This window comes from Nocardioides sp. YR527 (assembly GCF_900101045.1).
GTDB lineage: Bacteria > Actinomycetota > Actinomycetes > Propionibacteriales > Nocardioidaceae > Nocardioides.
The window spans coordinates 55,646-165,312 of record NZ_FNFN01000011.1; the positions used below are offsets into that span (position 1 = coordinate 55,646).

Here is a 109,667-nt window from a genome sequence, read left to right on the forward strand (position 1 = left end):
GGCGATCGACGGTCACTACGTGACCAACCGCCAGATCGAGGCAGCGCGTATCGCGATGACTCGTCACATCAAGCGAGGCGGCAAGGTGTGGATCAACATCTACCCCGACGTCCCGCTGACCAAGAAGCCGGCCGAGACCCGCATGGGTTCCGGTAAGGGTTCCCCCGAGTGGTGGGTCGCCAACGTCAAGCCGGGCCGAGTGATGTTCGAGCTCTCCGGTGTCGACGAGGAGACCGCTCGCGAGGCCATGCGCCGCGCGATCCACAAGCTGCCCATGAAGTGCCGTTTCATCACGCGAGAGGCTGGTGAGTTCTGATGGCTAACTCCCTGCAGGCGTTCGAGCTGGACGAGCTCACCGACGTCGACCTCGAGGCGAAGCTGCGCGAGGCGAAGGAGGAGCTGTTCAACCTCCGGTTCCAGGCGGCCACCGGCCAGCTGGAGAGCCACGGTCGGCTCCGCACCGTCAAGAAGGACATCGCCCGGATCTACACCGTGGTGCGTGAGCGCGAGCTCGGCATCCGCGTGGCCCCGGGCACCGAGACCACCGAGGAGGCCTGATCATGGCTGAGTCCACCACGGACACCACCGAGCGCAACACGCGCAAGGTGCGCGAGGGCCTCGTCGTCAGCGACAAGATGGACAAGACCATCGTCGTCGAGGTCGAGGACCGCGTGAAGCACCCGCTCTACGGCAAGGTCATGCGCCGTAGCAGCAAGCTCAAGGCTCACGACGAGCAGAACACCGCCGGCATCGGCGACCGCGTCCTGGTCATGGAGACCCGGCCGCTGTCCGCGACCAAGCGGTGGCGCCTCGTCGAGGTCGTCGAGCGCGCCAAGTGATCCTCGTCGCATAAGCGACGGATCCGGCTGGCGGCAAACGTCGCCAAATTGACCAAAGGGTGCAGGTCCAGCGACCATTGTTCGCTGGGCCTGTGCCCATCAAATCCCATTACGTTCGGCAAGGCTCACCCGCCCTGGAGCGGGGAGAGAACCAGCTCGACAAGGAGAAGTAATGATCCAGCAGGAGTCGCGACTCAAGGTCGCCGACAACACTGGTGCGAAGGAAATCCTTTGCATTCGTGTGCTCGGTGGTTCCGGTCGTCGCTACGCCGGCATCGGCGACACCATCGTCGCCACCGTCAAGGACGCTATCCCCGGTGGCAACGTGAAGAAGGGTGACGTCGTCAAGGCCGTCATCGTGCGCACCGTCAAGGAGCGCCGCCGCGCTGACGGCTCGTACATCCGCTTCGACGAGAACGCCGCCGTCATTCTCAAGAACGACGGCGAGCCGCGAGGCACCCGCATCTTCGGCCCGGTCGGCCGTGAGCTGCGCGACAAGAAGTTCATGAAGATCATCTCGCTCGCGCCGGAGGTGCTGTGATGGGTCGCTCGCACATCAAGAAGGGCGACACCGTCAAGGTGATCGCTGGTAAGGACAAGGGCGGCTCCGGCAAGGTGATCGCTGTCCTCACCCAGGAGGACCGTGTGATCGTCGAGGGCATCAACCTCGTCAAGAAGCACACCAAGGTCCAGGACCAGGGCGGTCGCGCCGGCACCACCGGCGGCATCGTGAACACCGAGGCCCCGATCCACGTTTCCAACGTCCAGCTGCTCGAGGGTGGCGAGCCGGTTCGCGTCGGCTACCGCCGTGAGACGGTCCAGAAGCGTCGCCCCGACGGGTCGACGTACGCCGCCGAGCGCAGCGTTCGCATCTCGCGCAAGACCGGTAAGGACATCTGATCATGACCGACACCGCTGTGGCCCCGCGCCTCAAGACGAAGTACCGCGAGGAGATCGCCCCGGCCCTGCAGGCCGAGTTCGAGATCCCGAATGTCATGCAGATCCCCGGTCTGACCAAGATCGTCGTCAACATGGGTGTGGGCGAGGCCGCTCGCGACTCCAAGCTGATCGAGGGCGCTGTCAACGACCTGACCGCGATCACCGGCCAGAAGCCGCTGATCAACAAGGCGAAGAAGTCCATCGCGCAGTTCAAGCTGCGTGAGGGCATGCCGATCGGTGCGCACGTCACGCTGCGCGGCGACCGCATGTGGGAGTTCCTCGACCGGCTGCTCTCGCTCGCTCTGCCCCGGATCAGGGACTTCCGTGGTCTCAACGGCAAGCAGTTCGACGGCAACGGCAACTACACCTTCGGTCTCACCGAGCAGGTCATGTTCCACGAGATCAACCAGGACAAGATCGACCGCTCGCGGGGCATGGACATCACCCTCGTGACGACTGCCACCAACGACGACCAGGGTCGCGCGCTGCTCAAGGCGCTCGGCTTCCCGTTCAAGGAGAACTGAGATGGCGAAGACCGCTCTCAAGGTGAAGGCCGCCCGCAAGCCGAAGTTTGCGGTTCGCGGTTACACCCGCTGCCAGCGCTGCGGCCGCCCGAAGGCTGTGTTCCGCAAGTTCGGCCTGTGCCGTATCTGCCTGCGCGAGATGGCCCACCGCGGCGAGCTGCCCGGCGTCACCAAGTCCTCCTGGTGAGCGATCACCGTTCCAACCACTGACGTTGAAGGTCCTCATGACTGTGTGTCGTGAGGAAACCACTACGAGAAAGGGCCGTTCGGCCAATGACGATGACTGACCCGATCGCAGACATGCTCACTCGTCTGCGTAACGCCAACCAGGCGTACCACGATGCGGTTTCGATGCCGTACAGCAAGCTGAAGCAGGGCGTCGCTGAGATCCTCCAGCAGGAGGGCTACATCACCAAGTACGAGGTGCTGGAGCCCACCGAGGGCCAGGTCGGCAAGACCCTGTCGATCACCCTCAAGTACGGCCGCAACCGTGAGCGCTCGATCGCCGGCGTACGCCGCATCAGCAAGCCCGGTCTGCGTGTCTACGCGAAGCACACCGGTCTCCCGAAGGTGCTCGGCGGCCTCGGCGTCGCGATCATCTCGACGAGCCAGGGTCTGCTGACCGACCGCCAGGCGAACAAGAAGGGCGTAGGTGGGGAAGTCCTCGCCTACGTCTGGTAATCAGGGAAGGGAGAGAGAAGAAATGTCGCGTATTGGCAAGCTCCCCGTCCCGGTTCCGGCCGGCGTGGACGTCACCATCGACGGCCAGGTCGTGAGCGTCAAGGGCCCCAAGGGCACCCTGTCGCACACCGTGGTCGACCCGATCACCGTCGAGAAGGGTGACGGCGTCCTCGACGTCAAGCGCCCCGACGACAGCCGGGACAACAAGGCCCTCCACGGCCTGTCCCGCACGCTGATCAACAACATGGTCCTGGGTGTCACCGAGGGCTACGAGAAGAAGCTCGAGATCGTCGGCGTGGGTTACCGCGTGCTGTCGAAGGGCCCGACCAAGCTGGAGTTCCAGCTGGGTTACTCCCACTCGATCGTCTTCGACGCGCCCGAGGGCATCACCTTCACCACCGACGGTCCGACCAAGCTCGGTGTCGTCGGCATCGACAAGCAGCTCGTCGGTGAGGTTGCGGCCAACATTCGCAAGCTGCGCAAGCCGGAGCCCTACAAGGGCAAGGGCGTTCGTTACGCCGGCGAGAACATCCGCCGCAAGGTCGGAAAGGCTGGTAAGTGATGGCCATCTCGCTGTCGAACAACAAGCACACCGCTTCCCGTGTCCGCTCGCGCCTGCGTCGTCAGGCCCGCGGTCGCAAGAAGATCGAGGGTACGCCGGAGCGCCCGCGCCTCGTCGTGACCCGGTCGGCCAAGCACATCACCGCCCAGGTCGTCGACGACCTGGCCGGCAAGACGCTTGCCTCGGCTTCGACCATCGAGGGCGACCTGCGGTCGGCCTCCGGTGACAAGACCGCCAAGGCCAAGCAGGTCGGCGAGCTGGTTGCGTCGCGTGCCAAGGCCGCTGGGGTGGAGACCGTCGTCTTCGACCGTGCCGGCAACAAGTACCACGGCCGTGTCGCCGCGCTCGCCGATGGCGCGCGCGAGGCCGGTCTGACCTTCTGATCGCAACGATCGAACGAGAGAAGAGGAAAGTCTGATGAGCGGAGCCCAGCGCGGACAGCGTGGTGGCGAGCGCCGAGGTCGCGACGACCGTCGCAACCAGAGCGCCGACAAGACCGCCTACATCGAGAAGGTCGTCGCGATCAACCGAGTTGCCAAGGTCGTGAAGGGTGGTCGTCGCTTCAGCTTCACCGCCCTTGTGATCGTCGGTGACGGTGAAGGTCTGGTCGGCGTCGGCTACGGTAAGGCGAAGGAAGTTCCCGCGGCGATCGCCAAGGGTGTCGAGGAAGCGAAGAAGCACTTCTTCCGCGTTCCCCGCATCCAGGGCACGATCCCGCACCCGGTGCAGGGTGAGAAGGCCGCTGGTGTGGTCCTTCTTCGTCCGGCCGCCCCTGGTACCGGTGTCATCGCCGGTGGTCCGGTGCGCGCCGTCCTGGAGTGCGCCGGCATCCACGACGTGCTGAGCAAGTCGCTCGGTTCGTCCAACCAGATCAACATCGTCCACGCGACGGTGGAGGCGCTTCGGATGCTCGAGACGCCTGAGGCTGTTGCCGCCCGCCGTGGTCTCCCTGTCGAGGACGTCGCCCCCGACGCGCTGCTCAAGGCGCAGGCCGAGGTTGCGGCTCCCGCCGCGGAGGTGTCGGCCTGATGGCGCAGCTGAAGGTCCAGCAGAAGAAGGGCCTCGTTGGTCTGAAGCAGAACCAGCGAGACACCCTGCGTACGCTCGGTCTCAAGCGGATCGGCGACGTGGTCGTCAAGGAGGACCGCCCGGAGATCCGCGGCATGGTCCAGACCGTCCGTCACCTGGTGACGGTCGAGGAGGTCGACTGATATGGCACTCAAGGTGCACAACCTGGCGCCGGCTCCCGGTGCCAAGAAGGCCAAGACCCGTGTGGGTCGTGGTGAGGCGTCCAAGGGTAAGACGGCCGGCCGTGGTACCAAGGGCACGAAGGCCCGTTACCAGGTCCCCGCTTACTTCGAGGGTGGCCAGACCCCGATGCACATGCGACTCCCCAAGCTGAAGGGTTTCAAGAACCCCTTCAAGGTGGAGTTCCAGGTCGTCAACCTCGACAAGCTCAACGAGCTTTTCCCCGAGGGTGGCGTCGTCACCCCCGAGACCCTGATCGAGAAGGGTGCCGTCCGCAAGGGCCACCCGGTCAAGGTCCTGGGCCAGGGTGACCTGACCGTCAAGGTCGAGATCAGCGCCAACGCCTTCTCCGGCACTGCCAAGGAGAAGATCGAGGCCGCTGGCGGAACTGTCACGGTTCTCTGACAGTTCTACTAACGTAGAGCCTGTCACGTGGGAGCGCGGCCGGGTCGCCCCTTCGGGGTCCCGCCCGCGCTCCCGCTGTTTCAGCCCTACGTGCAAGAACTGCCGTGGGGGCTGTTAGGCTGCCACGGGTTTTCGCATCGGCGCAGGCCCTGCGACCCCTGATTGTCGAAAGAGGAACCATTCGTGCTTGGCGCGTTCGCATCAGCGTTCCGTACCCCGGACCTGCGCAAGAAGCTGCTCTTCGTTCTCTTCATCGTCGTGATCTTCAGGGCTGGGTCCCAGATCCCGGCTCCTGGCGTTCATGTCGCGAACGTCCAGCAGTGTCTTGACGCGGCTCAGACCGGTGACAGCGCCGGCCTCTACAACCTGGTCAATCTCTTCTCCGGTGGCGCGCTGCTGCAGCTGACGATCTTCGCGCTCGGCATCATGCCGTACATCACCGCGAGCATCATCCTGCAGCTTCTCGTCGTGGTGATCCCTCGCCTCGAGGCCCTCAAGAAGGAGGGCCAGGCCGGGCAGACGAAGATCACCCAGTACACCCGCTACCTGACCCTCGGCCTCGCGGTCCTGCAGGCCACCGGCATCGTCGCGCTGGCCCGCTCCGGCGATCTGCTCCAGGGCTGCACCCAGCCGCTGCTGCACGACGACGGCACCGCCACCTTCCTGGTCATGGTCATCACCATGACCGCCGGCACCGCGGTCATCATGTGGCTCGGTGAGCTCATCACCGAGCGCGGCATCGGCAACGGTATGTCGATCCTCATCTTCACCCAGGTCGTCGCCACGTTCCCGGCCACCATGTGGGCGGTCAAGAACGACAAGGGCTGGTGGACCTTCGCGATCGTGATCGTCATCGGTCTGGCGATCATGGCGGCGGTCATCTTCATCGAGCAGGCCCAGCGCCGGATCCCGGTCCAGTACGCGCGCCGCATGGTCGGTCGCAAGATGTTCGGCGGATCCTCGACCTACATCCCGCTCAAGGTGAACCAGGCCGGCGTCATCCCGGTCATCTTCGCCTCGTCGCTGCTCTACCTGCCGGCGATGGCGGCTCAGTTCAACCAGAACGCGCAGAACCCGCCGGCGTGGGTCGACTGGATCAACAACTACTTCGTCCGTGGTGACCACCCGGTCTACATGGCGACGTACTTCGCGTTGATCATCTTCTTCACCTACTTCTACGTGTCGATCACCTTCAACCCCCCGGAGGTCGCCGACAACATGAAGAAGTACGGCGGCTTCATCCCGGGAATCCGGGCCGGGAAGCCGACCGAGGACTACCTGTCCTACGTTCTGTCCCGTATCACACTGCCGGGCTCGCTCTACCTCGGTCTGGTTGCGCTCATCCCGCTGATCGCGCTGGCCCTCATCGGCGCCAACCAGAACTTCCCGTTCGGCGGCACCTCGATCCTCATCATGGTCGGCGTCGCCCTCGACACGGTGAAGCAGATCGAGAGCCAGCTCCAGCAGCGCAACTATGAAGGGTTCCTCCGATGAGACTGATCATCATGGGCCCGCCGGGGGCCGGTAAGGGCACCCAGGCGAAGTTCATCGCCGAGCACTTCGAGATCCCGGCGATCTCGACCGGTGACATCTTCCGCGCCAACGTCTCCCAGGGCACGCCCCTGGGTGTCGAGGCAGCGTCCTACATGGACAAGGGAGAGTACGTCCCGGACTCGGTCACGAACCTGATGGTCCGCAACCGCATCGATGAGCCCGACGCATCCCAGGGATTCCTGCTCGACGGCTACCCGCGCACGCTCGCGCAGGTCGAGGAGCTCGACGGGATGATCAAGTTCACCGGCCACGCGCTGGACGCGGTGGTCGTGCTGACGGTCGACAAGGACGAGATCGTGCAGCGGCTGCTGCAGCGCGCCGAGCTCGAGGGTCGCGCCGACGACACCGAGGACGTCATCCGTCGCCGCCAGGAGGTCTACCTCGAGGAGACCGCGCCGCTGATCGAGGTCTACAAGGGCCGCGGCCTGGTCCACGAGATCGACGGCATGGGTGACGTCGACGACGTCACCAAGCGGATCTTCGACGAGCTCGACATCGTCCCTGAGTCCTGAGACGACCATCTTGTACGCAACGGGGGAGCAGTGGGCTTCTTGAACAAGGTCCAGATCAAGACCCCTGAGCAGATCGAGAAGATGCGAAGGGCCGGCCTCGTGGTCGGCGAGACGCTCGAGGTGCTCCGGGCCGCCGCGCGGCCCGGAGTCACCCTTCTCGAGCTCGACGCCATCGCCGAGGACTCGATCCGGTCCCGGGGTGGCGTCCCGTCGTTCAAGGGCTACCACGGCTTCCCGGGCTCGATCTGCGCCTCGGTCGACGAGGTCGTGGTCCACGGCATCCCGGGTTCCCGGGTGCTCCAGGACGGCGACATCATCTCCATCGACTGCGGTGCCATCGTCGAGGGCTGGCACGGCGATGCCGCGATCACGGTGGCCATGGGCTCGGTGTCCGAGGAGGTCTCCGAGCTGATGCGCGTCACCGAGGCGTCCATGTGGCACGGCATCGCCGCTGCCCGCCTGGGTGGACGGGTCACCGACATCTCGCACGCCATCGAGACCTACGTCGACTCCCAGGGTGACTACGGCATCCTCGAGGACTTCAGCGGCCACGGCATCGGCACCGAGATGCACATGGAGCCGTCGGTGTTCAACTACGGCAAGCCCGGCAAGGGCCCCAAGCTGCAGCGCGGCATCGCGCTCGCCGTCGAGCCGATGCTCACCCTCGGTGGCCCCGAGGTCACCACCCTGGACGACGACTGGACCGTCGTGACCGACGACGGCTCCTGGGCGGCCCACTTCGAGCACACCTTCGCGCTCACCTCCGACGGCGCCTGGGTGCTCACCGCGCTCGACGGTGGCGAGGAGATGCTCGGCAAGCTCGGGGTGCCCTGGGGCGGTCACTGAGCCACGGCATGACCGAGATCGTGCGCTTCGCGGCAGTGGCCGAGGTCGACGCCGATCTCGGGCTGCTCACCGCCGCGGAACTGGCGCGTCACGAGCGGCTGGTCGCTGATGTCGACAAGCAGGCGTACGCCGCCGCGCACGTCCTCGTCCGTGAGTGCGCCGCGGAGCTGCTGGTCACCGCGCGCGAGGAGATCGTGATCGATCAGCGCTGCGCTCGTTGCGGCAGTGCGGAGCACGGCGCACCGTCGGTGGCCGGTGCGCCAGCGATCCGAGTGAGCCTCAGCCACACCCGCGGCCAGGTCGCCGCGGTCGCAGCCGGCCGACGCTGCGGCATCGACGTGGAGAAGGTTTCGCGCGGACCCGACCGGGCACTCTCGCCGCGCGAGGTGGCCTGGGTCGAGGGGCAGGAGGACGCTGCGTACGCGTTCACGCGGTTGTGGGTGCGCAAGGAGGCGTTGGTCAAGGCCGGCCACGGGAGCATGGCGGCTGCGCAGCGCCTCGACGTCCTCGGCGGCGACGTCCCGGCGGACCAGGTCGGGGAGATCCGGCTCACCCAGTGGGAGGGCTCCGGACTCCTCGGCGCGGTCGCGATCTGTGCCGACATGTGGACCGGGAAATGCTAGGAACCTGATAGGAAACTGAACGATCCACGCTTATCCGAGGCTTTGACTAGCGGATATGCGACATCACCTGTCAGTTGACAGAGAAAGGGACCTCGGCATCTCGCGTGCGGCCCCGACTGTGAGTAACTTGGTCAGCCCGCGGGGACAGAGAGAGCCCCGTGCTCGGGAGGAAGAACCGGATGAGTACGCAGTTGCGACCACCAACGGCCGTGCGACCCAATCCATCAGCACGGACGCGAAGCGCGATCATCGACCGCCTCAGTCCTGAGGACATCGACATGTTCTGGGACCAGATCGCCACCTCGCTCCCGCTTGTCGAGGAGACAGGCGCCGGCGCTGCGGACGACGAGGTGATCGTCACCTTCTGCTGGCGCGATGACGAAGCCGAAGAGGTGCTCCTCTTCGCCAACCGGCTGACCGACGAGCGTCATCTCGCCGAGACGATGCTCGAGCGGAAGGCAGGAACCGACCTGTGGCACGCCTCGTTCCTGATGAAGGGCGACTGGCGGGCGTCGTACTCCTTCCTGTGCAAGCACTCCGGCGAGCCGGCCCCGTGGGAGAGCGAGGGCCAGGTCGAGCTGCGTGCCGTGCTGCACCGCGGCTACCTCGACCCGCTCAACCCCGACTGGTGCCACAACCGGCAGGGCACCAAGCAGTCCGTGGTCTCGCTGCCGGATGCTCCGCTGCAGCCGTGGCTGTTCCGGCGCGACGACGTCGTCGCCGGCACGGTGACGCTGGAAGTCGGTCCCGACGGTCGCGACGTCTGGCTCTACGACCCCGCCGGCGCCGGTCTCAACGTCGACCTGCCGCTCGTGGTCGCCCTCGACGGTGAGATCTGGACCGACCACCACTCGCTGCCGACCACGCTCGACAACCTGATCGCCGACGGCCACCTCCGCCACGTACGCTGCGTCCTGCCCGCCTCCGGCGGCCGCGACAAGCGGTGGGAGGAGCTGGCCGGAGGCGAGGGCGCCGACTACATCGTCAACCAGCTGCTGCCGTGGGTGCGGGAGCGTCGCGCGGTCTCCGAGGAGACGTACGTCGTGGGCCAGAGCCTCGGCGGCGTCACTGCGCTGCGTGCCGGACTGACCTATCCCGAGCACATCCACGGTGTCGCCAGCCAGTCCGCCTCGCTGTGGCTCGACGACCTCGCGGACGCGGTCACGGCGGAGGCGAAGACCCGTGTGCACCTGGCACACGGCACCCAGGAGTGGGTCCTCGACGAGCTCCACCACGACCTCGTCGACCGTCTCCGTGCCGCCGGGATCGACGTCACCTCCGCCGAGCACAACGGTGGCCACGACTACGCCTGGTGGCGCTCGGCCGTCGCCGACGGCCTGCGCGCGCTGCTGCCACCGGAATAAGCGACGCCCCGGACGGGGTTGAGACCTCACGTGAAGCTGAGCGTTCTCGACCTCGTCCCGGTCCGCAAGGACCAGTCCTCCGCAGATGCCCTGGCCGCGACGCTGTCGTTGGCGAAGGTGGCCGACGAGCTCGGGTTCGAGCGCTACTGGCTCGCCGAGCACCACAACATGCCGGCGGTCGGGTCGACCAACCCGCCGGTGCTGATCTCACTGGTGGCCGGTGCGACCGAGCGGATCCGGGTCGGGTCCGGGGGAGTGATGCTGCCCAACCACGCACCGCTGGTGGTGGCTGAGCAGTTCTCGCTGCTCGAGGCGGCCTTCCCGGGACGAATCGACCTCGGCATCGGCCGTGCGCCGGGGACCGACCCGGTGACCTCCTGGGCGCTGCGTCACGGCGCCGGTGGGGTGAGCGACGACGCGGTCAACCGCTTCCCGGAGTACCTCGACAACATCGTCGCGATGATGGCCCCGGAAGGCGTCGGGCTGATGGCCGGCGGCCGCCAGCACGTCCTGCACGCGACCCCGTCGGCAGCGTCCGTCGCCGAGCTCTGGCTGCTCGGCTCCTCCGACTACTCCGCCCGCCTGGCTGCCGAGAAGGGCCTGCCCTATGTCTTCGCCCACCACTTCGCGGGCAACGGCACCGACACCAAGGCGATGATCGAGCTCTACCGCTCGACCTTCCAGCCCTCCGAGCTCCTCAGCGAGCCGAAGACGTTCCTGACCGTGAACGCGAGCGTCGCCGAGACCTCCGAGGAGGCCGATCGCCGGGCGCTGCCCCAGCTGTTGACCATGCTGAAGCTGCGCACCGGCCAGCCGCTGACCGCGCAGCCCAGCATCGACGAGGCCGAGAAGACCGAGATCCCCGAAGCCCACCAGGGGCTGGTCGAGACGATGCGCGGCCGTTGGATCATCGGCTCCGCCGCGTACGCGAAGGATCGCCTGGCCGAGATGGCCGAGGAGTACGGCGTGGACGAGGTCATGGTGAACCCGGTCGGATCGGCGTACGAGGGGACGGACCCGCGCACCGCGCCGGCCCGCGAGGAGACCCTGCGCCTGCTGGCCAGGTGAGTTGGGCGGCCGCGTAGGATCGGGCCATCTCGTCGCGAGGCGACGGCGCGCCTGAGCCACTTGGGACGAGGGACCTAGGACACTGTCTGCTTCTGGGCGCGTAACTCTGCGCTCGCGCGCCGGTTGTGCCAGTCTGATCAACGCTCTGTTTCCTTCTCCACATTTGAAAGTGCCGCCTCATGACACGCTGGAGCCTGCGCTGGTTGAAGCGCCGGGGGCCCCAGACTGCGACGCTCGCTGAGCAGTCAGATCCGGGTCTTGCTCGCTCGTTCCCTCCGACCGGGGGTCTGGCCGTGCCTTTCCCTCCGGTGCCATCGAACCCCGCCATGCCACCGATCTCGTCCACACCACCTCCCCTCCAGGAGGACGAGGACGAGGCCTGGCCCGAGATCATGGAGCAGTTCGGGCTCCACCTGATCAGCCTGGCCGAGCAGATGCGGATCTCCCTCGACGGGCTCGAGGCAGACGAGGACGACCCCGATCGGTTGAAGAAGCTCTATGAGGTCGACCACGCGGTCACCCGTATGCGGCGCGCGAGCCGCGACCTGAGGACGCTCGCCGGCCGTGCCGAGGACGAGATGGGCGGCATCGACACCTCGCTGCTGGACATCATCCGGATGGCGCTGTCGGGCATCGAGCGCTACAACCAGGTCACGATCGGCCGGGTGAGCGAGCTGGCCGTCATCGGCTACGCCGCCGACGACGTCTCCTGCCTGATCGCCGCGCTGCTGGACAACGCGACCAAGTACTCGCCGGGTGCGGTGACGGTCAACGTCCACCTGGCCGACGCCGGGGATGTGCTGTTCCGCATCGAGGACACCGGCATCGGCATCCCGGAGCGGTCGGTGGGACGCCTCAACGCGCTGCTCGCGGGCCCGATCGTGGAGCTGGTCAGCAAGTCCGGGAGCCACACCGGCTTCCCGGTGGTGCACCGGATCGCCCGCAGGTACGACATCGACGTACGCCTCGCCACCCGCCCTGCCCCCGGCAACGGGATGATCGCGATGGTGACGGTGCCGGCCCAGCTCCTGTGCGAGGTGCCGGTCACCCCGCTCGAACCGGCCGAGCTGCCGCGGACCTCGAGCGCGAGCAGCGTCGCGGTCCTGCCTCCCGCCCCGCGGCGGCGCCGTGGACCCGAGTCGAGGCCGCAGCCGGCCACCCAGCCCGTGCGGCGAGAGATGCGACCGTCCTCGCTCGAGCCGGTGCGCCGGCCGATGCTGCCGACCGAGCAGGTCGCGCCGCAGACCGGGCAACAGCCCGCGCTGCGAGAGCCTGTGCAGCGGCCGGCGGCCCAGTTCGCGCCGGCGCCCAGCGAGCAGCCGTCGCCGGATCTCGCCACCGACACCATGAAGACGTCGATCCCGCTCCCTGGCGAGACGGATGGGACGGATGAGACGAATGAGGCCTCCGTGCCCGCTGAACAGAGCAGCCCAGTAGAGTCAGGCGCGCTCCCGCGCCGGGAGCCGGTCAGCCTGCGCAGCAAGCAGACCGTGCCCGAAGCAGCCGCTGGACCGCAGCCGGATGAGTCCTCGCCCGAGGACCAGTCGGCGGCCCGGCACTCCTTCGCCGACGATCTCGACGCGTTCTCCCTTGGTAGCTAAGCCCCAGCAGTGAAAGGAACCCTTTCGTAATGGAAAGCCCGGTCGTCCCCCGCGACCCCAAGGAATTCAGCTGGTTGATCGACAACTTCGCCAGCTCCACCCCCGGTGTGACCCATGCGCTCATCGTCTCCTCCGACGGGCTCCCGCTGATCGGTGCCGGCGGCATGTCGGCCAACGTCGCCGACCCGCTCGCCGCGATGACGGCGGGAGTGATCAGTCTCGGCAACAACATCGCGCGCGAGGTCGGTGAACCCGGCTGTGACCAGGTGATGCTGAAGTTCCACACCGGACACTTCCTCTTCATGGGCATCGGTGACCTCGCGGGCTTCGCCGTCCTCGTCGGCGCCGGAGCCAACCTGGGCGTCGTCGCCCACAAGATGGCCCAGATGGTCGACGCCGTGGGCCACGTACTCACTCCCCAGATGCGCGACGAGCTGCGCCAGATGACGGTCAGCTCGATGGCAGGAGAGCGCGCGTGAGTTCCAATCCGTGGGTGCGTCCTTACGTACTGACGGGAGGCCGCACCAGGACCAACCACCAGCTGTACGTGCACACGCTGGTCTCCGCGGCACACTTCGACGCGCGCGCGGCCGCCAAGCTGACGCCCGAGTCGCGCCGCCTCTACGACCGCGTACGGCTCGGGCCACAGTCGGTCGCGGAGCTGTCCGCGCATTGCGGGATCTCGCTCGGGGTGACGCGCGTGCTGCTCGAGGACCTGGCCTCGACCGAGCACCTGCAGATCAATGAGGGGGCTTACGACTCCCCGTTCGACCACCGCCTGTTGAAGAGAGTTATCGATGGCCTTTCCGAGCTCGGCTGACCGCCCGGCACTGACCGTCACCTCGGCCAAGATCGTGGTCGCAGGAGGTTTCGGCGTCGGGAAGTCGACCCTGGTCGCCTCGGTCTCGGAGATCCCGCCGGTCAACACCGAGGCGTGGATGACGCAGGCCGGTGAGTCGGTGGACCCGCTCTCGGACTCGAGCGCCAAGACGACCACCACGGTCGCGATGGACTTCGGGCGGGTCACCCTCGCTCCCGATCTGCTGCTCTACCTGTTCGGCACCCCGGGCCAGCCCCGGTTCTGGCCGATGTGGGACGACCTGTGCCGTGGTGCCAGCGGCGCCGTCGTCCTCGTCGACACCCGCCAGCTCGACGGGTCCTTCCCGGCGGTCAACTACTTCGAGAACGACACCGACGTCCCGTTCATCGTGGCGGTCAACCTGTTCGACGGGAAGCTGACCCACTCCCTGGAGAAGGTGCGCGACGCGCTCTGCCTCGACGAGCGGACGCCACTGGTGACCGTGGACGCCCGCGACCGCAGGTCGACGGCCAAGACGTTGGTCGCCTGCCTGTCGCACACGATGAAGAACACCCCCACACGCGCCTGAGCCCGGAGGCGTCCCCACTCCGAAGGAGTTTCATTGCGCAAGATCCTGATCGTCGGCGCCGGACAGGCGGGCATGCAGCTCGCTCTCAGCCTCCAGGCCGAGGGCTATGAGGTGACGGTCATGTCCGCGCGTACGCCCGACGAGCTGCGCGACGGCTGGCCGATGTCGACGCAGGTCATGTTCGACCCTGCGCTCGCCTACGAGCGCGTCTACGACCTCAACCTCTGGGAGGACGAGGCGCCCCGCATCCCCGCGGTCGGCATCTCGGTCAGCCCGGAGCCCGGGGTCCGCGCGCTCAAGTTCGACGGGCCCTGGGAGCCGTACGCCATGTCCGTCGACCAGCGCCTGAAGATGTCCGCCTGGCTCGAGCTGTTCGAGGACCGGGGCGGCCGGATCATCTACCACCCGGTGATGACCTCCGACCTGGCCGGCCTGGCCTCGATGTACGAGCTGACCCTGATCGCGGCCGGCAAGGGCGAGATCGTCGACCTGTTCGACCGTGACCCGGTCCGATCCAAGTACGACACCCCCGGCCGTGCGCTCTCGGCCATCTACCTCCACGGCATGGTCGAGCCCGACGACTTCCCGGCCGGGAGCATGCGGATCAACGTCGCGCCCGGCGTGGGGGAGCTGTTCGTGATCAGCGCCCTGACCCAGTTCGGGCCGAGCCGGGTCGCGTTCGTCGAGGCGATCCCCGACGGCCCCTTCGACTGCTTCTGGGACCGTCCGCGTCCCGACGAGCACCTGCGCCGACTGCAGCACGTGATGCTCGAGCACATGCCGTGGGAGGGCGAGCTGATGCTCGACTGCGAACCCACCGACGCCCGTGCTTCGCTCTCGGGCGCGTTCACCGGCATGATCCGCAAGCCGTACGCAGAGGTCGGGGACGGAGCGTACGTCTTCGGCATGGGCGACGTCGTCGTGGTCAACGACCCGATCGCGGGCCAGGGGTCCAACAACGCCGCCCACTGCGCCGGCATCTACACCCAGGCGATCCTCGAGCGCGGCGACCTGCCGTTCGACCCCGCCTGGATGCGGGCGACCTTCGAGACCTTCTGGGAGACCCGTGCCCAGCACTCGACCGGCCTGACCGACGCGCTGCTCAACCCGCTGCCCGACCACGTGCAGCAGGTGCTCGGCGCGGCCACCCAGCACCAGGCGGTGGCGGACCGGTTCACCCGGCTGTTCCCGCACCCCGAGGATCTCGGACCGTTCCTCGGCGACCCGGAGGCGGCGCTCGCGTACGTCGCGGAGGTCGCTCAGGCCGACGCGGCGGCCAGGGCTTGACGATTAGGGCATTGCTGTTCTAGGGGTCTAGGCTTGGTAGTCGGTCCAACGTGGGTCTGTCTCGTCGTGCCTCGCGGCTGCCCGGTCAGCGCGCTTCTGTGCGCTCGCGGGTGAGACATGCAGATGGCTTCACGAGGTCCACTCCGAGTTCTCGGAGAGGTTCCCGGACCGCCCGCGGGTCATCCGATCCGTGGTTTGAACGGTAGATGACCGACCAACAGATTGCAGAGGGCATGCCGAAGAAAGAAGGCGTGATCGAGATCGAGGGCACCGTAGTGGAGGCCCTCCCCAACGCCATGTTCCGTGTGGAGCTGAGCAACGGACACAAGGTTCTCGCCCACATCAGCGGCAAGATGCGACAGCACTACATCCGGATCCTCCCCGAGGACCGCGTGGTGGTGGAGCTGTCTCCCTACGACCTGACGCGCGGTCGGATCGTCTACCGGTACAAGTAACCAGCCGACGATCAAGAAAGGGCTGACATGAAGGTCAACCCGAGCGTGAAGAAGATCTGTGACAAGTGCAAGGTGATCCGTCGCCACGGCCGCGTCATGGTGATCTGCGAGAACCCGCGCCACAAGCAGCGCCAGGGCTGAGTCCCTTTCTCGCCGACAACTGAATATTCGCATCGAGTCGCTAGGAGGCGTACGTCTCCGAAGCACCTCCGGTTCAGAGGCCGGAGCCCGAGGGTGCCACCCCGGGGCGCGACCCGAACGACACCTCTGACGAACAAAGAAGGAACGACATGGCACGCCTCCAAGGTGTTGACCTTCCGCGCGACAAGCGCGTGGAGATCGCTCTCACCTACATCTACGGCATCGGCCGTACCACCTCGCAGAAGCTCCTCGAGGCCACCGGCGTCAACCCGAACACCCGGGTGCACGCTCTGGCTGAGGACGAGCTGGTCAAGCTCCGTGACGAGATCGAAGCCCAGGGCATCCAGACCGAGGGTGACCTCCGTCGTGAGGTCCAGGCTGACATCCGTCGCAAGATCGAGATCGGCAGCTACCAGGGTCGCCGCCACCGCCAGGGCCTTCCGGTCCGCGGCCAGCGCACCAAGACCAACGCGCGCACCCGCAAGGGCCCGAAGCGCACCGTCGCCGGCAAGAAGAAGGCCAAGTGACCCTGACGCGCTCTGCGCGTCGGTGATCACGAGCGCTTTCGCCTCGATCACACAGACCAGCCAACACAGGAGTTAATGCATGCCTCCGAAGACCCGACAGGGTGCGACGAAGGTTCGTCGCAAGGAGAAGAAGAACGTTGCTCAGGGCGAGGCCCACATCAAGAGCACGTTCAACAACACGATCGTCACGATCACCGACCCGACCGGTGCGGTGATCTCGTGGGCCTCGGCCGGCACCGTCGGTTTCAAGGGCTCGCGTAAGTCGACCCCGTTCGCCGCTCAGATGGCCGCCGAGGCCGCTGGCCGCCGCGCGATGGACCACGGCATGAAGAAGATCGACGTCTTCGTGAAGGGCCCGGGCTCGGGCCGCGAGACCGCGATCCGCTCCCTGGGTGCGATCGGCCTCGAGGTCGGCACCATCCAGGACGTCACGCCGGCTCCGCACAACGGCTGCCGTCCGCCCAAGCGCCGCCGCGTTTGATCCCCACCGAGACATAGAAGGAGACTGAAGAGTAATGGCCCGTTACACCGGACCCATGACCCGCAAGTCGCGCCGTCTCGGTGTCGACCTTGTCGGCAACGACGCGGCGTTCGAGAAGCGCCCCTACCCTCCCGGCCAGCACGGCCGCGGCCGCATCAAGGAGAGCGAGTACCTCCTCCAGCTTCGTGAGAAGCAGAAGGCTCGCTTCACCTACGGCGTGATGGAGAAGCAGTTCGCCTCCTACTACGCCGAGGCCCACCGTCGCGGTGGCAAGACCGGTGACAACCTGCTCCAGCTGCTCGAGGGCCGCCTGGACAACGTCGTCTACCGTGCCGGCTTCGCCCGCACCCGCCGCCAGGCCCGCCAGCTGGTCGTTCACGGCCACTTCCTGGTCAACGGCAAGAAGGTCAACGTGCCTTCGTTCCAGGTCTCGGCTCACGACGTCATCGACGTTCGCGAGAAGTCGCTGGAGATGACCCCGTTCATCGTGGCTCGCGAGACCCACGGCGAGCGCGTCGTCCCCGCGTGGATCGAGGCCGTGCCCTCGCGCATGCGCATCCTGATCCACCAGCTTCCGGTCCGGGCCCAGATCGACGTCCCGGTCCAGGAGCAGCTGATCGTCGAGTACTACTCGAAGCTCTGATCAACGCATCACGCAGTAACCACGGTGAGTCCCCGGCGTTCAACTTCATGCGAAGTCGTACGCCGGGGCCTTGCCAGCCCCACAGCCTTCCGTCATCACCCCTTGAAGTTCGGGTCCGTCAAATAGCGGTCGGCCCGGAAAGGACAAATCAGTGCTTATCGCACAGCGCCCCACCCTGTCGGAAGAGTCCGTCGAGGAGTTCCGCTCCCGCTTCGTGATCGAGCCCCTCGAGCCGGGCTTCGGTTACACGCTGGGCAACTCTCTTCGCCGCACCCTGCTCTCCTCGATCCCCGGTGCTTCGGTCACCTCGATCAAGATCGACGGCGTTCTCCACGAGTTCTCGACCATCGAGGGCGTCAAGGAGGATGTCACCGAGATCATCCTCAACCTCAAGGGTCTGGTCGTCTCCTCCGAGCACGACGAGCCCGTCACCATGTACCTGCGCAAGTCCGGTGCCGGTGACGTCACCGCTGCCGACATCGCCCCGCCGGCCGGTGTCGAGGTGCACAACCCCGACCTGAAGATCGCGACCCTGTCCGACAAGGGCAAGATCGAGCTCGAGCTCGTCGTCGAGCGTGGCCGTGGCTACGTCTCCGCCGTCCAGAACAAGGGCGCCGAGAACGAGATCGGCCGGATCCCGGTCGACTCGATCTACTCGCCGGTCCTCAAGGTCAGCTACAAGGTCGAGGCCACCCGTGTCGAGCAGCGCACCGACTTCGACAAGCTCGTCATCGACGTCGAGACCAAGCCGTCGATCGCTCCCCGCGACGCGATCGCCTCGGCCGGTAAGACCCTGGTCGAGCTCTTCGGTCTGGCCCGTGAGCTGAACGTCGACGCCGAGGGCATCGACATCGGCCCCTCGCCCGTCGACGAGCAGCTCGCCGCCGACCTCGCCCTCCCGGTCGAGGACCTGCAGCTGACCGTTCGTTCCTACAACTGCCTCAAGCGTGAGGGCATCCACACCGTGGGTGAGCTCATCTCGCGCTCGGAGCAGGACCTGCTCGACATCCGCAACTTCGGCGCCAAGTCGATCGACGAGGTCAAGCTGAAGCTGCACGAGATGGGTCTGTCCCTCAAGGACAGCGCTCCGGGCTTCGACCCGTCCGCCGCCCTCGCCGCCTACGGCGACGATGACGACGACGCGTTCGTCGAGGACGAGCAGTACTGAGTTGAAAGCGCCGGGCCAGGCGGCTTCGCCGCGGCCCGGCGAGCAAGTTCCGAACAATGGAAATCGCAGCGAAAGCTGCGTCTACCCCGGTACCTGATACGGCCGGAGAGAAGGAGCAGGCACGATGCCTACCCCGAAGAAGGGTGCCCGTTTCGGCGGTTCGCCCGCGCACCAGAAGCTGATCCTCTCGAACCTCGCCACCGCGCTGTTCGAGAACGGCCGCATCACCACCACCGAGGCCAAGGCTCGGCACCTCCGCCCCGTCGCGGAGAAGCTGATCACCAAGGCCAAGAAGGGTGACCTGCACAACCGTCGCGAGGTCCTCAAGACCATCCGCGACAAGTCCGTCGTGCACACCCTCTTCACCGAGATCGCCGAGCAGTTCGCGGAGCGTCCGGGTGGCTACACCCGGATCACCAAGATCGGTCCCCGCAAGGGCGACAACGCTCCGATGGCTGTGATCGAGCTCGTCAACGAGGCCTACGAGCCGAAGACCAAGGCTGCTCCGGCTGCCGCGGCTCCGGTTGAGGCTCCCGTCGAGGAGGCCCCGGTCGAGGAGGCTCCGGTCGAGGAGACCGCCGCCGACGAGACCGAGGTTGCTGCCGAGGAGGCTCCCGCTGAGGAGACCACCGAGGCCAAGGCCTGATCTGTTCTGAACTGTGGCCCGTCACCCGCGAGGGTGACGGGCCACTGTCATTTCCCGGAGCTCTGCTCGGAGCGGGCGAGCAGCCAGCAGATGACCCCGCCGGCGACCATGACGACGGTCGTCGCAACGGTTGAGATGGCCGACAGCAGCTGTGCCGCGGCGATGTTGTCGAGGGACATGGCGGGCGCGAGCGCGAGGGAGAGCGGCGTCTGCGCCACGATGAGCAGGACGTAGGTGATCGGCAGCCCGATCAGCCATCGGCGGCCGGACCAGGCGGCACATCCCCAGCCGGCCAGCACCAGCAGCAGGAGCATCGGAGCGAGAAAGCCGATGACGGCCGGGTTGTAGAAGTCCAGCAGTCGGATGAGGCCGTACCAGAACACCGTGCTCATCAGCCAGGAGAGCATCGGCAACACGATGCCGAGGAGCCGGCCCGTCGGGGTGCGGGCGATGACCGCGGCACCACCTGCGACCACGGCGTACAGCAGCGCGTTGAGCACCACGGTCACGACGTTGGAGATGGACATGCTGGCGACCGTGCCGCCGAGGGCGTACGTCAGGACGAAGCCGATCAGCGCGATCGCGATCTGCAGGACCACCACCGCCACGACCACGACAGTGGTGACGGCCATCGTCGATCGAGGGGCGGATCCGGTGGTGTGGGTCGGTGGCAGCGGCGTGGGGGACGGCGGGGGAGGCGGCGCGGGGTGGCTCATGGCCGGCAGCCTGCCGGACTCGCTGCGTACCTGACCACCCCATTCGGGCCAGTTGTCAGAGGCCGGCGAGGAAGGTGGCGCCGTCGATGCTGCCGGGCCCGGCGCCGGTGCGGGCGATGTCGTGGACCGCGTGCTGGATGGCCTCGTTGGCGGGTGTCGGGACGCCGTGGAGGCGACCGAGCAGGACGATCTCGCCGGAGAGGTAGTCGATCTCGACGCCGGTGCCGCGGGTGAGGCTCTGCCAGGTCGAGCTGTTGTTGGCGCCGCCGCGTCCGGTGATGTGGCCGGCTCGCCGGGTCCGGTCCTGGTCGGCGGTCACGACGCTGATCCCGGCGGCGGCGAGGGCGGACTCCGCCTCGGCCAGGCAGCGGGCGTAGATCTCCTCGCTGCTGGGGCCGGGGGCGATCGCGGCGTTGATGCCGTTGCCGAGGTTGTTGAGGAGCTTGCGGTGCTTCCAGGCCAAGATGTCGGCGCGCGGCTCGCTCAGGAACCCCGCCTTGACCAGGTCGTTCGCGATCGCCGTGGTGATCTCGTCGACGCCGGTGGGGTAGCGGCCGATGTCCAGGATGCCGGGCTTGTTGCCGGAGTCCTGGACGACGGCGCCCGGGGTCAGGAAGGTGGCGGGAAGGATGACATGGATGGCGTACGTCCGGGCGAAGCGTCGCAGGATCCGCGGCTCGTTCGCGACGCCGTTCTGCAGGGAGACGACCGGGGTGCTCGGCGGGGCGTAGGCCGCCAGGTCCTCGAGCGCGGCCTCGGTCTGCTGGCCCTTGACGCTGAGGAGCACGACGGTGTCCTCGGTCCAGGCGACCTGGCTCGCGCCCTCGACCGCGGGGACGTCGAGGGTCAGCACGCCGTCGGGGGTGTCGAGGCTGAGGCCGAGGTCCTGGATCGCGCGGAGGTGCTGGCCGCGGGCCACCAGGGTGACGTCGATCCCTGCCCTGTGCAGCAGGCCGCCCGCGACGCCGCCGACCGCTCCTGCTCCGAAGATCACGTAGCGCATGCGCCGAGTCTGGCAAACGACGTGGTCGCTGCGAGAATGGGGCCGTGCGCATCAGGATCGACCTCGCCTACGACGGCACCACGTTCCATGGCTGGGCGACCCAGCCGGGGCTGCGTACGGTCCAGGGGGAGCTCCAGGGCGCGCTGGCGACCGCGCTGCGGGTGCCGGGGACGGGGGAGCGGTCCCAGGTGTGGGTGACGGTCGCCGGGCGGACGGACTCGGGCGTGCACGCCCGCGGCCAGGTCGCCCACTTCGACATCGACGCCGACGTGCTCGAGTCGTCGCGCGGACGCTCCGAGCAGTCGCCGCTCGAGGCGCTGGTGCGCCGCCTGAACGGGATCCTCCCCGCCGACGTGCGGGTGCGGGCCGCCGTCGAGGCGCCGGTGGGTTTCAACGCCCGGTTCTCGGCGTTGTGGCGACGCTACGTCTACCGGATCGTGGACGACCCGGCGTACGTCGACCCGCTGCTGCGCGGGCACGTGCTCTACCGGACGCGGCCGCTCGACCTGTCGCTGATGAACGTCGCCTCCGCGGATCTCATCGGGCTCAACGACTTCGCCTCCTTCTGCAAGCCGCGCGAGGGCGCGACCACGATCCGCGACCTGCGCCAGCTCAGCTGGGAACGGCGCCCCGACGGCATCATCGAGGCGACCGTCCTCGCCGACGCCTTCTGCCACTCGATGGTGCGCTCGCTGGTCGGCTGCCTGATGGTGATCGGGGAGGGCCGCAAGGACGTCACCTGGGCCAAGGAGTCGCTGGCCTCGCGCTCGCGGTCCTCGTCGATCCCGATCGCGCCGGCCAACGGACTGACCCTCGAAGAGGTCGCCTACCCGCCCGACGAGCAGCTGGCGGCCCAGCACGAACGCACCATGAACCGCAGAGAGGCGAGCGAGCTTGACCGGGACTGACGACGAGCACTACTTCTCCGCCGACCCGTCGGTGCCCTTCGAGCGGATCCCCGTCTCGACGACCGTGTGGGACCTCGACCTCTCGCTGGTCTCGGGGTCCGGCGTCTTCGCCAAGGGGCGCCTGGACATCGGCACCTCGGTGCTGTTCAAGGAGACCGAGCCGCCCGCGCTGAAGCCGGGCGCGCGCGTCCTCGATCTCGGCTGCGGCTACGGCGTGATCGGGCTCGCGCTGGGTCTCGCGGTGCCGGAGGCGTACGTCACCGGGGTCGACGTCAACGAGCGCGCCGTTCTGCTGGCCAACGAGAACGCTGCGAAGCTCGGACTGGGTGACCGCTATCGGGCCGCGGTCCCGGCCGAGATCGACCCGGCGGTGACGTACGACGAGATCTGGAGCAACCCGCCGATCCGGATCGGCAAGCAGGCCCTCCACGAGCTCCTCCTGACCTGGCTTCCGCGCCTCGCCCCCGGCGGCCGCGCGGTCATGGTCGTCGGCAAGAACCTGGGCGGCGACTCACTCCAGCGCTGGCTCGGCGAGCAGGGCTACCCGACCGAGCGCATCGGCAGCGCCAAGGGGTTCCGCGTCCTCGAGACGCGCCGCGCTTGAACGGCACAGGTGCCGGTTTCCGCCGTCTCGCGCGTCTCACGGCCGGTCGCGCGGGGTGCGCTGCCAGACTCCGTCCATGACCAGTCCCACGATGACGCCCCCCGCGCTGACGAACGGTCAGCGCCTGGCTCGCTCCTATAAGGCCTGGGGTGTCTCCGCGCTGTTGAGCCTGGTGACGGTGCTGCCCGTCTACCTTGCCGTGACGAGCTCCGGGATCGAGCTGTCGCGGCTGGTGAGCGTGCCGGTGATGCTCGTCGTGGGGCTGATCGGGCCGGTCGTCGGAGCGTTCTTGAGCATGCGCGCCGGGCTGGGCCGGTTCTGCACCGGGGCCGCGTTCGTGATCATCGCGACCCCGATGACGAGCCTGCCGCTGCTGGCGATCCCGGCGTACGTCCTGGCGCCCTGGATCGCCGTGGCGATCAGCGAGGAGTCGGCGCCTCAGCGCCGGAACGGCTGACCGCTACCGCGCCGACGTGAGGGCCTCGCTGCTGACCTGGCCGACAGGTTCAACACCTTGCCGAAGTACCTCGCGTCCACGACGCTCACGGAGACCACCTGGAACGCCGAGGTGCGCCCCGGGGACGCCGTCGAGGCCGGCCTGCTCGACGAGCTCCACGTGAGCCTGTCCCCGTTCGTCGCCGGCTCCGGTGAGTCGCTGCTGACCGGCCTCGGCGCGACCGCGATGGACCTGCAGAACGTGACCGACCTCGGCAACGGTGCGGTCGTCCTCACGTACGCACTGATCCGGTAGCGCGCCAGGGACGACCTCGACTCACGGCTGCTCCTGTCGGCGCCTATGGCAGTGGGCGTGAGTTTGTGAATCGTTCACAAGCTCACGTCCACCGCCATAGGCAGGCGGGATGGTTCCTGGCGACCCGGCTACGCGCAGTCTGAGTATCCGTGCGGATGTGGCGACCTGCGGAGGTGGCCAGGCTCGATGGGTGAGCAGAGAACACCCCACTTGGTATGGCGACGTCATCCCTGCGTCTGGTGTGGTGGCTGCTCGCTGTTGCGCCGGGCATCGGCGCAGCAGTCGCCGCGATCCCGGGGGCTTCAGGGGCAGTGATCAGGCGGGGACGGGGTCCTTGGCGAGCCGGACGGGGAGGCGGTCGAGGCTGTAGACGACCGAGAGGTCGCGCCAGCCGAGGTCGCCGGGGTCGTCGGTGGCCATGGCCAGGTCGGGGAAGCGGCGGGCGAGGCCGGTGAGGGCGGCGCGGAGCTCCATTCGGGCGAGCTCGGCGCCGACGCAGCGGTGCATGCCGTGGCCGAAGGCGAAGTGCATCGTGTCGGCGTTGCGGAGGTCGAACTGCTCCGGCTTCGGGACCACCGCGGGGTCGCGGTTGGCGCCGGTCAGGCTGACCAGGACGACGGCGCCCTTCTTGATCGGTACGCCGAAGAGGTCGTGGTCCTCGCGGGCGAAGCGCGGGAACGCGAGCTGGACCGGGCACAGGTAGCGGAGCAGCTCCTCGACGACCTTGTCGACCTCGGCACGGTCGCCCGAGCGCAGGATCTCGTACGCCTCCGGGTTCTGCATCAGGACGTAGGCGCCCATGGAGAGCATCGAGGCGGAGGTCTCGTAGCCGCCGAGGAAGACGCCGTCGGCGAGGCCGCCGAGCTCGACGTCGTCGTACTCCGCGCCCTTGTTGCGGATGATCTCGCCGATCATGCCGTCGCCGGGGTTGGCGCGCTGCTGACGGACCTGCTCGATGAGGAACGTCCGGGTCTCGGTGGCGGCACCGAAGGCGCCCGCACCACCCTCGGAGAGATCGAAACGGGCCATGCCGAGCTTGTGGAACTCGTCGCGTACGTCCTCGGGCATGCCGAGCAGCTCACAGATCACCCGGAACGGGATCTCGAAGCCGAAGTGCTGGACCAGGTCGACCTCGGGGCCGTGGGCCTCCATGCCGTCGAGTGCGTCGGTGACGATCCGGTCGATCATCTCGTTGAGACGGCCGAGGCGGCGCATGGTGAACTCCGGGGTCAGCAGCCCGCGGAGCTTGGTGTGGTCGGGCGGGTCGGTCATGCCGAGGCCACCGATGCCCTCGGCGTCGGTGCGCTTGCGGGTGCCGAGCAGGTGGCGCATGTCGTTGGAGTAGGCGTTCTTGTCCGCCAGGACGTGCTTGGACTCGGCATGACCGGTGACCAGCACGATGTCGAGGCCGAGCACCGAGCCCAGCTTGGTGACCGGCGCCTGCTCGCGGCTCTCCGCGAGCATCGGGACCGGGTCGAGGCCGTCACGGCGCAGCGGGAAGGTCAGGTGCTCGGGGATCTTGCGCAGCGTGGTGATGTCGGGGATCGGCGACTCCTTGCCCCGCATCGCGAACTGCAGGGCAAGCTTGCGGACACGCTCCGTCACGGGTCGCGTCATCGATTTCACCTGGGCGGCAATCTGCATGCGGCCAGTCTGGACCATCGTCAAACCACGGTCATCAGGAATACCCCTGGTTTGACGATGTGTCTTGGATCACCCCTCAGGGTCGTCCCGGGATCACCCGTGGAGCACGGTCCTGAACAGCGCACACGTCTCCTCGATCGCCAGCTGCGCCGCCTGCGAGTGGTGGCCCATGGCGAAGAAGCCGTGGATGAGGCCGTCGCAGTGGTGGTAGGTCATCGGGACGCCCGAGCTCTCCAGCGCCTTGGCGTACGCGATGCCCTCGTCGCGCAGCGGATCGAACTCCGCGGTCACCACGACCGCCGGCGCCAGACCCTCCAGGGAGCCCTTGATCGGGCTCAGTCGCGGGTCGGCACGGTCGGCGTCGCCCACGTAGTGGTCGGAGAACCACTTCATCGTCGGCAGCTCGAGGAAGTAGCCGTGGCCGTTCTCGGCGTAGGAGGGGTAGCCGCTGGTCATGTCGGTCGCCGGGTAGATCAGCAGCTGGCCGGCGAGCTCGCGGCCCTCGTCGCGGAAGACCTGGGCGACCATGGCCGACAGGTTGCCGCCGGCACTGTCACCGGCGACCGCGACCCGGCCGTCGCCGCCGAGCGTCGCCGCGTTGTCGCTGACCCAGCGAGCGGCGGCCAGAGCGTCGTCGCAGGCAGCGGGGAACGGGTGCTCGGGGGCGAGCCGGTAGTCGACCGCGACGACCACGGCGTCACAGATGGTGGAGAGGTTGCGGGCCTGGTCCTCGTGGGTGTCGAGGTCGCCGACCACCCAACCGCCGCCGTGGAACATCACGATCGCGGGTAGTGGCCCCTCCGTGGCGGGCCGGTAGATGCGTACGTCCAGGTCGCCGGCCGGTCCCGGGATCACCGAGCTCTCCACCGATCCGACGGGTGGAAGCGGGATGCCCTCGCCCAGCGCGCGATAGAGCGCTCGCGCCGTCGGTGGGTCGAAGGACTCCAGGGGCTGGCCCTTCGCGAAGAGGGTGAGCAGGTCAGCGATCTGGCTGTCGAGCGGAGGCATGGCGACAGTAATATCGTTAATAGCCGAAATGTGTCGAGCGTCACGTTCTACTGATGGGACCGCTTTACGAATCCCAATGTGGAATAACCATTCGACACAGGTGCCAGACTGGACGGCTGTGGGACATGTGGACGTTGCTGGAGTGAGTTTCCAGCTGCCTGACGGACGGGTGCTGCTCGACGACGTCTCCTTCCGGGTGGGCGATGGCGCGAAGGTCGCACTGGTCGGCGCCAACGGCGCGGGGAAGACGACGCTGCTGCGGATCGTCATCGGCGAGCTGACCCCGACGACCGGATCCGTGGTGCGCTCGGGCGGCCTCGGGGTGATGCGGCAGATGGTCGGCAAGGGCTCCTCGACCGTAGGCGAGCTGCTGCTCTCGGTGGCGCCCGCGCGGGTGCGCGAGGCGGCGGCAGCCGTGGAGGCCTGCGAGCTGGAGCTGATGTCGTCGGAGGACGAGCGGCTGCAGATGCGCTATGCGACCGCGCTGTCCGAGTACGCCGACGCCGGCGGCTACGACATCGAGGTCGTCTGGGACGTGTGCACCATGGCCGGGCTCGGGGTGCCCTACGACCGGGCCCGCTACCGCTCCCTGGACACGCTCTCCGGCGGCGAGCAGAAGCGCCTGGTGCTCGAGTATCTGCTGCGCGGCCCCGACGAGGTGCTGTTGCTCGACGAGCCGGACAACTTCCTCGACGTGCCCGGCAAGATCTGGCTCGAGGAGCGCATCCGGGAGTCCCCGAAGACCATTCTCTACGTCAGCCACGACCGTGAGCTGCTGGACAACACCGCGACCAGGGTGGTCACGGTCGAGCTCGGTGCGTCCGGCGCCGGCAACAGCACGTGGACGCATCCTGGTGGGTTCGCCTCCTATCACGAGGCCCGCAAGGACCGGTTCCTGCGGTTCGAGGAGCAGCGCCGGCGCTGGGACGAGGAGCACGCCAAGATCAAGGCGCTGGTTCTGCGGCTGAAGGTCAAGTCGGAGTACAACGACGGGATGTCCAGCCAGTACAAGGCGGCCCAGACACGGCTCCGGAAGTTCGAGGAGGCCGGGCCGCCCGTCGAGCAGCCACGAGAGCAGGCGGTGCAGATGCGGCTGCGCGGCGGGCGCACCGGCAAGCGAGCGGTGGTCTGCGAGGCGCTCGAGCTCACCGGACTGATGCGCCCGTTCGACCTGGAGGTCTGGTACGGCGAGCGGGTCGCTGTGCTCGGCTCCAACGGCTCGGGTAAGTCCCATTTCCTGCGGCTGCTCGCCCGCGGCGGCACCGACCCGGACGTGGAGCACCGCCCGGTCGAGGACACTCCCATCGAGCCGGTCCGCCACCGTGGGAAGGCCAAGCTCGGCGCCCGCGTGCGGCCGGGCTGGTTCGTGCAGACCCATGCCCATCCGGAGCTGATGGGGCGTACGTTGCTCGACATCCTGCATCGCGGTGAGGCCACCCCTGACGGGCGTGGACGCTCGGGGATGGGCCGCGAGGCCGCCTCGCGGGTGCTCGACCGCTACGAGCTCGCGCACGCGGCGGAGCAGACCTTCGACTCGCTCTCCGGCGGGCAGCAGGCGCGCTTCCAGATCCTTCTGCTCGAGCTGAGCGGCGCCACCCTGCTGCTGCTCGACGAGCCGACCGACAACCTCGACGTCCAGTCCGCCGAGGCCCTCGAAGCCGGGCTGGAGTCGTTCGAGGGCACCGTCGTCGCGGTCACCCACGACCGCTGGTTCGCCCGTGGCTTCGACCGCTTCCTGGTCTACGGCGCCAACGGCGACGTCTACGAGTCACCGGAGCCGGTCTGGGACGAGACGAGAGTGGAGAGGTCCCGATGAGTGAGCTGGTGATCGAGCGCGTCGACCCGTTCGACGACGACGCCTTCGACGCGTGGTTCGACGTGATGACCGCGTCGTGGCTGGACGTACGCGGCCCCGACGCGGATCTGTGGGCGCGTGAGGAGCAGCGCGTCGAGCTGCGGCAGCAGTCCGAGAAGACCGACCGCCGCGCCTACGTCGGCCGGGTCGGTGACACGGCGGTCGCTGCCGCCTGGGTGGCCATGCCGCTGCTCGACAACCTGCACCGGGCGACGCTCGTGGTGGCCGTTCTGCCGACTCACCGGCGCCAGGGCCACGGCACCGGCCTGCTCGACCATGTCGAGGCGGAGGCTCGGTCCCAGGGGCGTACGTCGTTCACGGGTGAGGTCTGGTGGCCCTGGTCGCTCGGGTCCGGCGGCGAGGGATCACCGGGGCGGGACTTCGGGATCGCGCGGGGCTACGCGCCCGCCCTGGTGGAGGTACGCCGCCTGCTGCGGCTCCCGGTGCCGGACCACGTCCTCGACCGGCTGGCGGCGGAGGCCGCCGAGAAGCACGGCGACTACACGCTGCGGTCCTGGGTCGGCCGGGTGCCCGACGACATCGTCGAGAGCTGGGCGGTGCTCGACGCCAGCCTGGAGACCGAGGCGCCGACCGGCGACCTGGACGTCGAGGCGCTCGAACCCGACGTGGCGAGGGTGCGCGAGACCGAGGAGCTGGTCGCGGCCCAGAAGCGGACCCTCTACCACTCGGTGGCGGTGGACGCCGACGGCCGGGTGGTGGCCTACACGGTGATCGGCTACTCGAGCCTGGACGGCAACAGCTATCAGTGGGGCACCCTGGTCGAGGGTGCTCACCGGGGCCACCGGCTCGGGCTGGCGGTGAAGGTCGCCAATCTCCGACTGCTTCAGTCCGAGCGGCCGGAGGTGCCGACCCTGTCGACCTACAACGCCGAGGTCAACGCCCACATGATCCAGGTCAACGAGGCGATGGGCTTCGAGCCGGTCGAGTGGCTGTGCAGCATCCAGAAGCAGGTCACCTGAGGCGGGACGCGCACGAGCGCCTCATACCCGCGGGGACGGGCATGAGGCGCTCGGTCGTTGGCACCCCGCGGCGCTGAGGTTTCCGTCGGAAGCACCAGCGTCTTGCGGGGAGATCAGGTGGCGTCGGAGTCCAGGGTGATCTTGGCGCTCTGCTCCTTGCCGTCGCGGGACCAGGTCACCTCGACCTCGTCGCCGGGGCGGTAGGAGCGGACCGTGGCGACCAGGGAGTCGGAGCCATTGATCTGGTGCTCGTCGACCTTGGTGATCGTGTCGCCCTTCTTCAGGCCGGCCTTCTCGGCAGCGCTGTCCGCGGTGACGTCCTGAACGACGGCACCGGTGACGGCGGTCTGGCCGGACTGGGCGCCGGCGCTGTCGCCGACCGAGATCCCCATTCGGGCGTGGGTGGCCTCGTCGCCCGCCTTGAGCTGGTCGATGATCGGGAGCACCTCGTCGATCGGGATCGCGAAACCGAGACCGATGGAGCCGGCCTCCTCGCTCGAGGAGGAGTTGGACCTGATCGAGGCATTGATGCCGACCACGTTGCCGTTCATGTCGACCAGTGCCCCGCCGGAGTTGCCGGGGTTGATCGCGGCGTCGGTCTGGATGGCCGGGTAGACGGTCGCGTTGCCGGAGGAGTCGGACCCGACGTTGACCGGGCGGTCCAGGGCGCTGACGATGCCGGTGGTGACGGTCGAGTCCAGGCCGTACGGCGACCCGATCGCGACCACGTCCTGCCCGACCACGAGGTTGCTGGACTCGCCGATCGTGGCCGGGGTGAGGCCGGAGACGTTCTCGGCCTGGATCACGGCGGTGTCGGTGAGCGGGTCGGTGCCGACCACCTTGGCCGAGGCCGAGGTGCCGTCGCTGAAGTCGACGGTGATCGAGGAGCCCTGCTGATCCTGTCCCTGCTGCTCCTGCTGGTCCTGGTCGGGCGAGCCGGGGAAGCCGGGGTTGGTCTCCTGGGTGCTCTCGGAGGAGAGGTCGACGACGTGGTTGTTGGTCAGGATCAGGCCGTCGGAGGAGAGGATGATGCCCGAGCCCGAGCCGCTGCCCGCCTGGGTGGAGACCTCGATCTTGACGACCGAGGGCAGCACCTTGGCCGCCACCTTCTCGGCGGTGCCCTCAGGTGCGTCGCTGTCGACGACCTGGGAGCCGGTCGCCGAGCTGCCGCCGTTGCGGGCGCCGTCGTCCTGGGTCGAGTAGAACAGTGCCGCGCCACCGAAGCCGGCTCCGCCGCCGAGCACGAGGGCGCCGACGAGTGCCGTGGCAGCGAGCGTGGCCCGGCGCGCCTTGGGCTTGGGGGTCGTCGCGAGGGCCGCCGGAGGCGTCGACAGGACTGCGGTCGGAGCCACCCCGGGAGGCGGCGTGGTCGGAGCGGCGGGGGGCGGAGTCGTCGCGCTTGCGTCGGCGCCCGGGGGCGTCCACTGCGGCGGGGTCCCACCGGGCTGCTGCTGAGGAGTGGGTTCGGTCATGTCATTCAGTGTGCGCAACGTCGCTGTGAACCTGCTGAGACTGGGCTATGCGGTCTCGAAGAGATGCTTCAGGACCCGGCGAGGACGCCGACGACCGGGGCGAACGCCTCCATCAGTTCGTCGCCGACCAGGACGTAGGAGACGCCCAGCCGTTCCCGGCGCTCGCGGAGCTGGTCGGCCATCTCCTCGGCGGATCCGGTGACGACGCCGACGGCGCCCTTGGCAGCGAGCGCCGCGGGGTCGAGCCGGCCGGCCAGGTAGCGCGGAACGGTCTCGCCCACCGCCATCAGGTTCATGTTGAGCTCGGGAGCGGGGCGGTCGGCGGAGCGTACGTGGTCGATGGCCGCCAGCGCTTCCGGTTCCTCGGCGGAGAAGGGGATCCCGAGGGCGGCGACGTCGGCGTGCTCGCCCGCGATCCGCAGCATCCGTGGTCCGCCGCCGGCGATCAGGATCGGCACCTGCTGGGGTTCGGTCCCATAGGGCAGCACCGAGGCCTCGACAGCCCGGTGGTGGGGTCCGTCGACGGTGACGGTCTCACCGGCCAGGAGCCGCTTGATGATCCCGATGGACTCCACGAGCCGGTCCACGCGTACGCCGGGCGGGTCGAAGCCCAGCCCCAGCATCGCGTTCTCCCGGGCCGAGTCGGGCCGCCCGGCGCCGAGGCCCAGCTCGAAGCGGCCGCCCGCGAGCACGGAGAGCGTGGCCGACTCCTTGGCGACCTGGACGGGGTGGCGGAAGTCGTTGGCCAGGACGTACGTCCCGACGTGGAGCCTCGTGGTCACCGCCGCGGCGGCCGCCAGAGCCGGGAAGACGGCATGGCCGAAGGACACGTTGTCCGGCATGACGAGGGTGTCGTAGCCCGCGCTCTCGACACGGTGGGCGAGGTCGCTCCAGGCGGCGCCCGTGGGCGCCTGAGCCGCGACGACGCCGAAGCGGAAGGGTCTGGTCTCAGGTGTGGTGGTCATGCCTCCAGGCTGGTCCTGGCGGCGCGTGAGCGGATCCGCTCACCGGCGACCACGGCGTACGCAGATCCGCGCAGCCGCTATTCGCCCTCGATCCGCAGGGTCACCTGCTTGAGCAGGGCCGCCAGGTCCGTACGCCGCTCCGGACTCAGCGTCTCGAGCAGCCTGGTCTCGGCCTCGCCGCGCAGGTCCATCGCCCGTCGCCAGATCTCGATGCCCGCCTTGGTCGCCTCGACGCTGATCTTGCGACGGTCCTCCACCGATGTCGTACGCCGCACCCACCCGGCCTTCTCCATGCTGTCGAGCCGTCCCGTCATCCCGGCCGGACTGATGTCGAGGTCCTTGGCGAGGGTCGTGGGCGAGGCGTGGCCGGGGGTGTCGCGGATCATCAGCATGTGGAGCGTCTTGTACTCGAAGTCGGCCAGACCGACCTCGTTGGCCGCCGCCGCACGAGCATCGTCGAAGAACTTCGAGATGGAGCCGATCCGCACCGTGATCGCCTCGATCTCGTCGTCGAAGTCGACGTCGATCCAGTGGTCGCGCCACCGCGCGACGTGACGGTCGGCCCGGTCCTCCGGCAGCGCCTCGGGCGTGAGGACGATGCTCTCCGGCGTGGCACCGAGTCCGATTCCAGGCGTGGCCGGGAGGCTCCCGGGAAGGTCGGCGGAGTGGCGCATCTCGGGCATGTACAGATCCTAACTTCGGCACCGGTAATTCGCTGGCGAATAGTTCGCCAGCGAAGTAGATTCCGGGCATGACCACAACGCCAACGCCGACCAAGCGTCGTTCGCCGCTGCGGCACCGCAACTTCCGGCGGCTCGTGACCGGGACGGCGGCATCGTCGCTGGGCAACGCGATCACGCCGATCGCGCTGGCGTTCGCGGTGCTCGACCTCGGCGGGACCGTCACCCAGCTGGGCATCGTGGAGGCTGTCTTCGCGACCTGCCAGGTGGTGACCACGCTGGCCGGGGGAGTGCTCGGCGACCGGGTCTCGCGCAAGGTGATGATGGAGGGCACGGCCGCGATCAGTGCCGTGGTGGCCGGTGCGCTGGCCGCGACGGTGATCCTCGGGATCGCGACGATCCCCTCGATCGCGGTGATGGGTGGCCTCGCGGGCATCGTCGCCGCGCTCAACCAGCCCTCCGCGATGGCGATGACCAAGGTCGTCGTGCCGGCAGAGGATCTCGGTGCCGCCGTCTCGCTCCGTTCGCTGCTCCAGACCACCGCGTCGACCATCGGCTACGCCCTCGGCGGGGTGCTCGTCGCTGCCGTCGGCCCCGGCTGGGCGATCACCGTCGACGCGCTCACCTTCGCCGTCGCCGCCGTCGCCTACGCCGGCATGCGGGTGCCTCATGAACGACCGCCCCACAAGGCCTCGATGCTCGGCGACCTCGTCGAGGGATTCCGCGAGGTGATGCGGCACTCGTGGCTGTGGTTCCTCATCCTGCAGGCGCTGCTCTACCACCTGTTCTGGTCGGGGGCTCACAGCGTGCTCGGTCCGATCGTGGTCGGCGAGGGGATCGGCCGGGCGTCGTGGGGCTTCGCGCTGGCCGCGCTGATGGCGGGCTTCATCGTCGGCGGCCTGTTCTGCCTGAGGTTCCGCCCACGCCGGCTGCTCTCGGTCGGGGTGTTCTTCCTCGCGATGACCGGCCTCTTCCCGATCTCGATGGCGGTCTCGGACACGCTCTGGCCGATCCTGGTGGGCGCGTTCCTGCACGGGTTCGGGCTGCAGGTCTTCGACATCTTCTGGCAGATCGCGATCCAGCAGGAGATCCCCGAGGAGAAGCTCTCCCGGGTCTACTCCTTCGACATCGTCGGCTCGTTCGTCGCCCGCCCGCTCGGGCTCGCGCTGGTCGGCCCGGTCGCCGTCGCGGTGGGCTTCGACACCTGGCTGCTCGTGGTCGCCGCGGTGATCTCCGGCAGCGCCCTGATGTCGATCTCGTTCGCGGGCGTACGCCGTCTCGAGCGAGCGCCCGAGCAGGTCTAGAGCGGCAGGCCGAGCGCGACCAGGTCGCCGCGGAGCTGCTCGGCGTCGGTGAACTGGATCGCGTGCATGCCCAGCGCCGCGGCGGCGGCCACGTTGGCGGCGCTGTCGTCGATGAACACCAGCCGGTCCAACGGCATCCCGGCGCGCTCGGCGACGAGCTCGTAGATCGCCGGATCCGGCTTGGCCAGACGCACCTCACCGGAGACGACGACGTCGCCGAGCAGCTCGATCACGTCGTACGTCGCCGGAGCGTGCGGATAGAGCTCGGCCGACCAGTTGGTCAGTCCGAGCTGGGGGAACCCGACAGTGGCGAGCTCGCGGACCAGCTCATGGGTGCCGGGGACCGGCCCCAGCATGGAGAGCGGGAAGTTGTCGACGTACGCCGCTCCGGCGCTGAGCCACTCGGGCGCGTCGCCCTCGAGCGCGGCGAGTGCCTGCGCCCAGGTCCGTCCGGCGTCCTGGACGTGGTTCCACGACCGGAAGTCGTAGGACTCCAGGAACGCGCGGGCATCGGCGTCCCCGACTCCCGCCGCGATCGCAGGGAGCGGGTCCCAGCGGATCAGCACGTTCCCGAAATCCCAGACGACCCCATCCACCACAGCGGTGGACGGGGTCGGCATGTCGGGAACCGTCACGCCCAACGCACGTCGCGCGGGACGAAGGTGAGTCCGCGCTCGCCGGTGTAGATCTGCTTCGGACGGGCGATCTTCTGCTCCTTGTCCTGGACGAGCTCCAGCCACTGGGAGAGCCAGCCCGGCGTACGCCCGATGGCGAACAGCACGGTGAACATCTCCGGCGGGAACTCCAGGGCCTCGTAGATCAGGCCGGAGTAGAAGTCGACGTTGGGGTAGAGCTTGCGGGAGACGAAGTACTCGTCCTCCAGCGCGATCTTCTCCAGCTCCTGGGCGATGTCGAGGAGCGGGTTGGTGCCGGTCACCTCGAACACGTTGTAGGCCTGCTGCTTGATCAGCTTCGCGCGCGGGTCGTAGTTCTTGTAGACCCGGTGACCGAAGCCCATCAGCCGCTCGTTGCCGGCCTTGACGCCCTCGATGAAGGCGGGGATGTTCTCGACCTTGCCGATGCGGCGCAGCATCCGGAGCACGGCCTCGTTGGCGCCGCCGTGGAGCGGGCCGAAGAGGGCGCCGACGCCGGCGGCCACCGAGGAGTAGGGGTCGACCTGGGTCGAGCCGACCGAGCGCACCGCGTTGGCGGAGGCGTTCTGCTCGTGGTCGGCGTGCAGGATGAAGAGCGTGTCCAGCGCCTTGGCGATGCGCTCGTCCGGTGCGTACTTCGACTCGCTCATCTTGAAGAGCATCGAGAGGAAGTTGCCGGTGTAGGACAGGTCGTTGTCCGGGTAGACGTACGGCTTGCCCTGCGCGTGCCGGAACGCCCAGGCACCGAGCGTCGGCATCTTGGCGATCAGCCGGATGATCTGCAGGCGACGGTTGTCGGGGTCGGAGATGTTCGCGGCGTCCGGGTAGAACGTCGACATCGCACCGACCGACGCCATGAGCATGCCCATCGGGTGGGCGTCATAGCGGAAGCCCTGCATGAACTCCTTGATGTTCTCGTGCACGAACGTGTGGTAGGTGATCTCGTGCACCCACGCGTCGTACTCCTCCTTGGTCGGCAGGTCGCCGTGGACCAGGAGGTAGGAGACCTCGAGGAAGTTGGACTTCTCCGCGAGCTGCTCGATGGGATAGCCGCGATACTCGAGCACACCCTTGTCGCCGTCGATATAGGTGACGGAGGAGCGGCACGAGGCCGTGTTGACGAAGCCGGGGTCGTAGACTGCCAGGCCGGGGTTGTCCTCGTTGGCCTTGATCTTCCCCAGGTCGGCGGCGCGGATGGTGCCGTCGGTGATCGGGATGTCGTACTCCACCCCGGTGCGGTTGTCACGCACTGTTAGAGATTCGGTCACGATCAGCAACGGTAACCCTCTTGAAATCCCGTACGTAACTCGGCGTCCCACCCATTGGCCGATTTCGACTCAGAGTCGGAACCTGTCCCGTGCCGGTTTGGTGTCGCCGGACGGCTCGTCGTCGCCGAACCGGGTCAGCGCATCGCGCAGCCGATGAAGGTCGAGAGCGGTCTGCACCGACCGCTCGTTGAGGGTGTCGTCCTCTCCTCGGAGCGCACGCAACGCATCCTGGACCTCGGTCTCGCTCGGCTCCCCGGTCATGGGGACATAATCTAGGTGGCTTGTTCAAGGAGTGCGACCGTGGGTTGCGATGTGCCATGGATTCCGGGGTGGCAGTTTTCTGACAGCCCGGCCGAGCAGCATGGACGTGATGCTGCGGATTCACTTCACCTACGAGGATCTCGCTCGGGTCAGGATCGCCGATCGACCCGATGCGCTCTGGGAGGTGCTGCTCAGCCTGCATGTCCTCCAGACGCGCGGGCGTGCCGTGGAGCTGATGCCCTGGCGTAGGCAGACGCTGCGCTCTCTGCCACGAGACGTGGTGTGCCGGCTCGCCGAGATCGCGCCACCGCGCGGCATCTCTCCGGATTTCATGACGCCGTCGGGCGGCGCGCACGGGTTCGGCGACGGGATGGAGATCGCGTTGCGTACGCCGAAGTCCACGATCTCCACGCAGATCGCCGCCATGGCGAGCCAGCGCCGGCTGACCCCGTGGGTCGAAGCCGTGCGTCGCGCGGACGGATCGGCGCTGCGTACGTTGGGGCGGGCGGTGGCGATCTATCACGAGGGCGCGATCGCGCCGGTGTGGAGCTCGTTGACGGCCGTGGTCGAGGCGGACCGGCAGGTGCGCGCCCTGCAGATGTCCGGTGGCGGCCTCGAGGCCGTGCTGGCGGGCATTCCCGGCTGTCGCTGGCGGGCGCCGGTGCTGGAGATCGCCAACTACACCGACGCCGAGGTGCACCTCGAGGGTCGCGGGCTCCTGCTCCAGCCGTCCTACTTCTGCGAGCCGGAGGCCCCCATCAAGCTGTGCGACCCCGGTCCGGATCCGATGCTGGTCTATCCCACCGCCAAGCCGGCCACCGGGCTCACGGCCGAGTCGGCCTCGGGGGAGTCGTGCGAGGCGCCTGACCGGCCGCTGATCGCCCTGCTGGGGCGCACCCGGGCCGCGGCGCTCGCAGCGGTCCGCACGGGGTGCTCGACCGGTGAGCTGGCCCGCCGCTGCCAGATCTCGGTCGGCTCCGCCAGCCAGCAGGCGACCATCCTGCGCGAAGGCGGACTCATCACCACCCGGCGCGAGGGCAACTCGGTCCGTCACGAGATCACCAGGCTCGGGGTTCAGGTGCTGAGCGGGGCATCGTCGTCCTGATACACCTTTCGGCCCTCGCCAAAAAAGTTTCGGAGAAGGGCTGCCTGATCGGACCCTCGGAGGGTCATTCCTCCACATCCGATCTCATCGGAAAACCTCATCTGAAAGGCAGTCTCATGATCAAGCGATTCTTGGCCGCGGCGGCACTCGCGATGGCGGTCACCAGCATCTCCTCCGGCGCCATCGCGGCGGAGGGCGGAAGCGTGGACAAGGCGGCGAAGGGCGCCGGTACGACCGAGGGCGTGGTCGCGGCGGCGGTGTCGCCGTCGGTCTCGCCGGCGGCGGAGAAGGTCATCTACAAGTCACGCGGGCTGGTCGACTACAGCTGTCCGTCTGAGCGACTGTGTGTCGACGTGTGGGACCCGACTCGCGGCACGTACAAGATCTTCCAGTTCTGGCAGTGCCAGACGCATGCGCTGACCGCTTTCCTCGAGAGCCCCGGGTACCCGGAGATCGTGAACAACCAGACCCAGGGAACCGTGACACGCTTCCTGAACAGCTCGCGTGCGGAGCTGAAGGACGAGCGGTCGGTCGCGAAGCACGGCCGGCGCCCCATCGGCTGGGACCCGATCTACTACATCGACGTCTGCTGACCCGATAGGGCCGGCAGGCCGAGCATGACGGGCGATCTCAACCTCGAGGTCGCCCGTTCTGCGTCGCCGCCTCCTGGCCGGTGCCGTGAGCCACCCGCCACAGCAGCACCGCGACGGCCGCGCGCTGCCGTCCCCGACCCTTCATGGGGGCATAGCCGAGCTGACCGCTCAGCCAGGTCAGCCGCTCCTGCAGCGTCGAGTGGTGCACGTGGAGCAGCGCGGCCGACTGCCTCAGGCTCGGCTGGTCGAGCACCGCGTGGAGCGTGTCCACGACCCACGGATGGCCGGCGAGCAGCTCCTCCAGACGGCGTACGTCACCCACCGCCGCCGCTTCGTCCGCACTGATCCGCTCGGCGATGACGGCGAGTGCCCCGAGGTCGTCGTAGCAGACCACGGCGGGCGCGAGACCGCCGACGTCGGCGGCCAGCCTGAGGGCCGTGCGCGCCTGCTCCAGCGCGGTCGGCAGCCGGAGCGGGTCGGGAGCGACGGCCGCGCCTGCGCGGATGCCGTCCGGGATGGTGGGCGTGCCGGGGAGCAGCGCGACGACCAGGTCACCGACGCTGCTGACCAGCGTCGCGCGCAGGTTGGCCGAGGTGCTCAGGACGAGGGTGACGGGCCCGGTCAGGCCGAGCCGGGCGACCGCGTCACGCCGGTCCGCGTCGGTCGCATCGGGGTCGCACGCGATCCGGACCAGCCCGCTGGTCGAGGGATCGGACGAGCCGGTGCTGAGCGCCTGCAGCGCGCGGGCGGCCCGCTCGAGGATGAGCGCGTCGAGCGGGCCGTCGTCGCCGGCACGCTCCAGCCAGAGCCAGGAGCCGGGCTGGCCGGGGACGGGCTCGTGGCGCCACTCGCCCGCGTCCTTGCCGGTCAGGGTCCGGCCGTCGGGTGTGAACCGTTTGACCACTGCCCTCGCGGCGTCGTGGAGGCCGGCGGTGGAACCGGCCAGGGCCGCGGCGGCGCGTACGACCGCCGCGGTCGAGGCCCGCTCGTCCACGAGGCGGTCGAAGTGGTCGATGACGCGCAGCGCACTGGCCGTGTCGTCATCGACGACCTCGAGCTTGCCGATCAGATCTCGCACCTGAACCTCCCCTGCCTACTCTCGCCCACCGGAGGCGAGCGGGCCAGTGGATCAGCCCTCGAGCGCCCTGCGGACGAACTCGTCGCGGGTCGCGATCGAGGCGCGCGAGACGGCGGCGTGGCCGGCCATCATGTCGAACCCGTGGAAGCCGCCGCCCCACATGTGGAGGTCGACGCTGACACCGGCCTCCGAGAGCCGCCGCGCGTAGGACAGCGTCTCGTCGCGGAACGTCTCCGCCGAGCCGGTGTCGATGTAGGTGCGGGGGAGACCGGTGAGGTCCTCGGCGCGTGCGGGAGCTGCGTACGGGGAGACGTCGGGGCCGCCTCGACGATCGCCGAGCAGCGCGGTCCAGCCGAACAGGTTGGCACCGCGGTCCCACACGCCCTCGTCGTCGAGCATGCGGCTGCTGTGGGTCTCGAAGCGGTCGTCGAGCATCGGGCAGATGAGGATCTGGTGGGTCAGCTTCGGGAAGGCGCGGTCGCGGGCGAGCAGCGCGGTGCCGGCCGCGAGGCCGCCACCCGCGCTGGCGCCCGCGATCAGGATCCGCTCGGGGTCGACGCCGATCTCGGCCGCGTTCTTGGCGGTCCAGACCAGGCCGGCGTAGCAGTCCTCCACGGGCGCGGGGTCGGGATGCTCCGGGGCGAGGCGGTATTCCACCGAGACGACCACGGCGTTGCCGTCGGCGACCTGCGAGAGGAAGGGCTCCACGCCGAGGCGGCGGTTGCCGATGATCATGCCGCCGCCGTGGGTGTGGTAGATCGCCGGTCGCGCAGGACCCTCGACGGCGGGGCTCAGGATCAGCAGGGTGATGTCGGGTGCGCCCTCGGGGCCGGGCACCTGACGTTCCTCGACCCGGACGGCGCCGCCGACGGTCAGGTCCACCGGCTCCATGCCGGGGAAGCCCTCGTCGGTCTGCTGCCGCATCTCCGCCAGGTTCTCCTCGGTGAAGGCCGGGAGGTGCTGGCGGACCATCTCGAGCACCGGGGTCAGCTCGGCGTCGAACGGTGGTCGGGTAGGGGTGTCGGGGAAGATCTGGTCGCTGGTCATCGGGGGTCACTCCTTCATGAGCTGGGGGTGGACCCAGCCTCCCCCCGGTGCCGGTGGACACGGTACCCGGCCTGTGGCGGGAATCACACCGGCACCTCCCGCCATCCGGCGGGCCGGGCGGTGGGAGAAACCGATGTGCGGTCGAGGGGTACGCCGGGGGAGAATGGGTGACCTCATGTCCTCCGACCAGCCTGCCGCCGTCTCCGTGGCGATCACCTATCCCGCCGAGCTTCCGGTCACCCAGCGCCGTGAGGACATCGCGGCGGCCATCCGTGACCACCAGGTCGTGATCGTCGCCGGTGAGACCGGGTCGGGGAAGACGACCCAGCTGCCCAAGATCTGCCTGGAGCTCGGGCGCGGGTCGGCCGGGTTGATCGGCCACACCCAGCCCCGCCGGATCGCGGCGCGGTCGGTGGCGGAGCGGATCGCCTCCGAGCTCGGCACCGAGCTCGGGGACCTGGTCGGCTACCAGGTGCGGTTCATGGACAAGTCATCCAAGGCCTCCCGGATCAAGCTGATGACCGACGGCATCCTGCTCGCCGAGCTGCAGCGCGACCGCGACCTGCGGAAGTACGACACGATCATCATCGACGAGGCCCACGAGCGGTCGCTCAACATCGACTTCCTGCTGGGCTATCTGCGCCGGCTGCTGCCGCGACGCCCGGACCTGAAGCTGATCATCACCTCGGCGACGATCGATCCGGAGCGGTTCGCGGCCCACTTCTCGGATGTGCGGACGGGCGCGCCCGCGCCGATCATCGAGGTCTCCGGGCGCACCTACCCGGTCGAGGTCCGCTACCGGCCGCTGATGGAGCTCTCCGAGGAAGACGAAGAGGGCGAGGTCGTCGTCCGCGACCAGACCGAGGCCATCGTCGACGCGGTCAAGGAGCTCTCGGCCGAGGGGCCGGGCGACGTCCTCGTCTTCCTGCCGGGTGAGCGGGAGATCCGCGACGCCGCCGATGCCCTGGGCGATGCGCTGGGGCTGAACCGCGGCCGCCCCTCGACCGGTCTCGTGGAGATCGTCCCGCTCTTCTCCCGGCTCTCGGCCGCCGACCAGCACCGGGTCTTCTCGCCCCACACCGGCCGTCGGATCGTGCTCGCGACCAACGTCGCCGAGACCTCGCTGACGGTCCCCGGGATCAAGTACGTCGTCGACACCGGTGTCGCGCGCATCTCCCGCTACTCCGCCCGCACCAAGGTGCAGCGGCTGCCCATCGAGCCGATCTCACAGGCCTCGGCCAACCAGCGGTCGGGACGTACGGGGCGGGTCGAGGCGGGCATCGCGATCCGGCTCTACTCCGAGGAGGACTTCGAGGGACGCCCGGAGTTCACCGACCCCGAGATCCTCCGCACCAACCTCGCTTCGGTCATTCTCCAGATGGCCTCCCTCGGGCTGGGCGACATCGCCCGGTTCCCGTTCGTGGAGGCGCCGGACCGGCGCAACATCACCGCCGGCGTACAGCTCCTCGAGGAGCTCGGCGCGATGCGCGGGCAGCGGCTGACCAAGCTGGGCCGTCGGCTCGCCAGGCTGCCGATCGACCCGCGGCTGGCGCGGATGGTGCTCGAGGCCGAGCGGCTCGGCTGCGTACGCGACGTCATCGTCGTCGCCGCCGCGCTCTCGCTCCAGGACCCGCGCGAGCGGCCGGGGCAGGACCACCCCAAGGAGCAGGCGCAGGCCGACCAGCTGCACGCCCGGTTCAAGGACGAGACCTCCGACTTCCTGACCTGGCTCAACCTGTGGCGCTATCTGAAGCAGCAGCAGCACGAGCTCTCCTCCAGCGCGTTCCGGCGGCTGTGCAAGCGGGAGTTCCTGCACTACGTACGCGTCCGGGAGTGGCAGGACCTGGAGTCGCAGCTGCGCCAGGTGTGCCGGGAGATGAAGATCGACCTCGGCAAGGGACACCGCGACGTCATCGAGGCCTGCGCCGAGGACAGCGCCGAGGACAGTGGCGACAAGGCGGTCTACGACGCCGACGGCATCCACCAGGCGCTGCTCTCGGGGCTGCTCTCGCACATCGGGGCGCTGGAGGAGCGGGACAAGAAGGCCGACGCCGCTGCGGGGCGCGACCGGCGGCGGCCGGGGCCGCGGGAGTACGAGGGCGCCCGCGGGGCGAAGTTCGCGATCTTCCCGGGCTCGGTCCTGCACCGGAAGAACCCGCAGTTCGTGATGTCCGCGGAGCTGGTGGAGACCTCCCGGCTCTGGGCCCGGCAGAACGCCTCGATCAAGCCCGAGTGGGCCGAGCGACTCGGCCGTGACCTGGTCAAACGCACCTACTCCGAGCCTGTGTGGTCGCAGAAGCGGGCCTCGGTGATGGCGCGGGAGAAGGTGACCCTCTACGGCGTGCCGCTGGTCGCCGACCGTCCCGTCGCCTTCGGCAAGATCGATCCCGAGCTCTCCCGTGAGCTCTTCATCCGGCACGCGCTGGTCTACGGGGAGTGGCGTACGAATCACCGCTTCCTCCGCGACAACGCGAAGCTGATGGAGGAGGCCGAGGAGCTCGAGCACCGCGCCCGGCGCCGCGACATCGTGGTCGACGAGCACGCCCTCTTCGACTTCTACGACCGCCGGCTTCCGGCCGACATCGTCTCGGGTGCCCACTTCGACCAGTGGTGGAAGTCAGCGCGCCGGGAGAGTCCGGATCTGCTCGCCTTCGATCTCTCGATGCTCACCAACGACGCCGCCGGTGAGGTGACCGAGAGCGACTTCCCGGCCGAGTGGGACGCAGGGCCGCTCACCTTCTCGCTGAGCTACCAGTTCGAACCGGGTGCGGCTGACGACGGCCTGACGATCGATGTGCCGGTGGCGACGCTGAACCGCGTCGGCGCCGACGACTTCTCCTGGCTGGTGCCGGGGTTGCGGGAGGAGCTGGTGACCGCGCTGATCCGGTCGCTGCCCAAGCCGCTGCGGGTCAGCTTCGTGCCGGCGCCCGACAAGGCGCGCGCGTTCCTGAAGGAGACGCCGCCGGGGGAGGAGCCGCTGCTGATCGCCCTGGAGCGCTGGGCGCGCTCGACCGCTGGCGTGCACATCCCCCGCGAGGCCTGGGACTGGGAGAAGGTGCCCGAGCACCTGCGGCCGACCTACCGGGTCGTCGGCGAGGACGGTCGCGAGACGGCCCGCGGCAAGGACCTGGACGCGCTCAAGGCCCCGCTCGAGGGCGAGTTCGAGGCCGCGATCGCCGAGGTCGCCGCCTCGGCCGGCCACACCCGCACCGGCGAGACCTCGTGGGTCTTCGGGGCGATCGAGGCCACGGTGACGGAGAAGCGCGCCGGGCACGAGGTCACCGTCTTCCCGTGCCTCTCCGACGAGGGCGCGACGGTCGGTCTCGTCGTCGCCGGATCCGCCGAGGAGGCCGAGGCTCGTCACCGTCTCGGTGTCGTACGTCTGCTGCTCCTGGCGCTGCCCGACGTCACCAAGCAGGTCGTCGACGGGCTCTCCACCATGGAGAAGCTCGCCCTGGCCGGGTCGCCCTACCCCAGCGCCGCCGAGCTCATGGAGGACTGCCGCGCCGCCGTCGTCCGCCAGGTGGTCGACGCCCGTCCGCTGCCGCGGACCCAGGAGACGTACGCCGCAGTCCTGGCCGCCGCCGGCACGCCGGCCGACCTGGTCGCGGCCGTCCGGGCGGTCCTGGCCGACGTGATGCGGGCGCTCGAGGCCTATCGCGAGACCGACAAGGCGCTCTCCGGCCGGGCCGACATGTTCCAGCTTCCCGCGCTGACCGACATGAAGGACCAGCTCGCCCGGCTGGTGCACCGTGGGTTCGTCGCGGAGGCGGGCACCCAGCAGATCCGGCGGTATCCGACCTATCTGAAGGCCATCGTCGAACGCCGCCGCAAGCTCGACGCCGACCTGCGCGCCGACCGGACGACCCACGACCGGATCGCGTCGCTCCAGGACGCGTATCTGCACCAGGTCGAGGCGCTGGCCGAGGGCCGGCCGCCCGGGCCGCGGCTGCGGCAGGTGCGGTGGATGCTCGAGGAGTACCGCGTCCAGCTCTGGGCCCAGCATCTCGGCACCGCCGAGAAGGTCTCCGACGCCCGGATCCGCAAGCTGCTCGGCTGACCGACCCGTCCGGTCAGGATGCGTCCGACGGCGACGATGGCTACGCTCGTAGGGATGCCCAGAGAGTTTCATTCGCCGATGCGTCCCGGGGACGGCTTCTTCGACTCCCTCCTCGGGGGCGACGACCCTGCCCTGGTGCAGGAGGCGGCCGACGCGGCGGCGACGGCGCTCGTCCGTGGGGCCCGGGACAGCGACGACCCCGCGGTCGCCGAGCGGATCCTCCATCTGGCCGAGTCCGAGGGCATCGAGACGATCGCGGAGGTCTGGTCGAACTCGCCGGCCGAGTCGCTGGCCGGCTGCCTGTGGCGGCTCTTCCTGCTCCGCAGCTGGGTCTACGCCGACCCGGTCGGCGCCGCGCGCGAGTTCGACGCCGGCCGGGCGAAGGCGCAGGTCGCGCAGGTCGTGGCCGGTGTCGCGGAGCCCCCAGGCCCGGAGGAGCTCAAGGCGATGGTCGACGAGGTGCTGCGCGGCATCGCCGGCAGCGACTTCGCCGTGGTTCTCCTCCGCGCCGCGGCGTTCTCCCGCGTCATCGCCGCCGGCCGGGCGGCCCTGGACCCGGACGCGGCCGCCAAGGACGTACGCAACATGCTGCAGCTCTCCGAACAGCTCGAGGCCGCGGGACATGCCGAGCTGGAGCAGCGGCTGACCTGAGGTCGCCCCGCCGGTGCGGTAGCCTCCTGCTCGCTTTGATGTGGCTGAGGTTGGCCGCACCGTTACACTGGTGCCCGAACACGTCGGGCTGCGGCAGCCCCGGGTCCCAACTTCAGCCGCTTCGAGCGGCCTTGCGCCGTGAGGCGCTCCCGGTCCGGCGTGTTCTTTACTTTTCTCTGGAGCTGAGATGACTGACGACCAGCGCGCGAGCGCCATCTCCTACGACCCCGAGATCGGCGACGGCAACGCCGATCCCGGCGAGGTCGTCTGGGGGTGGGTGCCCTACGAGGACGACGAGACCCAGGGCAAGGACCGACCGGTTCTCGTGATCGGGCAGAAGGCCGACGTACTTCTCTGCCTGATGCTGACCAGCAAGGACCACGATCGTGACGAGGCCCAGGAGGCCCGGTACGGTCGGCACTGGATGGATGTCGGCACCGGCGGCTGGGATCGCGAGGGCCGGCCCTCGGAGGTTCGTCTGGACCGGCTGATCCGGATGGACCCCGCCGACGTACGCCGTGAGGGCGATGCGCTGGCCAAGGAGATCTTCGATGATGTGATCAAGGCCGCACGCGAGCACCTCGCCTGAGGCGGTTCTGGAGCCTCCTTCTCAGGAAGTGTCCAGGTACGTATCGTAAAGTGAATCGCTGGTAAACCGGGTCTGTGGTTCCATCACAGACCCGGTCCTGGTGTTGAGATGGAGGAAATGGTGCGGCGCACGCGGCTGGCAACGGCGCTTCTGGTGGCGGTTCTCTCGGCGTCCCTCGTCGCCTGCGGTGGTGAGCCGGCCTCGAAGCCCTCGCCGAGCGCCGCGACGAAGGCGCCGGCCAAGGTGAAGCTCGTCTTCGGGGTCTCTGGCCACAAGACGCTGGTCGACACCTACAAGCAGCTGGCCGCCGAATACACCCAAGGCGTCCCGAACGTCACCGTCGAGGTGAAGTCCTGGCCGACCGCCGACCAGCTCACCGCGGCGGTCAACAGCGGCGAGAAGGTCGACGTGGTGCTCACCCCGCGTGCCGACGTCGCGATGTTCGCCGAGGACAAGCGGATCCAGCCCGTCGACACCCTGCTCGAGGCCCGCAACGTCGACTTCGGGGACAAGTACTCCCGCGAGGCGATGGAGGACTTCTCCGTCGAGCGCCGCCTCGAGTGCATGCCCTACTCGGTCTCGCCGCAGGTCGTCTACGTCAACACCGGTCTGATCGACTTCGACGCCATGAAGGAGGAGGGCCTCCCGACCCCCAGCGTCCGGGCCGACGGCTCCCTGCGTGGCTGGACCCTCGAGCAGTTCAGCTCGGCGATGACCTACGCCACCGAGCACCACAAGGGTGTCCGCGGCACCTACGTGGAGCAGAACCTCTCCGCGCTGATGCCCTGGCTCGCCGGTGCCGGCGCGACCCTCTTCGACGACCCGCTGGTGCCGACGTCCACCGCGCTGGAGGACTCGGCCGGGGCGTACGAGGATCTGGTCGAGGCGTTGACCCAGCCCAACGTGCTGGCCACCGCGAAGGAGCTCAACGGGCGCACCCCGTTCCAGGCCTTCAAGCAGGGTCGCCTGGTGGCGCTGGCCGGTGACCGTTCGCTGGTCTCGGACCTTCGGGCGACCGACGCGACGGAGTGGGACGTGATGCCGATGCCGGGTGGCAACGGCACCACCGGCGACTACGCCGGACTGTGCATGGGCTCGGAGACCGCCGACCCCGACGCCACCGCCGACTTCCTCACCTACCTCATCTCGACCGAGTCGGTCGTGAAGATGGTCCGCACCGGCCACTTCGTGCCGGTCAACTCCGAGGTCGGCTACGCCCCGGTCTTCACCCAGCCCGAGCGCAACCCCAAGAACGCCCGGATCTTCACCGACACCGTGCGCGACATGCAGGTCCTCCCCGAGGCCACCCAGCTCGCCCAGCTCCAGAAGGTCGCCGCCGTCGCCGTCCGAGGCTCGTTCGCGGTCGCCGAGCCCGAGCAGGTCGAGGGCTACGCGGTCCAGATCGACGAGCTCTCCAAGACCGTCTTCCCCCAGCCCACGCCGCCGGCCTCCCCGTCCCCCTCCATCTCGCCCAGCTCTTAGCTGCCGAGGCGTCACGTACGTCGGTCGAGAAGTCGGCCCGGTCGGTCGAGCCGTCACGGCGATGCCGCTTCGGCCGTCCTTGGTGACGCTTCGGCCGACGTACGTGACGCCTCGGCCTGCGGGGGTGACGCCTCGCTCAGTTCGCCTCGGCGTGGAGGACTGCGTCGGTGAGGAGCGGGGCGGTGAGGGCGATCTGCCAGCCGCGGGCGCCGAAGCCGGAGAGGATCTCGATGATGCCGTCGAGCAGGGCGCCGGGGTCGCGGGTCTTCGGGGGCGTCCACATGGCGCGGCGCAGGAAGTCGGGAGTGAGCAGGTTCTCGGCGGGCAGGTTGCGCGCCTCGGCGAGGGCGTTGACGGACTCACGCGCCAGCGTGAGCCGACGGGCGGCCACGGGGTCCTTGTCGGCCCAGGCGCGGGGCGGGGGAGGGCCGTCCGAGCGCGGCGACCGCACCGGGAGCTCGTCCTCCTCCATCGTGACCGCGCGGTTGAGCGCCTTCACCCAGGAGGTCGCGTAGCGCTCGGCGCCTCGGCCGTGGAAGCCCTTCAGCCCGAGCAGCGCGGCCTTGTCCTGCGGGAGGTCCTGCGCGGCGGCGACGATCGCGGCGTCGGGAATGATCCGGCTCGGGGTGACGTCGCGCTGCTGCGCGATCCGGTCACGCTCGGTCCACAGCTCACGCACCGCGGCCAGGCCGCGGCGGCCGCGGACGCGGTGCATGCCGGAGGTGCGTCGCCAGGCATCGGTACGCACCGGCGCCTCGAACCCGCGCAGCCAGTCGAACTCCTGGCGGGCCCAGGTGTCCTTGCCCTGCGCGACGAGCTCGTCAGCCAGCGCGTCGCGCAGCTCGACGAGCACCTCGACGTCGAGCGCGGCGTACTCCAGCCAGGCGTCCGGCAGCGGCCGGGTCGACCAGTCGGCCGCGGAGTGTTCCTTGAGCATGGTGAAGCCCAGCACCGTCTCGACCAGGGTGCCGAGCCCGACGCGTGGATAGCCCAGCAGCCGGCCGGCGAGCTCGGTGTCGAACAGGACGGAGGGGTGCAGGCCGAGGTCGCTGAGACAGGGAAGGTCCTGGGTGGCGGCGTGCAGGATCCAGTCGGTGCCCTCGAGGGCGTCGATCAGCGGCTGCATCGTGGTCAGCTCGATCGGGTCGATCAGCCAGATCCCGGAGCCTTCGCGGCGCAGCTGGATCAGGTAGGCGCGGTTGGAGTAGCGGTAGCCCGAGGCGCGCTCGGCATCGATCCCGACCGGGCCCGAGCCGGCGGCGATGGCCGCGGCGGCCTTGACCAGGCCCTCGTCGGTGTCGGTCACCGGAGGCAGCCCGTCGCGCAGGGTCAACAGTGGGGCCGGAGCAGCATCTTCTGGTGTGTCCGGCCCCGTCTCGGCCTCGGTGTTCTCTTCGATCACGCGCCTCGCTGCCCTCGCCGGCTCGGCATGACGGTGACGCCCTCCGGCACCGGAGGGAGCCCCGCGGCCGTGCAGAGCAGCTCGCCCCAGGCTTCGGTGTGTGGTCGCAGGTCAAGGTCGCCCGAGGCCGTCCCCACCGGCGTCCAGGAGGCACGGATCTCGATCTGGGCGGTGCCGTCCTCGTCGGCCATCCCGCCGTAGGACTCGGTGGCGACGCGGGTCACGGTGCCGGCGGCGGCGACGTGCGAGGCGCCGTGACCGGACAGTGCGTCGAGGAGCCAGGACCAGCCGACCTCACCCAGCAGCGGGTCGCTGATGTGCTCGACGTCGATATCGGCCCGCGCGTAGGCCACCAGGCGGAACGTGCCAGGCAGTCCGTGCACCGTGCCCCAGGCGTCGTTGCCGTCGGGGTCGTGCAGCAGGATCAGCCGTCCGGTCGCCACGTCGACGTCGCCGACGGTCACATCTGCCGACAGCGCCGCGGCGTACGGAGCGATCCGCTGCGGCGCCGGCATCTCCTCGGCCAGCACCTCGGGCCGGAAGGTCGCGGCGCGCATTCCTTCCGCGGCGGACCGGAACACGGCTGGACCGCTCTCCGGTCCCGCGGCGGGACGCGACTCTCCACGGACGACCATGTGAACAGGGTATGTCTTCTGCGCGATTCGCGATGTGCGTACACGCCGCACCGGATGGGACCATTGCCAGGTGGCCCTCGCATCCTCCCCGTTCCTGCAGGCACTCGCCGGAGAAAAGCCGAGCCGTACGCCGGTGTGGTTCATGCGCCAGGCCGGACGGTCGCTGCCCGAATACCTGAAGGTCCGCGAGGGCATCGGCATGCTCGAGTCCTGCCAGAACGCCGAGCTGATCACCGAGATCACCCTCCAGCCCGTACGCCGCTACGGTGTCGACGCGGCCATCTTCTTCTCCGACATCGTGCTGCCCCTGAAGGCGGTCGGTGTCGACCTCGACATCAAGCCCGGTGTCGGCCCGGTGATCGCGAAACCGGTCCGCACCCTGGCCGACGTGGAGGCGATCCCGGACCTGACGCCGGAGCACGTCACCTACATCACCGAGGCCGTCCAGAACCTCACCGGCGAGCTGGCCTCGATCAACGGTGGGACGCCCCTGATCGGCTTCGCCGGCGCCCCGTTCACCGTGGCCTCCTACCTGGTCGAGGGTGGCCCGTCGAAGGAGTACGCCAAGACCAAGGCGCTCATGTTCGGTGCCCCCGACGTGTGGGACGCCCTGATGCGCAAGATTGCCGGGATCTCCGGCGCGTTCCTGGAGGTCCAGGTCCGTGCGGGTGCCTCCGCGGTGCAGCTCTTCGACTCCTGGGCCGGTGCATGCACGCCCGCCGACTACGAGCGCCACGTGCTGCCCTACTCCACCCAGGTGATGACCCGGATCGGCGAGCTCGGTGTCCCGCGGATCCACTTCGGCGTCAACTCGGCCATGCTCCTTCCGCTGATGGGCAGCGCCGGTGCCGAGGTCGTCGGCGTCGACTGGCGTACGCCGCTGGACTGGGCGATCACCCAGCTCGGCGACGAGTTCGGAGTCCAGGGCAACCTCGACCCCGCCCTCGTCTTCGCGCCCACCGAGGTGATGCTCGAGCAGGCCGGGAAGATCATCGAGACCGGGCGTCGCGCCAAGAGCCACGTCTTCAACCTCGGCCACGGCGTCATCCCGAGCACCGACCCCGACCAGCTCGCCCGGCTCACCGAGTTCGTGCAGAGCTACGAGCCGGCCGAGGGCTGAGCGCGAGAGGGTCGAGCGCGGGCGGCCGTCTCGGCGAGCAGGTCGAGGAGGCTGCGCGCTCCCGAGGTCGTACGTGCGTTGTGCCGTCGCACCGCGACCATCGTCACCCGGGAGCGGTCTCCGGCGAGGGGACGTACGGTGATGTGCCCGCCGGTCTCGCGCGGGTCGCCGACGACGCTGTAGTCGGGCAGCAGGGTCAGTCCGAGGCCCTCGCCGACCATCATCTTGCCCATCTCGGCGCCGTCGGTGGCGTGCCAGTGGTGGGGGAGGTCGCGACCGAAGACGCGGTGGGCGAAGCGATACATCAGGTAGCCCGAGCGCATGCCGACGAACGGCTCCTCGCGGAGCTCCTCGACGGTGATCTCGTCGCGGGACGCGAGCGGGTGGTCCGCGGGCAGCACCACGATCGGCCGTCCGTGGAGGAGCACGGTGCCTTCGACCGTCGGCGGCAGGTCGTCGCCGTCGAGCAGGTTGACCAGGCCGATGTCGATCGTGCCCTCGACCAGGGCGAGGTAGATGTCCTCCTGCACCATGGTGCGGACCTCGACGCTCGTGCGTGGATGCTCCTCGCTGAAGCGACGCAGCGTCGGTAGCAGCACCGTCGAGGTGCCGGCGTGGACCGTGCCGACCCGCACCGAGCTGACCCCGGCGTGCTGGTCGCCGGCGGCCAGACGGAGCCGGTCGACGGCCTCCAGGACGTCCGACATCGAGTGCAGCAGCTCCTGACCCTCGCGGCTGATCCGGGCGCCGGCGCGGCGCCGGTCGAGCAGGGTCACGCCGAGCTCGCGCTCGAGCTTGGTGATCGCCTCGCTCAGGGCAGGCTGGGAGATGTGGAGCTGCTCGCTCGCGCGGCGCAGCGAGCCGTACTGGGTCACGGCCGCGATGTACTCCAGCTGCTCGATCCTCACGCTGTCCTCTCGTCGTTCGGTGATCGGTCATCCCGAGCGGGTGATCGGTGATCACTGGCGTCCGGCCAGCACCCTCGCGCCCATTCTCTACTAATTTAGTCAACTAAGAAGAACGACTTCCACGACGCAAGACCGAGAGGGCGCGATGACAACCGAAGCTGTACGCAACGCCGCGGAGTTCGGCGCGGCACCCACGACCCCGGAGGGCTGGGTCGACCGTGCCCGCGAGGTGGCCACCAGGCTCTCCGTGGACGCGGTCGCCCGCGACCGGGCCAACCAGGTCCCGACGTACGAGGTGAACCTGCTCAAGGAGAGCGGCCTGGTCACCCTGCTCGGCCCTGCCGAGCACGGCGGCGCCGGCCAGGACTGGACGACCGCGCTGCGCGTGATCCGCGCGGTGGCTGCCGGCGACGGCTCGATCGGGCAGCTGCTCGGCTACCACTACCTGTGGGCCTGGGCGGCACGGCTGGTCGGCACCCCGGAGCAGGTCGCCGCCGTCGAGCAGCTCTACACCGAGAACAACTTCTTCTTCGGCGGCGCGGTCAACCCGCGCGACGACGACCTGGTGATCAGGGTCGAGGGCGACGAGCTCGTCTTCACCGGCCGCAAGTCGTTCTCGACCGGCGGACGGATCTCCGACCTGACCGTGCTCGAGGGGGTCATCGAAGGCACGGAGAAGCATGTCTTCGCGATCGTCCCGACCCAGCAGGAGGCCATCGTCTTCGCCGGCGACTGGGACAACCTCGGCCAGCGGCTCACCGAGTCCGGCGCCGTCGAGATCAACGGCGTGCGGGTCCCCTGGGAGTCGGCGGCCGGTTACGTGAAGCAGGCGGACGGGACGTACGAGTTCGTCCCGCGGGTCTACAACACGCTCAACGTGCCGATCATCCAGCTGATCTTCACCAACTTCTACCTCGGCATCGCCGAGGGCGCGCTGACGACCGCCGCGACCTACACCCGCGACACGACCCGCGCCTGGCCCTATGCCGGTGACGTCAAGGAGAAGGGGAGCGAGGAGTTCTACATCCAGGAGACGTACGGCGACCTCACCTCGAAGCTGTGGGCTGCTCAGGCGCTGGCCGAGCGGGCCGCGGGCCTGATCGAGGCGATCAACGCGCACGCCGACGAGGTCACCGAGCAGGAGCGCGGCGAGGCGGCGGTCGTGATCGCCGCGGCCAAGCAGGTCGCGATCGACGCCGGCCTCGAGATCGGCACCAAGGTCTACGACCTCACCGGCGCCCGGGCGACGTCCAACAAGGTCGGCCTGGACATCTTCTGGCGCAACATCCGGACGCACTCGCTGCACGACCCGGTGGCGCACAAGCGGGCCGAGGTGGGCCGCTACGCGCTGCTCGGCGAGATCCCCGCGCCGACCTGGTACACGTGAGCCGCCTGCGGTGATCAGCAGGGCCTCTCGCCCTGTCGCTGCCTGATAGGCGGCACCTATCACGGGATCGGGTCTTCCGGTGGTCCACATCGGGAGATCCGGTCCCGTCTTCTGTTTAATCAGATAAGTTTAATAGACATTAACGAACCGAGGAGACCAGCATGACTTCACCGGCAACCGAGCCCCTGAAGTTCGCCTACTGGGTGCCCAACGTCAGTGGCGGCCTGGTGGTGAGCAAGATCGAGCAGCGCACCGACTGGAGCTACGACTACAACAAGAAGCTCGCGCAGCTGGCCGAGAACAACGGCTTCGAGTACGCCCTCTCCCAGGTGCGCTACATGGCCTCCTACGGCGCGGCCTACCAGCACGAGTCCACCTCGTTCTCCCTCGCGCTGCTGCTGGCCACCGAGCGGCTCAAGGTGATCGCCGCGGTCCACCCGGGGCTGTGGCAGCCCGGCGTGCTCGCCAAGTTCCTGGCCACCGCGGACCACCTCTCCGGCGGCCGCGCGGCCGTCAACGTGGTCAGCGGCTGGTTCAAGGACGAGTTCACCCAGCTCGGTGAGCCATGGCTCGAGCACGGCGAGCGCTACCGCCGCTCGGAGGAGTTCATCCGCTACCTGCGCGAGATCTGGACCTCCGACTCCGCCGAGCTGAACGGCGACTTCTACCGGCTGCACGACTTCGACCTGAAGCCGAAGCCGCTGGCCGGCGAGGGCCGGCCGCACCCGGAGATCTTCCAGGGCGGCAACTCCTCCGACGCGAAGGCGATGGCCGGCCGTGTCTCGGACTGGTACTTCGCCAACGGCAACACCCCCGAGGGCCTTGCCGCGCAGATCGCCGACGTCAACGCGGTCGCCGAGCCGCTCGGTCGTCGGGTCCGGTTCGGGATCAACGGCTTCATCGTCGCCCGCGACACCGAGAAGGAGGCGCGCGACACCCTCAGGGAGATCATCGACAAGGCCGACCGCGAGGCGGTCGAGGGCTTCGGGTCCGCGGTCAAGCAGGCCGGGCAGTCGACCGGCGACAAGACCGGGATGTGGCAGGACTCCAGCTTCGAGGACCTGGTGCAGTACAACGACGGCTTCCGGACCGGGCTGATCGGCACGCCGGAGCAGGTCGCGGAACGGATCGTGGAGCTCAAGCGGGCCGGAGCCGACCTGATCCTCGGCGGCTTCCTGCACTACCTCGAGGACGTGGAGTACTTCGGCCGACGCGTCCTCCCGATCGTGCGCGAGCTCGAGGCGCAGCAGCTGGAGCCTGTGGCTTGAGCGCGACGGAGATCGCCCGGCTCGATGCCGAGACCGCACCGCTGGTGGCCCGGCGGCTGGCCGACGAGCTCGCGCTCGGCGACGGTGGACGCGACCGGGTCAGGGCGCTGCCCTACGACCAGGTCAAGGCGTACGCCGCCGCCGGGCTCGGTGCGCTCACCGTCCCGCTCGAGTTCGGCGGTCCGGCGCTCCCTGCCACGACCGTGGCGGAGGTGTTCCGGCTGGTCTCGTGGGGTGATCCCAACGTCGGCCAGGTCCCGCACAGCCACTTCACCATGCTCAATGGGCTCCGTCTCAACCAGCTCCGGCTGAACGGCACCCGTGACCTGGCGCAGCGGATCTACAGCGAGGTGCGGGCCGGGGCCCTGGTCGCCAACGCGCAGTCGGAGTTCGGGACCAAGCACGTGCGGGACATCCGCACGACTCTCACGCCTGCCCGGCAGGAGGGGGAGTGGCTGCTGAACGGCGAGAAGTTCTACTGCACCGGCTCGCTCTTCGCCGACTACCTCGCCGTGCTCGCGCGGCGTGACGTCGACGGGCCGCTGCAGGTGGCGTGGGTCCGTACGGAGACTCCCGGCGTCGAGATCGTCGACGACTGGGACGCCGTGGGGCAGCGTACGACTGGTTCCGGAACAGTTCGCTTCACAAACGTTCCCGTAGCAGACGATTGGGTGACGCCGTTCGCGGTCGCGTTCGACGTGCCGACGACCTACGGCGCCTTCGCCCAGCTGCTCCACGCGGCCATCGACGCCGGGATCGCCCGGCGGGCTCTGGACGAGGCCTCCGAGTTCGTACGCACCAAGTCCCGCCCCTACGCCGACGCCGTCGCACTCGCCGGGGTCGAGACGGCCGCGCAGGACCCGCTGGTCGTCCACGCCTTCGGCGAGATGGAGCTGGCCGTACGCAGCGCCGAGGCGCTCCTCGCCGAAGCGGGCCGACGCGTCGACGAGGCCGACGCGGATCTCACCGCCGAGTCGGCCGCGGAGGCGAGCCTGGCGGTGGCGGCCGCCCGCGCGTCGACCGCGAAGGTGTCGGTCGACGTCACCAGCCGGCTGCTCGAGGTCTCCGGCGCCCGGTCGGCTCTGACGTCCACCAACCTCGACCGCCACTGGCGCAACGCACGCACCCACACCCTCCACGACCCGGTGGCCTGGAAGGTCCAGCACCTCGGGCGCTGGGCCGTCGACCGCACCCCGCCGCCTCGGCACGGGCAGATCTGACCTCCCCGCATCCCCCACACATCCCACGCGAAAGGCAGCGATGAGTTCCCTCAAGTTCCACTGGTTCCTCCCGACCAACGGCGGCGACGGCCGTCACGTGATCGGCGGCGGTCACGGCGTCAGTGCGCTGGCGGCGGGCCGTCCGGCGACGGTGCCCTATCTCGGCCAGATCGCGCGCAGCGCCGAGCAGCTCGGCTTCGAGGCGGCGCTGACGCCGACAGGCGCGTGGTGCGAGGACGCCTGGGTGACGACCGCGATGCTCAGCTCCCTTTCGGAGCGGCTGAAGTTCCTGGTCGCCTTCCGGCCGGACTCGGTCTCGCCCTACCTGGCCGCGCAGATGGCCGGCACCTTCCAGAACCTGTCCGGGCAGCGGCTGCTCCTCAACGTCGTCACCGGCGGTGAGGACCACGAGCAGCGGATGTACGGCGACTTCCTGGCCAAGGACGAGCGGTACGAGCGGTGCGGGGAGTTCCTGCACATCGTCCGCCGGCTCTGGGCGGGCGAGACGGTGACCTTCTCCGGGAAGCATCTCTCGGTCGAGAACGCGCGCCTGGAGCAGCGGCCCACGCCGGTCCCGGACGTCTACTTCGGCGGCTCCTCGCCGGCCGCGCTGGAGGTCGCCGCAGAGCATGCCGACGTCTACCTGACCTGGGGCGAGCCGCCGACCGCGGTGGCGGAGAAGATCGCACGAGTGAAGAAGCTGGCCGCCGACCGCGGGCGCGAGCTCCGCTTCGGGATCCGGCTGCACTCGATCGCCCGCGAGACGTCGTCGGCCGCCTGGGCGGAGGCCGACCGGCTGCTGGAGAACATCTCCGACGAGGACATCGAGCGCGTCCAGGCGGGGCTCTCCCGCAGCGCCTCGGAGGGTCAGCGACGGATGCTGGAGCTCAACCAGGGCTCGCGTGACGGGCTCGAGATCCACCCCAACCTGTGGGCCGGCGTCGGGCTGGTCCGCGGTGGTGCCGGGACCGCGCTGGTCGGGTCCTACACCGAGATCGCGGACCTGATCGAGGCCTACCACGCGGTGGGGATCACCGAGTACGTGCTCTCCGGCTACCCGCACCTGGAGGAGTCCTACTGGTTCGGCGAGGGCGTCCTGCCCGAGCTCGCCCGCCGGGGCCTGTGGTCCCACCCCGCCCCCGTTGCCGGCCGAGGGGCGGCGGTGCCCTTCGGCGCCGCGGCCCAGTAGGAGGTCCTCATGTCTGCTGTCTCCCCCACGGGCACAGCCAACCCGAAGCGGGTCGCGCTCGCGGCCTCGGTCGGCGCCACCATCGAGTGGTACGACTTCTTCCTCTACGGCACCGCCGCCGGCCTCGTCTTCGACAAGCTCTACTTCAACGGGCTCAGCGGCACCGCCGCGACCTTCGCCTCCTTCGGCACCTTCGCCGTCGGGTTCCTGGCCCGCCCCGTCGGCGGCCTGATCTTCGGGCACTTCGGCGACCGGATCGGCCGCAAGACCATGCTGATCTGGACGCTCGTGATCATGGGGGTGGGCACCTCGCTGGTCGGGCTGCTCCCGACGTACGACTCCATCGGGGTGCTCGCCCCGATCGCGCTCGTGGTGCTCCGGATCCTGCAGGGGATCGGCGTCGGCGGTGAGTACGGCGGCGCGGTGCTGCTGGCCACCGAGTACGCCCCGGCCGGGCGCCGTGGGCTCTACGGCAGCTTCGCGCACATCGGCGTCCCTGGCGGGCTGGTGCTCGCCTCAGGTGCGTTCGCGATCGCCTCCCAGCTGCCCGACGCTGCGTTCCTGGCGTGGGGATGGCGGGTCTGCTTCCTGATCTCGATCGTGCTGCTCGCCATCGGCGCCTGGATCCGGCTCTCGATCATGGAGACGCCTTCGTTCCAGGAGGTGCAGGCCGAGAAGAAGGTCTCCAAGCTGCCGGTCGCCGAGCTCTTCCGGCGTCAGCCGCGCACGCTGCTGCTCGGGATGGGGACCCGGTTCGTGGAGGGGTTCACCTACAACCTCTACTCGGTCTTCCTGCTCTCCTACGCGGTGTCGGACGCCGGGCTGAGCCGGTCGGTGGTGCTCAACGCGATCATGGCCGGTGCGCTGCTGGGTGTGGTCATGACCGTCGTCTCCGGAGCGCTGAGCGACCGGTTCGGACGACGGCCGGTCTACACGGTCGGGGCCGTGCTGGGGCTGGTGATCGCCTTCCCGGTCGCGGCCGCGGTGCAGTCCGGCGCGGTGGTGCCGTCGGTGGCGGCCTTCGTCGGTGGGCTGGGCCTGGTCTACGGCACCGTCTACGGGCCGCTGGCGGCGTTCTGGAGCGAGCTGTTCGACACCCGCTACCGCTTCTCCGCGCTCAACGCGCTCTACCAGATCTCAGGAGTGGTGGCCTCCGGGCTGACGCCGCTGATCGCGGCTGCCCTGGTGGCACTCTCCGATGACCGCTCGCTGTGGTGGGTGGCCGGCTACAACGTCGTGGTCGCCGTGATCAGCCTGACCTGCATGTGGCTGCTGCCGGAGACCCGTGGCGAGAGGCTGCGGGACACGGCGGTGGACGAGGCGCGGGCAGCGCCCGCGAGAGAGGTGGTGGCGCGATGACGAGTCCGCTGCGTACGAATCAGGATCTCGACCCGGCCGCGCTCCGGCAGGCCTTCGGGGTCTTCCCCAGCGGGGTGGTGGCGGTCGCCGCGGTCGTCGACGGACGCCCCGTCGGTCTGGCCGCTTCGTCGTTCACCTCGGTGTCCCTGGACCCGCCGCTGGTCTCCTTCTCGGTGGCCCGGACCTCGAAGACGTGGCCCGACCTGCGGCGCTCCTCGCACCTGGGCGTCACCGTGCTCGCCGAGCACCACGGCGAGGTCTGCCGCCAGCTCGCCGGCCCGGTCGACTCCCGCTTCGACGGGTTGGTCGTCAGCGCATCCCGCGACGGGGCGCTGACGTTGGACGAGGGCCTGGCCCAGTTCGACTGCACCGTCTACCGCGAGGTCGAGGCCGGCGACCACATCGTCGTACTCCTCCAGCTCCACGCCGCCGACCACGGCGCCGGCCGCCCGCTCGTCTTCCACCGCTCCAACTTCGGCCGGCTCGCCGGCTGACCCCACCCTGCCGAGGCGTCACCCCCGTCGGCCGAGGCGTCACGTACGTCGGTCGAGACGGCATCCCGGTGCCAACTCGGCCGACGGGGCTGACGCCTCGGCACTAGAGTCCGGGTGTGGATACCTTCGGAGCCATCGCTCTCTTCGGTCTGATCCTGCTCTACTTCGTGATCGAGTCGTCGGCGACCAAGACGCGGACGGACCTCACCCGCCGGCTGAACCGGCTCGAGGACAAGGTCGATCTGCTCCTGAAGCACGCGGGGGTGGAGGAGCCGCCGTTGCCACGTCAGGACGAGGTGGTGGCGCTGGTGCGCGCGGGCAAGAAGATCGAGGCGATCAAGGTCTACCGGGAGGCGACCGGGGTCGGGCTGGCCGAGGCCAAGCGCGCGGTGGAGCAGCTCACCTGACGTACGCCGGTGCGATGGCCGATGCGACACTGGACTCGTGCGTGTCATCGTCGTCGGAGCAGGGATCGCCGGGCTGACCGCGGCCCGCGATCTGTCCCTGAAGGGGCACCGGGTCACGGTGCTGGAGGCCTCGGACCGGGTCGGAGGAAAGATCCGCGGGGAGTCGGTGGCCGGGCAGGTCGTCGACGTCGGGGCCGAGGCGATGCTCAACCGACGGCCCGAGGGCGTCTCGCTGGCCAGGGAGATCGGCCTCGACGTCGTACACCCCACTGGCGCGAAGTCCTCGATCTGGTCGCGTGGCGCGCTGCGGCCGATTCCGCGCTCGATCATGGGCGTACCTCTCGACCTGGCCGCGCTCGAGTCGGCCGGTCTCCTCTCCGAGGAGACCCTGGAGGTCGTACGCCGCGAGCCCACGCTCCCACCTGCGAAGACGGACGAGGACATCTCGGTCGGTGACTTCATCGCCTCCCGGTTCGGGGACGAGACGGCCGATCGGCTGGCGGATCCGCTGCTGGCCGGGGTCTACGCCGGTCATGCCCGCCGGATCTCGGTGAAGGCGGCCGCCCCGCAGCTGTTCATGCTCGCCGAGAAGGGGTCGCTGCTCGAGGCCGCCGCGGCGCTGCCGAGCTCGGACGTCCCGGTCTTCGCCGGGATCGAGGGCGGGATGTCGCGGTTGCCCGAGACCCTCGCCGAGGGTCTGGACATCCGGTTCGACACCCCCGTCGACACCGTCACCAGGACCCCGCAGGGCTTCTTGGTCGAGCACAGTCTGATCGAGACCGGTGGCGAGGTCGAGGCGGCCGACGCCGTCGTGGTCGCGACCCCCGCTCCGGTCGCCGCCAGGCTGCTCCGCTCGACCGCCCCGTCGGTCGCACGCGAGCTGTCCGGGATCGAGACCGCGAGCGTCGCGGTGGTGACCTTCGCCTTCCCCGACCTTCCCGCCGAGCTGCACGACAAGTCCGGATTCCTGGTCCCGCCGGTCGAGGAGTGCGCGATCAAGGCCTCCACGTTCTCCTTCGCGAAGTGGGCCTGGGTGGGGGAGCGCGGCACCTACCTGCGTACCTCCATCGGACGCCACGGCGAGCCGCCCTGGGACGACGACGACCGTCTGGTCGCCGACTCCCTGGCTGCCCTGGCCGAGATCGCCGGGATCACCGCGACGCCGACCGACGTACACGTCCAGCGCTGGACCGATGCGCTCCCGCAGTATCCCGTCGGCCACCTCGACCGGGTCGCCCGGATCCGGCAAGGACTCCGCGGCGTGCCCGGACTCGCCCTCGCCGGGGCCTCCTACGACGGCGTCGGGATCCCGGCCACGATCGCCTCGGCGCACCGCGCCGCCGCGGACATCGGCTGAAAGCTCAGGCCGGCACCCACCGCAGCGTCGAGACACAGACGTCGAGAGCCAGCTTCCAGGCCAGGAACTTCTCGTCGGTCGCCGTCATGTCCAGCGGCCGGGCGATCGTCGCGGTCAGCTGAAGCCCCCGACGCCGCTTCGAGCCGGGGACGGGGGTCATGTAGACGATCGTCGTCGCGACCACGGGCTCGTCGCCATCGGCGGTCTTGGTCGACTCGCGCTCGTACCTGATGAACCGCTTGTCGCCGAACAGCGGCTTGGCGCCATGGTCCCGGATGATCGCGGCGACGTGGGTGTCGAGGGTCCCGCCGCTGCCGGCGTGGAACGTCGTCGCGACGATCGCGCCGGGAATGATGGCGAGGCTGTCGGTCTCGGCGGTGGCGGCGAAGTAGGCCTTGACCTGCTGCTGCTTCATGAGCGCGTACGCCTGGTCGAGCTGCGCACGCATGGAGGCGTGGAGCTCGGGCCGGTTGATGCTCATGAAGCGCTTCTTCAGTGCCGCGTCCATCGCGGCCCGGTCCGCCTCGTCCGGGGAGTGTCGTTCCCAGCCGGGGAGGAGCTTCAGCTCGAACTCCGGCTCCTTGGTGCCGCCGAGCAGCTCGCGTAGCGAGGACTGCGGGTCGGGTGCTGCCTCAGACAAAGGACGAGTCCTCCCAGACGTCGAACGGGTCGCTCGGCATGCCGGGGACCGGCTCTGCCGAGAACGGGGTGCCATCGGGGCGTACGACCTCGAGCTCGGCGAGGAAGAGCGGCATGTCCGCGATGGTGAGACCGAAGATCGCGGGTGCGCCTGCCTCGACCACGACCATCACGCTGATCTCCTGCGTCGAGAAGACGAAGATGCCGGTGAGGAACTCGACGGTCTCACCGTCGATCTCTCCGGTCCTGGACGCGAGACATCTCAGTCCGGGACCGAGAGCGGCCCCGGCGTACTCGTCGACGTCGAAGCCCTGCTGCCGCCACTCCTCGGGCGAGGTCGGCTCGCCGCCCCCGAGTACGACCCGAACCCGGCTGACGACGGGCGCGGGCAGCGGCCAGTGGAGCATCGAGGCCAGCGTCCCGGGGTGGAGGTCGCCGGCGAGGTGGTGGGCGAGCAGGGCCCGCGCGTCGGGGTCGACCTCGTCGGTCCACTCGCCGTCCCAGGTGTCGCGGAGCGAGGCGAGCACGTCCTCGACCCACCTCTCCGCACCCGCGCCGTCGAGCTCACCCGCGTTCGGGACCCAGATCCATCGCTCCGACGGCTGGGCGATCTCAGCTTGCCATGTCTCCGGCATCATCCCTCCGAGGGCTGTGCGCTCTGCTGGTCATTGGTGCGCCGCTCGTTCAGCGACTGGCTCGTCGAGGTGGTGCCGTACCACTCGCCTGCCCACTTCCCCAGGCCGCTGAGCCCGTCGAAGCCGGCCCCGATCTTCTGGCCCCAGGTCCCTGTGCGTATCCCCCCGTAGATGGCCATCCCGGTAGCGATGTCGGAGCCGCTCATGATGCCCACGGGAATGTCCTTGGGGGGCTTGAACGGGTTGGCCATCCAAGCGGCCCTGGTCCGGGGGACCTCCCTGAACCCGGTGGAGATGGAGAGTGCGGTCTTGAACTTGGCGCCGAACGTGACGTTCACGGGAGGTGGGTTCAGCGGCGCCGCTCGTTTCAGAGCAAAGTTTCCGAAGCCTCGTCCGGCCGCGCCGGCAGTCTTTCCTCCGGAGGCGGCGCCCTTCCCCAGCTGGCCCCAGGCCTTTCCGATCTGACCGAGCTTTCCGAAGGGGAGCACCGCGAGAACCGCCAAGAGCACGTCCGTCACCTCGCATTTGCCCGCTGAGGCCTGGACGATCTTGCCGATCAGCACCAAGGCGCCGAGGGCGAATCCGATGACGGCGACGATGCCACCGAGGAAGAGCCCGGCGATCATGAAGACCATCGCGATCGCCTCGAGGATGTTGATCAGGAAGCCGAAGATCTCCCAGAAGCCGTCCTTGATGCTGCCGGCCATCTCGTTGCCGATGCCGTTGACCGCGAGGTCATAGGCGTCTTCCCAGGTGTCGTACTCGGCGTCCCAGGTTTCCGCGTCGTCCTGCCATTCGTCGTACGCGGCCTTCTTGGCCTGCCCCTCGTCATCGTCCGCTTCGCGGTCCCCCGGAAGCCCCTCATAGGTGGTCCACTTGTCCGTGCAGGACTCGACCAACGGTCCCATCTTGGCTTGCTGTTCCCCGAGGCTCGTGCCGTACGCAGCGATGAGCGGCCCCACGGGCGTGTAGAGCTCGCTGGCCTCCCGCAACGTCTCGTAGGAGGACCCGATCTTGTCCTGAAGCTCGGCGACTGCCTTGCCCTGCATCTGGCCCTCGGCCAGTTCGCCGGTGGCGACCTGCTCGAGGACGTTGGCCGCCTCGGACATCTGCTCACCGAGCTCTTCGATCTTGTTCCCGCGCGCGACGATCACCGCCGAGTCGCCGGTGAGAGGTTGGATCTCCCGACCCTTGGGTGACTGATCCATGACTCACTCCATCCGTCTATTTCTGCTGGAACAGGAGAGCCGTCTCGCTGTCCCAGTTCTGGAATCCCTCGACGACGCCTTTGATGTGGTCCCGCACGTCGGAGAGCTCGTCCTTGAGGTCGTTGCGCTTCATGTCCCAGCGCTGCTCGAAGTCGTCGGCCTGGCCGCGCAGATCGCCGCGGCGGAACGGGTTGCCGATGGCGCCTTCGAGAGCGTCGGAGTTGCCGACCGCGTGGTCGAACTCGTCGATGATCGAGTCCAGCTTCTTGACCGTCTGATCAAGGGTCTCGATCTTGATGGAGACGTCTGCCATGTCACCACGCCTTTCCGGTGTGCACAGGGCTCGCCGAGGAAACGCGAAAGCGCTCTCAGCCGCAGGCGAATTGGGGGGATCGAGGTGACGTACAACCCGAGACAACCTGGCGACGGACACCCGAGTGGAACGTTACAACACGGCCCAACGCGGAGGGTTAACAAACTCCCAATCGAACGTAGAAAACTGCTGATGATCTCACCGCAGGAATGCGACGATCCCGGCGAGAGCCTCAGGTGCGACCGGGGCGACTCCGGGGAGCGACATGAACCCGTGGAACGCGGTGTCGTAGTCCACGAGCGAGACCGGTGTCCCGGCGGCACGGAGGACTTCGGCGTACCGGGTGCCGTGGTCGCGGATCGGGTCGTGCAGCGCGGTGATGATGTGGGCCGGCGGCAGGTCGGCGTGGGACGTGGCACGCAGGGGTGAGGCCTGCCAGGACTCGTCCCCGTAGCGATCGCCCATGTAGAGGTGGCCGAAGGTGCTCATCTGCGTCGAGGTGAGCACCGGCCCGTTGGCGTTGGCCGCCTCGGAGGGGAACTTCTCGTACATCTCCACCGCCGGGTAGATCAGGACCTGAGCCCGCACCGCCGGTCCGCCCGCATCACGAGCCATCAAGGACACCACCGCCGCCAGGTTGCCGCCGGCGCTGTCGCCCATCACCGCGATCCGAGTCGGGTCCCCGCCCAGGTCGGCGGCGTTCTTCGAGACCCATTCCAACGCGGCCCAGGCGTCCTCGACGGCAGCCGGGAACGGATGCTCGGGCGCCAGCCGGTAGGACGGGGCGACCACGATCGACCCGGTCTCCGCGGCCACGTGCGAGGAGACCCACGCGCTCTGCTCCGGGGTCCCCAGACACCAGCCGCCGCCGTGGTAGTTGATGACGACCGGCGCGGCCTCGCCGACGCGATGAGGCGTGTAGATCGCGAACCGGCGGCCGTCGACGTACGTCTCCTTGATCTCGACGTCCGCAGGACGGCCGAACAGGAACCCGCTGACCGGCCCGGTGCGGAGCCCCTCGCGCTGGGCGCGCAGGGCGATCATCTCCTCGGCGTTCAGCGGGGTCTTGACCAGGCGCTCCTGGAGGAAGGCGAAGATGCGGGTACGCAGCGGCAGCATGGCGCTCACGATAGAGCCCGAGAGGGCGCGGTGACCGGCGGTAGCGCAAAATGGGGGCATGACCGACCCCCAGGCCGACATCAAGTCCAACGCAGCCAAGATCAACGAGCTCAACGCGACCCTTCGCTACACGATGTGGTCGGTCTTCTCCCTCGAGGAGACCCTCGGCGACGCCGACCGCAAGGCCGAGGCGGTCGAGGTCGAGGAGCTCTTCGCCGCCTTCGCCGGCGAGGACATCGTGGTGCGTGGCACCTATGACGTGGCCGGCCTGCGCGCCGACGCCGACGTGATGTTCTGGCTGCACGCGGACTCCTCCGACAAGCTCCAGTCGGCCTATCACCGCCTGCGCCGCACCGCCTTCGGCGGCCGGCTCGTCCCGGTCTGGTCGCAGATGGCGCTGCACCGCCCCGCCGAGTTCAACCGGAGCCACCTGCCGGCGTTCCTCGCCGACGAGCGCACCCACGACTACGTCGCGGTCTACCCGTTCATCCGCTCCTACGAGTGGTATCTCCTCGATGACAAGGAGCGCCGCCGCCTCCTGGCCGAGCACGGCCAGATGGCGCGCGACTACCCCGACGTGCGGGCCAACACCGTCCCGTCCTTCGCCCTCGGTGACTACGAGTGGATGCTGGCCTTCGAGGCCGACGACCTCTCCCGCATCGTCGACCTGATGCGCCACCTCCGCGGCTCCGAGACCCGTCGTCACGTACGCGAGGAGGTGCCGTTCTACACCGGCGCCCGCGTCGAGATCGGCGATCTCCTGGACCGCCTCCCCTGAGGCGTTCCTGATCGGCCGGATCGTCTCGGAAATTCCCTGTCCGGCCATGGTGAGTCTCCACTAATCTCATCCGTCGCGGTGGCTCCTGCTCGGGTTCGTGTGCCGATCCCGTCATGGGCTTCTGACATGTCCGCACGAGGATGGGAGGGCTGAGACGTGGGGATGACCATCCCTGGGGAGCTGGATTTCGTACTCGACCTGCTCGGCTACGAGTGGCCGAACGTCGACGAGGATGCGGTCCGCGATGCCGCGCAGCTGCTGCGCGGTCTGGAGTCGGACCTTCGCGGCACCCTCGACGACCTGGAGGCGCGGGTCAACGAGCTCGGTGACGGCGCCAAGGCCCAGTCGGTGAATGCGCTGATCAGGGCCTGGACCGACAACCGCACGGCCAACATGGACGCGGTGCTCGACGCGCTGCCCGAAGTCGCGACGGGGATCGACGTCCTTGCTGATGCGATCGTCGCGCTGAAGATGAAGGTGATCGCCGAGCTGACCATCACGGCGGCGCAGATCGCGGCAGCGGCGGCGACCGCTGTGGTCACCGGTGGACTCAGCGTGATCGGCAACGCGGCGCTCATCGCCGCTCGGAAGAAGGCGCTCGACATCGCCACCGACATCGCGATGGAAGAGGTGCTCGGCCAGGTCGCGAGCATGGTGATCGAGCCGCTGACCGGAACGATCACCGAGCTCGCCATGTCGATCGCCGAGGCTCCGATCGTGAGCGACGGAGAGGCGACCGCGGCGACCAAGCTCAGCTACGACCTGATGGAGCAGATCGCCACCGCGCTCTCCGACTGCGGCGCCGACCAGTACGACCTGTGCACGACGTTCGCCGCCGACGTGTCCGCCCTTCCCCTCTTCGCCTCGTAGGAGACAGCTATGGCCAAGCAGATCGGCGATGTCGCCAAGGAGGCCTTCGACAAGGCGGGCGAGGTCCTCACCGAGGTCGGGGACTCGCTCAAGAAGAACGCCGACGACGTCGCCGAAGACATCCGGAAGCAGGCGGATTCCCGTCGTGAGCTCGACGGCAGGCTGGGACCCGGAGAGTGGAAGCCCGTCAACCGGAACCACAAGTTCCTCCAGCAGAAGCTCGGTGCCGAGTTCGAGCGCCAGGTGACCGGCAAGGACGACGGGCTCGAATTCTGTCTTCGTGGGTCGATGGACAACGAGGTCAAGTTCGACGGAATTCTCGACGGAAAGCTGATCGAGACCAAGCACGGCTACGGGAAGATGGTCGACTCCTGGGGATATCCCAACGGTGCCAAGGAAAAGGACTGGCTGGACCAAGCCCTCCGACAGGTTGACGCGGCTGGCGACACACCAGTCGAGTGGGTCTTCTCCAACAAAGAGGCAATGGAAGCGGCGCGGACCCTCTTCGAGGACTTCGATCTTCCTATTTCGGTGAGGCATCAGGAGTTCGTCAACCCGCCCAGCGACTGGGACGGCTGGAATGCGCCGAAGAGTAATGGATAGGCCCCATTTCGCCACGATGGCGAGCGGGTGGGGTTCGAAGGTGCCGGCCGATACGAAGAGGGAGCGGTGATACGGTCATGACCGTGGATGAAGAGCTGATCGCGCGAGGATTCTGGGGCCCACGCCAGGAGACCCCTGAGCGGGTCGCAGAGGAACTGAGTGCCTTCATCGCAGGCCTGGGCGAGGTCCTGGGCGAGAAGATCTCGTGGTCCTCACCCACGATGCCGGGAAAGCCCCTCGAAGACGGGGATAACGTCCTGAAAGCGATCTCCGACGCGTTTCGCGAGAATACCGACGCTCCGAATCTTGGAATCAGCCAAGCTTATCGAGGACGCGGGGATCGAGTCATGGTGGCTATCACCTTGATAGTCGGCGGATATACCGAGTCCGCAAAGGTGCGCAACAGCATCGTGGTGAAGTGGCGTGGTGCCGATATCGCGCAATTCGCCGGCCCGGTCCTTCGTCAGCTCGCCTCTGCCTGGGACCCGGACTGGGCCGCGGTCACCTCGAGGTCGCTCAACGAAGCGCTCGCCGAGGTGCAGCCTGTCGGAAAGCCGGGGCCGAAGCTCGGCTATCTGAACTACCTCTCGCAAGGGAGGGCGAAGGCCCTTCCCGGTGGCATGGACAAGCACCTCGACGAGCTCGACAACGGTGGCGTCGTCATCGGGTCGGGCGAAGGCGACGGGTTCCTGTCCGTGGAGAAGGTCACCGAGTTCGCCAAGGTGCTTCGGCTGAGCGCCGCCTTCTCGCCGACGCCCGCCGATCGCAGCAAGCTCTGAGCCGGCTCTGAGCCCGCTCAGCGGCCTCGCAGGCGCGCCAGGGCGCTCATCCCGTGGTAGATCACGACCGCGGCGATGGTGCCCAAGGCGATGCCGGTGAAGGTGAGGTCGCCGAAGGTCAGGGTGAGATTGCCGATGCCGATGACCAGGGCGACGGCGGCGGTGAACTGGTTGACCGGGTCGGCGAAGTCGACCCGGTTGTCCATCCAGATCCGGATGCCGATCAGGCCGATCAGGCCGTAGAGCGCGACGGTGATCCCGCCGAGCACGCCGGCAGGGATGGTGTTGAGCAGCGCGCCGAACTTCGGGGACAGCGAGAGCAGGATCGCCACGACGCCGGCGACCCAGTAGGCGGCGGTCGAGAAGACCCGGGTCGCGGTCATGACGCCGATGTTCTCGCCGTACGTCGTCGTCGCCGAGCCGCCGAAGCCACCGGCGATGGTGGTGGCGAGGCCATCGGCGAACAGGGCCCGGCCGGTCTCGCGGTTGAGGGAGTCGTCGCCGGCGAGGTGGGCGACGCTGCGTACGTGGCCGACGTTCTCGGCGACGAGGACGAGCACGACCGGCAGGAACATGGGCACCACCGACCAGGACACGGTCGGCGTGGAGAAGTCGGGGAGCCCGAACCAGGCGGCCTCCTTGAACGCCGAGGTGTCGATCTGGCCGGCGATCAGCGCGGCGATGTAGCCGACGACGACGCCGACCAGGATGGAGAGCCGGGCGATCAGCCCGCGGAAGGCGACCGCGACGACCAGCACGGTGGCCAGGGTGATCGCGGCGACCAGAACGGCGCCGTTGTCGGGCTTGGCAGGGTCACCGCCGACGACGTTGTTGGTCGCGGCCGAGGCCAGGTTGAGACCGATCAGCGCGACGATCGCACCGGTCACAACCGGCGGCATCAGCGCCTCGATCCAGCCGGTGCCGGTGACCATCACGATCACGCCGACCAGCGCCAGCAGCGCACCGGTGACCAGGATGCCGAAGAGCGCGGCGCCCATCCCGCCGCCACCCATCGCCGCGCCGATCGGCGCGATGAAGGCGAACGAGGAGCCGAGGTAGCTGGGCAGCCTGTTGCGCGTGATCAGCAGGAACAGCAGGGTGCCGAGGCCGGAGAAGAACAAAGTCGTGGTCGGCGGGAAGCCGGTCAGCAACGGCACCAGGAACGTGGCTCCGAACATCGCGACCACGTGCTGGCCGCCGAAGCCGATCGTCCGGGGCCAGCTCAACCGCTCGCCGGGCTTGACGATCGCGCCCTCGCGTACGTTCTTGCCGTCATCGTGCAGATCCCAACCGAGTCGCATCTCGCACCCTCTTCAGCTCTCGTACGGCGCGCTTCGCCGCCTGCCGAACGATAGGGCCGATTCGCGCGAGGACGGAAGCCGGAGGCTCCGTAGGGTTGGGCACATGACGATCCGCATCGGAGTCCAGATCCAGCCCCAGCACGCCGACTACGCCCAGATCCGCGATGCCGCCCGCCGCGCGGAGGAGATCGGCGTCGACATCCTCTTCAACTGGGACCACTTCTACCCGCTCTACGGCGAGCCCGACGGCAAGCACTTCGAGGCCTGGACCATGCTCGCGGCCTGGGCCGAGCAGACCACGCGCGCCGAGATCGGCTGCCTGGTGACCTGCAACTCCTACCGCAACCCCGAGCTGCTCGCCGACATGGCCCGCACCGTCGACCACATCTCCGGTGGCCGGTTGGTGTTCGGGATCGGGTCGGGGTGGTTCGAGCGGGACTACACCGAGTACGGCTACGACTTCGGCACCGCCGGCTCCCGCCTCGACGCCCTCGGTGAGGCCCTCCCGCGCATCGAGAAGCGCTGGTCCGAGCTCAACCCCGCGCCCGTCCGGAAGATCCCGGTCATGATCGGCGGTGGCGGGGAGAAGAAGACCCTGAAGTACGTCGCGAAGCACGCCGACATCTGGCACTCCTTCTCCGACGTCCCCACCCTCGAGCGCAAGCGCGGCATCCTCGCCGAGCACTGCGCCAACGTCGGCCGGGATGTCTCCGAGATCGAGATCTCGGTCGAGGTCCGTGACCTCGAGTCCGCCCAGGCGTTCGCCGATGCCGGGGCGACGCTGTTCACCGTCGGCGTGAACGGCCCCGACTACGACCTCTCGTTCCTGGAGAAGCTCGTCGCCTGGCGCGACGCCTGACCGTTCACCGAGGTAACTCGGTCGACTGCCGCTTCCCTCGTGGAACTCCACGAAGGAAGCGCGCGCTCACCGAGTTACCTCGGTCTGCATTCAGCCCGCGACGACCGTCCCCGTTGTCGCCTGCAGGTCCGCGTACGCCTTGGTGAGCTGCTGCGTCATCGGCCCGCGCTCGATCGGGCGGCCGTCGAGGGAGACCACCGGGGTGAGCCCGCCCATGGTGCCGGTGACGAAGGCCTCGTCGGCCGTGTGGGCGTCGGTGAGCGAGAAGTCACCGACGTCCACGGGCAGGCCCAGGTCGGCGGCGAGGTCGAGGACGGTGGCGCGGGTGATCCCCTCGGGGCACGCGCGGGTGGTCGAGGTGCGCAGCACCCCGTCGCGTACGTGGAAGAAGTGGGTGGCGTTGGTCTCGGCGATGAAGCCGGCATCGTCCAGCATCAGCGCGTCGTCGGCGCCCGCGTTGTTGGCCTCGACCTTGGCCAGGATCGAGGGGATCAGGTTGTTGTGGTGGATCTTCGGGTCGAGCATGTCGGCGCGCGGACGGCGCTGTGCCGCGGTGATCAACGTGATCCCGGAGTCGTCGTAGACCGGCGACTTGAACTCGGCCAGCACGATCAGGGTCGGACCCGACTGGTTGAGCCGCGGGTCCATGCCGGAGGTGACCTTCACCCCGCGCGAGAGCGTGAGCCGGATGTGGACGTCGTCGCGCATCCCGTTGGCCGCCAGGCACTCCCGGATCGCCTCGGTCATGTGTGCGTCCGACGGGATGTCCGAGAAGGCGAGAGCCCGCGCCGAGCGTCGCAGCCGCTGCAGATGCTCGGAGAGCTTGAAGATGCGCCCCCGGGTGAGCCGCAGGCCCTCCCAGACGCCGTCGCCACCCTGGGCGAGCGAGTCGAACGGGGAGATCCGCGCTTCCAGGCGATGGGTGAGGTCGCCGTTGATCCAGACCTGGAGGTGGTCGTTGCGGGGGTCGTATGTCTGCAGCATCAGTCAACTTTCATGACATAGGGGGCGAGGCGATCGTAGTAGGGCAGGCAACGCTCCAGCAGCGGCGCCAGGCGCGCGGGCAGCGGGTCGGCGGCGCCGGGGGAGGAGGCGGCGAACCCGGTCGAGGCCCACACCCCGGAGTACCAGTGCGGGGCCCACACCCCGTCGGAGTCGCGACGGCCGGCCGGCCACGACAGCATCGCCTCGTCGAAGCCGATCCCCAGCGCGTCGCACAGCCCGACGAGAGCCGCCCGCGGCGAGGCCAGGATCGAGGCGGCATCGACCACCGGCCCGCCGAACTCCTCGAAGAGCGCCACCTGCTGCGGCAGCCCGAGGTCCTCCAGCGTCGGCTCCTCCCGGACCTTGGCGTACGAGGTCAGCACCCGCTCCGGGTCTCGGACCAGGAACGCGTGCGAGAGCCCGGCGAAGGCGCCGTGGTCCATCTCCGGGAGGAGGTGATGGGTCATGTGCTTCTGGTACTGCACCGCCGATTCGATCGGCCCGGATGTGATCTCGCGAGCCACGACCCGCCAGTCGTTCGGCTGGGAGGCGAGCACGTCCTCGCGGCCCGGATGGTCGAGGCCGGTGGCCGAGAGGTAGGCGGCGTACAGCGGCTCGTCGACGACGGTGCAGTCGGGCCGGTTCTCGAACGAGCGCATCAGCGCCGTGGAGAGGTTTCGGGGTCCCGACCACATCGCGATGCGCATGGCCGCAGGCTACTGGTCCGCGGGCTCCAGCGAGATGGAGATCGAGTTGATGCAGAACCGGTCGCCGGTCGGGGTGCCGTAGCCGTCGGGGAAGACGTGGCCGAGGTGGGAGCCGCAGTTGGCGCAGCGGACCTCGACCCGGTCCATCCCGTGCGACTTGTCCTCGATGTACTCGATCGTCTCCGAGATCGGCTGGTAGAACGACGGCCAGCCGCAGCCGGAGTGGAACTTGGTGTCGGACTCGAACAGCTTGGCCTTGCAGGCCTTGCACGAGTAGACGCCCTTGGTCTCGGTGTCGGTGTATTCACCCGTGAACGCCCGCTCGGTGCCCGCCTGGCGCAGCACCGCGTACTCCTCGGGCGACAGCTCTGCGCGCCACTCCTCGTCGGACTTCTCCACGTTGTAACCCATGGCTCAAATGGTACGTCTGGGGTGGGAGCACGACGCCATTGGCCAAAGTCGAGTCATCTACTATACTTAAACCCACGACGCTTCTGGAGGAGGCCACCTTGACCGCCCTTGCCATACAGCCCCTGCTGGACGCCATCCGCACCTATGCCGACGACGACCTGCTCGCGCGGGTGCAGGTGCCCGAGACCGGGCGCGAGTTCCACCTGCTCCACCGCGACGACGAGGTCGAGGTCTGGCTGATCGCCTGGTCGCCGGGCGCCAGCACCGGCTTCCACGACCACGGCACCGCGACCACCGCCTTCACCGTGCTCGCCGGCAGCCTGGTCGAGCACAACTGGCTCGGCGGTCTGCAGATCGCCGACGTCGGCCCCGGCGACGCCCGGGCGCACGACGCCGGCCATGTCCATGACGTACGCAACGTCGGCTCGCGCCCGGCGATCAGCCTGCACGCGTACGCACCGAGGTTGGACGCGATGCACAACTACCGGTTTCTCGGCGACCGGATCAGCCTGATCGGCGCCGAGCCAGGACGCACTTGAGGGCTCAGCAGCCGGGCAGGGTCAGAAGCCGGTGATGCAGTAGGGCAGCGGGCCGCCGTCGGCCATCGCCGCCCAGGTCTCGATCGCCTCGGGCGAACCCGAGATCCGGCCGGCGGCGGCCAGGGTGCGTACGTCGACACCGCCGAGATACAGGGCGCCGAGGGTGTCGGCGGCCAGCTCCACGGTCGGCGCGGCCTCGGTCGGGGTGACCTCCGCGACGCCGTCCCGCACCACGATCCGCCAGGCACCCGCGGCGTGTCCGAGCGGGTCGTCGACACCGAGGACGACGTCTCCGGTGGCGTACCAGGGTCGTGCCTGCAGGGCGGCCGGCACATCGAGCACGCGCATCCACAGCATGTCGTCGAGTTCGGCGCTCTTGACCGCGAACGGCTCGGCGAGCGCCCAGTAGAGCGGGTCGTGCACCGGAGCCCGGCGCCAGCCGACCCGCTCGACGAGGTCGATGTCGGCGAGGAACCGCCACAGCCGCAGGTAGGCCGCCGGGGTCAGCGCCACCAGGTCGACCACCCGCGCCATCCGCAGCCCGGAGTCGTTGCGCTCGTCGGCGGTCTTGTAGATCGCATAGCCGTCGGGAGTGCCGGAAGGGTCCAGGTGCAGCACGGCCCTCTGCTTGGACTCGCCCTTCGAGTCGCCGTCGAAGTCGTAGCCGCTGGAGAGCCACGGCTCGTAGAAGTGCGGCCGGGTGACCGATCCGCGGGTGCGCTCCTGGAAGGTGCCGTAGATCTCGGCGACCGTCTTCCAGGCGTCGGCCGGCTCGACCAGCGTCACCCAGCCGTCGTCGGCGGGCACCTCGGGGCGATAGCGGAACTTCGCGGTGACGTCGACCTCGACCTGGCGCAGATGGGTGGCCGTGCCGAACCCGAAACGGCCGTAGATCGACCCCTCGGAGACGGTCAGCGCCGCCAGCGGCACGCCCGCGGCGACCGCGTCGGCGAGGGAGACCGTCATCAGCTTGCGCAGCAGCCCCTGGCGCCGGTGGGTCGGGGAGACGGTCACGTCGCTGATCAGCAGTGTCGGCAGGCTGACGCCGCCGCCCACGTTGACCGGCGAGGTCCAGGACGAGAACGTCGCGACCGGGATCGTGGCCGAGGCGAACTCCGAGCTCTCCGTCCACGCCCCCAGCACATTCACCGAGTCGTTGCGGATGTGGTCGCGCCAGACCTCGACCCCGTCGTCGTTGCCTCGGGACTGGTGGAAGCCACGCCGGGTCGCTTCGTACCACCCCTTCAACATGGCCTCGTCCCCGTCCAACGGGTCGAGGCTGCGGAAGACGAGGCCGGGGTGCTCGAGCGCGCTCATGGTCAGAACGTACGCCGCCGGGCACCCCGATCTCGACTGGTTATTCCTCCGCGGGGCCGGTGGTCGGCACCGGTCCGGTCATTGGCCCAGCCGCCTGCCGCCGGCGCCGGGAGAGGAGCCACAGGGGCGCGAGGAGGAGCAGGATGACCGGCGTCCACGGGATGATGGCGCCGAGGGCGACCGCGAGGACACGGGCCGAGTCGCCCAGGGCGTCCCAGCCGGCGCTCAGCCCGGCCAGGAAGCCGGGGTCGTCGTCGGAGGTGCCGCCGGGGCCGGACCGGTCGATGTTGACCGTGATGGTCGACAGCGAGGTCTGGTTCTCGAGGGCCGCCTGCTGGGCGAGCAGCGAGTTGAGGTCGGCCTCGCGCCGGGCGAGCTCGGACTCGATCGCGATGACATCCCCGATCGCCTCCGCGCGGGAGAGGAGCGTACGGATCCGCTCGATGCTCGTCCGGGCGTTCTTCACCCGCACCTCGGTGTCGACGACCTCGGTGGTGACGTCGGTGGTCGTGGTGTTGGAGTCGACCAGGGTGGCGGTGTCCTCGAGGTCGGCCATCGCGTCGTCGAACGACTTCGACGGGATCCGCAGGACCATGCGGGCATGGCTGGGACCGTCGTCGTCGCTGTCGCTGGTCTCCTGCTCGGTGACCTGACCCGCGTACCTGTCGGAGATCTGCTGCACCTGCGTACGCGTCTTGCCGACGTCCTTCGCATCGAGCGAGACCGAGCCGGTGGAGATGATCGACGCCTTCGTGACGGCCTGCTTCGGGGCCGCCGCGTCCGCGTCCTCCGCGGCCATCTCCGGAGCTGCCGCCCTCCCGGTTGATGGATCGGCCAGCGACTCGACCGAGCCGGAGTCGGCGGAGGACCCGCCCGATCCGTCCGACCCGCCGCATGCGCCGAGGGCGAAGATGCTGACAATCACAAGGGCCGCACCCGAGATAGGCCTGACCTTTGCTGTTTTCATGCCCCTAGTACGCCCGGGGGCATGAAAACGGTGCGGGAGACGGCTAGTTCCTTCGTGCCATTTCCTTCGGGCCATCTCCGGATCAGCTCGTCGCCGCAGCCGCCACGAGATCGAGAGCCTGGGCCACGATGTCTGCCCGCATGTCGGCCAGCGGCTCGCCGGTGACGTCCCCGTCGAGGACCGGCACGTGGATGTGGCCCTGCTTGGTGTCTGCCTCGAGCGCGTCGCGGAGAGCCGTGGTGCGGTAGGCCGACTCGTTGGACAGGTAGTCACCGCCGCCACCGGCGACCGCGGTGGAGCCCGGCGTCGGGTCCTCCCGGGTGACCGGCGCGGTCGACCCTGCCGGGATCTCGGTGATGACGCGGTTGATGTTCACCGGGAAGGTGCCGGGCACGGCCGCCTTCATCGCCTCGACCGGCAGCGTGGTCCGGGTCCACTGCGGCTGCGGGTCGGCCTGGGGCACGTCCTCGGGGATCGGGATCGTCTCGTTGACGCTGACCCGGTCGTTGTCGGGGAACGTGCCGCGATGGGCGCCGTTCCAGACCTCCAGGTCGAACCGGCCGGCGCGGCCCTGGCTGATAGTGATGGCGGTGTCCACGTCGCGCCTGCCGGGGACCAGGTGCGGCAGGAAGGCACGCTCGACGATGCCCTGCTCAAACGGCTCCCACAGCACCGGGAACACCACGGTCTGGATCTCGACGGGACCCTTCGCCGTCTGCACCACGCGTCCGTCCATCGCCAGCGCCGTCGCCCCGGACGGGTTCGACTGGCGGATGTTGCGATCGAGGGTGAACGGGTCGAAGCCGGAGGCCAGCACCTGCCGCGACCGGCCGCGCTCGCCGCCCGCGAAGGCGGTCGACTCGATCCCGCGCGAGCTCCGGTCGAAGGCCGCCAGCACCTTCGCTCGGGCGTCCTCGGACCAGGTCCGGTACCCAGGGGCGACCCGCGCGATCTCCAGCTCGCCCGCGAGCCGGGCCCAGTAGAGCGGCCGGTCGTCGCTGCGCGGTAGGTCGCCACCCGCATCGCCGCGGCCCTGCACCCGGTTGACCGCGCGCTGCCACAGCGCCTGCCCCGCACGCCGGGCCGCAGCGGTGGCGGCTCGGCTGCTGCCCGCGTCGCAGACGGCGGTCCGTACCGCGCCGGCGACGTCGTCGAACCCGGAACGGGCCAGGAGGTCGGTCACCGCCGGGGCGGCGAGTCGGGTGTGCTCCACCCGCGTGTCGGGCGAGGAGACGGTCCCGCAGGCCGGGTCGGCGCTCGCGGTCGCGGGAGCGCCGGTGAGGCCGAGGGTGATGGCGGCGGTCAGGGCCGCCGTGGCGGCGCTCAACGCCGTGGTTCGAGTCGACATGTGGGGTCCTCCGAGATCGTGGCGGTCGCCGTACGTTGGAGCGGATCATGCCGGTCTCGGGACGTACTGGCCAGTGAGTTGCCGGAGGTTGTCCGGGCGATTTCGCTGGGGGAGGGGCCCGGGTCGGGCTAGGTTGGCGCCATGGCGAAGACACCGGCGGCACATGTGCAGGCGGGCGAGCGTGAGGTGCGGATCTCCAGCCCGGACCGGGTGATCTACGAGGCGACCGACCGCACCCCCGAGGTCACCAAGCTGATGGTCGCGGAGTTCTTCGCGACGGTCGGCGACCCGCTGATGCGGGCGCTGCGGGAGCGCCCGACGGCCCTGGAGCGCTGGCCCGACGGTTGGCGCGAGGGCATGAAGCTGGCCACCGGCCCCACCGACAAGGAGGGCGACGGTTTCTACCAGAAGCGCACGCCCAAGGGAGCCCCCGACTACCTCGAGGAGGTCGAGATCACCTTCCCGAGCGGGCGTAAGGCGCGAGAGATCTGCCCCACCGAGCCGGCGATCCCGGTCTGGTGCGCCCAGATGGGCACGCTGACCTTCCACCCCTGGCCGGTCCGCCGTGCGGACGTGGACCACCCCGACGAGCTCCGCATCGACCTCGACCCCCAGCCCGGCACCGACTTCTCCGACGTCGTGCGGGTCGCGGGCGTCGCCCGGGAGACGCTCGAGGAGCTCGGCCTGCGCGGTTTCGCGAAGACCAGTGGCAACCGCGGCGTACACATCTACGTACGCATCCGGCCGGAGTGGACCTTCGAGGAGCTGCGTCACGCCGCGATCGGGTTCGGGCGTGAGCTCGAGCGTCGCGACGGAGGAGTGACCACCGCGTGGTGGAAGGAGGAGCGCGGGGAGCGCATCTTCGTCGACTTCAACCAGAACAACCGAGATCGCACGATCGCGAGCGCCTACTCGCTGCGTCCCAAGCCCGGCGCCCCGGTATCCACGCCGCTCACCTGGGACGAGCTGGCCGACCTGAAAGACCCGCGCGAGCTCAACCTCTTCACCGTCCCCGACCTCCTCGCCGACGGCGACCGCTGGGCGCAGATCGACGACGAGGCGTACGACCTCGGGCCCCTGCTCGAGCTCTGGGAGAAGCTGCCCGGTGGCGAGCTCAACTTCCCGCCCGACTACCCGAAGATGCCGGGGGAGCCACCGCGGGTGCAGCCGAGCAAGAAGGTCGCGTCCCACTGGGACGAGGAGGGCAACCGCATCGAGTGATCGGCCTCCGGCCGACTCGTTGACAGGCTCATCACAGGTTCGGCACAGCCCGAGGACATGAACGACCGGTGAACTCCCGGGGTCGCATGAGTGACTCTCCCGGGAGGAAGAACTGAATGGGTTGGTTGAGCAGACGCCGAGGCGTCACCCACGATGAGATGGAAGCCGAGGATGCTCCGACGCAGCCCACCGGCTATGCGGAGACCGCGAGTCGGTTGCACGCCTTCAACCGCTACGAGATCAAGTACCTGATCGACGAGCTGAAGGTCGCCCGGCTCCGCGAGGAGCTCGAGGCCCGGATGGAGGCCGACCCGTACTCGCCACTGGGTGGCTATCCGGTGACGTCGGTCTACTACGACACCCCGGATCTCCGGTTCTACTGGGAGAAGATCGAGGGGCTCCGGTTCCGCCGCAAGCTCCGGATGCGGCTCTACGGGCAGCCGGCGGACTGTGCCGAGGACACCCCGGTCCATGTCGAGATCAAGCAGCGCGTGAACCGGGTGACCCAGAAGCGCCGCCTGTCGCTGCCCTACCAGCAGGCGCGGCGCTGGCTCGACCAGCGCGAGGAGCTCGAACTCGACGTCAGCGGCACCTCGCGGGGCTTCGTCAACGAGGTGACCTCGCTGGTCGGCAATCTCGACCTGCGTCCCATCGTCACCACCGGCTACCAGCGTGAGGCGTTCATCGGGCGCGAGGCCGACCTCGGCCTGCGCGTCACCATCGACCACCGCGTGCGCGGCCGTGACCGCGACTTCCTCTTCGCCTCCAGCGCGGAGAACCGGTTCCTCATCCCACCGAAGCTGGCGATCGTCGAGCTCAAGGCCAACGAGCGGGTGCCCTACTGGGCGACCGACCTGACCGCACGGCTCGACATGTCGGTGGTCCGGATCTCGAAGTACTGCCAGTCCGTCGAGGCCTTCTCGCTCGCCCCGAGCTCACGCTACGGCACGTCCGAGAACGTCCCCGCCCCGTCCACCGACCTCATCACCTCTCGCTGATCCTCTCGGCGATCACCGCACAGGAAGCTCTCATGAATCTCGATTTCCAAGATCTCAGCTCCACGTTCACCGTCTTCGACATCGTGGCGTCGCTGACGCTGTCGTTCGTGCTGTCGGCGATCATCGGCTACGTCTACCGGGCCACCCACAAGAACGTCTCCTACAGCCAGTCGTACGTCCAGACGCTGGTGCTCGCGGGCATGGTCGTCTCGCTCATCATGCTCGTCGTCGGCTCCAACATCGCCAGGGCGTTCGCGCTGGTGGGTGCGCTGTCGGTGATCCGGTTCCGCAACGCGGTGAAGGAGACCCGCGACGTCGGCTTCATCTTCCTGGTGATGGCGATCGGGATGACGACCGGCACCCGGTTCTACCTGCTCGCGATCGCGGCCACGGTGATGATCTGCCTCGTGCTCGTCCTGATGAACAAGTTCAACTGGTTCAAGCTCGACGTGCAGCGTCAGGTCGTCAAGGTCCAGGTTCCGCCCGAGCCGGAGTACACCGCGGTCGTCGAGGACCTGATGATCCAGCACTGCTCCGACTTCGAGCTGGTCTCGACCGAGTCCGTACGCTCCGGGGCGCTGATCGAGCTCTACTACACCGCGCAGCTGAAGAAGGGCAGCAGCTCGCGTGAGCTGCTGCAGGCACTCTCCGCGGTCAACAGCGGCCAGCGCGTCACCGTGCTGACGGGCTACGACCAGACCGATCTGTGATGGCCGAACCCGACAACATCACGCCGCAGCCGGTGCCGCGCAAGCGCCTCCGGCACCGGCTGCCGCGTTCCTGGCGCCAGCACTGGAAGCTCGTCGCCCTCCTGGGTGTCTTCTCCCTCGCGCTGCTGGTCACGCTCAAGGATGTGGGCATCAAGCCCTACATCACCGGCGACGTCGAGATCGCCGCCGCCGACATCACCGAGGACCTCGCCGGCACCGTCGACCTCTTCGACACCTCGGTCGACCACGAGGTCTCCATCGACATCACCGACGTCGAGTACGACGACATGGTCGACAGCTACCAGAAGGACGGTGAGAAGAAGTGGGTCACCGCCACGGTGACCATCGACGGGACCGTCATCAACGACGTCGCGGTGCGGCTCAAGGGGAACTCGACCCTGATGGGCCTGCGCGGCACCAGCGGAGCCGGTGGCGAGGGCGGTCCCGGACGCGGCGGCATGATGCCTCCCGAAGGCATGGAGCCGCCCGAGGGGATGGAGATGCCCGAAGGGATGGAGCCGCCCGAGGGCATGGAGATGCCCGAAGGCGGGATGGCCGGGGGACCGGGCGGTGGCGCGATGGGCGCGATGTCCCAGGTCTCCGCCGACGACCCGACCTCGCTCCCGCTGCTGCTCAGCTTCGACGAGAACGTCGAGGGCCGCGCCTACCAGGGCATGACCGAGATCTCCGTACGCCCCGGCAGCCCGGTTATCAATGAGGCGATGGCCCTCTCGCTGACCAAGGCCGCCGATCTGCCGACCCAGGACTACGGGTATGCCGTCTACTCGGTCAACGGCAGCGACACGACGACCCGTCTGCTGCTCGCCCACCCGGACGAGAACATGGCGAACAACCTGTTCGACTCGCCCGGCTACCTCTACAAGGCGGACGCCTCCTCCCAGCTGGCCTACGTCGACGCCGACCAGTCCTCCTACAGCGACCAGTTCAAGCAGATCAACGCCAGCGATGACGGCACCCTGCAGCCGATCATCGACTTCCTGAAGTGGATGGACGGGGCCGACGACGAAGAGTTCGCCGCCGACCTGGACGAGTGGGTCGACGTGGACTCGCTGGCGAGCTACCTGGCGATGCAGAACCTGATCGTCAACAGCGACGACATGAGCGGTCCGGGTCAGAACTACTACCTCTGGTACGACCTGGACTCCGAGAAGCTCTCGGTGATCTCCTGGGACCTCAACCTCGCCATGCAGGGTGACGCCACGCTCGGTCCCGACGACGAGAACGGCATGGGAGGCGGCATGCGGGCCGGTATGGACGCAGGCATGGGCGCCGCCCCGGAACGTACGCAGCAGGCAGGCGGAGCCGGTGGAGCCGGTGGCATCCGTGGTGGGAACGCGCTCAAGGAGCGGTTCCTGGCGTCCGAGGACCTGAAGACCGTCTACACCGAGGCGTACTGGGAGCTGTTCGACAAGGTGTACGCCGACGGCACGGCCGCCGACACCCTCGACGGGCTGGCCGAGACGGTGCCGACCAGCGACTCGCTGAGCGCCGAGGACCTGGGAACGGCGATCGACACGATGTCGGATTGGGTCGACCAGCGCACCAGCACCTTGGAGAAGGCACGGAAGGAGTGAGCGGATAGCAGAAGTGCCCACTCAGCGCGGATCCCCCGATCGCACGAGCAGGCACTTCTTTGTCGCTGGATCCCCCCGGAACAGCGAACCCCAAGATACTAGGGGAATGCGAGCCACAACTGCCACGTGAAGCCGGTAACAGAGCGGTAACCTTTGATGTGTTACCGGTCACGTCTGGTGCATTCGGCGGTCATGGGGACGAAACGTCCTACATTCCGGTGATTCCTTCGCCTTCGCCGGCCTGCTCGTCGAAGTTCTCGTGCTCGATCAGGTGCAGGACAGGCACGTGGAGATGGCGTCGGGCCTGGTGGGTCCAGTCGACGTGGAAGAACTCGGCGACCACGTGCGGGCGGGTCATGATGATCGCCTCCCGGCCGTCGACGGCCGCGACCTTGGTGCGCAGTGCCTTGACCGGATCCTGGACGAGCTCGCCGTGGGCGGCGGCGCCAGAGGTCTTCAGGACCTTGAGGGTCTGCTCGAGCGCCTTCTCGGCCTCGTCCTTGGCCTCCTCGCGCACCGCGTCGAGGTCGATCTCGTTCATCATCATCGCCGAGCCGAGGTATTCGGCCGCGCTGAGCGTGCCCATCGCCGACTCGATCCGCGCTGCGGCGTCCTCCAAGGGAAGCAGCACGTGGTAGACCGGGTCCTCGACCCCCTCGTGGAGAGAGTGGACCCGGGTCGCGTCGTCGAGGGTGATTGCCTGCTCGACCAGGAGTACGACGTCGTAGCTCATGACTCCGACCCTATCCGGATTTAACTGCGCTGTTCAGCGGGGCACTCCGAGCACTTCGGAGAGCTCGTACGCCACGGGTTCCTCGAGCTGCTCGTAGCCGCAGGACTCCGGGTCGCGGTCGGGGCGCCAGCGCTTGAACTGGGCGGTGTGCCGGAACCGGCGTCCCTCCATGTGGTCGTAGCCCACCTCGAGCACCCGCTCCGGCCGCAGCGGGGTGAAGGACAGGTCCTTCCCCTGGGACCAGCGGCTCTGGGTGCCGGGGACGCGGTCGGGGTTGGCGGTGAGCCACTCGTTCCAGCGTCCCCACGGGTGGTCCTCGATCGGGACGACCAGCTCCTGCAGCTCTTGCCACAGCTCGGCGCGTCGCGCGGCGGTGAAGGACGCCGATACCCCGATGTGCTGCAGCTCCGGCTGACCGTCCTCCCCGGGGGCGTACAGACCTAGCAGCAGGCTCCCGAGCAGCGGGTTCTCCGGCGTGGAGGTCTTGTGCTCGCGGTAGCCGGCCACGACCACGTCAGCCGTACGCGAGTGCTTGATCTTCAGCATCGTCCGCTTGTCGGGGACGTAGGGAGCGTCCAGCGGCTTGGCCATGACCCCGTCCAGTCCGGCGCCCTCGAACCGGGTGAACCAGTCCTGGGCGACCTCCGGGTCGGTCGTCGTCGTGCACAGATGGACGTTGTCCGAGGTCACCGAGGAGAAGACGTCCTCCAGCGCTGCCCGTCGCTCCGTCAGCGGTTCGTCGAGGAACGACCTCTCGCCCAGCGCGAGCAGATCGAAGGCCGCGTACGCAGCGGGCGTCTCCTCCGCCAGCAGGCTGATCCGTGACGCCGCCGGGTGGATCCGCTGCTGCAGCACCTCGAACTCCAGCCGGTCCCCGATCGCCACGAAGATCTCCCCGTCGAGCACGATCTTCTCCGGCAGCGCCTTCCGCAGCGCCTCGACCACCTCGGGGAAGTAGCGCGTCAGCGGCTTGGTGTTGCGCGAGGCCAGCTCCACCTCGTCCCCGTCCTTGAACACGATGCACCGGAACCCGTCCCACTTCGGCTCGAACGCATAGCCGCCGTCGGTCGGCACGCCCTTCGCGGGCTTCGCGAGCATCGGCAGGATCGGCGGCATCACAGGAAGGTCCACGTCGCTCAGCCTAAGCGCGCGATCGATCCGTGGGAGGAAGACCGGTCAGGTCGTCCCGGCGGCGTAGCGCTGCAGGAACAGCGCCTCGGTCAGTGCCATGGCCGAGATCTCACGCGGGTCCACGCTCTCGTTCGGCGCGTGGATCAACGCCTGCGGCTCCTCCACGCCCATCAGGATGATCTCGGCGTCGGGGTAGGTGTCGGTGAAGACGTTGCACAGCGGTATCGAGCCGCCCTGCCCGAGGCTTGCCATCGGCTTCTCGTAGGCCTCCAGCATCGCCGCGCCCATCGCCCGGTAGGCCGGTCCGTCGATCGTGGCCCGGAACGGCGAGCCGGTGGCTTCCACCTCGATGGTGACGTGGACACCCCAGGGTGCGGTCCGGTGGAGGTGCGCTTCGAGCGCCTTCTGTGCCACGTCCGGCGCGAGCCCGGGTGGGATGCGGAGATTCAGCCGCGCGGCGGCCTTCGGCACGATCGCCGCCGCCGAGCCGACCACGGGTGGGCAGTCGATGCCGAGCACCGTGACCGATGGCCTTGCCCACAACATGTCCGACACCGAGCCGTCACCGAGCAGCTGGACCCCGTCGAGCAGTCCGGCGTCGCCGCGGAACTGCTCGGGCGGGTACGGCTCGCCCTCCCAGCGTCGGGTGTTGTCCAGGCCCTCGATGGTGGTGTTGCCGGCCGAGTCCCGCAGGCCGGCCAGCATCGCGATCAGGGCCGCGAGGGCGTCCGGGGCGGCACCGCCGAACATTCCGGAGTGCACCTCCGAGGTCAGGGCCTCGACGGTGACGACCACGTTGACCATGCCGCGCAGGCTGACGGTCGCCGCAGGGTGGCCGACGGCCGCGTTCCCGGTGTCGCAGACCAGGATCGTGTCGGCGCGGAGCAGATCCGGGTTGTCGACCACGAACGCCTCCAGGCCCCCCGTGCCCTGCTCCTCGGACCCCTCCACGACCAGCTTGAGGTTCACCGGTACGTCATCCCCCAAGGCGCGGAGCGCCAGGAGGTGCATGAGGATGTTGCCCTTGCAGTCCGCCGTCCCGCGGCCGTACCAGCGCCCGTCCTTCTCGACCAGCTCGAACGGCGGTGTCTGCCAGGCGGCGTCGTCGAGCGGCGGTTGCACGTCGTAGTGGGCGTACAGCAGCACCGTGGGCGCATCGGGTCGTGCGCACTGGCGCGAGCCCACGACGGCGTTGCTGCCGTCGGAGGTCTCCGCCAGTCGGGCATCGTCGAACCCGAGAGCCGTGAAGTGGTCGAGCACCCACCGCGCGGCACGGTGGCACTCCTCGGGCGGGAACTGGCGCGGGTCGGCGACCGACTTGATGGCGACCAGCTCGGCCAGCTCCTCCCGCGCCTGGGGCATGAGGTCAGCGATGCGGCCCCTCAGATCCATTTCTCGCTCACCCCGCCACGTCATCGGTCTCGAGGTCGTCGACGAACTCGTTGAATTCCTCCAGCTCGTCGGGGCAGTAGATCTCGATGATCAGCTTCTGGCCCTGGAAGACCCGGCTGTCGGCGATCACCGGGCGCGACCCGGGGCCGGTCGCCCCGTTCGAGAGCTGCGACAGCAGGACGGCGCGATTCAGCGCGTCGTTCGGGTCCTCGCATGTCGCCCCACCGTCCTCGCCCAGGACCCGCACGATCTGGTCCCTGTCCGGGGCGCTGGCGCCCGCGTCCTCGAGGGCCGCGATCAGCTCGTCGGCCTTCTCCTCGGCGTTGCGGGTCTCCCGGGCCGAGTTGAAGGCGATCAGCCCGGCGATGAGGAGGACGCCGAGGACGACCAGGGCGGTGATGTAGATCCAGCTGCGTTCGCGCTTGCTCTCTGTCTCCGTCGGGGTGCTCATGACGGGGTCACCTCCTGCGACTCGGGCTGCTTCCACGACGGCTTGCGGAAGCGGTAGAACAGGAACGGCACGAGGAGCCCGAGCCCGAGTGCGCCGCCGCCGACGATGGCGAAGTAGAGACCGGAGTTTCCCGACGCGAACTGCGACGGCGGGATGAAGCCGACCAGGAGGGCGGCGAGGGAGGCCGCGAAGCCGACGCCGCACATCCCGACGAGCATGGGCGCGCGGTAGCCGCGCGGGTGGTCGGGATGCTTACGGCGCAGCTGGATCGCGGCCACGAACATCAACAGGTACATGATCAGGTAGACCTGGGTGGTGATGACCGAGAAGATCCAGTAGGCGCTGGACACGTCTGGGATCAACGCGTACGCCAGACCGATCACGGTGGTGATCAGCCCCTGGACGACCAGGATGTTCTGCTGGACACCGTTCTTGTTCAGCTGCTGCAGGAAGGGTGGAAGGTAGCCCTCCTGGCGCGAGATCAGCAGCAGGCCCTTCGACGGCCCAGCCAGCCAGGTCAGCATGCCGCCGAGGGATGCGGTGACCAGCATGATGCCCACGATCGGGGTCAGCCACTGCCAGCCGAAGTTCGCGAAGACCGCGTCGAAGGCCTGCATCACACCAGCGGTGAGGGACAGCTCCTCAGCGGGCACGATCCAGCTGATCGCCAGCGCCGGGAGGATGAAGATCGCCAGGACCATGCCCATGGCCAGGAACATCGACTTCGGGAACTCCTTGCCCGGGTCCTTCAGCGAGGACACGTGAACCGCGTTCATCTCCATGCCCGAGTAGGAGAGGAAGTTGTTGACGATGAGCACGAGGCTCGCGAGCCCGGCCCACACCGGGAAGATGTTCTCCGCGGTCATCGGTGCCGCGGACTCGTTGCCCTGTCCGAGGAAGACGATGCCGAGAAGGACCAGTACGACGCCGGGGATCAGGGTTCCGATGATCAGGCCGCCGCTGGCGAGACCCGCGACTCCCTTGGTGCCGCGTGAGGAGATCCAGACACCGGACCAGTACACAACGATGATCACGCACGCGGTCCACACCCCGCTGCTCGCCAGCTCTGGATTGAACACATAAGCGAGGGTGCTCGCCACGAATCCCAGCAGGCTCGGGTAGTAGAAGATCGTCATGGCGAACTGGCACCAGACCGCCAGGAAGCCCATCGGCTTGGAGATCCCTTCCGAGACCCACTTGTAGATGCCGCCTTCCCAGCCCGACGCGAGCTCCGCGGAGACCAGCGACGTCGGCAGCAGGAACACGATGGCCGGGAGCAGGTACAAGAAGACGCAGGCCAGGCCGTAGACCGCCATCGTCGGCGCCGCCCGCAGGCTGGCGACCGAGCTCGTGGTCATCATCGCCAGCGCCACCCACGAGATCCAGGCGGTCGGCGGGATCTTGGCTCGCGTCGCCAGGTCTGCTGCTGCGTCCCCTGCGCTCATGGTGACCACCGCAACGGTGCGGAAATTCTGCAAGATCTGGACATCCTCATCACTCCTTGCGAAAAGCGACGGCAGCTGATGGCTCAGATTAGGAACGAGACTCGCGCAGGTGGATCATCCCGAACGGATGATTCGCGCCTGACCATCTGTGGTTATCGTCCGTACCAGGAGGGACACGATGACCACGACGCAGTCACCAGTGCCGATCACGACCGAGGACTACACGGCTCGGATGAGCCGTGCGGTGGCCGATGCGACCGACGCGGGGCTGGACGGGCTCCTCGTGACGCCCGGTCCTGACCTGGTGTGGCTCACCGGCTACCAGCCCACGGCCATCACCGAGAGGTTGACGGTGCTGGTCCTCGCTCCCGGCCGACAGCCGACGCTGCTGGTGCCGACCCTGGAGCGGCCGGACGTCGAGAGTGCCGTGGGTGCACCGGGCCTCTCGATCGTCGACTGGGTGGACGGCGAGGATCCGTTCGTGCGCGCCAGCACCTTGATCCCCGCTAACGGGACGATGGGAATCGCCGACTCGGCATGGGCGATGCACCTGCTCGGACTGCAGGACGCGTTGCCCGAGTCCTCCTATCGGTCGCTGACGCAGGCCCTTCCCATGCTGAGAGCGGTGAAGGACTCCAAGGAACTGGCCCGGCTGGCAGCTGCCGGGGCCGCCGCGGACGCGGTCTACGAGCAGATCCTCGGAGTCCGGTTCGCCGGTCGGAAGGAGACGGACGTGGCCGCCGACCTGGCCCGCCTGCTGCGGGAGGCCGGGCACGAGCAGGTCGACTTCACGGTGGTCGGCTCAGGACCGAACGGCGCCAACCCTCACCACGAGGCCGGCGACCGCACCATCGAGGTCGGCGATGCGATCGTCCTCGACTTCGGTGGGCTGATGTACGGCTACGGCTCGGACACCAGTCGCACGGTGTGCGTGGGCGAACCTTCCGCGCTGATCCGCGAGGTCCACGAGGTCGTCCGCGCGGCGCAGCAGGCAGGAGTCGAAGCGGTACGCCCGGGCGTGGCCTGCCAGGAGATCGACCGGGCCGCTCGAAAGGTGATCACCGACGCCGGGTACGGCGAGCGGTTCATCCACCGCACGGGCCACGGCATCGGCACCACGACCCATGAACCGCCGTACATGATCGAGGGCGAGGAGCAGCCGCTCGTGCCCGGGATGTGCTTCTCCGTCGAGCCCGGGATCTACCTCCTCGGAGAGTTCGGGGTCCGCATCGAGGACATCGTCACCGTCACCGAGGAGGGCGGCAGACGTCTGAACAGCACCGAGCGTGACCTGAAGGTCGTCGGCTGAGACATACGGCGCTACTCGGTGGGCAGGAGCACCGTGGACAGCATCACGCGCTGTTTCCCGAGCGCCTCGCCGACGTACGGGGCGATGAGATCGTTGAATCCTTGCTGGATCCGCCCGAGGTCCTCCTCATCGACGTACAGCGCGCCCGTGCCGAACCCGATGTGGCTGCGGGTCACCTCGCCGAGTGCGAGTGAACCCTCGAACGTACGAAGCAGCTCGCCGATGAAGGCGAGGAAACCGGCTCGGATCTGCTCGTCGGAGAGCGTCGCCAGCTCGGCCTTCTCGACGTGAGCCATCCGCTCGCCCAGGGTGTACGTGCGCTCGACCGTGCCGCGCACCCGCCGCTCCGACGCCACGGCGAGGAAGCCGGCCTCGACGAGCGTGGCGATGTGTCGATACAGCGTTGCCTGGGGGACATCTGTCAGCAGGTCCCGGAGCTGGGCGGTGGTCAGATCGCGACCCCCTACCGCCTGCAGGACCCGCAGTCGTACGGGATGGGCAACGACCTCAGAGTTATTGCCTTGCGACGGCATCTGGCTCCCATTATTCTCATTCGTAGAATGTTCCTGATCTGAGTATATTCTAGGAGATGAGATGACCATCCTCAATGTCCAGGACGGCGTGCTGATGCTGACCTTTCCCGGCTGGGAGCGGCTGATGGTCGGCCGCGCGGGCTACTCCGTCGCGGTCAGTGCCGTCGACTCGGTGGAGGTGCTGCCGGGCTGGAGCTCTGAGATCTTGGGCTGGCGTTCTGGCATGGCGATCTCCGGTCTTCGCAAGCTGGGCACCTTTCGGCATCCCGACGGCACCCGCAGGCTGGTCTCGATGACGCGTGGGCTGCCCCTGCTGCGGATCCGGTTGCGCGACAGGGAGGTCGGTGCCGGCTTCGACGAGCTGCTGGTCAGCAATCCGGAGGCCGCCGAGCTGGCCGCGAAGCTCGACGCTCTGGCTCGGTCATGAGTGCCGCCGTGGCCCCGGGTGTCGCGGCGCAGGGGCGTGTGGTGCTGTCCGGCCCCACACTGCGAGCTGAAGGTCTGGCCAAGTCGTTCGGGCCGGTGCCGGCGCTGACCCGGGTCGATCTGGTCGCCCGGCCGGGGCGGGTGACCGGCTTCATCGGGCCGAACGGCGCGGGCAAGAGCACGACCTTGCGCATCCTCACCGGACTCGCCCGTGCGGATCAGGGCGCCGCGACGATCGATGGGATGCCCTATGGGGCGTTGAGCTCTCCGTCCCGGGTTCTGGGCGTCGTCGGCGATCTGGCCGGAGCCCATCCGGGGATGACCGCTCGTGGGCACCTGCAGACTCAGGCCGCCCTGATCGGTGTGCCCGGCGCTCGGGTCGAGCAGGTGCTCGAGGAGACCGGCCTGAGCTCGGTGTCGCGCCGACGAGTCCGCGGCTTCTCCACCGGGATGCGCCAGCGGCTGGCATTGGCGACGGCTCTGCTGGGCCAACCGTCCGGGCTGATCCTCGATGAGCCGACCAACGGCCTGGATCCCTCGGGCATCGTGTGGTTGCGCCGTCTGCTGCGAGCCTTCGCCGATGCCGGCGGGACGGTGCTGGTGTCCAGTCATGTGCTCACCGAGCTGCAACAGGTCATCGACGATCTGGTTCTCGTCGAAGGAGGCCGCACGCGCTGGTCAGGCTCCCTGAGCGACTTCACCGGCGAACACGCCTCGCTCGAGGAGGCCTACCTGAGCATGGTCGAGGAGGAGATGGCATGCGACAGCTGAAGGACGCGATCCGAGGTGAGGTGGTCCGGCTGACCAGGACCCGACTGCCCCTGTGGACGCTGGCGGCCGCGGTGGCGTGCGGTGGCCTGCTCACCGGTCTCGTCGCCCTGACCGGGCCGGAGAACGCCACCCCGCCGATGCCTGGGTTGGACACTGTCGCGGGCGTCTCCGGCGTCGTGGGCCTTCTCGGCGTCGCCCTCTTCGTACCTGCGCTGATCGGCACCGTGGCGATCACCGGCGAATACCGGCATCGCACGGTAGCCACCACCTTCCTCGCGGTCCCGAATCGCGGCCGGGTACTGGTGGCCAAGCTGATCGCCTACGGCGGGCTCGGCCTGGCGTACGGGCTGGTCCTGGCGTTCTCCGCGGTTGCCGGGATCTATGCAGGGACCTTCGCGTACGGGATCGAGCCAGGGCTCGGGCTCGGTGCCATGCTCGGCACCACAGCGAGGTACGGCGCCGCCGCAGCCATCTACATGCTGCTGGGTGTCGGCATCGGAGCTGTCGCGCGGCACCAGCTGCTCGCGATCGGGATCACCTTGGGGTACTTCTACTTCGTGGACAACCTGATGATGATTCTCCCGGGAGCCAACATCGTCTATCCGTTCCTTCCGGGTGGAGCCACGTCCGCGCTCACCGGGTCGACCGCGATATTGGAGATGATCGCGGCCGAGACCGGTGTGAATGGCCCTGTCGTACAGGCGCCGCTGGTGGGTGCGCTCGTGCTCCTCGGCTACGCCTTGGCCTCATCGGCCCTGGCCGCGGCCGTGTCCCTGCGCCGCGACGTCGCCTGAGCGCCGGGCGCCGGACGCTCCGCTGCCCGGCGCTCAGGCGTGGCCGCCCTGGACTTCCTTGGCTGCTGCCTTGATGTCGTCCGCCTCGACCTTCGCGACGGTGGACTCGACGATGGACTCCGCACGCTCGAGGGCCTTGCGGATCTTGACCTCGCCGGGGTCGGAAACCAGGGCGAGCAGGCCGGAGTGCCCTGGTGTGATCGCATTCTCGAGCTTCTCCTCGAGCTCGCGGTTGTGGTGGCGCTGCCGCAGCTTTCCGACGAGGGCTCCGGCGCCGCCGGCCACTGCGGCACTGCCGAGGATCGACGGCGGGAAAATCACCCCGAGCGCGACGCCGCCGACGACGCCCCACTTGAGGCCTGACTTCGTGCTGTGGTCGGTTGCCTTCTGGATCTCCAGCTTGCCCTCGGCCGAGCGCCTGACCACGATGACGCCCTCGATCTCGACGGTGCGGCCGTCCTCGGCCGACTTGAGGGCCTCGTACGCCTCCAACGCCATGTCGGTGTCGCTGAAGTCGGCGATGATGAGGGTGTAGGCGCCGTCGGACACGGAGGCCGCGCTCACCTCTACGTCGGGGTTGGTCTCGTCTGCCATGACATCCGCTCCTTGGTGGTTGAGGTACCACTCTCGAACGGCCATGGCTCGACGGCATCACCCGTAGCGGGTGGGGTGCCGCTCGGAGGATCCGATGATCACTGGCCCTGACGCGACCGGCGCCAGAACCCCCATGCCCAGGTGAGGAGCAGGGCTCCCAGGATCGACCCGATCAACCCGGTCGGGTGGAGATCGAGGCCGTTGCCGGTCGCGAGGCTGAGCCCCAGGCCGCCGACGAAGGAGCCCAGGAGGCCCGTCACCGCCGCGGTGGTCCAATCGATCTCCTTCATCGATCGACCGAGAACGAGTTGTGCCACGCCGCCTGCCACGATGCCGAACAGGATGATCGCGATGATGAGCATATTGGCAACCTACCGCATCCAAACGCTCTCTATCCGGCGTTGAACGACACTGCTCGACGGGTCAGGCGACGCGGGTCTGGAGCCACGTGCGGTAGCGGCGCAGGGCGCGGCGTTGGAGGAAGGTCTCCTTGGCCAGGGCGAGCTTGGGGTCCATCCCGGGGCGGGGGCGGCGGCCGGCACCGAGGCGGCGCAGCTGCTGGCGTACGCGGGCCATGCTCGCGGCCGAGGCGACGGCCTTGTCCTCGATCCGGACCGGCGCCAGGTCGACGCGGGCCTCGGCGTCGTGGCGCCACCGGTTCGGCAGATCGGGGTCGACCGCGAGGGCGCTGCCCATACCGACCAGGTCGACGCCGCCGGCGAGGACCTCCTCGGCGACGGGGCGCCGGACGATGCCACCGGTGAGCATCAGGGGAAGCGGGCTGGTCCGGGCCAGGTCCTCGGCGAGGGTCAGGAAGTACGCCTCGCGGGCCTGGGTGCGCTCGTCCTTGGTCTGCCCGGTCATGGCCGGGGCCTCGTAGCTGCCACCGGAGAGCTCCACGACGTCGACGCCCAGCGGGGCCAGCATCTCGATGACTGCCTTGGCGTCCTCGGCGTCGAATCCGCCGCGCTGGAAGTCGGCGGAGTTGAGCTTGACCGCGACGGCGAAGTCGGGGGAGACCAGGGCACGTACGGCCCGGACGATGTCGAGCAGGAGGCGGGCCCGGTCGGCCAGGTCGCCGCCCCACCGGTCGGTGCGCCGGTTGGCCAGGGGTGAGAGGAACTGGGAGAGCAGGTAGCCGTGGGCGGCGTGGATCTCGACGCCGTCGAACCCGGCCTCCTCGGCCCGCCGGGCGGTCTCGGCGAACCGCGTGACCGTCTCCTCGATCTGGGTCGCGGTCATCTCGACGGGTTGGGCGAACCGCTTGGTGTTCTTGCCGAGGTCGACGCGTACGGCCGAAGGCCCCCAGGCGACACCGGGCATGTTCGCGCCCACCTGGCGGCCGGGGTGGTTGATCTGCATCCAGACCTGCGAACCCCCGCTCTTCGCGGCGGTCGCCCACTCCCGGAAAGGGGCCAGCGGCGACTCCGCGTCGAGAACGACACCCCCGGGCCCGGTGAGCGCCTCCGCGTGGACCATGACGTTTCCGGTGATGATCAGACCGACCCCGCCCTGGCTCCAGCGGCGGTAGAGCCGGACGAGAGAGGCGTCCGGGAGCTGGCCGGCCGCCGCCATGTTCTCCTCCATGGCGGCCTTGGCCAGCCGGTTCGGGAGCACGGAGCCGTTGGGAAGGGCGAACTGCTCGAATACGGATGACATGTACTGCTCCTGAGTGCGGTATGTTTACGGTGCTCACATGAGCGTAGGAAGGAATGTAAGCAGTGTCAACTTCTGAGAAGAGTGGCTATCATCACGGCGACCTCCGGGCATCGCTCCTGACGGCCGCGATGCGGATGCTCGAAGAGGGCGAGCCGTTCTCGTTGCGTGCGCTCGCGCGCGAGGCGGGGGTCTCGCCGACGGCGCCCTACCGCCACTTCAAGGACCGTGACGCCCTGGAGTCCGCGCTGGCGGCCCAGGGGCTGCGCGACCTGAAGGCCGACCTGACCGAGGGCCGTGAGCTCCCGGCCTCTGCTGCCGATCTGGGCGAGCTCGCTGTCGCGTACGTCGAGTTCGCGCTGCGTCGTCCGGCGCTGTTCCGGGTGATGTTCGGCAACGCGTGCGACACGGGGAGTGCGGAGCGGGTCGAGGCTGCTGCCGAGATCCATGACCTGCTCGCCGTGGCCATGACGCGGGTCTTCCCTGATGTCGATGCCGATGCGCTCGCCTCGGCCGGCTGGGCGCTCGCGCACGGGATGGCCTACCTCTACATGGACGGCAAGCTTCAGGCGGGCTCGACCGAGGAGATCGGGGAACGGGTGCGGGCCGCGTTCGCCGCGATCCTCGCTGCCAGCGCCGACTAGCAGGGAGTGGCGGTCGCCACTTCGGCCGGTGTTGACGGTGCTTACATTGCTGCGTAGGCTCTCCATGTAAGCATTGCTAACATTGAGGAGATCCTGATGGCTGCCACCGAACAACAGCCCGGACAGCAGGCCGTGACCGCGCGGCTGGGCGAGCGTACGGTCGACGTGCCCCGCGGCGGGCTCTACGACCGCTACCGGATGAACCCCGATCTCGACGAGATCGCCCGCGACCCACGGGTCAGCGGCGTCGACTTCTTCCGTCGCCTCTCCAAGACCCAGGTCGACTCACCGATCGGCCCCACGTACACGCCGAACTTCTACTACCGGATGTCCTCGGCCCGGCTGACCATGCTGGCCCGCTCCTCGGCGATCCGGGCCCGCCTGCCCGAGGAGCTCGAGCCGCTCGAGGTCGTCCCCGGCATCGGCCTCGCCTCGGTCATCTTCTTCCGCTACGACATCGCCGACATCGACTTCTACACCGAGGCCGCGGTGGGCGTCGCAGTCCGGCCCGCCCGGCACGGACGGCTCGGATTCCTCGACCTCGTCACCGACCTGAAGAACGACCACCTGCACTCGTACGTCTTCTCCCTGCCGGTCAACACCGACATCGCGCAGGTGCGTGGTCATGACGGCTACGGCTTCCCGAAATGGGTAACCGACCTCGACGTGGACATCGACACCTCGACCAGCACCGCCCGGGTCGCCAACGCGACGGGTGGGGTCGATGTCGCCTTCTCCGCGCCCACGCCGGCGCAGACCACCTTCGGCTCGGGTGAGCGGGTCTCGTCGCTGACTTCCTACACCGAGCTCGGCGGCCGCTGGCAGTCGACGCTCAACCAGACCAACATCCTCGCCGCCGGCAGCGCGACCCTGCCGCGTGGTGTCGAGCTCCAGCTCGGCGAGGGCCGCATGTCCGACGACATCCGCGCCCTCGAGCCGGTGCGTACGCTCCGCCTCGACGTCGCCACCGAGGCCCAGGCCGCCCTCCACATGCCCGTGCCGATCTCGGTCCGGGCCACCGCCTAGCGCTCACCACACGGAGATCCGACATGTCCATCGATCACGCTGCCGCCCCGGTCCGAGGGGCCGGCCTTCCCGCCTCCATCACGCCCGCGCTGCTGAACCGGCTCGCGAGCCAGGTCGCCGCGGCTCCGGGAGCCGCCACGGTCACCACCACCGCTCCCTACACGGGCGAGCCCTTCGCTGCGCTCCCGTCCTCGACCGCCCAGGATGTCGAGGCGGCCTTCGGGCGGGCCCGCGCCGCGCAGGTCGGCTGGGCGGCCACCCCGATCAGCGAGCGCAAGCGGATCTTCCTCCGCTTCCACGACCTCGTCCTGGAGCGGCAGGAGCAGGGTCTGGACCTGATGCAGGCCGAGAACGGCAAGACCCGACGCGATGCGTTCCTCGAGATCATGGACATCGCGATCACGGCCCGCTACTACGCCCGCAGTGTGGAGAGGCTCCTCGACCCGAAGCGACGCAAGGGCGCGCTTCCGCTGCTCACCCACACCACCGAGCTCCACCACCCCAAGGGCGTGGTCACGGTCATCTCACCGTGGAACTACCCGCTCTCGATGGCGGCCGGTGACGCCATCCCCGCCCTGCTGGCCGGCAACGCCGTGGTCCAGAAGCCCGACACCCAGACCGCCGTCACCGCCCTGTGGGCCCTGGACCTGCTCGAGGAAGCCGGGTTGCCTGCCGACGTGTGGCAGATGGTCATCGGGCGCGGCAGCGTCCTCGGCGACCCGCTCCTGGCCAACGGCGACTACGTGATGTTCACCGGCTCCACCGCCAGCGGCCGCCACATCGCCCAGAAGGCGGGCGAGCGCCTCATCGGTGCCTCCCTCGAGCTCGGCGGCAAGAACCCGATGATCGTCCTGGCCGACGCTGACATCGACCGGACCGTCGAGGGCGCCATCGCCGCGAGCTTCCCCTCGGCCGGCCAGCTGTGCGTCTCGATCGAGCGGATGTACGTCCCCGACCAGATCTATGACGAGTTCGTCTCCCGGTTCGCGGCCAGGACGAAGGAGCTGCGGATCGGCGCGGCGTACGACTACAGCATCGACGTCGGCAGCCTGACGACGGCGTCGCAGCTCGAGACCGTCGCCACTCATGTCGAGGACGCGGTCGCGAAGGGTGCGACGCTGCTCGCCGGCGGGACGCCGCGCCCCGACCTCGGGCCGTTGTTCTACGAGCCGACGATCCTCGCCGACGTCACCCCGGAGATGACCCTGTTCGACCACGAGACCTTCGGCCCCGTCGTCTCGATCTACCGCTACTCCGACCTCGACGACGCCATCCAGATGGCCAACGCCACGCCGTACGGCCTCAATGCCAGCGTCTGGACTCGCGACGGCGCACGTGGGCGGGCCGTCGCGGCCCGTATCCACTCCGGCACGGTCAACGTCAACGAGGCCTTCGCGGCAGCCTGGGGCAGCATCGACGCTCCCATGGGTGGGATGGGTGACTCCGGGCTCGGCCGCAGGCACGGCGCCGACGGGCTGCTCAAGTACACCGAGGCCCAGACCGTCGCCCACCAGCGACTCCAGGGATTCACCCCGCCCAGCGCGATCAACCACGATCAGTGGTCCCGGATCCTTACGCTCGCGTTGAAGACACTACGACGGACGGGTGTCCGGTGAGCCGGGACCACACGAAGGAGACCGGGGCATGACCAAGCGCATCCTGAACGTCGTCACCAACGTCGGTCACTACGACGACCCGTCCCATCCGACCGGGCTGTGGCTCTCCGAGCTCACCCATGCCTGGCAGGTCTTCGAGGAGCACGGCTTCGAGCAGACCCTCGTCAGCCCCGCCGGGGGAGCGGTGCCCCTCGAACCGCGGGCGCTGAGGTTCCCCAGCTACGACAAGACCGCCAAGGCCTGGCGTTCTTCGTCGGAGCGGATGGCGCTGCTGGAGAACACGCTGGGCCCCGAGGACGTCGACTCCGCCGACTACGACGCCATCTACTTCACCGGCGGCCACGCGGTCATGTACGACTTCCCCGACAGCGAGGGTCTCCAGCGCATCACCCGCGAGATCTTCGAGCGCGGCGGCATCATCTCCTCCGTCTGCCACGGCTACTGCGGCCTGCTCAACACCCGCCTCTCCGACGGCTCCTACCTCATCGCCGGCCGCAAGATGACCGGCTTCGCGTGGCAGGAGGAAGTCCTTGCGCGGCGTCGACAAGCTCGTGCCGTACAACGCCGAGGAGGAGGCCAAGGCGCGCGGCGCGCTCTACGAGAAGGCCAAGATCCCGTTCGTCTCGTACGCGGTCGTCGACGGCAACCTCGTCACCGGCCAGAACCCGGGGTCGGCCAAGGAGACGGCCCAGAAGGTCGCCGAGCTCCTCTGACCGGGTGCCCGTGCTGCGGAGTCAGTGCGCGGCGTACCGGCTTTGCCGTCTACAGTTGTCCCGTGCGTTTCGGCGTACGTTCCCCGGTTGGTCTGCCGGCAGGGCCCGCCTGACTTTGAATCAGGACTAGCGACGTAGGTTCGACTCCTACCCGGGGAGCAGGTAGTCACCCCTGATGCTCCTCGTCCAACTGGTGTCCGGGCGCGTCAGCTGAGTTCGTCCGCAGGCTCGATCTCGCCGGGGCGCCAGGTCTTGTCGAACCATGCCTCCAGAGGTCCATAGAGCCGCAGCATGGCGAACCACGACTTGCCGGGCACGGTCTGGATCCAGTTCGCCTCGCGGCCGTCGGGCGCCGTCGGTCCGAACCAGAGATCGACGCTGCCGTCGTCGTTCGTCGCGACGGTGTTCGACAGGCTCATCAGGGCCGGGTACGGCGTGTCGGTCTCCAGCAGCGAGCGGGTCTGGGTGTCGTAGAGGTCGACGGACCAGAAGTTCTTCGCCGGGATGCCCGCGGGCAGGGTGAGCCGGTAGGTCCGGCCGCCGTCGAGCCAGGCGCCCGTCGAGTCCATCGCGGTGTAGGCGTACGCCGATCCCGCGCCCACCTGGGCGTGCGCCATCGCCGGCGTGATCACGGTCGCGAAGTAGTGGAACTGGGCGCGGGCGTCCAGCAGCCGGGCGTGGTTGCGCTCGAACTCGTAGCTGCCGCCGACGAACGCGGCCAGCCAGTTGCTGCCGGGGTAGTAGTACGCGTCGGGGTCGCGTGGCTTGTAGACCAGTGCCCGGGCGATCGCTGCCGCGAGCGGCGCGGCCTGGGTGAGAATCCCGCGCATCCGCTCGTCGGGTTCGAACGGTTGACCGTGCACGATCCCGATCGACGCGCACTGGCCTGCGCGCTCCGGATCCAGCGCGTCGGCCGGCTCCTCCTGCACGAGCGTGTCGATCTCCTCGAAGAACGAGAAGTCGTTCGCGTGGATGGTGTTCTGGGTCAGATCGGCCATGTTCAGGTAGGTCATCGCCGGCGGGTCGTCGGCCTGCGCGAGCGGATAGACCCGAACCTTCTTGATGTCGGGAACGCCGCCGAGGGCGCGGACGACCAGCCAGTTCGAGTACGTCGGCGTGCGGAACACGTAGTAGCCGTCCGGCTCCTCGCCGTCGTATCCCGGAGGCAGGAAGAGGTACTTGCCGCCCGCGCCCTTGTCGGGCCCGGCGATGCCGAGGTCGGCGACGTAGCGGAACCAGAAGTCGTCGAGCACGCACAGCGAGTTCGGTGGGTTCTCGACGACCAGCGGGCCGTCGCGCAGGTCGAGGAACATCGAGCCGTACGTCGTCTCGGTGTTCGGCGTCAGAAAGAACGAGCCCGAGTTCGCGCGAGGGTCGGTGAAGCCGAGCATGGTGTTGCCGTCGAGGCCCACGCTGCGGAACCCGCTGCGCATCGCAACGAGCGAGGCGCCCGGGATGGTGTTGAGGTAGACCTCGATCGCCCGGGTGAGATCGAGCAGGTCGTAGATCGTGTCGACCGACCCCGGAAGCGGCACCCCGTCGAAGAACTCGAGGTCGCCCAGCGGTGAGGGCACCACGTCGGGCACCGCGATGTTCCGCCGCGCCATCTCCAGCATGCTCTCGTCGCCCACTGTTCCACCCCTCGCCGCGGCCTGCCTGGTCTCGGCGCCAAGCCTGCGCGGCCCCTGAGGCGATGCGCTTCACCCGTTCCGGACCATGTGGAGGAAGCCGCGGAGGACGTCGTTGAACGCCTGCGGAGCCTCGAGGTTGCTGACGTGGCCGCAGTCGGGGATCACGGCGAGGTCCGCGCCGGGAATGCGGCGCTCGAACTCGTGGGCGACCGACAGGGGCGAGCGGGCGTCGAGGGCGCCCCAGATGAGCTGGGTGGGCACCTGGATCGTGGCGAGGACGTCGGTCAGGTCGGCCTGGGCCATCGCGGTCAGGGCGGTGAGCATGCTGTGGCGGCGTACATCAGCCGACATCGCCTCCAATAACGGCACGAAGTCGGCCGGGGGAGGGCCGGCGAAGAGGCCGGGGAGGGTCGGGTCGAAGCTGCCCTCCGGCTGGGCGCGGAGGCCCGCGAGGCGGGCGTCGGCCTCGTCAGGGCCGAGGGAGCCGCGCCAGCCGGCGTAGCCGTCGGCGAGGACGAGGCTTCGCGCCACCGCGGGGTGGCGTCGGTAGACCTCGAGGATGACGGTCACACCCCAGGAGAGCCCGACGAGGGTGCACGGAGTGATGTCCAGGGCGCGGATCAGCCCGGCAAGATGATCCGCGTAGTCGCTCAGCGCGAAGCCAGCCGGGACGTCGGCGGAGCCGCCGGCGCCCGGTTCGTCCCAGGCGATGACGGTGAACTCGTCGGCGAGGGCGTCGAGCTGTGGGGTCCAGCCACGGCTGTCCTCGGCACCGCCGTGGACGAACACGACGGCCGGGCCGTCTCCGGCCCGCCGGTAGGCGATGCGCAACCCGTCGACCTCGACGACATCCATGAACCGACCGTAGCGCGCTCGGCGATGTCGGCGGTGGCACTCGAAACCCGGGTCCAGGTAGGGGATCCCCCGATGTCCTCGCGGCGTCGAGATTCGTAGCGTCGGGACCATGACGACTCTCGCGAGCCAGAAGGGACCGGTGGCGCCCGCGGCGCGGGCCGCAAGCCCTGCCATCATCGCCGTCGCCGTGCTGATGGCGTTGGGCTGTCTGGCGTTCGCCGGGGCGAACGTCGCCTTCGAGGTCACCGATCGGTTCGCCGAGGGCCGCTACGCCGAGTACGCCGCCGGGCTCTCGGTCATGAACTGGGTCGTCACGGGCCTGAAGGTGCTCGGCGCCGCGGTGGCTCTGCTCTCGGTTGCCGCCCGCCCGGTCCGGTTCGCGACGCCATGGGTCATGTCGGTGCTTCTCTGGGGTGCTTTCGCGACGCTCGCGCTCGACGCGGTCGGCAGCATGGTGGAGGCCGGTGCGATCCTCGTGGGAGCGAGCGGCTCCCCGGCCGACCTCGGCCCACGTTCTGTGGCGTACCTCCTCGGCTCGGTCGTCTCGGCCGCGGGATTCGGGGTGCTCGCGGTGTCCTACCTGCGGCGGTACGCCGTCACGAGGGTCACCATTCTCCTGGGCGTACTCGGTGGCCCGGTCCTCCTCGGACTGCTGTTCCTCGGCCTTCCCGGACTGCTCGTCGTCGTCGGGGTCATGCCGCCCGGCTGACTCGGGCTTCGCCATTGATGGCCGCGCGCCGTTCATCTTCGTGTAAGGTCACCGGGCTTCCTGCGTACGTCCGCGTGTCGCGTTGGTGATTGCGGGGACGCGCAGGGTGGTATGGATACTGGCCTGTATCAAGGTCGTGGGGGAGCAGGGTGTAAAGTCGCCCAAACTAATCGACAAACACTTGGAGGAAGCGTGGGCATGGAGCCGATCATCGGTTACGTACCTGGCGTGTTCGATCTCTTCCACATCGGTCACCTCAACATGCTGCGCCAGGCGCGAGAGCGCTGCGACACGTTGATCGCGGGTGTGGTCTCCGACGAGGTCTGCGAGACGACGAAGGGAATCATCCCGACCGTCCCGCTCGTCGAGAGGCTGGAGATCGTCGAGGCGATCGGGATCGTGGACGCGGTCTACGCCGAGCGCACCACCGACAAGGTCGACTCCTGGCGCGAGGTCGGGTTCACCCACCTCTTCAAGGGCGATGACTGGAAGGGCACCGAGAAGGGCGACGCGCTCGAGAAGAAGATGGCGTCGGTCGGTGTCGAGGTCGTCTACTTCCCCTACACGCTCCAGACCAGCAGCACCGCTCTGCGGAAGGCCATCGCGCGAGAGGATGCCCAGGTCTCGTGACCGGCAGTGCCCCCACACCTGGCGGACAGTTCGAGATCTCCGACGACGGGGTCCTTGTCCGGGACTCCTCGACGTCGGTCCTGATCCTCTCCGTCGACGGCCAGTACGTCTGGTCCCTCACCCCCGACCGCGACGGCCACCGGGTCGACGGCGGCACCATGGTGCCGTGGCCGACCGTGCTCACCCGGTTCCTGGACGGCTCCGCGACGGTCACCATCGCCGACTACGAGGGCGAGGTCCTCTTCGAGGACAAGGTCGTTCTCGGGTCCGGTGAGGGCAACATCTCGATCGTCGACGGCAGCGGCAACCCGCTCAGCGTCGACAAGGTCGGCCACCTGACCCGCTCCTTCGAGGCCACCGACGAGAGCATCCGCGCGGAGATCCTCGACGGCACCCAGCGCGTCCTCGCCGACCTCCGCGACGTGGTCGGCGTCGAGGCCTACCTCAACTACGGGGCTCTCCTCGGCGCGATCCGCGAGGGCCGGATGCTCGGCCACGACTCCGACACGGACGTCTGCTACCTCTCCAAGCACACCGTGCCCGCCGAGATCATCGCCGAGTCGTACGCCATCGAGCGCACCATGCGCGAGCGTGGCTGGAGCATCCTGCGGATGTCCGGCGGCGACATCAAGGTGCTGCACCAGGTCTCCGACGGCCGCAAGGTGCACATCGACATCTTCGTGGCGTTCTACGTGCCCGACAAGGACGGCGAGCCGGTCTTCTACCAGCTCGGCAACCGCTCCGGACGGCTGCGCCGCGAGGCGATCGTGCCGGTCTCGACGATCAACCTGCACGGCTACGACTTCCCGGCTCCCGCCGAGCCCGAGGAGATGCTGGCCTTCATCTACGGCCCGAAGTGGCGCACCCCGGACCCGTCGTTCAAGTACGCCGACCCGCCGGCCGGCGTACGTCGACTGGACGGCTGGCTGCGCGGCTTCCGCACCGACATGGGGTTCTGGACCGAGTTCCACAACACCCAGGGCAGCGAGCTCGAGACCAAGCAGTCCTACTTCGCGACGTGGGTCTTCAAGCAGCTGCCCGAGGACGCGAAGGTGGTCGACCTCGGCTCCGGCGCGATCGGGCGTGACGGTCGCTTCTTCGCCCGCAAGGGCCACCAGGTGCACTCGGTGGACTTCTCCCGGGCCGCGGTGGCCGCCGTACGCCGCCGGGCCGAGCGCCACAAGCTTCCGCTGGTCTCCGACCAGCTCATCCTCGGCGAGCTCCGTTCGACGCTGACGCTGGGTGCGCGGCTGGCCCGCGACCCCCACCATCTCTACGCCCGCGACCTGGTCGGCTGCCTCGACAAGGCGGCCCGGCACCAGCTCTGGACCCTGTCGAAGATGGCGCTGCGTCCCGGTGGCGGCAAGCTCTACCTCGAGTTCGCGGCGACCGGTGAGAACCTGCCCGAGCCGAAGCCCGAAGGTCTCGTACGCCGCGTGGACCCCGCGCTCGTCCAGGCCGAGATCGAGGCGGCCGGCGGTGTGGTCGAGCACCTCGAGATCGTCGACGGCCGGAACATGCTCGAGGACCCGCTGCCGCGGGTCGCGCGGCTGCGCGCCTCCTGGCCCTCGCCCCACAATCTGGCACAGCAGTCTGCAGAAGGAAACTGACATGTCCGACGATTCCGGCATCAAGAACATCGCTCGCGGCGCCCGTGACGCGGCCCGTACGCGTGCCTCGCTGGTGCGCCGCATCGAGGCGCTCGAGGCCGAGGTGCAGGAGCAGCGTCAGCTGAACCGGCGCGTCGCCGAGCTGACCGATGTGGTCGCCGAGCTGCTCATCCCGCTGCAGGACGCCGACAAGGAGAAGGCGGAGAAGATCCTCGCGGAGTACCGCTCACGGATCTGATTCCTTCTGGTCTGACTCAGCCCAGCGCTTCGAGGGCCTGCCTGAGGTCTTCGATCCGCTGGCCGAGCCGACGGCGGGCATCGCCACCGGGGCCCATGTCGGCGCCGACGTCCAGGTCGGCGACCGCCTCCTCGACGCCGGCGAGGCGGGAGCGGAGGTCGGCGACGACGTCGACATCGACCCGGCCGGGCACCGTCGTACGGCGCTCGTCCAGGGACCGGCGCAGCAGGTCCGCCTGGGTGCTGAGCTTGCGGCTGGCGTGCCACAGGTCGACGAAGACCTGCACCTTCGCGCGCAGCAGCCACGGGTCGAACGGCTTGGCGAGGAAGTCGGCGGCGCCGGTCGCGTAGCCGCGGTAGGCCAGATGGGTGTCGAAGTCGTTCGCGGTCAGGAAGATGATCGGGACGTCCTTGGTGCGCTCCCGCGCCTTGATCCGGGCGGCCGTCTCGAAACCGTCCATCCCAGGCATCTGGGCGTCGAGCAGGATCAGCGCGAAGTCGTCGTGGAGCAGGGCGCGGAGCGCGTCCTCGCCGGACCCCGCGCGGACGAGGGTCTGGTCGAGCGAGCCGAGGATGGCCTCGAGCGCGACCAGGTTGGCGGCACGGTCGTCGACGAGCAGGATCTTCGCGGTCCCCTGACGCTCGCTCATTCCGCCGCCTCCGTAGTGAGAAGCGGAGAGTACGGAAGCGGCGGCCTGAGGCCTGCTGTCGCTCGCTGGCGCGCGCTCATGACAACCACAACCGGAACAGCGAGAGCAGGTCGGCGACGTCGACCGGTTTGGTGATGTACTCCGAGGCGCCGGCGGCGAGGCTGTCCTCGCGGTCCCCGGTCATCGCCTTCGCGGTCAGCGCGATCATCGGCAGGCTCTTGAACTGCGGGATGTCCCGGATCAGGCGCATCGCGGTCAGACCGTCCATGCCCGGCATCATGATGTCCATCAGCACGAGGTCGACACCCGGCTCCCGCTGGAGCGCCTCGATCCCGGCCTCCCCGGACTCCGCGTAGATGACGTCGATGCCGTGCTGCTCGAGCGCGCTGGTGAGCGCGAAGACGTTGCGTACGTCGTCGTCGACGATCAGGATCCGCCGACCCACGAATTGGCCGTTCGGGTCGGCCGGCTCGGGGACGTACGACCTGGTGGGCTGCGGCCCTGGCCGGCCCAGCAGCACGCTCACGTCGTCGATCGCCTCCTCGGTGGTTGCCGGCGTCTTGAGGGTCATCGCCTGGGTGTACCGGTCCAGACGGCTCTGCTGGGCCTTGGTCACCTCGCCGACCCTACTCAGCACGACGGGGATGTTCTTGGTGCGCTTGTGGGTGCGCATCCAGCGGAGCACGTCGAAGCCTCCGTCCGCCAGCGGAAGGTCGAGGACCACGCAGTCGACGTCGCGGTCGGCCAGGACCGTCTGAGCCTCCTCGGGCGAGGTGCCGAAGACCGTCTCGACCTCGTCGACCGAGCCGAACAGGGCCTCCACGACGGCGCTGGTGCCGGGGCCGGACTCGTCGCTGCCGCCGCTGAGGACCAGCAGGACCTGGTCGGCTCTCCTGTCGGTGGCACCCTGCTCGTCGACAGCAGGCGTGGGGGGCTGGGCGTCGGCCGTCTCGAAGCTGATCCTGGGGACGTACAGGGTGAAGGAGCTGCCGTGGCCGGGCTCGCTCTTGACCTGGATCTCGCCGCCGATCAGGTGGGCGACCTCGCGGCTGATCGACAGGCCGAGGCCGGTGCCGCCGAACTTGCGGCTGATCGTGCCGTCGGCCTGCTGGAACGCCTCGAAGATGACCCTCAGCTTCTCCGGCGGGATGCCGATGCCTGTGTCGACCACCGAGAACGCCAGCACCGAGTCGGCCTGCTGCAGGCGCGATGTCGAGAAGCGTTCGCCGGAGGCGTTGCGGATGAGCAGCCGGACACCGCCGCCGTCTGTGAACTTCACCGCGTTGGAGAGCAGGTTGCGCAGCACCTGCTGCAGACGGTGCTGGTCCGATCGGAGCACGCGGGGCACGTCGGGGTCGACGCTGACGATGAAGTCGAGGTCCTTCTCGGCGGTCAGCGGCCGGAAGGTCGCCTCGACGTACTCGACCACCGAGGTCACCGCGACGTCGGTGACATGGACGTCCATCTTCCCCGCCTCGACCTTGGACAGGTCGAGGATGTCGTTGATCAGCTGGAGCAGGTCGGTGCCGGCGCCGTGGATGGTGCGGGAGTACTCGACCTGGCGGGGGTTGAGGTTTCCGTCGACGTTGTCGGAGAGCAGCCGGGCCAGGATGAGCAGCGAGTTGAGCGGTGTACGCAGCTCGTGCGACATGTTGGCCAGGAACTCGGACTTGTAGCGGGACGAGAGGGCGAGCTGCTCGGCGCGCTCCTCGAGGCCACGCCGGGCGTCCTCGATCTCGAGGTTCTTGATCTCGATCGCTTGGTTCTGGTCGGCCAGCTGGCGCGCCTTCTCCTCCAGGGCGGCGTTGGACTGCTGCAGCTCCACCTGCTGACGCTCGCCCTCGTCCTGCTTGTCCTGCAGCTCGGCGGCGAGCCGCTGCGACTCGACCAGCAGCTCCTCGGTGCGCGAGCTGGCCATGATCGCGTTGAGCGAGACCCCGATCGACTCGGCGAGCTGCTCGAGGAACTGCATGTGGACGGTGCTGAACGGGCGGAACGAGGCGAGCTCGACGACACCGATCACCTTCTCCTCGAAGGCCACCGGGAGCACCACGATCGAGGTCGGGGCGGCCGACCCGTGTCCGGAGGAGATCCGCAGGAAGTCGGCCGGCACGTCGCGTACGACGATCGGCTGCCGGTCGTAGGCCGCCTGCCCGACCAGACCCTCACCGAGGGCGAAGACATCGGGGACGTCGGCGCTGGGCTGGTAGCCGTAGGAGGCGATCCGGCGCAGGACCTTGGGGCCGCCGTGCTCGGAGATCTGGTCGGTGAGGAAGATCGAACCCTGCTGCGCGCCGACCAGCGGGGTGAGCTCGGAGACGATCAGCCGAGCGACCTCGAGCAGGTCGCGCCCGCCCTGCATGTGACCGGTGAACCGGGCCAGGTTGGTCTTGAGCCAGTCCTGGTCCTCGTTGGCCCTGGTGGTCTCGCGGAGCGAGTCGATCATCTCGTTGAGGTTGTCCTTCAGGTCGGCCACCTCGCCGGCGGCGCCGACGGTGATCTGCCGGCTCAGGTCGCCCTGGGTCACCGCGGCGGAGACCTCGGCGATCGCGCGGAGCTGGGTGGTCAGCGTGAGGGCGAGCTGGTTGACGTTCTCCGTCAGCCCGCGCCAGGTGCCGGAGACGTCGGCGACCTCGGCCTGGCCGCCGAGCTTGCCCTCGGTGCCGACCTCGCGGGCGACGCGGGTGACTTCGTCGGCGAAGGACCCGAGCTGGTCGACCATGGTGTTGATGGTCGACTTGAGCTCGAGGATCTCGCCGCGGGCGTCGACGGTGATCTTCTGGGTCAGGTCGCCGCGGGCGACCGCGGTGGTGACCTGGGCGATGTTGCGGACCTGGGAGGTCAGGTTGGAGGCCATCGAGTTGACCGAGTCGGTGAGGTCCTTCCAGGTGCCGGCCACGCCGCGTACGTGGGCCTGTCCGCCCAGCGATCCCTCGGTGCCGACCTCGCGGGCGACACGGGTGACCTCGTCCGCGAACGTACGCAGCGTGTCGACCATCGCGTTGAGGGTGCCGGCCAGGGCGGCGACCTCACCGCGGGCCTCGATGGAGATCTTCTGCGAGAGGTCGCCCTGCGAGACCGCCTTGGAGACCTGGGCGATGCTGCGGACCTGGTTGGTCAGGTTGGAGGCCATCGAGTTCACCGAGACGGTCAGGTCGCGCCAGGTGCCGGCGACGCCGGGCACCTGCGCCTGACCGCCGAGCGCGCCCTCGGTGCCGACCTCGCGGGCGACGCGGGTGACTTCGTCGGCGAACGACCCGAGCTGGTCGACCATGGTGTTGATGGTCGACTTGAGCTCGAGGATCTCGCCGCGGGCGTCGACGGTGATCTTCTGGGTCAGGTCGCCGCGGGCGACGGCGGTGGTGACTTGGGCGATGTTGCGGACCTGGGAGGTCAGGTTGGAGGCCATCGAGTTGACCGAGTCGGTGAGGTCCTTCCAGGTGCCCGAGACGTCGTGTACGTCGGCCTGGCCGCCGAGGCGGCCCTCGGTGCCGACCTCGCGGGCGACACGGGTGACCTCGGCGGCGAAGGAGGAGAGCTGGTCGACCATGGTGTTGATGGTCGACTTGAGCTCGAGGATCTCGCCGCGGGCGTCGACGGTGATCTGCCGGCTCAGGTCGCCGCGGGCCACCGCGGTGGTGACCTGGGCGATGTTGCGGACCTGGGCGGTCAGCGTGCCGGCCATGAAGTTCACCGAGTCGGTCAGGTCACGCCAGGTGCCGGAGACGCCGGGCACCGCCGCCTGGCCGCCGAGCTGACCCTCGCCACCGACCTCGCGCGCGACGCGGGTGACCTCGTCGGCGAAGGAGGAGAGCTGGTCGACCATGGTGTTGACGGTGGTCTTGAGCTCGGCGAGCTCGCCGCGTACGTCGACGGTGATCTTCTGGGAGAGGTCGCCGCCGGCCACCGCGGTGGTGACCTGGGCGATGTTGCGGACCTGGTTGGTCAGGTTGGTCGCCATGGAGTTGACGGAGTCGGTGAGGTCCTTCCACCGGCCGCCGACGCCCGGCACCTCGGCCTGGCCGCCCAGCTTGCCGTCGGTGCCGACCTCGCGGGCGACGCGGGTGACCTCGTCGGCGAAGGCGGAGAGTTGGTCGACCATGGTGTTGACGGTGGTCTTGAGCTCGGCGAGCTCGCCGCGTACGTCGACGGTGATCTTCTGGGAGAGGTCGCCGCCGGCCACCGCGGTGGTGACCTGGGCGATGTCGCGGACCTGGTTGGTCAGGTTGGAGGCCATGGAGTTGACGGAGTCGGTGAGGTCCTTCCATCGACCGGCCACGCCGGGAACCTCGGCCTGACCTCCGAGGATGCCCTCGGTGCCGACCTCGCGGGCGACGCGGGTGACCTCGTCGGCGAAGGTCTGCAAGGTGGCGGTCATCGAGTTGAGCGTCTCGGCCAGCTCGGCGACCTCGCCCCGCGCGGTGACCGTGATCTGCTGCGACAGGTCGCCGAGGGCGACGGCCTTGGCGACCGAGGAGATCCCGCGCACCTGGGAGGTCAGGTTGGAGGCCATCGTGTTGACCGAGTCGGTCAGGTCGCGCCAGGTGCCGGAGACGCCGCGTACGTCGGCCTGGCCGCCGAGGCGGCCCTCGGTGCCGACCTCGCGGGCGACGCGGGTGACCTCGGCGGCGAACGAGGACAGCTGGCCGACCATCCGGTCGACGGTGTCCTTGAGTTGCGCCATCTCGCCGGAGACCTCGATGGTGACCGTGCGGGACAGGTCGCCGTTGGCGACCGCGGTGGTGACCTCGGCGATGTCGCGGACCTGGGCGGTCAGCTTCGACGACATCGTGTTGACCGCGTCGACGAGGTCGCGCCAGGTGCCCGACGCGTTGCGTACCCGGGCGCGACCGCCGAGCTTGCCCTCGGTGCCGACCTCACGGGTGACCCGGGCGATCTCCTCGGTGATCGTGGCGAGCTGGGTGACCAGGCCGTTCACGCTCTTGGCGACCAGCAGCGGGTCGCCCTTGAGGGCGCGGCTGCCATGGCGTACCGCCATCGTCTGGGTGAGGTCACCCGCGGAGACCGCGGCGACGACCCGGGCGACCTCGGCGGTCGGGCGGGCCAGGTCGGCGACCAGGTTGTTGGCGTCCTCGACGGCACCGGCCCAGGCGCCACCGCCGATGCTCGGCCGGAGCCGTTCGTCGTGGTGGCCGTCGCGGCCCGCCTCGCGGCGTACGCGCGCGATCTCGCCGGTCAGGTGGTTCAGCCGTTCGGCGATCTCGTTGTGGATGGAGGCCAGATCACCGAGGGGCCCGTCGACGGGCTCCAGCCGGCCGGTGAAGATGCCGTCGCGCATCGCGGCCATCGCGTCCTTGAGCTGGCGCAGCGTGACCTGATCGACCGCCACCTGCTCGGGCAGCGTGGTCGACCTCGATGAGTCCACCGATGAGGACATCCCCGCCTCCTCTCGCGCTGAGACATGCGTCTGCTGAAGTGTCGCACTCCGCGGCTCGCCGTGGCTCACAAATGATCGTTCACCACCGATTCTGGTAATTCCTTGACCTACCTGCCGGTACCTTGCCTTGATCAGTGCCATATCGGCGCCGAACGGGTGCACAATCGGCGGTGGTCATGAGCACCGGAGCCAAGACGCAGTCGCGCACCTTCGAGCCGGCACCGACGTCGGTCTCCGAAGCGCGCCGTTTCGCGCGCAAGGTGCTGGCCGAGTGGGGCCTCGAGGACCTCGTCGACGACGCCATCCTGCTGACCAGCGAGCTGGTCACCAACGCCGTCACCCACGCCGGCACGCCGATGACCGTCGTGGTCGTGCTCGAGGTGGACCGGCTCCGCATCGACGTCGTCGACCAGCACCCGACCCGGGTGCTCCCGCTCGGTGTCAACGCCCACCCGGGCACCGGCGAGCACGGCCGCGGGCTGCTCATCACCTCGGCGCTGGCCACGGCCTGGGGCGTGGAGTACCGCAAGGACCACAAGCGGGTCTGGGCCGCGTTCGCGCTGGTGGAGGAGACCCTCGGCGCCGAGGCGCCCGCCGGTGACGGCCCGGAGGACCGGGACGTACGCCGCCGGGAGCCCGTCTCCGCCGGCCAGGATCCGCTGGGGCTCGCCGGGCTGACGCTCAACCAGCTGCCGCTCGCGGACATGCTCGAGCTGGTGGTGGAGCAGACCCGGGACCTGTTCGACGCCGATGCCGCGTACCTCCTGCTCGAGGACGAGATGGAGGAACGGTTCGTGGTCGTCGCCACCAGCGGTGAGGCGGACGCGCTCAAGGGGCGGAGCGTACGCCACGGCGAGGTCGGTGCGCCGAGCCGCCAGGCGTCGTTCCGGCCGTTGTCGATCGCCGACCTGCGCGCGACCCCGGTCGAGCTGCTCCGCAGCCTTGAGCTGCGCTCGCTCGTGACCGCGCCGGTGGCCTTCGACGGCAGGGTGATCGGGACGCTGGCGGTCGCCGGGGCCGAGCCCGGCAGCTTCACCACGGAGGACGGCGCACAGCTGCAGCGTGTCGCGGACTGGGCCGCGCCCAGCGTCGACCGCGCCTCGACCCGGGCCGCGGACAGCGAGCGGCGCGCGTGGCTGGCGTTCCAGAGCGAGGCCAGCGTGATGCTGGCCGCGTCGCTGGACCTGGAGACGACGACGGCGATGACCGGGCAGATCGTGGTTCCGCGGCTGGCGACGTGGTGCGGCATCTACCTCAACGACGCCCGTGACCATCCGCGGCTCCAGTTCGCATGGCATGCCGACGAGCACCAGCTCGACGCGGTGCGGGAGGCGTTGGAGGACGCGGAGCCGGACGGTCCCGAGGCTCCGGCCGCGCCCGACGTCGAGGGTGAGGTCGCGATCCTTCCGCTGGAGGCACGCAACCGGATCATCGGTTGGCTCACCCTGGGCAGGCCGGCCGGTGAGCCGTTGCGTCGCGAACGCTTGATGGTGGCGGAGGCGGTGTCCCGCCGGGCGGCTCTGGCCATCGACAACGCCCGCGCCCACACCGAGCTGCAGGAGATCGGCCAGTCGCTGCAGCGCAGCCTGCTGCCGGCGGTGCTGCCGGAGATCCCCGGTGTCGACATCGGGGTGGGCTACGAGCCGACGGGCGAGTTCAACGACGCCGGCGGCGACTTCTACGACATCTTCGCGCTCGGTGCGGGGCGCTGGGGCTTCATGGTGGGCGACGTGTGCGGTGTCGGGCCGGAGGCGGCCGCCATCGCCGGGATGTCGCGCCACACGGTGCGGGCGCTGATGCGGGCCGGCATCCCGATCGCGCCGACCCTGGAGCGGCTCAACGCCGCGATCGGTGACGAGGGCCTGCGGGGTCGGTTCATCACGCTCGTGTGCGGCACGCTCGAGGTCACCGCCGCCTCCCGCTTCCGGATGCGGCTCGTCTGCGCCGGCCATCCACCGCCGTTCCTGGTGACCCGGACCGAGCCCGGTGTGCCGGCCCGCCGGGTCGGCCGGCCGCAGGCGCTCCTCGGGGTGCTCGACTCGGTCGACTACATCGAGGAGGAGGTGACGGTGGCGCGCGGCGACCGGCTCGTCGTCGTCACCGACGGAGTCCTCGAGCGGCGTGCCGAGGACACGATGTTCGAGGAGGCGGGAGTCGAGGCCGTCCTCGCCACGGGGATCGACCTGGGAGCGCAGGTCGTCGCCGACCGGCTGCTGCGGGCGGTCACCGACTTCTCCTCCGCGCCGCCTTCCGACGACATGGCCGTTCTCGTCCTCGACCTGGCAAGGGCGCAGCCTAGGGCGCGCTGAACTCCTCGTGGCCGAGCACCGCGAGCAGCCGGATCTTCTGCTCCGCCTCGCTGCCGGGCACCGGCGTCAGCACCAGCAGGGCCTGGCCCTGGTCCTGGGCGGACAGCACCTGGCAGTCGACGTCGATGCGCCCGACGTGCGGGTGCAGCAGCGTCTTGTGGTCCTCGAACCGGTGGGTGACCTCGTGCCGCTCCCACAGCTCGCGGAACTCTTCGGACCTGGGGAGCAGGAGGCGTACGAGCTCGCCGGCGCGGGAGTTCTCGCCGAGTGCTCCGTAGGCCATCCGCAGGCTCGCCACCAGACCACGGCCGTGCGTGAGGTGGTAGTCCGGCGGGTAGACGTCGCGCGTCGAGGGGTCGGTGAACCAGCGGTAGGCCTCGCAGCGGTCCCAGCCGGTCAGCGCCGCCCGGTCCCCGAAGATCGTGGTCGCGAGCCGGTTGGCGACCAGGGTCTCTCCGAGTGCGGACATGATCATCGCCGGAGTGTCCTCGAGTCGGTCGAGCACGCGTAGCAACGCCGGCGCGACATGCCCGTCCTCGAACGTACGCCGCGGGGCGTTGTGTCCGGCCAGCCGGTAGAGGTGGTCGCGCTCGTCGATGGTCAGGCGTAGCGCCCGGGCGAGCGCGGAGAGCATCTGGTCGGAGGGCTGCGGCCCGCGCTGCTGCTCGAGGCGTACGTAGTAGTCGGTCGACATCCCGGTCAGCGCGGCCACCTCCTCACGGCGCAGGCCGGGCGTACGCCGCCGCGGCCCGGTCACCAGACCGACGTCCTGCGGGCGGAGCGCCTCACGGCGGCGTCGGAGGAAGTCGGCGAGGGAGGCGCGGTCCATGGCATCCATCATGCGGGGTGCGCGCGTACGCAACCAGGGACCGCCGATCCCACGATCACCAGGTCTCTCCCGCCGACGGCGTGGCCGCCGCAGGGTGGAGGCATGAACATCACCGGAAACACCATCTTCATCCCCGGAGCGACCTCCGGGATCGGTCTCGCTCTTGCCCTGCGCCTGAAGGAGCGTGGCAACACGGTCATCATCGGTGGCAGGCGTACGTCGCTGCTCTCCGAGCTGGCGCAGGTGCACGGCTTCGACACCGTCCGCATCGACACCGCCGACGCCGCTTCGATCGCCGAGGCGACCGCGGATGTGGTCAGCCGCTTCCCGGAGCTGAACGTGCTCGTCGCGATGGCCGGGATCATGCGCCCCGAGGACTGGACCGCGCCGGGTTTCCTCGCCGATGCCGAGGAGACCGTGGTGACCAACCTGCTCGGTCCGATCCGGCTCATCGACGCGCTGGTGCCGCATCTGCGGGAGCGTCCCGGCGCCACGATCCTCACCGTCTCCTCGGGGCTGGCCCACACGCCGCTGCGGTTCACGCCCACCTACAACGCCACCAAGGCGGCGATCCACCAGCTCTCCGAGTCGATCCGGATGCAGCTGGCGCCGATCGGGATCCAGGTCACCGAGCTCGTCCCGCCGGCGGTCCGGACGGCCCTGATGCCGGGCCACGAGAGCTCCGAGCACGCCATGCCGCTCGAGGCCTACGTGGACGAGGTGATGGCGCTCCTCGAAGCCGACCCGGA

The 109,667-nt window shown here is 69.0% G+C and carries 118 protein-coding genes and 1 tRNA gene (2 of these 119 running past the window's edge); 78 read left to right on the forward strand and 41 right to left on the reverse strand.

Annotated features, from left to right (window positions below):
• The 31 genes from rplP to rplQ form a co-directional block, all read left to right on the forward strand.
• On the forward strand, positions 1-316 hold the 3' portion of the coding sequence (rplP, locus tag BLT25_RS26485; protein WP_091052386.1) for a 50S ribosomal protein L16. 104 nt of this gene lie to the left of the window's left edge; 316 of the gene's 420 nt are visible here — the last part of the coding sequence; its start codon lies beyond the left edge, outside the window; the stop codon is at positions 314-316.
• Positions 316-558 (forward strand): 50S ribosomal protein L29, encoded by a 243-nt coding sequence (rpmC, locus tag BLT25_RS26490; RefSeq protein ID WP_008361011.1) that lies wholly within the window; start codon positions 316-318, stop codon positions 556-558. Before rplP ends, rpmC begins: the two co-directional genes overlap by 1 nt.
• A 2-nt stretch (positions 559-560) precedes the next feature.
• Positions 561-839, forward strand: coding sequence for a 30S ribosomal protein S17 (rpsQ, locus tag BLT25_RS26495; RefSeq protein WP_091052388.1), 279 nt, complete (start codon positions 561-563; stop codon positions 837-839).
• A gap of 172 nt (positions 840-1,011) precedes the next feature.
• Complete coding sequence (gene rplN, locus BLT25_RS26500) at positions 1,012-1,380, forward strand: 50S ribosomal protein L14 (RefSeq protein WP_008361015.1); 369 nt, start codon at positions 1,012-1,014, stop codon at positions 1,378-1,380.
• Positions 1,380-1,739 carry a 50S ribosomal protein L24 gene (gene rplX / locus BLT25_RS26505; protein WP_091052390.1) on the forward strand — a complete coding sequence of 120 codons (360 nt, stop codon included), beginning with the start codon at positions 1,380-1,382 and terminating at the stop codon, positions 1,737-1,739. Before rplN ends, rplX begins: the two co-directional genes overlap by 1 nt.
• Before the next feature lie 2 nt (positions 1,740-1,741).
• A complete protein-coding gene (gene rplE / locus BLT25_RS26510) occupies positions 1,742-2,302 on the forward strand; it encodes a 50S ribosomal protein L5 (RefSeq protein ID WP_091052391.1) in 561 nt (186 codons plus the stop codon).
• A 1-nt stretch (position 2,303) separates the two neighbouring features.
• A complete protein-coding gene (locus BLT25_RS26515) occupies positions 2,304-2,489 on the forward strand; it encodes a type Z 30S ribosomal protein S14 (protein ID WP_017932844.1) in 186 nt (61 codons plus the stop codon).
• Between the two features lie 86 nt (positions 2,490-2,575).
• On the forward strand, positions 2,576-2,983 hold the full coding sequence (gene rpsH / locus BLT25_RS26520) for a 30S ribosomal protein S8 (RefSeq protein ID WP_040755997.1): 408 nt from the start codon (positions 2,576-2,578) through the stop codon (positions 2,981-2,983).
• Positions 2,984-3,005: 22 nt separating this feature from the next.
• Complete coding sequence (gene rplF, locus BLT25_RS26525) at positions 3,006-3,545, forward strand: 50S ribosomal protein L6 (RefSeq protein WP_091052393.1); 540 nt, start codon at positions 3,006-3,008, stop codon at positions 3,543-3,545.
• A complete protein-coding gene (rplR, locus tag BLT25_RS26530) occupies positions 3,545-3,928 on the forward strand; it encodes a 50S ribosomal protein L18 (RefSeq protein ID WP_008361025.1) in 384 nt (127 codons plus the stop codon). Before rplF ends, rplR begins: the two co-directional genes overlap by 1 nt.
• Before the next feature lie 34 nt (positions 3,929-3,962).
• Positions 3,963-4,574 carry a 30S ribosomal protein S5 gene (gene rpsE, locus BLT25_RS26535; RefSeq protein ID WP_091052395.1) on the forward strand — a complete coding sequence of 204 codons (612 nt, stop codon included), beginning with the start codon at positions 3,963-3,965 and terminating at the stop codon, positions 4,572-4,574.
• Positions 4,574-4,756, forward strand: a complete 183-nt coding sequence (gene rpmD / locus BLT25_RS26540; protein ID WP_008361029.1) for a 50S ribosomal protein L30 — start codon at positions 4,574-4,576, stop codon at positions 4,754-4,756. Before rpsE ends, rpmD begins: the two co-directional genes overlap by 1 nt.
• Position 4,757: 1 nt before the next feature.
• Positions 4,758-5,198 (forward strand): 50S ribosomal protein L15, encoded by a 441-nt coding sequence (gene rplO / locus BLT25_RS26545; RefSeq protein ID WP_091052397.1) that lies wholly within the window; start codon positions 4,758-4,760, stop codon positions 5,196-5,198.
• Positions 5,199-5,381: 183 nt separating this feature from the next.
• Positions 5,382-6,692, forward strand: a complete 1,311-nt coding sequence (secY, locus tag BLT25_RS26550; protein WP_091052399.1) for a preprotein translocase subunit SecY — start codon at positions 5,382-5,384, stop codon at positions 6,690-6,692.
• Positions 6,689-7,264, forward strand: coding sequence for an adenylate kinase (locus BLT25_RS26555; RefSeq protein WP_091052400.1), 576 nt, complete (start codon positions 6,689-6,691; stop codon positions 7,262-7,264). Before secY ends, BLT25_RS26555 begins: the two co-directional genes overlap by 4 nt.
• A 30-nt stretch (positions 7,265-7,294) precedes the next feature.
• Positions 7,295-8,110 carry a type I methionyl aminopeptidase gene (gene map, locus BLT25_RS26560; protein WP_091052402.1) on the forward strand — a complete coding sequence of 272 codons (816 nt, stop codon included), beginning with the start codon at positions 7,295-7,297 and terminating at the stop codon, positions 8,108-8,110.
• A gap of 8 nt (positions 8,111-8,118) precedes the next feature.
• Positions 8,119-8,733 carry a 4'-phosphopantetheinyl transferase family protein gene (locus BLT25_RS26565; RefSeq protein ID WP_091052404.1) on the forward strand — a complete coding sequence of 205 codons (615 nt, stop codon included), beginning with the start codon at positions 8,119-8,121 and terminating at the stop codon, positions 8,731-8,733.
• A gap of 278 nt (positions 8,734-9,011) precedes the next feature.
• Complete coding sequence (locus BLT25_RS26570) at positions 9,012-10,097, forward strand: enterochelin esterase domain-containing protein (RefSeq protein WP_176884302.1); 1,086 nt, start codon at positions 9,012-9,014, stop codon at positions 10,095-10,097.
• Positions 10,098-10,127: 30 nt separating this feature from the next.
• Positions 10,128-11,165, forward strand: coding sequence for an LLM class flavin-dependent oxidoreductase (locus tag BLT25_RS26575; RefSeq protein ID WP_091052407.1), 1,038 nt, complete (start codon positions 10,128-10,130; stop codon positions 11,163-11,165).
• 326 nt (positions 11,166-11,491) lie between these two features.
• Positions 11,492-12,766, forward strand: coding sequence for an ATP-binding protein (locus tag BLT25_RS26580; protein WP_176884304.1), 1,275 nt, complete (start codon positions 11,492-11,494; stop codon positions 12,764-12,766).
• 29 nt (positions 12,767-12,795) lie between these two features.
• On the forward strand, positions 12,796-13,245 hold the full coding sequence (locus tag BLT25_RS26585; RefSeq protein WP_091052410.1) for a roadblock/LC7 domain-containing protein: 450 nt from the start codon (positions 12,796-12,798) through the stop codon (positions 13,243-13,245).
• Positions 13,242-13,586: a DUF742 domain-containing protein gene (locus tag BLT25_RS26590; protein ID WP_091052411.1), complete on the forward strand. Its 345-nt coding sequence runs from the start codon at positions 13,242-13,244 to the stop codon at positions 13,584-13,586. Before BLT25_RS26585 ends, BLT25_RS26590 begins: the two co-directional genes overlap by 4 nt.
• Entirely contained in the window at positions 13,564-14,154 is a 591-nt protein-coding gene (locus BLT25_RS26595) for a GTP-binding protein (RefSeq protein WP_091052413.1), read from the forward strand. Before BLT25_RS26590 ends, BLT25_RS26595 begins: the two co-directional genes overlap by 23 nt.
• 33 nt (positions 14,155-14,187) lie before the next feature.
• Positions 14,188-15,441, forward strand: a complete 1,254-nt coding sequence (locus BLT25_RS26600) for a styrene monooxygenase/indole monooxygenase family protein (RefSeq protein WP_091052415.1) — start codon at positions 14,188-14,190, stop codon at positions 15,439-15,441.
• Between the two features lie 233 nt (positions 15,442-15,674).
• A complete protein-coding gene (gene infA / locus BLT25_RS26605) occupies positions 15,675-15,896 on the forward strand; it encodes a translation initiation factor IF-1 (protein ID WP_011757309.1) in 222 nt (73 codons plus the stop codon).
• A gap of 27 nt (positions 15,897-15,923) precedes the next feature.
• The gene (gene rpmJ / locus BLT25_RS26610; protein WP_008361054.1) at positions 15,924-16,037 is read left to right on the forward strand and encodes a 50S ribosomal protein L36; all 114 of its coding nucleotides are present in this window, start codon (positions 15,924-15,926) and stop codon (positions 16,035-16,037) included.
• Between the two features lie 149 nt (positions 16,038-16,186).
• Positions 16,187-16,564: a 30S ribosomal protein S13 gene (gene rpsM, locus BLT25_RS26615; RefSeq protein ID WP_008361056.1), complete on the forward strand. Its 378-nt coding sequence runs from the start codon at positions 16,187-16,189 to the stop codon at positions 16,562-16,564.
• Between the two features lie 79 nt (positions 16,565-16,643).
• Positions 16,644-17,045, forward strand: coding sequence for a 30S ribosomal protein S11 (rpsK, locus tag BLT25_RS26620; RefSeq protein ID WP_091052417.1), 402 nt, complete (start codon positions 16,644-16,646; stop codon positions 17,043-17,045).
• A 34-nt stretch (positions 17,046-17,079) separates the two neighbouring features.
• Positions 17,080-17,688: a 30S ribosomal protein S4 gene (gene rpsD, locus BLT25_RS26625; protein ID WP_091052418.1), complete on the forward strand. Its 609-nt coding sequence runs from the start codon at positions 17,080-17,082 to the stop codon at positions 17,686-17,688.
• A 151-nt stretch (positions 17,689-17,839) separates the two neighbouring features.
• Positions 17,840-18,856 carry a DNA-directed RNA polymerase subunit alpha gene (locus tag BLT25_RS26630; protein WP_008361061.1) on the forward strand — a complete coding sequence of 339 codons (1,017 nt, stop codon included), beginning with the start codon at positions 17,840-17,842 and terminating at the stop codon, positions 18,854-18,856.
• Positions 18,857-18,980: 124 nt separating this feature from the next.
• Positions 18,981-19,502: a 50S ribosomal protein L17 gene (gene rplQ, locus BLT25_RS26635; RefSeq protein WP_091052420.1), complete on the forward strand. Its 522-nt coding sequence runs from the start codon at positions 18,981-18,983 to the stop codon at positions 19,500-19,502.
• Positions 19,503-19,549: 47 nt separating this feature from the next.
• Here rplQ and BLT25_RS26640 read toward each other — a convergent pair whose 3' ends face one another.
• Both BLT25_RS26640 and BLT25_RS26645 read right to left on the reverse strand, forming a co-directional pair.
• Positions 19,550-20,218 (reverse strand): hypothetical protein, encoded by a 669-nt coding sequence (locus BLT25_RS26640; RefSeq protein WP_143033876.1) that lies wholly within the window; start codon positions 20,216-20,218, stop codon positions 19,550-19,552.
• Between the two features lie 55 nt (positions 20,219-20,273).
• Positions 20,274-21,221, reverse strand: a complete 948-nt coding sequence (locus tag BLT25_RS26645) for a ketopantoate reductase family protein (protein ID WP_091052423.1) — start codon at positions 21,219-21,221, stop codon at positions 20,274-20,276.
• A gap of 44 nt (positions 21,222-21,265) precedes the next feature.
• Between BLT25_RS26645 and truA the strand changes: the two genes are divergently transcribed.
• The 4 genes from truA (at position 21,266) to BLT25_RS26665 (ending at position 23,484) form a co-directional block, all read left to right on the forward strand.
• The gene (gene truA, locus BLT25_RS26650) at positions 21,266-22,129 is read left to right on the forward strand and encodes a tRNA pseudouridine(38-40) synthase TruA (protein ID WP_091052424.1); all 864 of its coding nucleotides are present in this window, start codon (positions 21,266-21,268) and stop codon (positions 22,127-22,129) included.
• Positions 22,116-22,733, forward strand: coding sequence for a class I SAM-dependent methyltransferase (locus tag BLT25_RS26655; protein WP_091052426.1), 618 nt, complete (start codon positions 22,116-22,118; stop codon positions 22,731-22,733). Before truA ends, BLT25_RS26655 begins: the two co-directional genes overlap by 14 nt.
• A gap of 76 nt (positions 22,734-22,809) precedes the next feature.
• Complete coding sequence (locus BLT25_RS26660; protein WP_143033877.1) at positions 22,810-23,190, forward strand: hypothetical protein; 381 nt, start codon at positions 22,810-22,812, stop codon at positions 23,188-23,190.
• A gap of 57 nt (positions 23,191-23,247) precedes the next feature.
• Positions 23,248-23,484: a dihydrofolate reductase family protein gene (locus BLT25_RS26665; protein ID WP_091052429.1), complete on the forward strand. Its 237-nt coding sequence runs from the start codon at positions 23,248-23,250 to the stop codon at positions 23,482-23,484.
• Positions 23,485-23,799: 315 nt separating this feature from the next.
• Here BLT25_RS26665 and BLT25_RS26670 read toward each other — a convergent pair whose 3' ends face one another.
• Both BLT25_RS26670 and BLT25_RS26675 read right to left on the reverse strand, forming a co-directional pair.
• Positions 23,800-25,101, reverse strand: coding sequence for a cytochrome P450 (locus tag BLT25_RS26670; RefSeq protein ID WP_091052566.1), 1,302 nt, complete (start codon positions 25,099-25,101; stop codon positions 23,800-23,802).
• 120 nt (positions 25,102-25,221) lie between these two features.
• Positions 25,222-26,136: an alpha/beta hydrolase gene (locus BLT25_RS26675; protein ID WP_091052431.1), complete on the reverse strand. Its 915-nt coding sequence runs from the start codon at positions 26,134-26,136 to the stop codon at positions 25,222-25,224.
• 118 nt (positions 26,137-26,254) lie between these two features.
• On the opposite strand from BLT25_RS26675, the gene BLT25_RS26680 reads away from it, so the two are divergent.
• Both BLT25_RS26680 and BLT25_RS26685 read left to right on the forward strand, forming a co-directional pair.
• The gene (locus BLT25_RS26680; RefSeq protein WP_091052432.1) at positions 26,255-27,952 is read left to right on the forward strand and encodes an ABC-F family ATP-binding cassette domain-containing protein; all 1,698 of its coding nucleotides are present in this window, start codon (positions 26,255-26,257) and stop codon (positions 27,950-27,952) included.
• Positions 27,949-28,971 carry a GNAT family N-acetyltransferase gene (locus BLT25_RS26685; protein WP_091052434.1) on the forward strand — a complete coding sequence of 341 codons (1,023 nt, stop codon included), beginning with the start codon at positions 27,949-27,951 and terminating at the stop codon, positions 28,969-28,971. Before BLT25_RS26680 ends, BLT25_RS26685 begins: the two co-directional genes overlap by 4 nt.
• Before the next feature lie 113 nt (positions 28,972-29,084).
• Here the strand turns inward: BLT25_RS26685 and BLT25_RS26690 are convergent, their stop codons facing one another.
• The 3 genes from BLT25_RS26690 to BLT25_RS26700 form a co-directional block, all read right to left on the reverse strand.
• Entirely contained in the window at positions 29,085-30,443 is a 1,359-nt protein-coding gene (locus BLT25_RS26690; protein ID WP_091052435.1) for a S1C family serine protease, read from the reverse strand.
• Between the two features lie 68 nt (positions 30,444-30,511).
• A complete protein-coding gene (locus BLT25_RS26695) occupies positions 30,512-31,408 on the reverse strand; it encodes a TIGR03621 family F420-dependent LLM class oxidoreductase (RefSeq protein WP_091052437.1) in 897 nt (298 codons plus the stop codon).
• 77 nt (positions 31,409-31,485) lie between these two features.
• Positions 31,486-32,091, reverse strand: a complete 606-nt coding sequence (locus tag BLT25_RS26700; protein WP_256328810.1) for a MarR family winged helix-turn-helix transcriptional regulator — start codon at positions 32,089-32,091, stop codon at positions 31,486-31,488.
• Positions 32,092-32,159: 68 nt separating this feature from the next.
• Between BLT25_RS26700 and BLT25_RS26705 the strand changes: the two genes are divergently transcribed.
• A complete protein-coding gene (locus BLT25_RS26705) occupies positions 32,160-33,392 on the forward strand; it encodes an MFS transporter (RefSeq protein ID WP_091052439.1) in 1,233 nt (410 codons plus the stop codon).
• On the opposite strand, the gene BLT25_RS26710 is transcribed toward BLT25_RS26705, so the two are convergent.
• The 3 genes from BLT25_RS26710 to BLT25_RS26720 form a co-directional block, all read right to left on the reverse strand.
• Entirely contained in the window at positions 33,389-34,012 is a 624-nt protein-coding gene (locus tag BLT25_RS26710; RefSeq protein WP_256328811.1) for an HAD-IA family hydrolase, read from the reverse strand. The genes BLT25_RS26705 and BLT25_RS26710 overlap by 4 nt on opposite strands.
• Positions 34,013-34,023: 11 nt before the next feature.
• A complete protein-coding gene (locus BLT25_RS26715; protein WP_256328812.1) occupies positions 34,024-35,295 on the reverse strand; it encodes a citrate synthase in 1,272 nt (423 codons plus the stop codon).
• A gap of 87 nt (positions 35,296-35,382) precedes the next feature.
• Positions 35,383-35,574 (reverse strand): hypothetical protein, encoded by a 192-nt coding sequence (locus BLT25_RS26720; RefSeq protein WP_091052443.1) that lies wholly within the window; start codon positions 35,572-35,574, stop codon positions 35,383-35,385.
• 109 nt (positions 35,575-35,683) lie between these two features.
• Between BLT25_RS26720 and BLT25_RS26725 the strand changes: the two genes are divergently transcribed.
• Both BLT25_RS26725 and BLT25_RS26730 read left to right on the forward strand, forming a co-directional pair.
• Positions 35,684-36,679: an ArsR/SmtB family transcription factor gene (locus tag BLT25_RS26725; protein ID WP_176884306.1), complete on the forward strand. Its 996-nt coding sequence runs from the start codon at positions 35,684-35,686 to the stop codon at positions 36,677-36,679.
• A 116-nt stretch (positions 36,680-36,795) separates the two neighbouring features.
• The gene (locus BLT25_RS26730; RefSeq protein WP_091052446.1) at positions 36,796-37,272 is read left to right on the forward strand and encodes a hypothetical protein; all 477 of its coding nucleotides are present in this window, start codon (positions 36,796-36,798) and stop codon (positions 37,270-37,272) included.
• A 37-nt stretch (positions 37,273-37,309) separates the two neighbouring features.
• On the opposite strand, the gene BLT25_RS26735 is transcribed toward BLT25_RS26730, so the two are convergent.
• Positions 37,310-38,350, reverse strand: coding sequence for a helix-turn-helix domain-containing protein (locus BLT25_RS26735; RefSeq protein ID WP_091052448.1), 1,041 nt, complete (start codon positions 38,348-38,350; stop codon positions 37,310-37,312).
• Between the two features lie 51 nt (positions 38,351-38,401).
• Complete coding sequence (locus BLT25_RS26740) at positions 38,402-39,397, reverse strand: alpha/beta hydrolase (protein ID WP_091052449.1); 996 nt, start codon at positions 39,395-39,397, stop codon at positions 38,402-38,404.
• Positions 39,398-39,572: 175 nt separating this feature from the next.
• Here BLT25_RS26740 and hrpA point away from each other — a divergent pair, with 175 nt between their 5' ends.
• From hrpA to BLT25_RS26760, 4 genes are all read left to right on the forward strand, one after another.
• Positions 39,573-43,457, forward strand: a complete 3,885-nt coding sequence (gene hrpA / locus BLT25_RS26745) for an ATP-dependent RNA helicase HrpA (protein WP_256328813.1) — start codon at positions 39,573-39,575, stop codon at positions 43,455-43,457.
• Between the two features lie 54 nt (positions 43,458-43,511).
• On the forward strand, positions 43,512-44,108 hold the full coding sequence (locus BLT25_RS26750; RefSeq protein WP_256328814.1) for a hypothetical protein: 597 nt from the start codon (positions 43,512-43,514) through the stop codon (positions 44,106-44,108).
• Positions 44,109-44,295: 187 nt separating this feature from the next.
• A complete protein-coding gene (locus BLT25_RS26755; RefSeq protein WP_091052454.1) occupies positions 44,296-44,697 on the forward strand; it encodes a type II toxin-antitoxin system PemK/MazF family toxin in 402 nt (133 codons plus the stop codon).
• A 120-nt stretch (positions 44,698-44,817) separates the two neighbouring features.
• Positions 44,818-46,179 (forward strand): ABC transporter substrate-binding protein, encoded by a 1,362-nt coding sequence (locus BLT25_RS26760; protein ID WP_176884309.1) that lies wholly within the window; start codon positions 44,818-44,820, stop codon positions 46,177-46,179.
• 136 nt (positions 46,180-46,315) lie between these two features.
• Here the strand turns inward: BLT25_RS26760 and BLT25_RS26765 are convergent, their stop codons facing one another.
• Both BLT25_RS26765 and BLT25_RS26770 read right to left on the reverse strand, forming a co-directional pair.
• Positions 46,316-47,581, reverse strand: a complete 1,266-nt coding sequence (locus BLT25_RS26765; protein ID WP_091052457.1) for an HRDC domain-containing protein — start codon at positions 47,579-47,581, stop codon at positions 46,316-46,318.
• Positions 47,578-48,216: a DUF3000 domain-containing protein gene (locus BLT25_RS26770; protein ID WP_091052459.1), complete on the reverse strand. Its 639-nt coding sequence runs from the start codon at positions 48,214-48,216 to the stop codon at positions 47,578-47,580. The genes BLT25_RS26765 and BLT25_RS26770 overlap by 4 nt, the downstream gene beginning before the upstream one ends.
• Positions 48,217-48,286: 70 nt before the next feature.
• Here BLT25_RS26770 and hemE point away from each other — a divergent pair, with 70 nt between their 5' ends.
• Entirely contained in the window at positions 48,287-49,336 is a 1,050-nt protein-coding gene (gene hemE / locus BLT25_RS26775; protein WP_091052461.1) for a uroporphyrinogen decarboxylase, read from the forward strand.
• Here hemE and BLT25_RS26780 read toward each other — a convergent pair.
• Positions 49,315-50,244, reverse strand: coding sequence for a LysR family transcriptional regulator (locus BLT25_RS26780; protein WP_091052463.1), 930 nt, complete (start codon positions 50,242-50,244; stop codon positions 49,315-49,317). The genes hemE and BLT25_RS26780 overlap by 22 nt on opposite strands.
• A gap of 145 nt (positions 50,245-50,389) precedes the next feature.
• Here BLT25_RS26780 and BLT25_RS26785 point away from each other — a divergent pair, with 145 nt between their 5' ends.
• The 8 genes from BLT25_RS26785 (at position 50,390) to hemG (ending at position 58,925) form a co-directional block, all read left to right on the forward strand.
• The gene (locus BLT25_RS26785; RefSeq protein ID WP_091052464.1) at positions 50,390-51,631 is read left to right on the forward strand and encodes an acyl-CoA dehydrogenase family protein; all 1,242 of its coding nucleotides are present in this window, start codon (positions 50,390-50,392) and stop codon (positions 51,629-51,631) included.
• A gap of 161 nt (positions 51,632-51,792) precedes the next feature.
• Entirely contained in the window at positions 51,793-52,899 is a 1,107-nt protein-coding gene (gene sfnG / locus BLT25_RS26790) for a dimethylsulfone monooxygenase SfnG (protein ID WP_091052466.1), read from the forward strand.
• The gene (locus BLT25_RS26795) at positions 52,896-54,119 is read left to right on the forward strand and encodes an SfnB family sulfur acquisition oxidoreductase (RefSeq protein WP_091052468.1); all 1,224 of its coding nucleotides are present in this window, start codon (positions 52,896-52,898) and stop codon (positions 54,117-54,119) included. Before sfnG ends, BLT25_RS26795 begins: the two co-directional genes overlap by 4 nt.
• Before the next feature lie 40 nt (positions 54,120-54,159).
• Entirely contained in the window at positions 54,160-55,308 is a 1,149-nt protein-coding gene (locus tag BLT25_RS26800; RefSeq protein WP_091052469.1) for an LLM class flavin-dependent oxidoreductase, read from the forward strand.
• A gap of 9 nt (positions 55,309-55,317) precedes the next feature.
• Positions 55,318-56,667: an MFS transporter gene (locus BLT25_RS26805; protein ID WP_091052471.1), complete on the forward strand. Its 1,350-nt coding sequence runs from the start codon at positions 55,318-55,320 to the stop codon at positions 56,665-56,667.
• Positions 56,664-57,161 carry a flavin reductase family protein gene (locus BLT25_RS26810; RefSeq protein ID WP_091052473.1) on the forward strand — a complete coding sequence of 166 codons (498 nt, stop codon included), beginning with the start codon at positions 56,664-56,666 and terminating at the stop codon, positions 57,159-57,161. Before BLT25_RS26805 ends, BLT25_RS26810 begins: the two co-directional genes overlap by 4 nt.
• Positions 57,162-57,277: 116 nt before the next feature.
• Positions 57,278-57,568, forward strand: a complete 291-nt coding sequence (locus BLT25_RS26815) for a ribosomal protein L7/L12 (RefSeq protein WP_091052474.1) — start codon at positions 57,278-57,280, stop codon at positions 57,566-57,568.
• 37 nt (positions 57,569-57,605) lie between these two features.
• Complete coding sequence (gene hemG / locus BLT25_RS26820; RefSeq protein WP_091052476.1) at positions 57,606-58,925, forward strand: protoporphyrinogen oxidase; 1,320 nt, start codon at positions 57,606-57,608, stop codon at positions 58,923-58,925.
• 4 nt (positions 58,926-58,929) lie between these two features.
• On the opposite strand, the gene BLT25_RS26825 is transcribed toward hemG, so the two are convergent.
• The 5 genes from BLT25_RS26825 to BLT25_RS26845 all read right to left on the reverse strand — a co-directional run bounded on the left by BLT25_RS26825 (position 58,930) and on the right by BLT25_RS26845 (position 62,839).
• On the reverse strand, positions 58,930-59,565 hold the full coding sequence (locus tag BLT25_RS26825) for a protein TPRXL (protein ID WP_091052477.1): 636 nt from the start codon (positions 59,563-59,565) through the stop codon (positions 58,930-58,932).
• Entirely contained in the window at positions 59,558-60,199 is a 642-nt protein-coding gene (locus BLT25_RS26830; protein ID WP_143033880.1) for a hypothetical protein, read from the reverse strand. Before BLT25_RS26830 ends, BLT25_RS26825 begins: the two co-directional genes overlap by 8 nt.
• Positions 60,199-61,407, reverse strand: coding sequence for a hypothetical protein (locus tag BLT25_RS26835; RefSeq protein ID WP_091052481.1), 1,209 nt, complete (start codon positions 61,405-61,407; stop codon positions 60,199-60,201). Before BLT25_RS26835 ends, BLT25_RS26830 begins: the two co-directional genes overlap by 1 nt.
• A gap of 16 nt (positions 61,408-61,423) precedes the next feature.
• The gene (locus BLT25_RS26840; RefSeq protein WP_091052482.1) at positions 61,424-61,720 is read right to left on the reverse strand and encodes a flagellar protein FlgN; all 297 of its coding nucleotides are present in this window, start codon (positions 61,718-61,720) and stop codon (positions 61,424-61,426) included.
• 198 nt (positions 61,721-61,918) lie between these two features.
• Positions 61,919-62,839: an alpha/beta hydrolase gene (locus BLT25_RS26845; protein WP_091052484.1), complete on the reverse strand. Its 921-nt coding sequence runs from the start codon at positions 62,837-62,839 to the stop codon at positions 61,919-61,921.
• 58 nt (positions 62,840-62,897) lie between these two features.
• On the opposite strand from BLT25_RS26845, the gene hemQ reads away from it, so the two are divergent.
• The 4 genes from hemQ (at position 62,898) to BLT25_RS29610 (ending at position 65,869) form a co-directional block, all read left to right on the forward strand.
• Positions 62,898-63,617: a hydrogen peroxide-dependent heme synthase gene (gene hemQ, locus BLT25_RS26850; RefSeq protein WP_091052485.1), complete on the forward strand. Its 720-nt coding sequence runs from the start codon at positions 62,898-62,900 to the stop codon at positions 63,615-63,617.
• Positions 63,618-63,779: 162 nt separating this feature from the next.
• Positions 63,780-64,487, forward strand: coding sequence for a WXG100-like domain-containing protein (locus tag BLT25_RS26855; protein WP_091052487.1), 708 nt, complete (start codon positions 63,780-63,782; stop codon positions 64,485-64,487).
• A 9-nt stretch (positions 64,488-64,496) separates the two neighbouring features.
• Positions 64,497-65,090 (forward strand): Tox-REase-5 domain-containing protein, encoded by a 594-nt coding sequence (locus tag BLT25_RS26860; protein WP_091052489.1) that lies wholly within the window; start codon positions 64,497-64,499, stop codon positions 65,088-65,090.
• An 83-nt stretch (positions 65,091-65,173) separates the two neighbouring features.
• Positions 65,174-65,869 (forward strand): Imm52 family immunity protein, encoded by a 696-nt coding sequence (locus tag BLT25_RS29610; RefSeq protein ID WP_143033881.1) that lies wholly within the window; start codon positions 65,174-65,176, stop codon positions 65,867-65,869.
• Positions 65,870-65,886: 17 nt separating this feature from the next.
• Here BLT25_RS29610 and BLT25_RS26870 read toward each other — a convergent pair whose 3' ends face one another.
• A complete protein-coding gene (locus BLT25_RS26870; RefSeq protein WP_091052492.1) occupies positions 65,887-67,170 on the reverse strand; it encodes a uracil-xanthine permease family protein in 1,284 nt (427 codons plus the stop codon).
• A gap of 103 nt (positions 67,171-67,273) precedes the next feature.
• Between BLT25_RS26870 and BLT25_RS26875 the strand changes: the two genes are divergently transcribed.
• Positions 67,274-68,029 (forward strand): LLM class F420-dependent oxidoreductase, encoded by a 756-nt coding sequence (locus tag BLT25_RS26875; protein WP_091052493.1) that lies wholly within the window; start codon positions 67,274-67,276, stop codon positions 68,027-68,029.
• A gap of 90 nt (positions 68,030-68,119) precedes the next feature.
• Here BLT25_RS26875 and BLT25_RS26880 read toward each other — a convergent pair whose 3' ends face one another.
• From BLT25_RS26880 to msrB, 3 genes are read right to left on the reverse strand one after another with little or no spacing between them, the layout of a single operon-like run.
• Positions 68,120-69,013 carry an aminotransferase class IV gene (locus BLT25_RS26880; RefSeq protein ID WP_091052495.1) on the reverse strand — a complete coding sequence of 298 codons (894 nt, stop codon included), beginning with the start codon at positions 69,011-69,013 and terminating at the stop codon, positions 68,120-68,122.
• Positions 69,013-69,720: a sulfotransferase-like domain-containing protein gene (locus tag BLT25_RS26885; RefSeq protein WP_091052496.1), complete on the reverse strand. Its 708-nt coding sequence runs from the start codon at positions 69,718-69,720 to the stop codon at positions 69,013-69,015. The genes BLT25_RS26880 and BLT25_RS26885 overlap by 1 nt, the downstream gene beginning before the upstream one ends.
• A gap of 9 nt (positions 69,721-69,729) precedes the next feature.
• Positions 69,730-70,131: a peptide-methionine (R)-S-oxide reductase MsrB gene (gene msrB, locus BLT25_RS26890; protein ID WP_091052498.1), complete on the reverse strand. Its 402-nt coding sequence runs from the start codon at positions 70,129-70,131 to the stop codon at positions 69,730-69,732.
• A 98-nt stretch (positions 70,132-70,229) separates the two neighbouring features.
• Between msrB and BLT25_RS26895 the strand changes: the two genes are divergently transcribed.
• A complete protein-coding gene (locus BLT25_RS26895; RefSeq protein ID WP_176884311.1) occupies positions 70,230-70,670 on the forward strand; it encodes a cysteine dioxygenase in 441 nt (146 codons plus the stop codon).
• Between the two features lie 21 nt (positions 70,671-70,691).
• On the opposite strand, the gene BLT25_RS26900 is transcribed toward BLT25_RS26895, so the two are convergent.
• The 3 genes from BLT25_RS26900 to BLT25_RS26910 form a co-directional block, all read right to left on the reverse strand.
• Complete coding sequence (locus BLT25_RS26900; protein ID WP_091052501.1) at positions 70,692-71,987, reverse strand: GNAT family N-acetyltransferase; 1,296 nt, start codon at positions 71,985-71,987, stop codon at positions 70,692-70,694.
• 40 nt (positions 71,988-72,027) lie between these two features.
• Positions 72,028-72,912 (reverse strand): DUF4349 domain-containing protein, encoded by an 885-nt coding sequence (locus tag BLT25_RS26905; protein ID WP_176884313.1) that lies wholly within the window; start codon positions 72,910-72,912, stop codon positions 72,028-72,030.
• Positions 72,913-73,036: 124 nt separating this feature from the next.
• Complete coding sequence (locus tag BLT25_RS26910; protein ID WP_143033882.1) at positions 73,037-74,302, reverse strand: pyroglutamyl peptidase; 1,266 nt, start codon at positions 74,300-74,302, stop codon at positions 73,037-73,039.
• A gap of 141 nt (positions 74,303-74,443) precedes the next feature.
• On the opposite strand from BLT25_RS26910, the gene BLT25_RS26915 reads away from it, so the two are divergent.
• The 4 genes from BLT25_RS26915 (at position 74,444) to BLT25_RS26930 (ending at position 78,826) form a co-directional block, all read left to right on the forward strand.
• Positions 74,444-75,523, forward strand: coding sequence for a DNA polymerase domain-containing protein (locus BLT25_RS26915; RefSeq protein WP_091052505.1), 1,080 nt, complete (start codon positions 74,444-74,446; stop codon positions 75,521-75,523).
• Between the two features lie 125 nt (positions 75,524-75,648).
• On the forward strand, positions 75,649-76,521 hold the full coding sequence (locus tag BLT25_RS26920) for a polyphosphate polymerase domain-containing protein (RefSeq protein ID WP_218131492.1): 873 nt from the start codon (positions 75,649-75,651) through the stop codon (positions 76,519-76,521).
• 32 nt (positions 76,522-76,553) lie between these two features.
• A complete protein-coding gene (locus BLT25_RS26925; RefSeq protein ID WP_091052509.1) occupies positions 76,554-77,231 on the forward strand; it encodes a DUF4956 domain-containing protein in 678 nt (225 codons plus the stop codon).
• Positions 77,231-78,826 (forward strand): CotH kinase family protein, encoded by a 1,596-nt coding sequence (locus tag BLT25_RS26930; RefSeq protein ID WP_091052511.1) that lies wholly within the window; start codon positions 77,231-77,233, stop codon positions 78,824-78,826. Before BLT25_RS26925 ends, BLT25_RS26930 begins: the two co-directional genes overlap by 1 nt.
• A gap of 208 nt (positions 78,827-79,034) precedes the next feature.
• On the opposite strand, the gene BLT25_RS26935 is transcribed toward BLT25_RS26930, so the two are convergent.
• The 5 genes from BLT25_RS26935 to BLT25_RS26955 are packed head-to-tail and all read right to left on the reverse strand — an operon-like array spanning position 79,035 to position 83,978.
• Positions 79,035-79,559 (reverse strand): hypothetical protein, encoded by a 525-nt coding sequence (locus BLT25_RS26935; protein ID WP_091052513.1) that lies wholly within the window; start codon positions 79,557-79,559, stop codon positions 79,035-79,037.
• Positions 79,560-79,592: 33 nt separating this feature from the next.
• Positions 79,593-80,690, reverse strand: a complete 1,098-nt coding sequence (locus BLT25_RS26940; RefSeq protein WP_176884319.1) for an ATP-dependent DNA ligase — start codon at positions 80,688-80,690, stop codon at positions 79,593-79,595.
• Positions 80,691-80,735: 45 nt separating this feature from the next.
• On the reverse strand, positions 80,736-82,106 hold the full coding sequence (locus tag BLT25_RS26945; RefSeq protein ID WP_371113354.1) for a dipeptidase: 1,371 nt from the start codon (positions 82,104-82,106) through the stop codon (positions 80,736-80,738).
• On the reverse strand, positions 82,090-82,533 hold the full coding sequence (locus BLT25_RS26950) for a hypothetical protein (RefSeq protein WP_091052517.1): 444 nt from the start codon (positions 82,531-82,533) through the stop codon (positions 82,090-82,092). Before BLT25_RS26950 ends, BLT25_RS26945 begins: the two co-directional genes overlap by 17 nt.
• Complete coding sequence (locus BLT25_RS26955) at positions 82,530-83,978, reverse strand: glutamate/gamma-aminobutyrate antiporter GadC (RefSeq protein WP_091052575.1); 1,449 nt, start codon at positions 83,976-83,978, stop codon at positions 82,530-82,532. Before BLT25_RS26955 ends, BLT25_RS26950 begins: the two co-directional genes overlap by 4 nt.
• Before the next feature lie 178 nt (positions 83,979-84,156).
• Between BLT25_RS26955 and BLT25_RS26960 the strand changes: the two genes are divergently transcribed.
• Positions 84,157-85,287 (forward strand): aminopeptidase P family protein, encoded by a 1,131-nt coding sequence (locus BLT25_RS26960; protein ID WP_091052519.1) that lies wholly within the window; start codon positions 84,157-84,159, stop codon positions 85,285-85,287.
• Between the two features lie 11 nt (positions 85,288-85,298).
• On the opposite strand, the gene BLT25_RS26965 is transcribed toward BLT25_RS26960, so the two are convergent.
• Positions 85,299-85,820, reverse strand: a complete 522-nt coding sequence (locus BLT25_RS26965) for a helix-turn-helix domain-containing protein (protein WP_091052521.1) — start codon at positions 85,818-85,820, stop codon at positions 85,299-85,301.
• 61 nt (positions 85,821-85,881) lie between these two features.
• Here BLT25_RS26965 and BLT25_RS26970 point away from each other — a divergent pair, with 61 nt between their 5' ends.
• Genes BLT25_RS26970 through BLT25_RS26980 form a run of 3 tightly spaced genes read left to right on the forward strand, consistent with a single transcriptional unit; the run spans position 85,882 to position 87,811 of the window.
• Positions 85,882-86,247 carry a hypothetical protein gene (locus tag BLT25_RS26970; protein WP_091052522.1) on the forward strand — a complete coding sequence of 122 codons (366 nt, stop codon included), beginning with the start codon at positions 85,882-85,884 and terminating at the stop codon, positions 86,245-86,247.
• Positions 86,244-87,017, forward strand: a complete 774-nt coding sequence (locus BLT25_RS26975) for an ABC transporter ATP-binding protein (protein ID WP_091052524.1) — start codon at positions 86,244-86,246, stop codon at positions 87,015-87,017. Before BLT25_RS26970 ends, BLT25_RS26975 begins: the two co-directional genes overlap by 4 nt.
• Positions 87,005-87,811, forward strand: coding sequence for an ABC transporter permease (locus tag BLT25_RS26980; protein WP_176884321.1), 807 nt, complete (start codon positions 87,005-87,007; stop codon positions 87,809-87,811). The genes BLT25_RS26975 and BLT25_RS26980 overlap by 13 nt, the downstream gene beginning before the upstream one ends.
• Positions 87,812-87,844: 33 nt before the next feature.
• On the opposite strand, the gene BLT25_RS26985 is transcribed toward BLT25_RS26980, so the two are convergent.
• The 3 genes from BLT25_RS26985 to BLT25_RS26995 form a co-directional block, all read right to left on the reverse strand.
• Positions 87,845-88,405 carry a DUF1269 domain-containing protein gene (locus BLT25_RS26985; protein ID WP_091052526.1) on the reverse strand — a complete coding sequence of 187 codons (561 nt, stop codon included), beginning with the start codon at positions 88,403-88,405 and terminating at the stop codon, positions 87,845-87,847.
• 98 nt (positions 88,406-88,503) lie between these two features.
• Positions 88,504-88,767, reverse strand: coding sequence for a GlsB/YeaQ/YmgE family stress response membrane protein (locus tag BLT25_RS26990; protein ID WP_091052528.1), 264 nt, complete (start codon positions 88,765-88,767; stop codon positions 88,504-88,506).
• A 61-nt stretch (positions 88,768-88,828) separates the two neighbouring features.
• Positions 88,829-90,064, reverse strand: coding sequence for an NADH:flavin oxidoreductase/NADH oxidase family protein (locus tag BLT25_RS26995; protein WP_091052529.1), 1,236 nt, complete (start codon positions 90,062-90,064; stop codon positions 88,829-88,831).
• Between the two features lie 62 nt (positions 90,065-90,126).
• On the opposite strand from BLT25_RS26995, the gene BLT25_RS27000 reads away from it, so the two are divergent.
• The 5 genes from BLT25_RS27000 to BLT25_RS27020 all read left to right on the forward strand — a co-directional run bounded on the left by BLT25_RS27000 (position 90,127) and on the right by BLT25_RS27020 (position 94,219).
• Entirely contained in the window at positions 90,127-90,705 is a 579-nt protein-coding gene (locus BLT25_RS27000; RefSeq protein WP_091052531.1) for a TetR/AcrR family transcriptional regulator, read from the forward strand.
• 96 nt (positions 90,706-90,801) lie between these two features.
• Entirely contained in the window at positions 90,802-91,731 is a 930-nt protein-coding gene (locus tag BLT25_RS27005; RefSeq protein WP_091052533.1) for an acetoacetate decarboxylase family protein, read from the forward strand.
• 23 nt (positions 91,732-91,754) lie between these two features.
• Positions 91,755-93,347 carry a succinic semialdehyde dehydrogenase gene (locus BLT25_RS27010; RefSeq protein ID WP_091052535.1) on the forward strand — a complete coding sequence of 531 codons (1,593 nt, stop codon included), beginning with the start codon at positions 91,755-91,757 and terminating at the stop codon, positions 93,345-93,347.
• Between the two features lie 28 nt (positions 93,348-93,375).
• Positions 93,376-94,173, forward strand: a complete 798-nt coding sequence (locus BLT25_RS27015) for a type 1 glutamine amidotransferase domain-containing protein (protein ID WP_218131493.1) — start codon at positions 93,376-93,378, stop codon at positions 94,171-94,173.
• Positions 94,141-94,219, forward strand: a tRNA-Gln gene (locus BLT25_RS27020). The genes BLT25_RS27015 and BLT25_RS27020 overlap by 33 nt, the downstream gene beginning before the upstream one ends.
• Positions 94,220-94,266: 47 nt before the next feature.
• On the opposite strand, the gene BLT25_RS27025 is transcribed toward BLT25_RS27020, so the two are convergent.
• Positions 94,267-95,691 (reverse strand): DUF1254 domain-containing protein, encoded by a 1,425-nt coding sequence (locus tag BLT25_RS27025; RefSeq protein WP_218131494.1) that lies wholly within the window; start codon positions 95,689-95,691, stop codon positions 94,267-94,269.
• A 69-nt stretch (positions 95,692-95,760) separates the two neighbouring features.
• Positions 95,761-96,546 (reverse strand): alpha/beta fold hydrolase, encoded by a 786-nt coding sequence (locus BLT25_RS27030; RefSeq protein WP_091052537.1) that lies wholly within the window; start codon positions 96,544-96,546, stop codon positions 95,761-95,763.
• A gap of 109 nt (positions 96,547-96,655) precedes the next feature.
• On the opposite strand from BLT25_RS27030, the gene BLT25_RS27035 reads away from it, so the two are divergent.
• From BLT25_RS27035 to BLT25_RS27050, 4 genes are all read left to right on the forward strand, one after another.
• Entirely contained in the window at positions 96,656-97,255 is a 600-nt protein-coding gene (locus tag BLT25_RS27035; RefSeq protein ID WP_091052539.1) for a hypothetical protein, read from the forward strand.
• A 198-nt stretch (positions 97,256-97,453) separates the two neighbouring features.
• A complete protein-coding gene (locus BLT25_RS27040; RefSeq protein ID WP_091052540.1) occupies positions 97,454-97,885 on the forward strand; it encodes an FAD synthase family protein in 432 nt (143 codons plus the stop codon).
• Positions 97,882-99,495, forward strand: a complete 1,614-nt coding sequence (locus tag BLT25_RS27045; RefSeq protein WP_091052542.1) for a class I SAM-dependent methyltransferase — start codon at positions 97,882-97,884, stop codon at positions 99,493-99,495. The genes BLT25_RS27040 and BLT25_RS27045 overlap by 4 nt, the downstream gene beginning before the upstream one ends.
• A gap of 1 nt (position 99,496) precedes the next feature.
• Positions 99,497-99,733 (forward strand): DUF6752 domain-containing protein, encoded by a 237-nt coding sequence (locus BLT25_RS27050; RefSeq protein WP_091052544.1) that lies wholly within the window; start codon positions 99,497-99,499, stop codon positions 99,731-99,733.
• A gap of 16 nt (positions 99,734-99,749) precedes the next feature.
• Here BLT25_RS27050 and BLT25_RS27055 read toward each other — a convergent pair whose 3' ends face one another.
• A complete protein-coding gene (locus BLT25_RS27055; RefSeq protein WP_091052545.1) occupies positions 99,750-100,382 on the reverse strand; it encodes a response regulator in 633 nt (210 codons plus the stop codon).
• 76 nt (positions 100,383-100,458) lie between these two features.
• Positions 100,459-105,780: a HAMP domain-containing protein gene (locus BLT25_RS27060; RefSeq protein ID WP_091052547.1), complete on the reverse strand. Its 5,322-nt coding sequence runs from the start codon at positions 105,778-105,780 to the stop codon at positions 100,459-100,461.
• 176 nt (positions 105,781-105,956) lie between these two features.
• Between BLT25_RS27060 and BLT25_RS27065 the strand changes: the two genes are divergently transcribed.
• On the forward strand, positions 105,957-108,089 hold the full coding sequence (locus tag BLT25_RS27065; RefSeq protein ID WP_143033883.1) for a SpoIIE family protein phosphatase: 2,133 nt from the start codon (positions 105,957-105,959) through the stop codon (positions 108,087-108,089).
• On the opposite strand, the gene BLT25_RS27070 is transcribed toward BLT25_RS27065, so the two are convergent.
• Positions 108,076-108,918 carry a helix-turn-helix transcriptional regulator gene (locus BLT25_RS27070; protein WP_091052550.1) on the reverse strand — a complete coding sequence of 281 codons (843 nt, stop codon included), beginning with the start codon at positions 108,916-108,918 and terminating at the stop codon, positions 108,076-108,078. The genes BLT25_RS27065 and BLT25_RS27070 overlap by 14 nt on opposite strands.
• 102 nt (positions 108,919-109,020) lie before the next feature.
• Here BLT25_RS27070 and BLT25_RS27075 point away from each other — a divergent pair, with 102 nt between their 5' ends.
• Positions 109,021-109,667, forward strand: partial view of an SDR family oxidoreductase gene (locus BLT25_RS27075; RefSeq protein ID WP_091052552.1) — the 5' portion only. It continues 112 nt past the right edge of the window; the window shows 647 of its 759 coding nt (coding positions 1-647); the start codon lies at positions 109,021-109,023; its stop codon lies beyond the right edge, outside the window.

Coding starts and splice junctions, on each gene's coding strand:
- rpmC (WP_008361011.1), top strand. CDS start 316: ATGGCTAACTCCCTGCAGGCGTTCGAGCTGGACGAGCTCACCGACGTC.
- rpsQ (WP_091052388.1), top strand. CDS start 561: ATGGCTGAGTCCACCACGGACACCACCGAGCGCAACACGCGCAAGGTG.
- rplN (WP_008361015.1), top strand. CDS start 1,012: ATGATCCAGCAGGAGTCGCGACTCAAGGTCGCCGACAACACTGGTGCG.
- rplX (WP_091052390.1), top strand. CDS start 1,380: ATGGGTCGCTCGCACATCAAGAAGGGCGACACCGTCAAGGTGATCGCT.
- rplE (WP_091052391.1), top strand. CDS start 1,742: ATGACCGACACCGCTGTGGCCCCGCGCCTCAAGACGAAGTACCGCGAG.
- BLT25_RS26515 (WP_017932844.1), top strand. CDS start 2,304: ATGGCGAAGACCGCTCTCAAGGTGAAGGCCGCCCGCAAGCCGAAGTTT.
- rpsH (WP_040755997.1), top strand. CDS start 2,576: ATGACGATGACTGACCCGATCGCAGACATGCTCACTCGTCTGCGTAAC.
- rplF (WP_091052393.1), top strand. CDS start 3,006: ATGTCGCGTATTGGCAAGCTCCCCGTCCCGGTTCCGGCCGGCGTGGAC.
- rplR (WP_008361025.1), top strand. CDS start 3,545: ATGGCCATCTCGCTGTCGAACAACAAGCACACCGCTTCCCGTGTCCGC.
- rpsE (WP_091052395.1), top strand. CDS start 3,963: ATGAGCGGAGCCCAGCGCGGACAGCGTGGTGGCGAGCGCCGAGGTCGC.
- rpmD (WP_008361029.1), top strand. CDS start 4,574: ATGGCGCAGCTGAAGGTCCAGCAGAAGAAGGGCCTCGTTGGTCTGAAG.
- rplO (WP_091052397.1), top strand. CDS start 4,758: ATGGCACTCAAGGTGCACAACCTGGCGCCGGCTCCCGGTGCCAAGAAG.
- BLT25_RS26555 (WP_091052400.1), top strand. CDS start 6,689: ATGAGACTGATCATCATGGGCCCGCCGGGGGCCGGTAAGGGCACCCAG.
- BLT25_RS26565 (WP_091052404.1), top strand. CDS start 8,119: ATGACCGAGATCGTGCGCTTCGCGGCAGTGGCCGAGGTCGACGCCGAT.
- BLT25_RS26570 (WP_176884302.1), top strand. CDS start 9,012: ATGTTCTGGGACCAGATCGCCACCTCGCTCCCGCTTGTCGAGGAGACA.
- BLT25_RS26580 (WP_176884304.1), top strand. CDS start 11,492: ATGCCACCGATCTCGTCCACACCACCTCCCCTCCAGGAGGACGAGGAC.
- BLT25_RS26585 (WP_091052410.1), top strand. CDS start 12,796: ATGGAAAGCCCGGTCGTCCCCCGCGACCCCAAGGAATTCAGCTGGTTG.
- BLT25_RS26595 (WP_091052413.1), top strand. CDS start 13,564: ATGGCCTTTCCGAGCTCGGCTGACCGCCCGGCACTGACCGTCACCTCG.
- infA (WP_011757309.1), top strand. CDS start 15,675: ATGCCGAAGAAAGAAGGCGTGATCGAGATCGAGGGCACCGTAGTGGAG.
- rpmJ (WP_008361054.1), top strand. CDS start 15,924: ATGAAGGTCAACCCGAGCGTGAAGAAGATCTGTGACAAGTGCAAGGTG.
- rpsM (WP_008361056.1), top strand. CDS start 16,187: ATGGCACGCCTCCAAGGTGTTGACCTTCCGCGCGACAAGCGCGTGGAG.
- rpsK (WP_091052417.1), top strand. CDS start 16,644: ATGCCTCCGAAGACCCGACAGGGTGCGACGAAGGTTCGTCGCAAGGAG.
- rpsD (WP_091052418.1), top strand. CDS start 17,080: ATGGCCCGTTACACCGGACCCATGACCCGCAAGTCGCGCCGTCTCGGT.
- rplQ (WP_091052420.1), top strand. CDS start 18,981: ATGCCTACCCCGAAGAAGGGTGCCCGTTTCGGCGGTTCGCCCGCGCAC.
- BLT25_RS26640 (WP_143033876.1), bottom strand. CDS start 20,218: ATGAGCCACCCCGCGCCGCCTCCCCCGCCGTCCCCCACGCCGCTGCCA.
- BLT25_RS26645 (WP_091052423.1), bottom strand. CDS start 21,221: ATGCGCTACGTGATCTTCGGAGCAGGAGCGGTCGGCGGCGTCGCGGGC.
- BLT25_RS26660 (WP_143033877.1), top strand. CDS start 22,810: ATGACCAGTCCCACGATGACGCCCCCCGCGCTGACGAACGGTCAGCGC.
- BLT25_RS26670 (WP_091052566.1), bottom strand. CDS start 25,101: ATGACGCGACCCGTGACGGAGCGTGTCCGCAAGCTTGCCCTGCAGTTC.
- BLT25_RS26675 (WP_091052431.1), bottom strand. CDS start 26,136: ATGCCTCCGCTCGACAGCCAGATCGCTGACCTGCTCACCCTCTTCGCG.
- BLT25_RS26685 (WP_091052434.1), top strand. CDS start 27,949: ATGAGTGAGCTGGTGATCGAGCGCGTCGACCCGTTCGACGACGACGCC.
- BLT25_RS26690 (WP_091052435.1), bottom strand. CDS start 30,443: ATGACCGAACCCACTCCTCAGCAGCAGCCCGGTGGGACCCCGCCGCAG.
- BLT25_RS26695 (WP_091052437.1), bottom strand. CDS start 31,408: ATGACCACCACACCTGAGACCAGACCCTTCCGCTTCGGCGTCGTCGCG.
- BLT25_RS26700 (WP_256328810.1), bottom strand. CDS start 32,091: ATGCCCGAGATGCGCCACTCCGCCGACCTTCCCGGGAGCCTCCCGGCC.
- BLT25_RS26705 (WP_091052439.1), top strand. CDS start 32,160: ATGACCACAACGCCAACGCCGACCAAGCGTCGTTCGCCGCTGCGGCAC.
- BLT25_RS26710 (WP_256328811.1), bottom strand. CDS start 34,012: ATGCCGACCCCGTCCACCGCTGTGGTGGATGGGGTCGTCTGGGATTTC.
- BLT25_RS26720 (WP_091052443.1), bottom strand. CDS start 35,574: ATGACCGGGGAGCCGAGCGAGACCGAGGTCCAGGATGCGTTGCGTGCG.
- BLT25_RS26725 (WP_176884306.1), top strand. CDS start 35,684: ATGCTGCGGATTCACTTCACCTACGAGGATCTCGCTCGGGTCAGGATC.
- BLT25_RS26730 (WP_091052446.1), top strand. CDS start 36,796: ATGATCAAGCGATTCTTGGCCGCGGCGGCACTCGCGATGGCGGTCACC.
- BLT25_RS26740 (WP_091052449.1), bottom strand. CDS start 39,397: ATGACCAGCGACCAGATCTTCCCCGACACCCCTACCCGACCACCGTTC.
- hrpA (WP_256328813.1), top strand. CDS start 39,573: ATGTCCTCCGACCAGCCTGCCGCCGTCTCCGTGGCGATCACCTATCCC.
- BLT25_RS26750 (WP_256328814.1), top strand. CDS start 43,512: ATGCCCAGAGAGTTTCATTCGCCGATGCGTCCCGGGGACGGCTTCTTC.
- BLT25_RS26755 (WP_091052454.1), top strand. CDS start 44,296: ATGACTGACGACCAGCGCGCGAGCGCCATCTCCTACGACCCCGAGATC.
- BLT25_RS26770 (WP_091052459.1), bottom strand. CDS start 48,216: ATGGTCGTCCGTGGAGAGTCGCGTCCCGCCGCGGGACCGGAGAGCGGT.
- BLT25_RS26785 (WP_091052464.1), top strand. CDS start 50,390: ATGACAACCGAAGCTGTACGCAACGCCGCGGAGTTCGGCGCGGCACCC.
- sfnG (WP_091052466.1), top strand. CDS start 51,793: ATGACTTCACCGGCAACCGAGCCCCTGAAGTTCGCCTACTGGGTGCCC.
- BLT25_RS26800 (WP_091052469.1), top strand. CDS start 54,160: ATGAGTTCCCTCAAGTTCCACTGGTTCCTCCCGACCAACGGCGGCGAC.
- BLT25_RS26805 (WP_091052471.1), top strand. CDS start 55,318: ATGTCTGCTGTCTCCCCCACGGGCACAGCCAACCCGAAGCGGGTCGCG.
- BLT25_RS26810 (WP_091052473.1), top strand. CDS start 56,664: ATGACGAGTCCGCTGCGTACGAATCAGGATCTCGACCCGGCCGCGCTC.
- BLT25_RS26830 (WP_143033880.1), bottom strand. CDS start 60,199: ATGCCGGAGACATGGCAAGCTGAGATCGCCCAGCCGTCGGAGCGATGG.
- BLT25_RS26835 (WP_091052481.1), bottom strand. CDS start 61,407: ATGGATCAGTCACCCAAGGGTCGGGAGATCCAACCTCTCACCGGCGAC.
- BLT25_RS26840 (WP_091052482.1), bottom strand. CDS start 61,720: ATGGCAGACGTCTCCATCAAGATCGAGACCCTTGATCAGACGGTCAAG.
- BLT25_RS26845 (WP_091052484.1), bottom strand. CDS start 62,839: ATGCTGCCGCTGCGTACCCGCATCTTCGCCTTCCTCCAGGAGCGCCTG.
- hemQ (WP_091052485.1), top strand. CDS start 62,898: ATGACCGACCCCCAGGCCGACATCAAGTCCAACGCAGCCAAGATCAAC.
- BLT25_RS26855 (WP_091052487.1), top strand. CDS start 63,780: ATGACCATCCCTGGGGAGCTGGATTTCGTACTCGACCTGCTCGGCTAC.
- BLT25_RS26860 (WP_091052489.1), top strand. CDS start 64,497: ATGGCCAAGCAGATCGGCGATGTCGCCAAGGAGGCCTTCGACAAGGCG.
- BLT25_RS26870 (WP_091052492.1), bottom strand. CDS start 67,170: ATGCGACTCGGTTGGGATCTGCACGATGACGGCAAGAACGTACGCGAG.
- BLT25_RS26875 (WP_091052493.1), top strand. CDS start 67,274: ATGACGATCCGCATCGGAGTCCAGATCCAGCCCCAGCACGCCGACTAC.
- BLT25_RS26880 (WP_091052495.1), bottom strand. CDS start 69,013: ATGCTGCAGACATACGACCCCCGCAACGACCACCTCCAGGTCTGGATC.
- BLT25_RS26885 (WP_091052496.1), bottom strand. CDS start 69,720: ATGCGCATCGCGATGTGGTCGGGACCCCGAAACCTCTCCACGGCGCTG.
- msrB (WP_091052498.1), bottom strand. CDS start 70,131: ATGGGTTACAACGTGGAGAAGTCCGACGAGGAGTGGCGCGCAGAGCTG.
- BLT25_RS26900 (WP_091052501.1), bottom strand. CDS start 71,987: ATGAGCGCGCTCGAGCACCCCGGCCTCGTCTTCCGCAGCCTCGACCCG.
- BLT25_RS26910 (WP_143033882.1), bottom strand. CDS start 74,302: ATGTCGACTCGAACCACGGCGTTGAGCGCCGCCACGGCGGCCCTGACC.
- BLT25_RS26915 (WP_091052505.1), top strand. CDS start 74,444: ATGGCGAAGACACCGGCGGCACATGTGCAGGCGGGCGAGCGTGAGGTG.
- BLT25_RS26925 (WP_091052509.1), top strand. CDS start 76,554: ATGAATCTCGATTTCCAAGATCTCAGCTCCACGTTCACCGTCTTCGAC.
- BLT25_RS26930 (WP_091052511.1), top strand. CDS start 77,231: ATGGCCGAACCCGACAACATCACGCCGCAGCCGGTGCCGCGCAAGCGC.
- BLT25_RS26935 (WP_091052513.1), bottom strand. CDS start 79,559: ATGAGCTACGACGTCGTACTCCTGGTCGAGCAGGCAATCACCCTCGAC.
- BLT25_RS26945 (WP_371113354.1), bottom strand. CDS start 82,106: ATGACGTGGCGGGGTGAGCGAGAAATGGATCTGAGGGGCCGCATCGCT.
- BLT25_RS26950 (WP_091052517.1), bottom strand. CDS start 82,533: ATGAGCACCCCGACGGAGACAGAGAGCAAGCGCGAACGCAGCTGGATC.
- BLT25_RS26955 (WP_091052575.1), bottom strand. CDS start 83,978: ATGAGCGCAGGGGACGCAGCAGCAGACCTGGCGACGCGAGCCAAGATC.
- BLT25_RS26960 (WP_091052519.1), top strand. CDS start 84,157: ATGACCACGACGCAGTCACCAGTGCCGATCACGACCGAGGACTACACG.
- BLT25_RS26965 (WP_091052521.1), bottom strand. CDS start 85,820: ATGCCGTCGCAAGGCAATAACTCTGAGGTCGTTGCCCATCCCGTACGA.
- BLT25_RS26970 (WP_091052522.1), top strand. CDS start 85,882: ATGACCATCCTCAATGTCCAGGACGGCGTGCTGATGCTGACCTTTCCC.
- BLT25_RS26975 (WP_091052524.1), top strand. CDS start 86,244: ATGAGTGCCGCCGTGGCCCCGGGTGTCGCGGCGCAGGGGCGTGTGGTG.
- BLT25_RS26980 (WP_176884321.1), top strand. CDS start 87,005: ATGCGACAGCTGAAGGACGCGATCCGAGGTGAGGTGGTCCGGCTGACC.
- BLT25_RS26985 (WP_091052526.1), bottom strand. CDS start 88,405: ATGGCAGACGAGACCAACCCCGACGTAGAGGTGAGCGCGGCCTCCGTG.
- BLT25_RS26990 (WP_091052528.1), bottom strand. CDS start 88,767: ATGCTCATCATCGCGATCATCCTGTTCGGCATCGTGGCAGGCGGCGTG.
- BLT25_RS26995 (WP_091052529.1), bottom strand. CDS start 90,064: ATGTCATCCGTATTCGAGCAGTTCGCCCTTCCCAACGGCTCCGTGCTC.
- BLT25_RS27005 (WP_091052533.1), top strand. CDS start 90,802: ATGGCTGCCACCGAACAACAGCCCGGACAGCAGGCCGTGACCGCGCGG.
- BLT25_RS27010 (WP_091052535.1), top strand. CDS start 91,755: ATGTCCATCGATCACGCTGCCGCCCCGGTCCGAGGGGCCGGCCTTCCC.
- BLT25_RS27015 (WP_218131493.1), top strand. CDS start 93,376: ATGACCAAGCGCATCCTGAACGTCGTCACCAACGTCGGTCACTACGAC.
- BLT25_RS27030 (WP_091052537.1), bottom strand. CDS start 96,546: ATGGATGTCGTCGAGGTCGACGGGTTGCGCATCGCCTACCGGCGGGCC.
- BLT25_RS27035 (WP_091052539.1), top strand. CDS start 96,656: ATGACGACTCTCGCGAGCCAGAAGGGACCGGTGGCGCCCGCGGCGCGG.
- BLT25_RS27040 (WP_091052540.1), top strand. CDS start 97,454: ATGGAGCCGATCATCGGTTACGTACCTGGCGTGTTCGATCTCTTCCAC.
- BLT25_RS27050 (WP_091052544.1), top strand. CDS start 99,497: ATGTCCGACGATTCCGGCATCAAGAACATCGCTCGCGGCGCCCGTGAC.
- BLT25_RS27055 (WP_091052545.1), bottom strand. CDS start 100,382: ATGAGCGAGCGTCAGGGGACCGCGAAGATCCTGCTCGTCGACGACCGT.
- BLT25_RS27060 (WP_091052547.1), bottom strand. CDS start 105,780: ATGTCCTCATCGGTGGACTCATCGAGGTCGACCACGCTGCCCGAGCAG.
- BLT25_RS27065 (WP_143033883.1), top strand. CDS start 105,957: ATGAGCACCGGAGCCAAGACGCAGTCGCGCACCTTCGAGCCGGCACCG.
- BLT25_RS27070 (WP_091052550.1), bottom strand. CDS start 108,918: ATGGACCGCGCCTCCCTCGCCGACTTCCTCCGACGCCGCCGTGAGGCG.